Origin of the sequence: Niallia sp. M35 (assembly GCF_050971705.1) — a bacterium.
In the GTDB taxonomy this organism is placed as follows: Bacteria; Bacillota; Bacilli; order Bacillales; family Cytobacillaceae; genus Niallia; species Niallia circulans_A.
Genome location: NZ_JBPCEP010000001.1, coordinates 57,672 through 173,014, shown reverse-complemented (window position 1 = coordinate 173,014; position 115,343 = coordinate 57,672). Strand labels below are relative to the sequence as shown.

At 37.0% G+C, this 115,343-nt stretch carries 103 protein-coding genes and 1 other annotated feature (2 of these 104 cut by a window edge); of the genes, 3 read left to right on the top strand and 100 right to left on the bottom strand.

All coding sequences use genetic code 11. The features are described 5' to 3' along the window. The 33 genes from rnhB to NiCM35_RS00675 form a co-directional block, all read right to left on the bottom strand. On the bottom strand, positions 1-175 hold the 5' end (the start) of the coding sequence (gene rnhB / locus NiCM35_RS00835; protein WP_341122782.1) for a ribonuclease HII. 602 nt of this gene lie to the left of the window's left edge; the window shows 175 of its 777 coding nt (coding positions 1-175); the start codon lies at positions 173-175; its stop codon lies beyond the left edge, outside the window. 238 nt (positions 176-413) lie between these two features. Beyond that, positions 414-1,265, bottom strand: a complete 852-nt coding sequence (ylqF, locus tag NiCM35_RS00830; RefSeq protein WP_095329164.1) for a ribosome biogenesis GTPase YlqF — start codon at positions 1,263-1,265, stop codon at positions 414-416. A gap of 28 nt (positions 1,266-1,293) precedes the next feature. Beyond that, the gene (lepB, locus tag NiCM35_RS00825; protein ID WP_095329163.1) at positions 1,294-1,830 is read right to left on the bottom strand and encodes a signal peptidase I; all 537 of its coding nucleotides are present in this window, start codon (positions 1,828-1,830) and stop codon (positions 1,294-1,296) included. A gap of 349 nt (positions 1,831-2,179) precedes the next feature. Then, complete coding sequence (gene rplS / locus NiCM35_RS00820; protein WP_047939984.1) at positions 2,180-2,524, bottom strand: 50S ribosomal protein L19; 345 nt, start codon at positions 2,522-2,524, stop codon at positions 2,180-2,182. 219 nt (positions 2,525-2,743) lie between these two features. After that, positions 2,744-3,487, bottom strand: coding sequence for a tRNA (guanosine(37)-N1)-methyltransferase TrmD (gene trmD, locus NiCM35_RS00815; RefSeq protein WP_095329162.1), 744 nt, complete (start codon positions 3,485-3,487; stop codon positions 2,744-2,746). Further along, positions 3,487-4,005, bottom strand: coding sequence for a ribosome maturation factor RimM (rimM, locus tag NiCM35_RS00810; protein ID WP_095329161.1), 519 nt, complete (start codon positions 4,003-4,005; stop codon positions 3,487-3,489). The genes trmD and rimM overlap by 1 nt, the downstream gene beginning before the upstream one ends. Before the next feature lie 11 nt (positions 4,006-4,016). Continuing rightward, complete coding sequence (locus tag NiCM35_RS00805; RefSeq protein ID WP_095329160.1) at positions 4,017-4,394, bottom strand: YlqD family protein; 378 nt, start codon at positions 4,392-4,394, stop codon at positions 4,017-4,019. Positions 4,395-4,711: 317 nt separating this feature from the next. Beyond that, entirely contained in the window at positions 4,712-4,942 is a 231-nt protein-coding gene (locus NiCM35_RS00800; RefSeq protein ID WP_031534442.1) for a KH domain-containing protein, read from the bottom strand. 11 nt (positions 4,943-4,953) lie between these two features. Beyond that, positions 4,954-5,226 carry a 30S ribosomal protein S16 gene (gene rpsP / locus NiCM35_RS00795; protein WP_016201097.1) on the bottom strand — a complete coding sequence of 91 codons (273 nt, stop codon included), beginning with the start codon at positions 5,224-5,226 and terminating at the stop codon, positions 4,954-4,956. Positions 5,227-5,401: 175 nt separating this feature from the next. Continuing rightward, entirely contained in the window at positions 5,402-6,754 is a 1,353-nt protein-coding gene (ffh, locus tag NiCM35_RS00790; RefSeq protein WP_047939980.1) for a signal recognition particle protein, read from the bottom strand. Positions 6,755-6,766: 12 nt separating this feature from the next. Continuing rightward, on the bottom strand, positions 6,767-7,099 hold the full coding sequence (locus NiCM35_RS00785; protein WP_095329158.1) for a putative DNA-binding protein: 333 nt from the start codon (positions 7,097-7,099) through the stop codon (positions 6,767-6,769). Positions 7,100-8,018: 919 nt separating this feature from the next. Next, on the bottom strand, positions 8,019-10,775 hold the full coding sequence (locus NiCM35_RS00780; protein ID WP_371471128.1) for a VWA domain-containing protein: 2,757 nt from the start codon (positions 10,773-10,775) through the stop codon (positions 8,019-8,021). Continuing rightward, positions 10,759-12,531: a vWA domain-containing protein gene (locus tag NiCM35_RS00775; protein WP_171509518.1), complete on the bottom strand. Its 1,773-nt coding sequence runs from the start codon at positions 12,529-12,531 to the stop codon at positions 10,759-10,761. The genes NiCM35_RS00780 and NiCM35_RS00775 overlap by 17 nt, the downstream gene beginning before the upstream one ends. Before the next feature lie 34 nt (positions 12,532-12,565). Beyond that, positions 12,566-13,426 (bottom strand): DUF58 domain-containing protein, encoded by an 861-nt coding sequence (locus NiCM35_RS00770; RefSeq protein ID WP_123257446.1) that lies wholly within the window; start codon positions 13,424-13,426, stop codon positions 12,566-12,568. After that, entirely contained in the window at positions 13,423-14,433 is a 1,011-nt protein-coding gene (locus tag NiCM35_RS00765; protein ID WP_123259607.1) for an AAA family ATPase, read from the bottom strand. The genes NiCM35_RS00770 and NiCM35_RS00765 overlap by 4 nt, the downstream gene beginning before the upstream one ends. An 8-nt stretch (positions 14,434-14,441) precedes the next feature. After that, entirely contained in the window at positions 14,442-16,025 is a 1,584-nt protein-coding gene (locus NiCM35_RS00760) for a DUF8809 domain-containing protein (protein WP_172859530.1), read from the bottom strand. A gap of 7 nt (positions 16,026-16,032) precedes the next feature. Next, positions 16,033-16,878, bottom strand: a complete 846-nt coding sequence (locus tag NiCM35_RS00755; protein WP_095329153.1) for an ABC transporter permease — start codon at positions 16,876-16,878, stop codon at positions 16,033-16,035. Then, a complete protein-coding gene (locus NiCM35_RS00750) occupies positions 16,875-17,807 on the bottom strand; it encodes an ABC transporter ATP-binding protein (RefSeq protein WP_095329152.1) in 933 nt (310 codons plus the stop codon). Before NiCM35_RS00750 ends, NiCM35_RS00755 begins: the two co-directional genes overlap by 4 nt. Then, complete coding sequence (locus NiCM35_RS00745; protein ID WP_433778275.1) at positions 17,804-20,149, bottom strand: DUF8725 domain-containing protein; 2,346 nt, start codon at positions 20,147-20,149, stop codon at positions 17,804-17,806. Before NiCM35_RS00745 ends, NiCM35_RS00750 begins: the two co-directional genes overlap by 4 nt. 362 nt (positions 20,150-20,511) lie before the next feature. Further along, complete coding sequence (locus NiCM35_RS00740; protein ID WP_095329150.1) at positions 20,512-20,778, bottom strand: hypothetical protein; 267 nt, start codon at positions 20,776-20,778, stop codon at positions 20,512-20,514. 146 nt (positions 20,779-20,924) lie between these two features. Then, positions 20,925-21,914, bottom strand: coding sequence for a signal recognition particle-docking protein FtsY (ftsY, locus tag NiCM35_RS00735; protein WP_047939970.1), 990 nt, complete (start codon positions 21,912-21,914; stop codon positions 20,925-20,927). Positions 21,915-22,084: 170 nt separating this feature from the next. Next, positions 22,085-25,654 carry a chromosome segregation protein SMC gene (smc, locus tag NiCM35_RS00730; RefSeq protein ID WP_433778272.1) on the bottom strand — a complete coding sequence of 1,190 codons (3,570 nt, stop codon included), beginning with the start codon at positions 25,652-25,654 and terminating at the stop codon, positions 22,085-22,087. A 64-nt stretch (positions 25,655-25,718) separates the two neighbouring features. Continuing rightward, complete coding sequence (gene rnc, locus NiCM35_RS00725) at positions 25,719-26,459, bottom strand: ribonuclease III (RefSeq protein WP_095329148.1); 741 nt, start codon at positions 26,457-26,459, stop codon at positions 25,719-25,721. Between the two features lie 427 nt (positions 26,460-26,886). After that, positions 26,887-27,117, bottom strand: coding sequence for an acyl carrier protein (locus tag NiCM35_RS00720; protein ID WP_016201082.1), 231 nt, complete (start codon positions 27,115-27,117; stop codon positions 26,887-26,889). 114 nt (positions 27,118-27,231) lie between these two features. Then, positions 27,232-27,975 carry a 3-oxoacyl-[acyl-carrier-protein] reductase gene (gene fabG, locus NiCM35_RS00715; protein WP_433778269.1) on the bottom strand — a complete coding sequence of 248 codons (744 nt, stop codon included), beginning with the start codon at positions 27,973-27,975 and terminating at the stop codon, positions 27,232-27,234. Beyond that, on the bottom strand, positions 27,976-28,920 hold the full coding sequence (gene fabD, locus NiCM35_RS00710) for an ACP S-malonyltransferase (RefSeq protein ID WP_433778267.1): 945 nt from the start codon (positions 28,918-28,920) through the stop codon (positions 27,976-27,978). Positions 28,921-28,974: 54 nt separating this feature from the next. Next, entirely contained in the window at positions 28,975-29,958 is a 984-nt protein-coding gene (gene plsX / locus NiCM35_RS00705; RefSeq protein ID WP_095329178.1) for a phosphate acyltransferase PlsX, read from the bottom strand. 16 nt (positions 29,959-29,974) lie between these two features. Continuing rightward, positions 29,975-30,538 carry a transcription factor FapR gene (gene fapR / locus NiCM35_RS00700; protein ID WP_095329145.1) on the bottom strand — a complete coding sequence of 188 codons (564 nt, stop codon included), beginning with the start codon at positions 30,536-30,538 and terminating at the stop codon, positions 29,975-29,977. A gap of 275 nt (positions 30,539-30,813) precedes the next feature. Further along, positions 30,814-32,862 carry an ATP-dependent DNA helicase RecG gene (gene recG, locus NiCM35_RS00695; RefSeq protein ID WP_433778264.1) on the bottom strand — a complete coding sequence of 683 codons (2,049 nt, stop codon included), beginning with the start codon at positions 32,860-32,862 and terminating at the stop codon, positions 30,814-30,816. Next, positions 32,859-33,746 carry an L-serine ammonia-lyase, iron-sulfur-dependent, subunit alpha gene (sdaAA, locus tag NiCM35_RS00690; protein ID WP_095329143.1) on the bottom strand — a complete coding sequence of 296 codons (888 nt, stop codon included), beginning with the start codon at positions 33,744-33,746 and terminating at the stop codon, positions 32,859-32,861. Before sdaAA ends, recG begins: the two co-directional genes overlap by 4 nt. Positions 33,747-33,760: 14 nt before the next feature. Then, positions 33,761-34,423 carry an L-serine ammonia-lyase, iron-sulfur-dependent subunit beta gene (gene sdaAB / locus NiCM35_RS00685; protein WP_095329142.1) on the bottom strand — a complete coding sequence of 221 codons (663 nt, stop codon included), beginning with the start codon at positions 34,421-34,423 and terminating at the stop codon, positions 33,761-33,763. Between the two features lie 414 nt (positions 34,424-34,837). Continuing rightward, positions 34,838-36,517, bottom strand: coding sequence for a DAK2 domain-containing protein (locus tag NiCM35_RS00680; protein ID WP_433778262.1), 1,680 nt, complete (start codon positions 36,515-36,517; stop codon positions 34,838-34,840). Between the two features lie 16 nt (positions 36,518-36,533). Then, a complete protein-coding gene (locus tag NiCM35_RS00675) occupies positions 36,534-36,896 on the bottom strand; it encodes an Asp23/Gls24 family envelope stress response protein (RefSeq protein ID WP_095329140.1) in 363 nt (120 codons plus the stop codon). A gap of 383 nt (positions 36,897-37,279) precedes the next feature. On the opposite strand from NiCM35_RS00675, the gene rpmB reads away from it, so the two are divergent. Next, positions 37,280-37,468: a 50S ribosomal protein L28 gene (gene rpmB, locus NiCM35_RS00670; protein ID WP_016201071.1), complete on the top strand. Its 189-nt coding sequence runs from the start codon at positions 37,280-37,282 to the stop codon at positions 37,466-37,468. 153 nt (positions 37,469-37,621) lie between these two features. Here rpmB and spoVM read toward each other — a convergent pair whose 3' ends face one another. The 15 genes from spoVM to NiCM35_RS00595 all read right to left on the bottom strand — a co-directional run bounded on the left by spoVM (position 37,622) and on the right by NiCM35_RS00595 (position 54,149). Then, positions 37,622-37,702 carry a stage V sporulation protein SpoVM gene (gene spoVM, locus NiCM35_RS00665; RefSeq protein WP_016201070.1) on the bottom strand — a complete coding sequence of 27 codons (81 nt, stop codon included), beginning with the start codon at positions 37,700-37,702 and terminating at the stop codon, positions 37,622-37,624. A gap of 89 nt (positions 37,703-37,791) precedes the next feature. Further along, positions 37,792-38,436, bottom strand: coding sequence for a thiamine diphosphokinase (locus NiCM35_RS00660; protein ID WP_095329139.1), 645 nt, complete (start codon positions 38,434-38,436; stop codon positions 37,792-37,794). Between the two features lie 279 nt (positions 38,437-38,715). After that, entirely contained in the window at positions 38,716-39,597 is an 882-nt protein-coding gene (gene rsgA, locus NiCM35_RS00655) for a ribosome small subunit-dependent GTPase A (protein ID WP_095329138.1), read from the bottom strand. Between the two features lie 138 nt (positions 39,598-39,735). After that, on the bottom strand, positions 39,736-41,745 hold the full coding sequence (gene pknB / locus NiCM35_RS00650) for a Stk1 family PASTA domain-containing Ser/Thr kinase (RefSeq protein WP_433778258.1): 2,010 nt from the start codon (positions 41,743-41,745) through the stop codon (positions 39,736-39,738). Further along, positions 41,742-42,500: a Stp1/IreP family PP2C-type Ser/Thr phosphatase gene (locus NiCM35_RS00645; protein ID WP_433778257.1), complete on the bottom strand. Its 759-nt coding sequence runs from the start codon at positions 42,498-42,500 to the stop codon at positions 41,742-41,744. The genes pknB and NiCM35_RS00645 overlap by 4 nt, the downstream gene beginning before the upstream one ends. A gap of 6 nt (positions 42,501-42,506) precedes the next feature. Further along, positions 42,507-43,601 (bottom strand): dual-specificity RNA methyltransferase RlmN, encoded by a 1,095-nt coding sequence (gene rlmN, locus NiCM35_RS00640; RefSeq protein WP_341182555.1) that lies wholly within the window; start codon positions 43,599-43,601, stop codon positions 42,507-42,509. Further along, positions 43,601-44,953 (bottom strand): 16S rRNA (cytosine(967)-C(5))-methyltransferase RsmB, encoded by a 1,353-nt coding sequence (gene rsmB / locus NiCM35_RS00635; protein ID WP_433778256.1) that lies wholly within the window; start codon positions 44,951-44,953, stop codon positions 43,601-43,603. Before rsmB ends, rlmN begins: the two co-directional genes overlap by 1 nt. Next, the gene (fmt, locus tag NiCM35_RS00630) at positions 44,940-45,899 is read right to left on the bottom strand and encodes a methionyl-tRNA formyltransferase (protein ID WP_095329134.1); all 960 of its coding nucleotides are present in this window, start codon (positions 45,897-45,899) and stop codon (positions 44,940-44,942) included. The genes rsmB and fmt overlap by 14 nt, the downstream gene beginning before the upstream one ends. Further along, positions 45,892-46,380 (bottom strand): peptide deformylase, encoded by a 489-nt coding sequence (def, locus tag NiCM35_RS00625; protein ID WP_095329133.1) that lies wholly within the window; start codon positions 46,378-46,380, stop codon positions 45,892-45,894. The genes fmt and def overlap by 8 nt, the downstream gene beginning before the upstream one ends. A 421-nt stretch (positions 46,381-46,801) precedes the next feature. Then, positions 46,802-48,637, bottom strand: a complete 1,836-nt coding sequence (locus tag NiCM35_RS00620) for a glycoside hydrolase family 2 protein (protein ID WP_095329132.1) — start codon at positions 48,635-48,637, stop codon at positions 46,802-46,804. Between the two features lie 17 nt (positions 48,638-48,654). Further along, a complete protein-coding gene (locus tag NiCM35_RS00615) occupies positions 48,655-50,397 on the bottom strand; it encodes a glycoside hydrolase family 2 protein (RefSeq protein WP_433778252.1) in 1,743 nt (580 codons plus the stop codon). Further along, a complete protein-coding gene (locus tag NiCM35_RS00610; RefSeq protein WP_095329130.1) occupies positions 50,397-50,834 on the bottom strand; it encodes a hypothetical protein in 438 nt (145 codons plus the stop codon). Before NiCM35_RS00610 ends, NiCM35_RS00615 begins: the two co-directional genes overlap by 1 nt. Beyond that, on the bottom strand, positions 50,834-51,679 hold the full coding sequence (locus tag NiCM35_RS00605) for a carbohydrate ABC transporter permease (RefSeq protein ID WP_095329129.1): 846 nt from the start codon (positions 51,677-51,679) through the stop codon (positions 50,834-50,836). Before NiCM35_RS00605 ends, NiCM35_RS00610 begins: the two co-directional genes overlap by 1 nt. A gap of 16 nt (positions 51,680-51,695) precedes the next feature. Continuing rightward, positions 51,696-52,619 carry a carbohydrate ABC transporter permease gene (locus NiCM35_RS00600; RefSeq protein WP_328587979.1) on the bottom strand — a complete coding sequence of 308 codons (924 nt, stop codon included), beginning with the start codon at positions 52,617-52,619 and terminating at the stop codon, positions 51,696-51,698. Positions 52,620-52,883: 264 nt separating this feature from the next. Next, on the bottom strand, positions 52,884-54,149 hold the full coding sequence (locus NiCM35_RS00595) for an extracellular solute-binding protein (protein WP_095329128.1): 1,266 nt from the start codon (positions 54,147-54,149) through the stop codon (positions 52,884-52,886). Between the two features lie 224 nt (positions 54,150-54,373). Between NiCM35_RS00595 and NiCM35_RS00590 the strand changes: the two genes are divergently transcribed. After that, the gene (locus NiCM35_RS00590) at positions 54,374-55,294 is read left to right on the top strand and encodes an ArsR/SmtB family transcription factor (protein ID WP_095329127.1); all 921 of its coding nucleotides are present in this window, start codon (positions 54,374-54,376) and stop codon (positions 55,292-55,294) included. Between the two features lie 114 nt (positions 55,295-55,408). On the opposite strand, the gene priA is transcribed toward NiCM35_RS00590, so the two are convergent. From priA to NiCM35_RS00555, 7 genes are all read right to left on the bottom strand, one after another. Then, complete coding sequence (gene priA / locus NiCM35_RS00585; protein WP_433778249.1) at positions 55,409-57,820, bottom strand: primosomal protein N'; 2,412 nt, start codon at positions 57,818-57,820, stop codon at positions 55,409-55,411. Further along, positions 57,817-59,031 carry a bifunctional phosphopantothenoylcysteine decarboxylase/phosphopantothenate--cysteine ligase CoaBC gene (coaBC, locus tag NiCM35_RS00580; RefSeq protein WP_095329175.1) on the bottom strand — a complete coding sequence of 405 codons (1,215 nt, stop codon included), beginning with the start codon at positions 59,029-59,031 and terminating at the stop codon, positions 57,817-57,819. The genes priA and coaBC overlap by 4 nt, the downstream gene beginning before the upstream one ends. A gap of 406 nt (positions 59,032-59,437) precedes the next feature. Further along, the gene (gene rpoZ / locus NiCM35_RS00575) at positions 59,438-59,656 is read right to left on the bottom strand and encodes a DNA-directed RNA polymerase subunit omega (protein WP_047939945.1); all 219 of its coding nucleotides are present in this window, start codon (positions 59,654-59,656) and stop codon (positions 59,438-59,440) included. A 3-nt stretch (positions 59,657-59,659) separates the two neighbouring features. Further along, the gene (gmk, locus tag NiCM35_RS00570; protein ID WP_095329125.1) at positions 59,660-60,274 is read right to left on the bottom strand and encodes a guanylate kinase; all 615 of its coding nucleotides are present in this window, start codon (positions 60,272-60,274) and stop codon (positions 59,660-59,662) included. A 9-nt stretch (positions 60,275-60,283) separates the two neighbouring features. After that, complete coding sequence (gene remA, locus NiCM35_RS00565) at positions 60,284-60,547, bottom strand: extracellular matrix/biofilm regulator RemA (protein WP_016201046.1); 264 nt, start codon at positions 60,545-60,547, stop codon at positions 60,284-60,286. Between the two features lie 60 nt (positions 60,548-60,607). Continuing rightward, complete coding sequence (locus NiCM35_RS00560) at positions 60,608-61,480, bottom strand: YicC/YloC family endoribonuclease (protein WP_217279701.1); 873 nt, start codon at positions 61,478-61,480, stop codon at positions 60,608-60,610. A 207-nt stretch (positions 61,481-61,687) separates the two neighbouring features. Next, positions 61,688-64,366, bottom strand: coding sequence for a calcium-translocating P-type ATPase, SERCA-type (locus NiCM35_RS00555; RefSeq protein WP_095329123.1), 2,679 nt, complete (start codon positions 64,364-64,366; stop codon positions 61,688-61,690). A gap of 378 nt (positions 64,367-64,744) precedes the next feature. On the opposite strand from NiCM35_RS00555, the gene NiCM35_RS00550 reads away from it, so the two are divergent. Continuing rightward, positions 64,745-66,457: an Rqc2 family fibronectin-binding protein gene (locus tag NiCM35_RS00550; protein ID WP_123259614.1), complete on the top strand. Its 1,713-nt coding sequence runs from the start codon at positions 64,745-64,747 to the stop codon at positions 66,455-66,457. A 59-nt stretch (positions 66,458-66,516) separates the two neighbouring features. Here NiCM35_RS00550 and NiCM35_RS00545 read toward each other — a convergent pair whose 3' ends face one another. The 45 genes from NiCM35_RS00545 to NiCM35_RS00325 form a co-directional block, all read right to left on the bottom strand. Continuing rightward, complete coding sequence (locus NiCM35_RS00545; protein WP_268926804.1) at positions 66,517-66,645, bottom strand: hypothetical protein; 129 nt, start codon at positions 66,643-66,645, stop codon at positions 66,517-66,519. 143 nt (positions 66,646-66,788) lie between these two features. Further along, positions 66,789-66,926 (bottom strand): hypothetical protein, encoded by a 138-nt coding sequence (locus NiCM35_RS00540; protein WP_176474176.1) that lies wholly within the window; start codon positions 66,924-66,926, stop codon positions 66,789-66,791. 118 nt (positions 66,927-67,044) lie between these two features. Beyond that, entirely contained in the window at positions 67,045-67,665 is a 621-nt protein-coding gene (gene pyrE / locus NiCM35_RS00535; protein ID WP_095329121.1) for an orotate phosphoribosyltransferase, read from the bottom strand. Further along, positions 67,662-68,378: an orotidine-5'-phosphate decarboxylase gene (gene pyrF, locus NiCM35_RS00530; RefSeq protein WP_095329120.1), complete on the bottom strand. Its 717-nt coding sequence runs from the start codon at positions 68,376-68,378 to the stop codon at positions 67,662-67,664. Before pyrF ends, pyrE begins: the two co-directional genes overlap by 4 nt. Beyond that, positions 68,350-69,291, bottom strand: a complete 942-nt coding sequence (locus NiCM35_RS00525) for a dihydroorotate dehydrogenase (RefSeq protein ID WP_123257435.1) — start codon at positions 69,289-69,291, stop codon at positions 68,350-68,352. Before NiCM35_RS00525 ends, pyrF begins: the two co-directional genes overlap by 29 nt. Continuing rightward, positions 69,288-70,067 (bottom strand): dihydroorotate dehydrogenase electron transfer subunit, encoded by a 780-nt coding sequence (locus tag NiCM35_RS00520; RefSeq protein ID WP_095329118.1) that lies wholly within the window; start codon positions 70,065-70,067, stop codon positions 69,288-69,290. Before NiCM35_RS00520 ends, NiCM35_RS00525 begins: the two co-directional genes overlap by 4 nt. Then, entirely contained in the window at positions 70,064-73,276 is a 3,213-nt protein-coding gene (gene carB / locus NiCM35_RS00515; protein ID WP_123257434.1) for a carbamoyl-phosphate synthase large subunit, read from the bottom strand. Before carB ends, NiCM35_RS00520 begins: the two co-directional genes overlap by 4 nt. Continuing rightward, a complete protein-coding gene (locus NiCM35_RS00510) occupies positions 73,263-74,360 on the bottom strand; it encodes a carbamoyl phosphate synthase small subunit (protein WP_095329116.1) in 1,098 nt (365 codons plus the stop codon). The genes carB and NiCM35_RS00510 overlap by 14 nt, the downstream gene beginning before the upstream one ends. Next, a complete protein-coding gene (pyrC, locus tag NiCM35_RS00505) occupies positions 74,357-75,643 on the bottom strand; it encodes a dihydroorotase (protein ID WP_433778458.1) in 1,287 nt (428 codons plus the stop codon). The genes NiCM35_RS00510 and pyrC overlap by 4 nt, the downstream gene beginning before the upstream one ends. Beyond that, the gene (locus NiCM35_RS00500; RefSeq protein WP_123257432.1) at positions 75,609-76,547 is read right to left on the bottom strand and encodes an aspartate carbamoyltransferase catalytic subunit; all 939 of its coding nucleotides are present in this window, start codon (positions 76,545-76,547) and stop codon (positions 75,609-75,611) included. Before NiCM35_RS00500 ends, pyrC begins: the two co-directional genes overlap by 35 nt. 188 nt (positions 76,548-76,735) lie before the next feature. Continuing rightward, positions 76,736-78,061 carry a solute carrier family 23 protein gene (locus tag NiCM35_RS00495; protein ID WP_095329113.1) on the bottom strand — a complete coding sequence of 442 codons (1,326 nt, stop codon included), beginning with the start codon at positions 78,059-78,061 and terminating at the stop codon, positions 76,736-76,738. A 169-nt stretch (positions 78,062-78,230) separates the two neighbouring features. Next, positions 78,231-78,773, bottom strand: a complete 543-nt coding sequence (gene pyrR, locus NiCM35_RS00490; RefSeq protein WP_095329112.1) for a bifunctional pyr operon transcriptional regulator/uracil phosphoribosyltransferase PyrR — start codon at positions 78,771-78,773, stop codon at positions 78,231-78,233. Positions 78,774-78,965: 192 nt separating this feature from the next. Next, a complete protein-coding gene (locus NiCM35_RS00485; protein WP_095329111.1) occupies positions 78,966-79,877 on the bottom strand; it encodes an RluA family pseudouridine synthase in 912 nt (303 codons plus the stop codon). Beyond that, complete coding sequence (gene lspA, locus NiCM35_RS00480; RefSeq protein WP_095329174.1) at positions 79,846-80,343, bottom strand: signal peptidase II; 498 nt, start codon at positions 80,341-80,343, stop codon at positions 79,846-79,848. Before lspA ends, NiCM35_RS00485 begins: the two co-directional genes overlap by 32 nt. A gap of 100 nt (positions 80,344-80,443) precedes the next feature. Next, positions 80,444-80,725, bottom strand: a complete 282-nt coding sequence (locus NiCM35_RS00475) for a hypothetical protein (protein WP_433778240.1) — start codon at positions 80,723-80,725, stop codon at positions 80,444-80,446. 343 nt (positions 80,726-81,068) lie between these two features. Next, on the bottom strand, positions 81,069-83,828 hold the full coding sequence (gene ileS / locus NiCM35_RS00470; RefSeq protein WP_095329109.1) for an isoleucine--tRNA ligase: 2,760 nt from the start codon (positions 83,826-83,828) through the stop codon (positions 81,069-81,071). A gap of 98 nt (positions 83,829-83,926) precedes the next feature. Continuing rightward, positions 83,927-84,159 (bottom strand) — a binding site (T-box leader). 58 nt (positions 84,160-84,217) lie between these two features. Continuing rightward, positions 84,218-84,715 carry a DivIVA domain-containing protein gene (locus NiCM35_RS00465; protein WP_016201026.1) on the bottom strand — a complete coding sequence of 166 codons (498 nt, stop codon included), beginning with the start codon at positions 84,713-84,715 and terminating at the stop codon, positions 84,218-84,220. 202 nt (positions 84,716-84,917) lie between these two features. Then, positions 84,918-85,691 carry a YlmH family RNA-binding protein gene (locus tag NiCM35_RS00460; protein ID WP_433778237.1) on the bottom strand — a complete coding sequence of 258 codons (774 nt, stop codon included), beginning with the start codon at positions 85,689-85,691 and terminating at the stop codon, positions 84,918-84,920. 566 nt (positions 85,692-86,257) lie between these two features. Then, positions 86,258-86,518: a YggT family protein gene (locus NiCM35_RS00455; protein ID WP_123257430.1), complete on the bottom strand. Its 261-nt coding sequence runs from the start codon at positions 86,516-86,518 to the stop codon at positions 86,258-86,260. Positions 86,519-86,524: 6 nt separating this feature from the next. Continuing rightward, on the bottom strand, positions 86,525-87,022 hold the full coding sequence (locus NiCM35_RS00450) for a cell division protein SepF (RefSeq protein ID WP_095329106.1): 498 nt from the start codon (positions 87,020-87,022) through the stop codon (positions 86,525-86,527). Positions 87,023-87,034: 12 nt separating this feature from the next. Next, complete coding sequence (locus NiCM35_RS00445; protein WP_095329105.1) at positions 87,035-87,712, bottom strand: YggS family pyridoxal phosphate-dependent enzyme; 678 nt, start codon at positions 87,710-87,712, stop codon at positions 87,035-87,037. After that, the gene (gene pgeF, locus NiCM35_RS00440) at positions 87,713-88,537 is read right to left on the bottom strand and encodes a peptidoglycan editing factor PgeF (RefSeq protein WP_123257429.1); all 825 of its coding nucleotides are present in this window, start codon (positions 88,535-88,537) and stop codon (positions 87,713-87,715) included. Positions 88,538-88,748: 211 nt separating this feature from the next. Then, a complete protein-coding gene (gene sigG / locus NiCM35_RS00435; protein ID WP_047939922.1) occupies positions 88,749-89,528 on the bottom strand; it encodes an RNA polymerase sporulation sigma factor SigG in 780 nt (259 codons plus the stop codon). Positions 89,529-89,680: 152 nt separating this feature from the next. Continuing rightward, positions 89,681-90,400, bottom strand: coding sequence for an RNA polymerase sporulation sigma factor SigE (gene sigE / locus NiCM35_RS00430; protein ID WP_095329103.1), 720 nt, complete (start codon positions 90,398-90,400; stop codon positions 89,681-89,683). A 45-nt stretch (positions 90,401-90,445) separates the two neighbouring features. Beyond that, a complete protein-coding gene (gene spoIIGA, locus NiCM35_RS00425) occupies positions 90,446-91,378 on the bottom strand; it encodes a sigma-E processing peptidase SpoIIGA (protein WP_123257428.1) in 933 nt (310 codons plus the stop codon). A gap of 359 nt (positions 91,379-91,737) precedes the next feature. After that, the gene (gene ftsZ, locus NiCM35_RS00420) at positions 91,738-92,907 is read right to left on the bottom strand and encodes a cell division protein FtsZ (RefSeq protein WP_123257427.1); all 1,170 of its coding nucleotides are present in this window, start codon (positions 92,905-92,907) and stop codon (positions 91,738-91,740) included. A 170-nt stretch (positions 92,908-93,077) separates the two neighbouring features. Continuing rightward, positions 93,078-94,361 (bottom strand): cell division protein FtsA, encoded by a 1,284-nt coding sequence (gene ftsA, locus NiCM35_RS00415; RefSeq protein ID WP_095329100.1) that lies wholly within the window; start codon positions 94,359-94,361, stop codon positions 93,078-93,080. Between the two features lie 327 nt (positions 94,362-94,688). Next, complete coding sequence (locus NiCM35_RS00410) at positions 94,689-95,054, bottom strand: small basic family protein (RefSeq protein ID WP_095329099.1); 366 nt, start codon at positions 95,052-95,054, stop codon at positions 94,689-94,691. After that, entirely contained in the window at positions 95,054-95,782 is a 729-nt protein-coding gene (locus NiCM35_RS00405) for a DUF881 domain-containing protein (protein ID WP_371471169.1), read from the bottom strand. The genes NiCM35_RS00410 and NiCM35_RS00405 overlap by 1 nt, the downstream gene beginning before the upstream one ends. A 32-nt stretch (positions 95,783-95,814) precedes the next feature. Beyond that, entirely contained in the window at positions 95,815-96,513 is a 699-nt protein-coding gene (locus NiCM35_RS00400) for a DUF881 domain-containing protein (protein ID WP_095329097.1), read from the bottom strand. After that, positions 96,503-97,282, bottom strand: coding sequence for a cell division protein FtsQ/DivIB (locus NiCM35_RS00395; RefSeq protein ID WP_123257425.1), 780 nt, complete (start codon positions 97,280-97,282; stop codon positions 96,503-96,505). The genes NiCM35_RS00400 and NiCM35_RS00395 overlap by 11 nt, the downstream gene beginning before the upstream one ends. 95 nt (positions 97,283-97,377) lie before the next feature. After that, a complete protein-coding gene (murG, locus tag NiCM35_RS00390) occupies positions 97,378-98,481 on the bottom strand; it encodes an undecaprenyldiphospho-muramoylpentapeptide beta-N-acetylglucosaminyltransferase (protein WP_163188546.1) in 1,104 nt (367 codons plus the stop codon). Between the two features lie 449 nt (positions 98,482-98,930). Beyond that, positions 98,931-100,031 carry a stage V sporulation protein E gene (gene spoVE / locus NiCM35_RS00385; RefSeq protein ID WP_047939912.1) on the bottom strand — a complete coding sequence of 367 codons (1,101 nt, stop codon included), beginning with the start codon at positions 100,029-100,031 and terminating at the stop codon, positions 98,931-98,933. A 313-nt stretch (positions 100,032-100,344) separates the two neighbouring features. Next, on the bottom strand, positions 100,345-101,697 hold the full coding sequence (gene murD / locus NiCM35_RS00380) for a UDP-N-acetylmuramoyl-L-alanine--D-glutamate ligase (RefSeq protein ID WP_095329092.1): 1,353 nt from the start codon (positions 101,695-101,697) through the stop codon (positions 100,345-100,347). After that, entirely contained in the window at positions 101,697-102,671 is a 975-nt protein-coding gene (mraY, locus tag NiCM35_RS00375) for a phospho-N-acetylmuramoyl-pentapeptide-transferase (RefSeq protein WP_095329091.1), read from the bottom strand. The genes murD and mraY overlap by 1 nt, the downstream gene beginning before the upstream one ends. 1 nt (position 102,672) lies before the next feature. Next, a complete protein-coding gene (locus NiCM35_RS00370; RefSeq protein ID WP_123257421.1) occupies positions 102,673-103,113 on the bottom strand; it encodes a hypothetical protein in 441 nt (146 codons plus the stop codon). Then, on the bottom strand, positions 103,097-104,578 hold the full coding sequence (locus tag NiCM35_RS00365) for a UDP-N-acetylmuramoyl-L-alanyl-D-glutamate--2,6-diaminopimelate ligase (protein ID WP_433778228.1): 1,482 nt from the start codon (positions 104,576-104,578) through the stop codon (positions 103,097-103,099). Before NiCM35_RS00365 ends, NiCM35_RS00370 begins: the two co-directional genes overlap by 17 nt. A 311-nt stretch (positions 104,579-104,889) precedes the next feature. Next, positions 104,890-106,800 carry a stage V sporulation protein D gene (locus tag NiCM35_RS00360; protein WP_095329088.1) on the bottom strand — a complete coding sequence of 637 codons (1,911 nt, stop codon included), beginning with the start codon at positions 106,798-106,800 and terminating at the stop codon, positions 104,890-104,892. Between the two features lie 1,075 nt (positions 106,801-107,875). Then, positions 107,876-108,781, bottom strand: coding sequence for a nuclease-related domain-containing protein (locus tag NiCM35_RS00355; protein ID WP_123257419.1), 906 nt, complete (start codon positions 108,779-108,781; stop codon positions 107,876-107,878). 119 nt (positions 108,782-108,900) lie between these two features. Then, positions 108,901-111,024 carry a penicillin-binding protein gene (locus tag NiCM35_RS00350; RefSeq protein WP_163188543.1) on the bottom strand — a complete coding sequence of 708 codons (2,124 nt, stop codon included), beginning with the start codon at positions 111,022-111,024 and terminating at the stop codon, positions 108,901-108,903. A gap of 3 nt (positions 111,025-111,027) precedes the next feature. Then, positions 111,028-111,387, bottom strand: a complete 360-nt coding sequence (gene ftsL, locus NiCM35_RS00345; RefSeq protein WP_095329085.1) for a cell division protein FtsL — start codon at positions 111,385-111,387, stop codon at positions 111,028-111,030. Between the two features lie 24 nt (positions 111,388-111,411). After that, positions 111,412-112,344: a 16S rRNA (cytosine(1402)-N(4))-methyltransferase RsmH gene (gene rsmH, locus NiCM35_RS00340; protein ID WP_095329084.1), complete on the bottom strand. Its 933-nt coding sequence runs from the start codon at positions 112,342-112,344 to the stop codon at positions 111,412-111,414. A 64-nt stretch (positions 112,345-112,408) separates the two neighbouring features. Beyond that, positions 112,409-112,840, bottom strand: coding sequence for a division/cell wall cluster transcriptional repressor MraZ (mraZ, locus tag NiCM35_RS00335; protein WP_047939902.1), 432 nt, complete (start codon positions 112,838-112,840; stop codon positions 112,409-112,411). 536 nt (positions 112,841-113,376) lie between these two features. Further along, positions 113,377-115,011, bottom strand: a complete 1,635-nt coding sequence (bshC, locus tag NiCM35_RS00330; protein ID WP_433778225.1) for a bacillithiol biosynthesis cysteine-adding enzyme BshC — start codon at positions 115,009-115,011, stop codon at positions 113,377-113,379. Positions 115,012-115,311: 300 nt separating this feature from the next. After that, a protein-coding gene (locus NiCM35_RS00325) for a DUF3397 domain-containing protein (RefSeq protein WP_433778223.1) crosses the window boundary here: on the bottom strand, positions 115,312-115,343 show its end. The gene runs 364 nt beyond the window's last position; 32 of the gene's 396 nt are visible here — the last part of the coding sequence; the start codon falls outside the window, past its right edge; the stop codon is at positions 115,312-115,314.

Below are 115,343 nucleotides of genomic sequence, written 5' to 3'. Positions count from 1 at the left end.
TCGATAGAAAATGCTGATGAAGCTTTTCTTCTTTCTCTATCCTCTTCTTCCAAGCCTCTAAGAGCTTCTGAGCCCCTTTCCTCTCGTCCTTTTCTAATTCGAGGATAAATGGGTCATTTACTTCCCTTATTGCTTCTAGCCCCTCTTTAATATCTTTCATTGTTGCTAATTTCATTGTTTACACCTCAGTAGTTATATCGGTTTAATCGCTTCCTTTTTTACAGCCCTGGTCACATTGCCTTCCAATATACATATCAGGCCTATAAATCGTCCTATCGTTCTTGTTGGATGCTTTATTTCTTTTCTCCCATAAAATTCAAAGCGTCTACACAAATGCAATAAACCTAATCATTTATATTACACAAAAAAGAGAAGTGTCTGTTTTTAGCCACTTCTCATTGCAGTTTTCATCCTTACATTTCGTCTGCTTTTTCGAACGTTAGCGGACCAAACTTTTCACCTCTAATGTCACGAATAATTAGTTCCGTTACTTTATCATAGTTAACGATACCTCCCCCTGACAGAGCTCCTCTAATCTCACCAATACGATCAAACAACTCTACTGTATCTTCTGGAATCGTTTCTAATTGATATCTTTCTTTTAAGCGTTGCGGATATTCCTTTTCCAAAAAACGAAGCCCGAATATGGCAATGTCCTGCAAATTCAAAATTGTATCCTTTATTGCTCCTGTTAACGCAAGCTTTAAGCCTACTTCTTGATCTTCAAATTTCGGCCATAGTATTCCTGGTGTATCTAATAACTCCAGCTCTTTCCCTACTTTAATCCATTGCTGTGCTTTGGTTACACCAGGTGTATTCCCTGTTTTGGCAATGTTTTTCTTTGCCAACCGATTGATTAAAGTGGATTTACCTGCATTTGGAATGCCGACAATCATCGCTCGAATCGCTCGCGGTCTAATCCCTTTCGCTTTCATCCGATCAAATTTTTCTGCTAGTACTTCTTTTGCTAAAGCAGTAATTTCTTTCATTCCAACACCTGCTTGAGAGTTAATCGCAAGTGCTCTTATGCCTTTACTTTGAAAATAGTGAATCCATTCTTTTGTTCGTTCTTTATCTGCCATATCTGCTTTATTTAATAAAACAATTCTTGGCTTATGCTGAATAATTTCATCAATCATTGGATTTCGTGAAGATTGTGGAATTCTCGCATCCACTAATTCAAAAATAATATCAACTAGCTTTAATTTTTCCGTTACTTGCCTTCTGGCTTTGGCCATATGGCCTGGAAACCATTGTATAGTCATGCATGCACCTCTATTTCTTCCACTAACATTATTCTACTATTTTCCAATCAGCTATTGGCCAATATATAACACTTGTGGTGCCAATAATTTTATCAAAACCAATCGTACCAATATGGCGACTATCTTTACTATTGCGACGGTTATCTCCCATCACAAACAATTCTCCTTTTGGCACAGTTGCTGTAAAATCTTCTGTTAGAGGGCCCATTACGCCTTCTTTATTATGTTCTAAATAAGGTTCTTCATAAGCTTGTCCGTTCACATATAATACATCATCGCGATATTCAATTGTGTCTCCTGGTAGACCAATTACTCTTTTTATATAGTCCTTACCTTCTGGAGCGTGGAACACAACAATATCAAAGCGCTTTGGTTCACTTACTTTGTAATTTATCTTATTGACAATCATTCGATCTTGATCGAGCAATGTAGACTGCATGGATTCACCATCAACTACAATTGGAGCAAATAAAAAATAGCGAATAACAACAGCAAGTAAAACAGCAATTATTAATGCTTTACTCCATTCCCATACTTCATTTTTCTTCTTCTTTTCAGTTGCCATACCTTTCACCAATCCTTAACTGAACAATATAGGTATTTTTTATGTAAGATAAAAAAACTTATCCATCATGATAATATTTTAGCGGAATTTCCGAGTGAAGTAAAATTGGAAAGATTGCAGTTGGACTTTTGCTTCCTATTACTTAAAATCGTTAATATAAAGATTAGAGATCGATTTGCAAAGTAGTGATTCCATTAAAAGATCACTTCAGTTTCCTTTCCTCTCTGCATCTCTCTCATTTTTGGATGAATTACAGAACTATTCTTTCTAATATACGAGTTTTCTATAAGCAGCATTTAAAGATATAAAAAAGAGCTTGTTACAAGAACAGGCTCTTTTTTGGTAACAATTATCGAATTTCTTTAATACGAGCTTTTTTACCACGTAGGTTACGTAGGTAGTAAAGTTTCGCACGGCGTACTTTACCGCGGCGGATAACTTCTAGCTTCGCAATTTTAGGTGTGTGAACAGGGAATGTACGCTCAACGCCAACTCCGTAAGAAACTTTACGTACTGTAAAAGTTTCGCTGATTCCACCACCACGACGCTTAATTACAACACCTTCAAATAACTGAATACGTTCACGAGTACCCTCAACAACTTTCACGTGTACACGTACAGTGTCACCAGGACGGAACGCAGGAAGATCAGAACGAAGTTGTTCTTTTGTAATCTCTTCTATTAATTTTTGCATCGTTTTCAACTCCTTCCAACAGACGCTCTTGCACTCATAGTTTGAGACCTCTTGCAGCGGAACATCGTTATAAGACCCTTCACAGAAATTCATCTGTTTAAGTCACAAGTGTTATCTTAACATAAAAGGAGAATAACAGCAATATTTTTTCTAAAAATAATAGTATTACCTTGCTCCTTAATAGATTCATTCATCTAATCATCACCATACCGTATCCAATTAGCTTGGATGATGCTGATTTGTCAACTCTTTTACCAACTTTTTCTGCTTCTCAGTCAGCGGATAATTTTCTAGTAAATCCGGGCGCCTTTCAATCGTTCTTCGGAAGGATTCCCTTTCTCTCCATTCATCAATATGTGCATGATTTCCAGAAAGCAGCGTGTCTGGTACCTTCATTCCTCGGAAATCGGCCGGACGAGTATAATGAGGATGCTCCAACAAACCAGTGCTAAAAGAGTCATTAACATGGGATGCTTCTTTTCCAAGCACGCCTGGTAATAAACGTACTACACTATCAATAACGACCATAGCCCCTAATTCGCCGCCTGTAAGGACATAATCACCAATGGAGATTTCATCTGTCACTAAATGTTCTCTAATTCTCTCATCATAGCCTTCATAATGTCCGCAAATGAAAATCAAATGCTCTTCTTGTGCTAATTCCTCCGCTTTTGCTTGACTATATCTTTCGCCTTGCGGGCACATTAAGATGACACGAGGCTTTCTGTTATCTTTTGGTTTTAGAGCATCCACAGCGTCAAATATAGGCTGTGGCTTCAACACCATCCCAGCACCTCCTCCATATGGATAATCATCAACGGTTTGATGTTTATTATCGGAGTAATCGCGAAAATTGACGATATTATAAGCTACTTTTTCTGCTTCTTGTGCTTTTTTTAAAATGGAGCTATGAAGGACTCCTTCAAACATCTCAGGAAATAACGTCAATACATCTATTTTCATTAAGACAACAGCCCTTCCATCGGCTCTATGACAACTACTTTTTCTTCTACATCTACTTTCATGACTACCTCTTCAATGTAAGGAATCAAAATTTCACTTTTATCTTTCCCCTTTACCACCCAAACATCATTTGCACCTGGTGTTAATATTTCTGTGATTTCTCCAAGTTCTTCTCCTTCAACTGTCACTACTTTACAGCCAATAATTTCATGGAAGTAGTATTCATTCTCCGCGAGCTCTCCTAAAAAACTTTCTGGAACCTTCAGGAGACCTCCCTTCATAAATTCTACATCATTCACATTATCATAGCCTTCAAATGTAAGTAGATTAAAGTTCTTATGCTCACGATGGCTTTTAATTATCAGTTCTAGGGGATTTGCTTTATCATTTTGAAAAAAATAAATGGTGTTTCCAATCTTATATCGTTCTTCTGGAAAATCAGTACGAGAAATAACGCGAATTTCTCCTCTTATCCCATGGGTGTTCACAACTTTTCCAACATTAAACCATTTTTCCATTACCTTCACCTCTATCGAATATCAACCACTATTCCATCTTTGAGAACAATCGTCTTATTAGCACTTTCCCAAACCTGTCCTACTTGAACATCAACAAGTCCCATTACTTCCTGTTCTTTAATCTCTGTCCCTAGTGGTAGTATATGTAATTGCTTTAATTGAAACTCTATCGTTTTTTGTTTCTCTAATTTATTTGTAACTTCCTTACGAAAAAAAGTTTTTATTTCCGAAATAGAAGGATTATTTTTCAATTGTTTTCTTTCTTCAAATTGAAGCTGCTGTATTTCTTTTTCTAGCTGCTGTATTTCTTGCTTATATCGATCGGAAATCGACTTTTTGGTAGTTTCGGTTAATACTTGTTTTACTGTTACAGACTGAAGAATCTTCATTTACTTCCTCCTAACAGATGACAACTTTAGTCCTTACTACTAACAAAGTAACACAGATTACTCTTTTCGTCTAAAAGCAAAGGGGAAAATTCATGTACCGAATGAAATTACAGCTATTTTTCAGAAAAGCTAGCGTTTGTTTCATTCTTTTAGGGTAATGAAGTATATATTAGCTTAAATTTTGATAATAATAGCTAAATAGCGCGATTATCAGCCTAGATTGCTCCTTTTTCAGCTAAATTTCCATTTTATCAGCCAAAGGCTACTATTTTCCCTAAAAAACAAAGGAAGGAGGGTTCCCCCTCCTTCCTTTTCATTTAATCTCTAATATCAACAATAATTTTCTTTTGTTGTAATGATCCTGCTGCATAAACAATCGTTCGAATTGCTCTAGCAACTCGCCCTTGCTTCCCTATTACCTTTCCAATGTCATTCTCGTTGACAGAAAGCAAGTAAGTGATACGATTATCCTCTTCTGTTACAGTGACAGCAACTTCCTCTGGAAAATCAACAAGGGGCTTAACAATCGTTTCTATAAGCTCTTTCATTGCATCAAATATTATTTACCGTTTTTGATATTGTGGAATTTCTCCATAATACCTTGGTTAGAGAATAGGTTACGTACTGTATCAGATGGTTTTGCACCATTTTGTAACCATTGTAGAGCTTTATCTTCGTTGATTTCCACGATAGCAGGGTTTGCTACTGGATTGTAAGTTCCTACTGTTTCAATGAAACGTCCATCACGTGGTGAACGAGAATCTGCTACTACGATACGATAAAAAGGAGATTTTTTTGCTCCCATTCTTTTTAAACGAATTTTTACTGCCATTTAATATTGCACCTCCGAATAGTTTCACACAAGATAGTATATTATCAGATACTCCAACACTTTGTAAAGTGTTTTTTCTTGTCAGTGTTAAAAATCTTTATTTACGCCCTCTCACAGACAGTCTCCGCGCCATTTCAATAGACAAACAGATCCTTTTTTTTACAAAAAACCGCTGTTAAAAAGGGTTAAATGGTAATTTAAATTTACCTTTTTTCTTGCCTTTTTGACCCATATTGGTCATTTGCTTCATCATTTTTTTCATATCATCAAACTGCTTTAAAAGTCGATTTACTTCTGGAACCGTTCTTCCGCTTCCTTTCGCAATACGCTTTCTTCTGCCAGAATTGATAATTTCAGGATGTTCTTTTTCTTGCTTTGTCATGGACTTAATGATTGCCTCAACATGGGCAATTTGCTTTTCATCCACTTTCATATTGTTTAAGCCTTTGATTTTGTTCGCACCTGGCATCATTTTTAATAATTCGTCAAGTGGTCCCATACTTCTAACTTGGCTTAGGGAATCAAGAAAATCATCAAAGGTAAATGAATCAGACTTCATTTTCTTTTCTAACTCTCTTGCTTTTTCTTCATCTACATTAATTTGTGCTTTTTCGATTAAGCTAAGGACATCGCCCATTCCCAAGATTCTGGAAGCCATTCTCTCAGGATGAAATGCTTCAAGCGCATCCATTTTTTCTCCCAAACCAACAAATTTAATTGGTGTATTTGTTACAGAACGTATCGAAAGTGCTGCTCCCCCGCGTGTATCCCCATCAAGCTTTGTTAAAACAACTCCCGTTAATCCTAACTGCTCGTTAAAACTGCCAGCTACGTTAACAGCATCCTGCCCTGTCATTGCATCGACAACGAGTAATATTTCTTCTGGGTTTGCAAGTTCTTTGATCTGCTTTAATTCATCCATTAGTGCTTCGTCTACATGAAGGCGACCAGCTGTATCAATTAAAACATAATCATGATGATCTTCTTTTGCTTTTTCAATTGCTTGTTTTGCAATTTCAACTGGACTAACTTGATCTCCTAGTGAAAATACCGGAAAATCAAGCTGCTTGCCTAAAGTTTGTAATTGCTTAATTGCAGCAGGACGATAAATATCAGCAGCAACCAATAACGGATTACGATTATGTTTTTTACGCAATAAATTCGCAAGCTTACCAGTAGTTGTTGTTTTACCTGCCCCTTGTAATCCGACCATCATAACAACAGTTGGCGGGCGCTTACTAACACCAATTTTACTTTCTTCTCCACCCATTAATTCAGTAAGTTCTTCTTTTACTACTTTAATAACTTGTTGTCCAGGAGTTAAGCTTTTTAGCACTTCCTGTCCAACTGCACGTTCACTTACTTTTTTAACAAAGTCTTTTACCACTTTAAAGTTAACGTCCGCTTCAAGGAGTGCAAGACGAACTTCACGCATCATTTCTTTAACATCCGCTTCATTTACTTTCCCTTTTCCACGGATTTTTTGCATCGTGTTCTGCAGTCGGTCAGCTAAACCTTCAAATGCCATACGTCAGCCTCCTTAATCTAATTTCTCTAGTTCCTCTACTGCTTCTCGCAACGCAGATATAGATAAGGTATCATGTTCTAGCATTTTTTTCATCTTTTCAAAAAGAACTTGACGTTCCTGAAATTTCTGAAGTAACCCTAACTTATTCTCATATTCTTCTAGCATTGCTTCCGTACGTTTAATGTTGTCATACACCGCTTGACGGCTTACATTGTACTCAGCAGCAATCTCCCCAAGAGAGTAATCATCCAAATAGTAAAGAGACATATAGCTTCGTTGCTTCGGTGTTAACAACGACTGATAGAAATCAAATAAATAATTCATTCTCGTTGTTTTCTCAAGCATCGAATAATACCCCCGTGTTAAGTCAAAAGCCTTTACATCAACTATTTTACACACCAGAAAAAAAGATGTCAAGAAAATATCTTTACAAATCGAAATGCGGAAGCGCCTTGATTATCGTTGTACAAACTGGAAGGTTTCTGACTGAGATAAAGGAAACACGGTGAACGGTAGGGAAGCGATGTTGACTTATCGTAGGGAAGACACCTGGAAGTTTGCTAAACGATAGGCGTTGCAGCTGGACAAATCAAAAAGCGGCGGGGGTCCGTTTAGTGGCGTGTGGGGTGGAGTGGCGTTTCCTGAGATATAGGAAACACAGTGAACGACAGTGAACTGATGTTGAATTATCGTAGGGAAGCGGCGGGAAGCCCATCAGCCCCTAGACCCCCGGAGCTGGACAAACCGAAATGCGGAAGCGCCTCGGTTATCGTTGTACAAACTGGACGGAAATTCTATAAATGAATTAGTTTTTTTGACTCTGTCTTAGATTTTTTCATATAACATAAAATAGATTTTGGTTTTCATTAGATTTCTCTATTACCTTTTCCTCCGCGTCATCCCGTTTTCGGTCACAGAAAGCTCTTCTCTATTACCCTTTTCTCCGCTTCATACCGTTTTCGGTCACAGAGAGCTCTTCTCTATTACCCTTTTCTCCGCTTCACACCGTTTTCGGTCACAGAGAGCTCTTCTCTATTACCCTTTTCTCTGCTTCACACCGTTTTCGGTCACAGAGAGCTCTTCTCTATTACCTTTTTCTCCGCTTCACACCGTTTTTGGTCACAGAGGGTACTTCTCTATTACCTTTTTCTCTTATTTCCCCTTCTTTCGGTCACAGAGAACTCTTCTTTATTACCCTTTCCACCTCAAAAAACTAACTGCAGACAACCAATAAAGTTTGTCTGCAGTCTTATAACAATCTGATTCATCGCTTTTTCTTCCGCTTCATTTCTAATAATTGTTCCAAATGATTTTCGCTGTCTACCTTTTCCGTCTTTATCTTCTCTCGCGGTTTTTCTTGCTTTTGTTTCGGTTCTCTGCTTGAAACATCTTTTTTGAAAGTAACTGGTCTTTCTTTAGGTGCTACACCTTTCTTCTCGATAGAAGGTATTCGACTCTTTTGGTGCTTACCTCTTTTTCTCTTTTCAAAGACAGGGAAAAATTTCACTGGTAATCCAAGTCTTCGAATAGCAATTTCGAAAAATAGAAGCAGGAAGCTAATTAACAGCAAGATTTCGGTAATCTCCTGCTTTTGTTTAACTGGTTCCTTCAACGGACGAAACGCTTGTGATTCTTTCTCCAGCTGAGATCCGTTAGTTATCGCCAGAAGCTCAGCAAGCTTTTCTTTATTTGCTCCGGTAATTAAATATTCGTCTGAATAGGGAACGGTAAATCCTGATTGGTAAACAGTAACGTTTCCGTCCTCATCTGTTTGTTTGACATGAATAAAATAAAGACCAGGATCATTGCCAACATCCACTTCATATTTTCCAGGAGCGAGCATTTTAGTATTTCCTTCCACCGTTTCTCCTCTTTCGGAGATAATGGTTGTTTCAATCGGAAGCATTGATAAGTGATCCGCTGTTATCGATAGATAGGTTCTGTCCTTCGCTTTTTCAACAGATAAAGAATATGCCTCCGAATCGTACTGTGGCAAGGTTTTTGCGACCATTTTTGTCATAAAACTACTCCATTGGTTCCAACGCGCCCAATCTCCTGCCCACATGCCATTTACGTCAGAAGTGAAAGCTATTGCCTTTCCTAGACCGTATTGCCATTCCGCAAGAATAGGATCTTTTTTTGTACTCTCAATTGGAACGATGCTTTCTGATTTTGGCGTTGTGGCGATATAGGCATTCATTTCTGGTACCCCTTTACTAAACAAGGAATCCCACCCATAACCAGACTTTATTTGGGGATAAAACGGATTATCCTCAATATAAGTTTTTGTCGCCATAACGGTTTCTCTTGATAGAATCGAAGGAATTACCGAAGAATCCTGTACATCATAAAAACGTCCAGCTCCCATTTCCGCTAATTTTTCTAATAAATTCCGATCTGCATCCGCCCCCAAAGCCACCGTCGAAATTGTAACATTTTTCTTACTGCCATTATTAATTAACTCCTCATAATTATTATTCGTTGCGGATTGTCCATCTGTTAGCAAAATAATATGTTTTCTTTTTACATCTAAATCACTGATTTGCTCATAGGCTTCCAGTAATGATCCATAAATTTCGGTTCCGCCGCCAACTGGGACAGAACGAATCTTATCTACAACTTCCTCTTTATTTTTCAAAGGTTTAGGTTCTACGATCACCCATGGCTTATCATCAAAAGCTATAAATCCTAATGTATCTGTCTCTTGAAGCAATTCAACAGTCCGTGCTGCTGCTTCTTTTGCTAACGAAAATTTCGATCCGTCCATACTTCCAGAGCGGTCTAACACAATCATTAATGCTAGTGAGGGCATTTCCTTTTTCCCTTTTATATCCATATCAACAGGCAATAGTTTTTCGATAGGGGTTTGGAAATATCCTCCTAATCCAAAGCTATTTTCTCCACCTGTCATGAGAAAACCGACGCCAAAATCTTTCACGCTTTTTTCAATAAGACTCATTTGCTTTTCCGTAATATCTGTTGCTGCAATATTATTAAAAATAATCGACTGATAATTCAAATAGCCAGAAAGCACAGTAGGAAGCTGAATAGAGGAACGAACCTCTACTTTATATCCAGCAGCTTCTAATGCTTGAACAAATGATTCATTGGGGCTATTTTGCACTACTAAAATTTTCGGAATGGTTTTAACCATATTGACAACCTGAAGCTTATTATTTTCAGCATAGGCATCATTCATTAGATCAACTTCTGCTTTATATGTTACCAATCCAGTCTGTTTTACAGGAAACTGAATAGGGATTACATTTGTACCTTCTTTCACTTTGATAGACTTTGAAACAATTTTATGATTATTTTCATAAAAATGAAGTAAGCCCGTTTTCGCCTTATTACTTTCAATGGTTACAGAAACATTTGCTTGTTCCCCTTCAAATAAAGTAGACGGCACTTCTACATCTGTAACAGCAGTATCTTCATATAAAGAGGGTTCAAGCAGCACAGTGTCTAATTCAATGGAGCGGTTTTTTAATAATTTTGCCGCTTCGGTAAGATTCCCCATCGTCTCGTTCCCGTCGGTAAACAGTATAATCCTACCGCCGCTATTATTGGAAAAAACACTGCTAGCAAGGTTAAGCGCCCCTTCAATATTTGTGTGGTCTTTACCTAACTCCTCATTCCATTTAGAAAAACGAAGTTCCTCTTTGCCCATCATTTGCTCTATAGTTGTTTTTTCTCCGAAGGAAAGTACACTATAGAGATCTTTTTCCTTTTTATATCGCAAGCTTTTTTCCAGCCATTCAAGCTGCTGCTCTCCTGCATCTTGTACACTTGCACTGCGATCCATTAGAAAAACAACTTGGTTTTCTTTTTGCGGCAGAACTATTTGTGGAATGGCAAGCGCAAGGATTAATAAAGCAAAAATCAAGCTTCTTAAAAAGAGAATAACTTGTCTTTCTTTTCTATTTGACATCGTCCTTGACTGTTTCCAATATCGATAAAGAAGAAAGATAATAGGTAGAAAGATTAATAGAATGAATGGGTATTTAAACTCTATCTGCACGTCGGTACACCTCCCATTCCATACATAAAATGATCAGCGCAAGCAAGCATAAAATATACCATAACCAATCATTCTGCGTTTTTGTCATTTCATTGCCTATTAGTTTATCTTCATTTAGAACAAACGACTTTTGCGTAGCAGTCGTCTTCTCTCGATCATCGAGATTTACGGAAAAATATAGAATTTCAGAGCCATTTGTCAATTGATAAACACCAGGCAGCTTAGGTGCTTGAAAACCATCATCCAACGAGAAGGTTCTCACTAATTGGTCGTTTTCATTATAAATATCCCACTCTGTTTCTTTGCTTGTTAAATGAATGGTCCGCGATTCTAATGGCTGAAAATCACCAACATAATTGGATTGAGAAGAAAGCCATTGATACATATTATATAAAAAGATCGGAAAACTTGGATGTAATGGCCAATCACTATCTTTTAAGTCAAATTGAATAGCTATAGCGGGCTGATTATTCCATTCGCCTTTTTGAATTAACGGCAGTTCTCCACTTTTAACAATAGGTTTCATCGTTTTCATTGTCTGCTTCATTGCACTTGCGATAAAAACATCCTTCATATCGACATGTAAAAGTAGTTCATCCTCACTTGGTTCTATCACTGTTTGCACTTCTTCTTTTTTTCCTCCTGTAAAGAAGAAAACAAATGGACCTTCGATGTGTTCGGGTAACGCAGACCCAGATAATAGGAAAATACTATCCTTTTTGGTGAGAAAATCTTCTTTATTCTCCATTTGGATAACTTGAAGCCCAATCGCCTCAAATCCTTTTACCAAAAAAGGATTCATTTCATTATCAGTATAAATAGTTGTTGCCTGTTTATTTAATACAGCGGTTTGCATATTATCAACTGCAAAATCATCTGAAGCATTAAGTTTAGCATCGTAATAAGATTTCTCAGGAAGCTCGTTTATCGCAATTACTTTTCTTTCCTTTGGCTTTAATTCAATATCTTGTTGATAAAGTACTGTTTTTTCACTTTCAACTTGAAAAGGTATGGTTTTATGGGAATCAGTTTGATTTTCCACCAGTGCAACACCCGCTACTTTATCGGCATTTTTTGATACACCAAAAGATAAAATCGAAATATTTTCTGCTTTTTCCTGCTCTTGATTATGTACTTTTACATAAAAAGAATCGATATTTTTTATCCTTTCCTTCTCCAGCCCATCCGAAAAAATATGAATGGCCGTTTTACCCTCTTTCGCTAGACTTGCCGTCAGCTCTGTTGCACTTTGCCAGTCTTCATGTGTATAGGAAAGTTCTAACCCTTTAATTGCAGCACTTATTTTATCGCGCTCTGACTCATTATGCAGAAGAATTTGAGGACGATCATTTACCTCTAAAATCGTAACAGCTTGATTTTTCTGAAGACTTTTCATCATTTCGAGTGCTTCTTTTTTGCTATCTTCTAAACGGTTAGAGCTACTACCATTCGCGGCCATCGAAGCCGAGGTATCAAATAAGAATATGATTTGCTCCCCTTTCATCGTTTCTTTAGCAAAATATGGTCCTACTAATGCAAACATCAAGAGTAGCAAGCATAGAAGCTGCAGCCAGAATAGAACATTATTTTGCCATTTATGAAACCAGGAGGATGCCCTCATTTCCTTAAGAACTTCCTCCCAAAGTAAATTGGAGGGGATAGTTTGTTTTGTATATTTTTTGCGAAAAAAATATATTAGGATGAATAATCCAATAAAAATTAGCAGCAAAAAATAATAGGGTTGTGCTAAATGCATTTTGTCTCTCCTTTTGGCTCGTAATGAAAAAGAATTATTGAACCAATCCAGCAAACGCCAGTTCTCGTAAAATAATCGTTTGGATATCTAGTTTATCGCTGATTTGGCAATAACGGATACCATTTGTGGCACAAAGAACTTCTAGTTCTTGATTATGCTGATCGAGTCTTTTTCTATAAAGTGTTTTAATCGAGCTATTTAGACTTACATCCACGGTTTTTCCATTTTCACTATCGACTAATTGTATGTCACCAGATAGATTCGGATGAATCTCGCTCTCACTTAGTAATTGAATCAGCCATATTTGCTGATTGCGATATTTTAACCGTTTAAAACTTTCCTCAAATAATGACAAAGCTTCTAAACCGTCTGTTATCAAAATAATCATTTGTGTCGGCGCTTTTATAGAATTGCTTAATGATTGTGTGAAGCTTTCATTAATCGTCTGCTCCTTCACATCAACAATCTCATAAAAGGTTCGTTTATTATGAACCGAACCTTTGCGATGAAAGGAATGCTTTGTAGAAACAACAGAAAAACTCAGTCTATCCTCATGTGATAATGTGATATAAGCTAAGCTTGCCGCTAATTCTCTTGCTAGCTCCCACTTGGAAGGTATTTGTTTCATTGAGGCTGTCCCATCAAGGAAGATACTAACTGATATCTCCTTTTCATCTTGAAATCTTTTAATATATGGCTTATTTGTTCGGCCATATACATTCCAATCGATTTGGCGAATATCATCACCAGGATGATAGATTTTATAATCAGCAAAATCCAAGGAGGTTCCGTGAATATGAGATTTTCTTCGACCATTCTGCATTCCTGCACCCTTCGTCGAAACTTGCAGTCTTTTTCGATTCATTCTTGCTAATAAGGAATGATAGTTCTTCATCGTCCCTTCCCTGCTTCAATGCGTAATGTTTTTTCCAAAATATCTTCCATAATTTGATCAGTCGTAACGCCCGCAATTTCCCCTTCAAAATTAAGCAAAATTCGATGTCTAAACACTGGTAGTGCCGCATAACGCAAATCTGCCATGGAGACATGCAGTCTTCCAGAAGCTAATGCTCTTGCTTTTGCCATGGTTACTAAGGACTGCAGTCCCCTCGGACCACTTCCTGCCTGAATATACTTATTTCCTAATTCTGTCGCATCCTCCGAACCAGGATGAGTGGCAGAAACAATATTAACAGCAACGTCTAAAATATCATCCGCAACGAGAATTTGTTTGACAAGACTTTGTAAATGAAGAATATCCTCTACAGAGGCAACACGCGTTAATACAGTTGACTCCGTTCCAGTAGTCTTTTTAATAATGGCTTTTAGTTCTTCTTTTGACGGATAAGTAACATGCAATTTACATAGAAACCGATCTAACTGAGCTTCCGGCAATGGATAAGTTCCCTCCATATCAAGGGGATTTTGTGTTGCCAAAACAAAAAATGGCGCTGCTAATTTTTTCGTTTCCCCCATAATGGTGACTGTTTTCTCCCCCATCGCTTCCAATAAAGCACTTTGCGTTTTCGGTGTTGCACGGTTAATTTCATCTGCAAGAACAATATGCTTAAATAAAGGTCCTTCATGAAAATGAAATTGTTGTTTTCCTTTATTATCAGGCTGCAGCACCATCGTACCAGTAATATCTGCCGGCATTAAATCTGGCGTAAACTGAATTCGCGCGAAGGATAAGTCCAAGACTTCCGAAATAGTTCGAATCATCATCGTCTTTCCAAGACCTGGAAGTCCTTCTAAAAGTACATGTCCACCTGCCAGCATACACCAAAGTACCTCATCAGTAATTTTTTCCTGTCCGACAATGAATTTGCCAATCTCCTCTTTCACCTTTTTAAGCAAAGCCTCTGCTTGGATAAAATCCTGTTCCACTAGTTCTTTTTCCATCTTTTCCCCTACTTTTCATTTGGTTTGATATCAGTAAAATAGTTCTTTACAATATTTTCTAAGTCATTTGGCAATTTATATCTTGAAGTACTTTCCCTGTAAGAAGCTTCATATTCTGAAAATACCTGTTCATACGGACGAATATTCCCTTTTAAAACTGGACCCTCCCCTTCTGTCATCTGACCTTGCTTGCCATTGCCTAATTTACCTGAATCCACTTCGACATTATCTTTTCCAACCACTTTTTCCGGTACTGTTAATAACTCTCTGCTACCGCTTCCGAATCCAGCTCCTGAGCCATTCCCATTCCCTGATCCACCAGCACCATTGCCTGAACCTGAACCCGAACCTGAACTGGAATCAGAGCCATTTCCAGAGCCTGATCCTGATCCATTACTATTGCCTGAACCGTTGCCTGAGCTGGAAGAATCATTATTTCCATTTGTTGAATTGCCCTTATCATTCTTCCCTTGCTGACCACTGGTAGTTGTCTCTCCTGAGGAAGTTGTATCATTATTACTGGAGCCTTTGGCAACCGTACGAGACTTAGGGATCGTTATTCCATTTGCTAGACTTTCATCCTCCAGCTTCTTCCCAACCTGAGCAAGTTCTGTTTGCACAGTTTCTAATTGTTGCAGCAATTCCTCATTACTCAGCAATTCATCCATTTGCTTTAATAGCTGTTGAAACTGCTCTTCTGATAATTGCTTATTTGCACCTGTCAATTGATTGAGAGCATCTTTTTGTTGATCTGTTAATCGTTTATATTGTTCGTTTGCTTTTTGTAATTCCTTCTGTACTGCTTCCTTATCTTTCTCTGAGATAGCCTTAGAGAGAGACTTCAAACCAGTCTCATTCAGCATCGATTCTATCTGTTGGCGTTCCTTGCTTTTCTCTTGGATTTTTCTCTTTTGCAGCTGAAGCTCTTTCGCTTGTTTTTCCAATTCTGCAAAGGTTTTTTCTACCGTGTCCTTCTTTTCTAATTGCTTTTGGATTTGTTTTAGCTCTTTTCTCACCTGTTTATCTGTTTCTTTTTTTATCGCTTTTTCTAATTCCTTTTCCGCTTTAGCGATCGTTTTTATCTCATTCTCTTTTTTCTTGGCAGCTTCCATATTAGCTGATGGAAAAAACTGTAACAGTAGACAAATGATGAAACATACCATTCCTGAAAGAATAAATTTCGGATAAATATATCTTTTCTTTCGGCTTAATACAGCTAATTGTTTCTCTGTCATTTGCGCTATCGCTTGTTTTACAACTACTTGTTCGACCGCACCTTCACTATGTAGATAGGAAAAGGCCGTCGTTGCATAATCATCGGCAACAAATTGATTATATAGTTTTACCGCTTGTTTTTCTGTTGGCCATTTTCTCCATAAGCGAATGAGAAAGATGGAAACACCAACACAAAACACCGCGAAGAGATAGTACAACAAAAAAGGCAGAATAAAAAGATACGCCATTATGGAAAGGAGGAGAAATCCTCCTCCTAAAAGTGCTAGTAATAGGCATAGCTCTTTTGCAAGCAACTCTCTAGCAATAGATTTTCTTACTGGTTTGAGCAATTCCTTATACTGCTGAAGATTTTCCATAAACTTATCAACTTCCCTTTTTCATATTAGCACGTAAATTACGAACACTAATTGTTAATGACAATGCAATCACAATACAATAAGTAATAAGATGGGCAGCCCAAATCGGAAACTTAATGCCTGTCAATTCTTTAATTTGTTCAGAAACAGTTGGTTCAAATATATCTGCTAGCACAATACCAGGATTAAACATGGCACTAAAGTATACAGAAGGTACTTTTGCAGGAGTCGAAGCAGCATGAATATTCGCTATTTGAAAAAGAATAAGAGAAATAACTGCCGTTCCAGCCACAATAAATAACGCAACACTATAGGTTGTCACCATACTAACAATTGTTTTGCGTATGAGGGTTGAAAATAAAACCCCGAAACTGCCAATGACAAGCATTGTAAATAAACTGAAGAAAAATACTTGTGTTAACTGCGTTGGCGAAATCCCCCCATATAAAAACACAAAACTGTATATCGGAAGACTTGCTAAAATTAATAGTACTAAGTACGAAATGGACGAAAGCAATTTGCCGAGAATAATCGTAAAGCTGCTTTGAGTGGTTGTTAAAAGAATACTTAAGGTTTGTCTTTCCCTTTCACTACTAATCACCCCACCTGTCAGTCCTGGTGTAATAAATAAAACTAATCCTAATTGAACAAACGCCAAAAACATAAACATCAAGCGGCTCTCCTGCGGCTTAAAAAATCCATTTGGGCTCGAGGTTCTGAGTACATACATTAAAGCAACCATCAGCAAGGTAAGCGCAAGTAGATAAAACAGAATTCCGACAAATGTTTTTCCTGAACGAAAACGTAGCTTTAACTCTTTATTTAATACTGGATTCATGAAATAAGCTTTCAAGAGAATTCAACCTCCTTTGTAATCTCCATAAAGACATCCTCTAAATTGCTCTCCATTTCTGAAAAACTAATAATCGGAATTTCTTTTTGAATCGCTGTTTTTAATAATTCTTGCTGCGCTTTATCTCCACCTTTAAAGAGGAACTGAATTACTTTGCCATCTTCCAGCACTTCTATCTTTGAAATTCGTGGACTTTCCTCCAAAAATTCAATCGTTTTTTGTATATCAAATGTTTTTACACTAATGATTTTTTCACTCTGTAATTGCTGTTGAATAGCTGAAACCGTTCCTTGTGCCACTAATTTTCCTTGATCCAGAATTCCAATGACATCACACATTTCTGCTAGTTCTGGCAAGATATGTGAAGAGATAAGAATAGTCTTTCCCATATTCTTTAATTCTTTTAAAATCTCCCGCATTTCAATGCGTGCCCGTGGATCCAATCCAGATGCTGGCTCGTCTAGAATAAGAACTGCTGGATCATGGATTAAGCTTCTCGCAAGACAAAGTCTTTGTTTCATTCCTCGCGATAAAAGATCAACATATTCTTTTCGCTTATGAGAAAGATTTACTAGCTCTAACAGCTGCGGAATTAACTTTTCTCTTTGCGCAGCTGAAATTCCATAGCTAGCACCATAAAAATCTAAGTATTCTTCTGCTTTTAACTGATCATAAACACCAAAGAAATCAGGCATATATCCTAACTGTTTTCTAACCTCTTTCGGCTGTTTAATAATATCAGCCCCATTTATCGTTGCTGTTCCAGAAGTAGGTGCTAATAAAGTAGCAAGAATAGAGAAGGTCGTAGATTTACCAGCTCCGTTCTGGCCGACAAACCCAAACACACATCCTGCTTCAATCTGTAAATCTAATGGTTCAAGTGCTGTAAACTTTCCATACTTCTTGGAAAGACCTTTAATTTCTATCATTCTTTTATCTCTCCTTTCACCTTAACAGATGGCAATTGCATGTATGGGTCACCATTTGTTGCTTTATTCACCTTCAGCGTAATTTTCCTATTTCCATCCAAATAGTCGGCAATCTTTTGTTTCTCCAATTTGAAAAGATTTTTTACTTCTTCATAATTTCCTGTGCGTTTATTATAAATACTGTATTTCACACCTGGAGTTCCGCTTGCTTGTATCGTAATAGATTCAAAAGCAATCGAGCTATCTTCATAAGATTTCGGAATTCCAAGTGTATAGAGATACTCCCCATCTTCTAACGTAAAATCATTTTCTTGGAAATTCTGATTATAGACAGTTCCTTTAATTACTGCTAGTTTCTGGTACATATCTCCTTCATTCAAGGTAAAAGGCCCAGGAAAATTATTGGCTATTGTAAGAGGCTCCATTATTAAATTAGTGCTGTTCTTTGTTACCTTTCCACTTGTTAAACCAACCTTAATGATATCCTCATTTGTAATTCCAATTAATAATGGATCTCCAGTTGTCACAGTCTTAAAATACTCCGTATTCAACACCAATCCTGAAGCAACTAATTCTCTATATTCATTTAAATCATTTCCATTGTAATCATAAACATAGGAACCTTGATTCGAATCAGATGGTTTAGAAAAATACTTATGCTTACGAGAAACCTTAATTTTTTTTGTTTCTCCAGCAGCAAGCGAACCTAATTCGATTTTTTCCGTTCCCGACCATATAAATAGGTTGGAGAAATCATATGGAAAATGATTGGTTATGGAACCAGTAATCTCTTTTTCTGTTGTTTCAAACTTATGACTGAATCCACCTTCTACCGGGATACTGGACTTGCCGTACATAGTACGACTGGACCAATACTCTACATCCGGAAAAATCATTTCATTCTTTTTTATTTTTTCCTTGGTAACGGCCTTCATCTGTAATTCTCCATATCCTGCAAAAGGAATAGGAGTATACAAATTTTTATCATACATTAACGTAAAATCACCAGATTTATTCGATAAAAGAGTTGTAGCTTGATATCCAGATAAATAGTTATTGCTATATTGATAGACACCCATTTCATTAAATTGCGGATTTCTTATTTTATCCTTTGCACCCGTTAGGAACACTGCAATCGATAAAAGAATCGATACGCTCGGAATAATCCACCAAGCATGCTCTCGTTTGTCGATTCTTTTTAACACAACGTATAAAATCGGCACAATAACGAGCAAATAACCTGCCAAAATAATTAATAAGATACTTGTGGATATAGTAGAGCTCTCGAAATATTCATTTGCCTGCACAAAACTATTATAAAGATCACCAATCGGGTTACTGTTATATTGAGAATTATTGGCATGCTGCGAACTTTCAGCTAATAGTATTTTTTCTACCCAACTATTAAATCCGGACCAGCCAAGAAAACTGGGATCACTAAGTGAAAAGGAAGCTTGTATAATTTTTCCTTCACCGAGCTCCTTTTTCGCCATAATCGGCTGGTCATTATGTAAAACAATTGCTTCTGCGCCTTCTATTAAGGTAGATTGATAACCATCTATTTTCGCTTGCTGTTTATTTTTTGTGTCTAGAACCGCCAAGGAAAAAGCTTCTTTTTTGCCAAGTGCTAGCGGCATCGATGTTTCTAGATGGCCGTATGCTTGCTTTCCATTTGGTTGTGCACCAGTAATCAAAATACCTCCATTTTCAATCCATTTTTTTATTGCTTGCTGCTGCTCATCCGTTAACTCACTCAGTGAAAATTGATCAACCAGCAGATAGCTTATTGTTTCAAGCGCTAATGCCTGATCAGGTATTTCTTCTTTGATCATTTCCGTTGTATAAATGGAATTACTAGGCAGCTTTCTTAAATCTTTAAATTTATCATATTGATCAGTAAGTATACCTAAAGCCTGTTCAGGGATAAGATTTACCCTCACTTCTTTTACTCCAGTAAAAGTTACTTCATCGCCATTCTGCCAACTTCCGCGATATAATTTCATCTTTTTGTTAGCATAGTCTGTATCAGAAGAAATCCCAGGGATTGTGGCCATATAGGTCTTCTTACTATTTGCCGGTATATCGACAGATACTAATGTTTGTCCTCCCGCTTCATAGCTTGGAGAATAGGGAATTAATAAATCTCCTTTAAAGTCTTCTCCACTATTTTCCAGTATAATTTTTAATTGAAATCCTTTTCCATCCATTACCTTACCAGCAAATCCAGCCTCTGTTGTGATTTTTATGGTGTCAGTAGAAGCGGCATTTGCTTCTTTGACAATAAAAGTAGTGGCCAATAACAAGATAAAACATATAATTATCACTTTTTTTACTTTTCGCAAACTTTGTTTCCCCCATTTTCTATTTTTTGGTTCTAATTAATTAACGATTGGCAGTGGTTTCCTCCCTACAGTAAATACCAAAAATATCATAATGTAATTTTACACTATTTAGAGCATTTTATACATATGTTTTTTGGATATTACTTAATACTTGCCTCTCCTTCATTAGACGAAGAGACTGTTAGAAATGTTTTATGTATTGGAAGCTATTTTTTTGGAAGCATAAAAAAACTTCTGTTAACCTTTTAACAGAAGTTTGAGTTTAATATTGTTTTATAATTATCAGTGTTAGTATTTTTGTAAAATATTCATTTCGCTTTCATTCAATCTTTAAAGGCAATTCAACTAACTTTGAACACATGCTAGTTTAAATGAAAAAGGATAAGGATACTGGATGGAATCGCTATTAAAATTGCACCAATTATTTTCATGCGCAGGCCTGATAAGCTGCTTAAAAATAGGTTTTCTTCTTCTATCGTGAGCAAATTTTCTCCTTCTGCTTCTTTGAATTTTTTTGCTGGCAAGGAATCACCTAGTCGAGCATAAGCATGATGCTGAACAAGATGGCCTTTTACTGTTAAGACAACGCCTCCAATAAGAATAAGCAAAACAACGCTTTGAATAATCAAACGTTTTCCCTCCGAAAAAAAAGATATTACTTTTATTATTCTTCTTATCCTTATTTTTATTACGTCTTTGCAATAATTTAACATTCATTTACAAAAAAAAGATGTCGTAAAGCTTCCTTAACGACATCTTTCCAAGCTACTCACTGTTACTCTTCACTTTGCTCTACTAAGTTTGAAAATAACCCATAGACATATTTTTCTGGATCGAAGCTTTGGAGATCGTCCATTTTCTCACCTAAACCAACAAATTTAACTGGAATATGTAGTTCGTTTCGGATTGCTAATACAATTCCACCCTTTGCAGTTCCGTCTAATTTTGTTAGCACAATGCCACTTACATTTGTTGTTTCTTTAAATGTTTTAGCTTGCACTAATGCATTTTGTCCAGTAGTTGCATCTAGCACGAGTAAAACTTCGTGCGGAGCACCTGGGACCTCTCGTTCAATTACTCGCTTTACTTTTTCTAATTCCTTCATTAAATTGACTTTATTCTGCAATCTTCCAGCTGTATCACAAAGAAGAATATCTGCTTGACGAGACTTAGCAGCCTGTACAGCATCAAACATAACTGCTGCTGGATCAGAGCCTTCTGTATGTTTAATGACATCCACACCGACGCGCTCTCCCCATACCTCCAGCTGTTCGATTGCTCCAGCACGGAAGGTATCGCCTGCAGCAAGCAAAACTTTTTTTCCTTCTTCTTTATACTTATGAGCAAGCTTACCGATGGTCGTTGTTTTCCCTACTCCATTTACGCCAACAAACAAGATCACAGTTAATCCTTCTGCTTGCATATTAATCGTAGAGGATTGATCTTCCCCGTTCTGATAAATAGCAACTAGCTTTTCGGAAATTACATCTTGTACTTCTTTTGGATCTTGGATGTTTTTTCTTTTTACTTCTTTTTTTAGCTCATCAATTAGTTCCATAACTGTTTCGAAACCAACATCTGCTCCAATTAAAATTTCTTCCAGCTCTTCAAAAAAATCTTCATCTACTTTTCGATAACGTGACACAAGTTCATTCACTTTTTCGGAAAAGTTATTTCTCGTTTTCGATAAACCTTCTTTAAACTTCTCCGTTACAGTTGTAGTCTGCTGAGACATTTTTTCTTTTAACTTTTTAAAAAAGCTCATTATTATCCCCTCTTTCGTTACAAAATATGGTTATGTACATGTAAAAACTATTTATAAGTAAACATTAAAAGTTTCCAAGGCCTTAACTTTACAGAGTAATAGGCCTCGGAGTTGAAATAAGAAATAGTGTTTTTTAAAACGTATTAGGCTTCTAACTAACTATAAAAGAATTATCCATTTGCAACTAATTCCTTTGTTTCGCTCAATCGAACGGAAACTAGCTTTGAAACACCTGACTCTTGCATAGTTACCCCATAAAGAACATCTGCTTCTTCCATTGTCCCTTTGCGATGAGTAATGACAATAAATTGTGTTTCATGGCTGTAGCGTTTTAAATAGGAACTAAATCGGAATACATTTGCTTCATCCAATGCCGCTTCCACCTCATCCAAAATACAGAAAGGAACTGGTCTTACTTTTAGAATAGAGAATAATAAAGCAATGGCTGTTAGTGCTCTTTCTCCACCAGATAAAAGACTTAGATTTTGAAGTTTTTTCCCTGGCGGCTGGGCTACGATCTCTACTCCTGTATTTAAAAGATCTTCTGGATTTGTTAAGACTAAATCGGCACTGCCTCCGCCAAATAAGCTTTGGAATACCGTTTCAAAATGAGCTTTAATCCCTTCGAAAGTCTGCTCAAATCGATTTTTCATTTCTTCATCCATTTCATCGATTACTTGATAAAGAGTATCCTTTGCTTCTTCTAAATCTGTTTTTTGTTCGAGAAGGAATTCGTATCTTTCCGAGATTCGCTCGTATTCCTCTATGGCCCCAAGATTTACAGTTCCTAGTTCTTCCATAGCTAATTTAATGAGCTTTACCTTTTTTCGAGCTTCTTCGACTTCTAATGTTAAAGGATAATCAAGCTTAGCCCCTTCATACGTTAATAAGTATTCCTCGCGTAGATTCGTTAATCGTGTATCTAATTCCACGTCTACACGGTTTAATTTAACTTCTTCATCCTTTAGTGCCTGAACAATCCCTCTATGAAGCCTGCGCTGCTCCTTTGTTTCCAGCTCCAGCTCTTCTAAGCCCATTTGTTTTTGCAATCTTTCCTCTCTGCGTAAAGAAATAAGCTGGATCGTTTCTTGCTTTTCTTGCAGTTTTTGTTCTGCTGCTTCTTCTAATGTCGCTTCCCCTGAATGAGAATTACTCATTTCAGAAGAAAGCAAGCGTAAGTCCTCTTTGACAAGCTCCCACTTTTCTTCAGTTGATTCATGTTCTTGAATGATAGCTGCTAACTTATCCTTTTCATGGCGGAGCTGTTCCTTTTTAGCTGCCGATTGAATTCGTAAATCACTAATTGTATTTACGACTGACTCTTTTGAAACTGTTTGTTTATTTTTTTGCTCGGTAACTAAAGCAATCTCTTTATCCAATTCAGATAACTTTTTACTTTGCTGTTCCAGTTTTTCTTGCAAAACAGTTCTTCTTTGCTGCAGAAGCTCTTGCTCTTGATGTGAATCGGCCTTATTGCGGTCATATAGAGACAATTTATCATTCATTGCTCTTTCTTCGAATTCCACCTCTTTTAAGTCATCTTTCCATGTTTGAATTTGGAAACGAAGATCTTCCACCTTTAAGCGCGCTTCTTCTATCGATGATTCTTCTGCTTGCAATGCTGCTTTTCCTTTTTTCAGCTGTTCCTCAAGCTTTAAAGATGTTTTATCCATTTCAAAAATCTTTTTCTTAAGCTCTTCTAATTCGCCTTTTCTAGTGATGATCGAAGCTTGTTTCTGCTTCATCGCTCCACCAGTCATCGACCCACCAGGATTAACTATCTCCCCTTCTAACGTTACAAAGCGGGAACGATATTGAAGAATTTTTGCCATCTCATTGGCGCCCTTTAAGTCCTTCGTAATCACAACATTTCCTAATAAACTGCGGATAATTTCCCGATATTGACTGTCATAATTAATCAAATCTGCCGCAACCCCAATAAAGGATGGATGCCCTTGAATTAATCGGAGTTGGGAATCAGCAAGCGTTTTTCCCTTAATCACATTCATTGGTAAAAACGTAGCTCGTCCAAACCCATTCTTTTTTAAAAAAGCGATTGCTTCACGACCATTTTGTTCTGTTTCCACCACAATATGCTGCATCGATCCACCTAATGCAATCTCTAAGCTCACACTATATTCCTTTGGCACTTGCATTAATTCCGCAACTGCACCTCTGATCCCTTGTAAGGATTTCCCTCTAGCTTTAAGTACTTCCTTTACTCCGTGGAAAAATCCAGAATAGTCATCTTCTAATTCCTCAAGCATTTCTTTACGTGATTTCGCCTGCTGTGCATATTGGTATGATTGATATAGTGCCTTCTCGACTTGTTGAACCTTTGCTTCTATTCCTTGAAAATGACTTTGCTTTTCCTGCCATTGTTTAGACCATTTCTCCAGTTCATCAGAAAGTTCCTTTAATTTCTCCATAAACTTAGTCTTTTTTTCTTGAATATGCATACGTTCATTTGTAAAATTAGCATTTTCTTCATCAAGCTGCGACGTTCTTTTTTCATGATTTTCTAGTTGCTGAATAACCGAATTCAATTCATTTTTTGCCGCTGCTTGATTACTCACTATCTCAATATAGTCGCTTTTTAGCATCTCAATTTTTTCTTCTAGGTTTTCATTAAAAAGAGCAAGATTTTTTTCATTAGCTTTTAAAGTTTCTTCAATCGCTTTCGACTCTGCTTGCAATTCATGAACAAGCTTTTGTTGCTCTTCTTTTTGCAACACAAGGGTTTCTACTCTTTCTTGTAGCTCCACTTTGCTCTTTTCAAGCTGATCTCGATTTTGTGTTGCATTCTTTTTTCGCTCTTTTAATACTTCTTTTCGACCTTCTAATTTTTCTAATTCTTCACTCACTAAAAGAAGTACTTGTTGAAGATCATCAATCGATTCATCTAAAGCGGCTACTTCATTTTTCACTTCCTCCATCTTCGCTTCCTTATTTTGCAGCATGGAGGATAGTTTTAGTTCTTCTTGTTTATATGTTTCTAATTGCTTTGAAATAGCTTCAAATCGCTCATGCGCTTCTTCGATATCATGAACCATTAAGGCTACTTCAATCGATTCAAGATTTTCACGATGATGTAGATATTCTTTAGCCATTGAGCTTTGAATCTTTAGTGGCTCAACCTGACTTTCTAATTCATGTAATATGTCATTTACACGATTCAGATTATCTTGTGTTTCTACAAGCTTGCCTTCTGCTTTTTTCTTACGAGTTTTATATTTCAATACACCTGCTGCTTCTTCAAAGATAGACCGGCGATCTTCTGCCTTACTATTTAAAATTTCTTCGACTTTTCCCTGACTGATAATCGAAAATGCCTCGCGCCCAAGCCCCGAGTCCATAAATAAATCAATAATATCTTTTAGACGACAAGATTGTTTATTAATTAAAAATTCACTATCTCCTGATCGATATACACGCCTCGTCACACTTACTTCATGGAAATCCAATGGCAGGAAATGATCTTCATTTTCTAAAGTTAACGTTACTTCTGCAAAGTTAACCGCTTTTCTTGAGTCACTACCTGAAAAGATAACATCCTCCATCTTACTTCCACGCAAGGACTTTGCAGATTGTTCTCCAAGTACCCAACGAATTGCATCCGTAATATTACTCTTCCCACTTCCGTTTGGTCCTACTACTGCTGTCACACCTGGCACAAAATCGACAGAAATCCGATCTGCAAATGACTTAAAACCGATAACATCTAACCGTTTTAAGAACATGACCTCACCCCGATTCTTCCTTGTTTTCCTCTAGTTGTTTTTCTTCGTTTGTTTTCTTGAGCATTTAGTTTTCACTTTCCGCCTTTAGCATTAATAATGATTTTTGGGCAGCTTGCTGCTCTGCTTCTTTCTTGGAACGCCCCATACCTGTTCCAAGTTCTCGATTATTTAAAAAGACTTGTGAAATAAACTCTCTATTGTGTGCGGGTCCTTTTTCAAGTAATATTTTATACTCGATTGTTCCAACAGCATCTCTTTGTACATATTCTTGTAGTTGACTTTTAAAATCCATCACATGAGAAAAAGCACCGTTATTAATTTTCGGGAATATAACTTCCTCTAAAAATGCTACCACTGAGTCTAATCCTTGGTCTAAATATAAAGCACCAATAAACGCTTCAAATACATCAGCAAGCAGCGCTGGTCTAGTTCTTCCCCCAGTCATTTCCTCTCCTTTACCTAAGAGCACATACTTACCAAAGGAAAGTTCATTAGCAAAGGAAACAAGCGATGGTTCACAAACGATTGCAGCTCGCAATTTAGTCAGCTCACCTTCGCTCATCATCGGGAATTTATTGAAAAGAAATTTAGAAACCGTTAATTCCAGAACAGCATCCCCAAGAAATTCTAATCTTTCGTTATCTTCATGTGGTTTTCTTCGATGCTCATTCACATATGATGAATGGGTAAAAGCTTGCTTTAATAGTTTTTCATTCGTAAAATGAATCCCCAATTTATCTTGGAGTTCTTTCATTTTTTTCTCATTTGGTCGAACAGTTCTTTTGTCTTTTCGATTGCCTCGCATTTTGCATCCACCTTAGCACTAAGTTTACAATTCATTTCAAGTTTAAGTAAAAAAGATAAAAAACGCAAAGAAACTTGGAAAGTTTTTTCTCTCCAAGCCTTTTCTATTACAGAAATCGGGCTACCACTAGGGGGCTAACCCCACTTCACATAAGAAAAACTATTTCTATCCTTTTATGCGTCAATAAACGCTGTATTTGTTATTCATTTGCACGAATCGCTATCTATCCGTCCAACAACTAATATTTTGCCTATAATAATAGGTATTTAGTTATTAGTATACATCAAACAAACAGATATTGTCATCTATTCTTAGAGCCATTTTCATAATGGATTTCCCTGATATTTCTACAATCATAGAATATACATAAATCACCGCTAACATACAAAATTAAAAGCCCCGTTATAACGGAGCTTTTAAACATTGATTAGCGATTACTTATGTAGTTCACAGCATCACCAACTGTAGAAATCTTTTCAGCATCATCGTCAGAAATTTCCATATCAAACTCATCTTCTAATTCCATAACAAGTTCAACTACATCAAGAGAGTCAGCCCCTAAATCATCTTTGAAAGAAGCCTCTAAAGTTACTTCTGATTCTTCTACGCCAAGACGATCTACAACGATTTTTGTTACACGCTCTAATACATCTGCCATTTATTTCACCTCCCCTCAAATGCATTATAGAGTATTTTAACGAAATAATAAATGAGAACTTTATCTGATGTTTATTCTCTTACTATTCGCATTTTTCCCTTTGTTTAGGAAAGATTACATATACATTCCACCATCAATATGCAATGTTTGCCCTGTGATATAGCTGCTCTCATCAGAAGCTAAAAAGACAACAGCATTAGCAATATCTTCTGGTTTACCAAATTGACCTAACGGAATTTGCGTAAGCATGCCATTTTTCACTTCTTCTGTCAATTTATCCGTCATATCTGTTGTAATAAATCCAGGAGCAATCGCATTTACCGTAATATTACGCTGAGCAAGTTCTTTCGCAGTTGTTTTTGTAAAACCAATCACACCTGCTTTTGCTGCAACATAATTGGCTTGCCCAGGGTTTCCTGTCACACCAACAATGGAGGTGATGTTAATTATTCTGCCTTTTCTTTGCTTCATCATTGGTCTTGTGACTGCTTTCGTGCAGAGGAACACACCTTTAAGATTGGTATTAATAACAGCGTCCCACTCTGAATCTTTCATACGCATTAGCAAATTATCTCTTGTAATTCCAGCATTATTCACCAAAATATCCAGACTGCCAAACGCTTCTAACACTTCTTTCATCATCGCATTTACAGCATCACTATCTGATACATCACATTGAATGCTTATTGCTTTTCTTCCTAAAGCTTCGATCTCCTTCACTACTTCATTGGCACGCTCTACACTTCCTGCATAGTTAACAACAACGTCTGCACCTTGCTTTGCTAACTCAAGTGCAATCGATTTGCCAATTCCTCGAGATGCTCCAGTGACAACAGCAACTTTACCAGCTAATTTCACTTACATATCCCCCTTTAATTCTTCTGCAACTTTACTACTTGTTTCTATATCATTTACAGCATATACTTTTGCTTTTCGATCAATTTTCTTGATTAAACCGGAAAGAACTTTACCAGGTCCAATTTCAATAAATGTATCTACCCCTAAATCAAGCATGTTGCGAACGGAATCTTCCCAAAGGACAGATGAATACAATTGCTCCACCAGCTTTGTTTTTATTTCTGCGTGATCTTGAATTGGAGCTGCCGTTACATTAGCAATGACAGGAATTTTTGCATCTGTTAATTGCAATCCATCTAATACAGATGCAAATTTTTCCGCTGCTGGTTTCATTAACTCAGAATGGAAGGGACCACTTACTTCCAGAGGAATTGCACGCTTTGCACCTGATTCCTTCGCTCTTTCTCCCGCTAATTCAACACCCTTTGTTGTTCCTGAGATTACAATTTGTCCAGGACAATTAAGATTAGCCAACTGTACAGAATTACCTGCATCTGAAATCTCGTGTGTGACCGCAGTTAATTTCTCTCTTTCTAATCCAAGCACAGCGGCCATTGCTCCTTCGCCTGCTGGAACAGCTTCTTGCATATATTCTCCACGTTTGCGAACCGCATATACAGCCTCTTCAAAAGATAGCACACCTGCTGCTACTAACGCTGAATACTCACCTAAGCTATGACCAGCAACAAAATCTGGCTGTATATTAAACTGCTTAAAATGTTCTAAAATGGCGATGCTTGTTGTAAGTAAAGCTGGCTGTGTATTATGGGTAAGCGTAAGCTCTTCCTTTGGTCCATCAAAAATTAAGTCCGTCAAAGAAAAGTTTAATTTTTGATCCGCTTTTTTAAATACATTTGCTGCCGGTTCAAATTGTTCAAATAAATCTTTTCCCATTCCAACTACTTGTGAGCCTTGACCTGGAAAAACAAAAGCGATTTTACTCATTTATTTTTACTCTCCTTTTCTTCCCATTAGAAGTGGAATTCACTATATCTGTCTCTATTTATTCTCCATTGCATCCTTAATTTGAGCGACTACCCCTGATTGCACAAATTCTCTTGTTTGTCTGATTGCACTAAAAACCGCTTGACTATCAGACGAACCATGGGCCTTGATTACAGGGGCATTTAAACCGAATAAGGCAGCTCCGCCATACTCTGAATAATCTAACTTATTTTTAATCTGCTTTAGATTAGGCTTCAAGACAGCAGCAGCCATTTTAGAAGTAAAGCTGCTCATTAACTCGGCCTTAATCATTTTAAACATCGACATTGCTGTTCCCTCAACCGTTTTTAAAATCATATTTCCTGTAAAACCGTCTGTCACAGCAACATCACATACTCCTTCAAGCAAATCACGTGCTTCCACATTTCCGATAAAATGAATATTGGTATTTTGGAGAAGTTCAAAGGTTTTCTTTGTTAACTCATTTCCCTTTTTCTCTTCTGTTCCAATGTTCAATAAGCCGACTCTTGGTTTAGCAACTCCTCTTACTTTTTCAGAATAGATGCTCCCCATCATGGCATATTGAACTAAGTTTTCTGGCTTAGCGTCTACATTTGCACCAACATCAAGTAAAAGGAATCCTTCTCCACCAATCGTCGGCAAGGTTGGTGCTAATGCTGGGCGGTCAATCCCCTCCATTCTACCTACAACGAATAATCCAGTTGCCATTAAGGCACCTGTATTTCCTGCTGATATGAACGCATCTGCTCTTCCCTCTTTTACTTCTGTAGCACCAAGGACCATACTAGCTGTTTTTTTCCTGCGTACTGCTCTTACTGGTTCATCTGTTGCTAAAATTTGCTCTTCTGTATGTAAAATGTTGATTCGTTCTTTATTGGTTAGAGAAGCTTGAATCTGTTTTTCGTCCCCAACAAGAAGTATCTCTAGGTCTGAAAAAGTTTCAATTGCTTTTTGGGCACCAATAACTATTTCCTTTGGGGCATTGTCTCCCCCCATTGCATCCATTGCAATTTTCATCATATTGATTACTCCTTTATCTTTTGGCACGGTACATGTCAAATTCACCTTTAAAAACTAATTCTGTGTTCACATAACTATTCACTTCTACTGTTGTTCTGCCAGTTATACTATCTATATGCTTTACTTTTGCTTTAGCAATAATTCGTTCACCTAATTTAACCGATCTCGTAAAATGAATACTGGCTTTTGCCGTTAGTGCTAGTTCATCGTTAATTAGGGCTACCGCAAGAGAATTCGCTTGTGCAAAGAGATGATGACCCCTTGCAATACCATTTCTTTTAAAAACATGCTCTTCTTTCACTTCAAAGATAGATATAGCTGAACTATCTAATTCCATATCGATTATTTCACCAATGACTTCTTCGATAGGCAATGCTTTCACTTCGTCTTCAAGTGATTGTTTGGCGACATTTTTAATGCGCTCTCTAAGCTCTGGAATGGATAGTTCTAACCGATCTAGTCTTATCGTCTGTACACTAACAGAGAATTTTTCCGCCAATTCCTCGTCTGTAATAAATGGAGTTTCCTTGATTGTCTCCACTAAAAGCTCTTGACGTTCTCTTTTGTTCCTCTTCATTTATTCACACCACCGCACTATTAAGACTAGGTACTAATAGTAGTATATAATTTATACAATGGGATTGCAAGCCGAAGTTTTGTTCTCCGCTAGTGAATAAAAACATAAACCTCAGCCTGAATTCCCTACCCTATCTTTTCCAGCTGTACGATAAGGGGCTATACTATTCTTATGTTATCTGCGGTTATTCAAGCTACTTTATGATTCCTAAACTCTCTCTATAAAAAAGATGTCAACATACTTAAACTTGTTATTTACTAGAAAATATATTGTGATTAATCTAGCTTTTCTCCGTTAAGGACTCCTGTTTCTTCGAGAGAATCTCTTAGCGCTTTGTAGTCGTCATTTTGCCAGAATGCAGTTGACTCGATTAGGATAGCAGCGTCATTTCTTGCTGTTTCCAAGATGCGATAATCGTGTATCATATCACCCATTTTGAATTCAGGTAGACCACTTTGTTTTTTCCCAAAGAAATCTCCTGGTCCTCTTAATTCTAGATCCTTCTCACTTAACACGAACCCATCGCTTGTTTCCGTCATAATTTTCATTCGTTCTTTGCCAACATCTGTTTTCGGATCTGCGATTAATACACAGTAAGACTGGGCATCCCCTCGCCCTACTCTCCCTCTTAGCTGATGAAGCTGTGATAACCCAAATCGTTCTGCATCATATACGAGCATAAATGTCGCATTTGGTACATTAACTCCAACTTCAACAACCGTTGTACTTACAAGCACTTGGATCTCATTCTGACTGAACTGTTTCATCATATTATCTTTCTCTTCTGGATGCAGTTTTCCATGCATAAGCCCTACATTGTATCTGCCTTGGAAAAAGGTAGATAACATCGCATGCACGTCGATCGCATTTTGAACATCCAGTTTTTCGGACTCCTCGATTAACGGACAAATTACATAAGCTTGTCTTCCTTGCTGGAGTTCTTTTTCCATAAACTGCAGGATTCTTGTTAACATATCATGCTTTACCCAATATGTATCGATGTTTTTTCGCCCTGCTGGCATTTCATCGATAATACTGACATCCATCTCACCAAATACCGTGATGGCAAGCGTTCGTGGAATTGGGGTCGCAGTCATAAACAGAACATCTGGATTTTCCCCCTTCTCCCGCAGTACTCTTCTTTGTTCCACACCAAAGCGGTGCTGTTCATCTGTAATGACTAATCCTAATGATTTGAATACTACATCATCTTGGATTAATGCATGTGTCCCTATTAAAATATCGATTTTCCCTTCTTTTAGTTGGGCTAGTAATTCTTTTCTTTTTTTACCTTTAACAGAGCTTGTTAACAAACCACATGTTACGCCAAATTCTGAAAAAATATGATGCAGCGAATCTGCGTGCTGCTCTGCCAGGATTTCTGTCGGTGCCATTAGCGCACCTTGGTTGCCTGAAAGGATCGAAGCATATAACACAATCGCAGCAACAATTGTTTTCCCTGATCCTACATCCCCTTGCAGTAAACGATTCATTCGCACATCTGCTTTCATATCTGTGAGAATTTCGTTTACTACCCTTTTTTGAGCATTTGTCAACGGAAAAGGAAGCTCCTTAATGAAAGTGGTTAGTTTTTCAAGGGAATATTGCTGGCTTTTGCCACCAGAATGTTCTCTTTCGTATTTTCTTAAGGCACTCATTTTTAATTGAAACAAAAGAAATTCTTCATACACAAAACGTCTTCTAGCTTGCGTTAGATCCTCTCTCTTTTCAGGAAAATGGATAATCTTGAGTGCTTCCTTTCGAGGCAGCAAACGATACTTCGTTAACATCGAAGGGGGAAAATTCTCTTCGATTAATTCTCCATATTGATTTAAAGCAGAGGATATATATTTACGTAAACTTTTTACGGTCATATTCCCTTTTACAGCATAGACTGGTTCGAATACATGCCCCTTTTGATTACTGCCAATTTGCAAATGGTTTGCTGTTATGGTCTGCCGGTGCTGATCCCATTTCCCTGTTACCGTAATCAATTCTTGCACAGCTAATTTACTTTTTAAATAGGGCTGATTAAAAAACACAACCGTAATTAAGTACTGTTCGACTAATAGCTTTATAGTTAATCTAGATTTCTTTCTTCCATAAAAAATAAGGGATGGTTCACTATGAACCTTCCCTTCTACCGTCACTTTTTCTTCATGCTTTATTTCTTCGAGGTTTTTCAGACGATAATCCTCATAGCGATAAGGAAAATATTCTAGCAAATCATTAATCTTATGAATATTCATTTCTTCTAACTGTTTTTTTGTTTCGGGTCCAACCCCTTTTATATGTTCAACGGATAGTTGTAAAGACTCACTCACTTGTTTGCGGCAGCTGCACTACCAAAGATTTCAGCTTCTAACCTGCGACCTGTCGGTGTTGCTGCCAACCCTCCCCGTGCTGTTTCTTTAAGCGCTGTAGGCATTGCCTGACCAATGCGATACATACTATCAATTACTTCATCACAGGGGATACGACTTTTAATACCAGCCAAAGCCATATCAGCAGCAATCATCGCATTCGCTGCACCCATTGCATTTCGTTTTACACAAGGAACTTCCACTAATCCAGCAACTGGATCACAAACAAGACCGAGCATATTCTTTAACGTGATGGCCATAGCATGTGCTGATTGTTCTGGTGTTCCTCCTGCCATTTCTACAATTGCTGCTGCAGCCATGCCGGCAGCCGAGCCAACTTCTGCTTGACATCCCCCTGCCGCACCTGAGATGGAAGCATTATTTGCCACAACAAATCCAAATGCACCAGATGTGAAAAGAAATGCAATCATTTGCTTTCTTGTAGGATTCAGTTTATTTTGTACAGCAAATAACGTACCAGGCACCACTCCTGCTGACCCTGCTGTCGGTGTTGCACATATCATTCCCATAGCGGCATTTACTTCATTTGTTGCAACAGCTTTACTTACCGCATCTAGAATAATCTCTCCGGAAAGAAATTGACCTTTCTTAATATAGTTTTGGAGAAGCACCGCATCTCCACCAGTTAATCCAGAATGGGATACAACTCCCTTTAACCCTCTTTCAACCGCTTGCTCCATTACTTGAAGATTCGTTTCCATTTGACCGATAATTTCTTGTCTTGTTTTTCCTGTTACTTGCATTTCTTGTTCTATCATTATTTCGGAAATCGGTAAACTTCTAGTTGTTGCTATTTCTACCAATTCTGCTACATTACGAAACATATTTACCCCTCCCTTTATTCCACGATTGTTGTAACTTTTTCAATTGAATCTAACTGTTCAAGCTCTTTTAAAATCGCTTCTTCTATATTTTGATCGACCTCAATTGTCATTAAAGCCAGTTTTCCTTTTTCTTTACGACTAACTTCCATATGACCAATATTAATTTCGTGTTTAGCCAATACATTAGCCACTTTCGCAATGGCACCAAATCGGTCATTATGAACAACTAATATTGCAGGATGATGACCAGAAAGCTTTAATTGAAAGCCATTTAACTCGATAATTTCTATTTTCCCGCCGCCAATAGAAATACCAACAAGCTCCATTTCTCCGTCGTCGTCCCCTAAATGAATTTTTGCTGTATTAGGATGTTCCGGGATCGCTTCTTCTATATGAAATTTAACTTGGATTCCATGCTGTTCTGCAATTTCTAAGGATTCTTTAATTCGCTCATCAAAGGTATCAAAATCAAGAATCCCTCCAATTATCGCTACATCTGTTCCATGGCCTTTATATGTTTCGGCAAATGAACCATAAAAATGAATGTTTATCCATTTTGGTTCTCTTTCAAAAAGATTACGCGCCACTCTGCCAATCCTTGCAGCACCAGCTGTATGAGAACTGGATGGACCAATCATGACTGGACCAATAATATCAAAAACGCTTTTAAATTTCATGGATTTGTCTCTCCTTAATGGCCAAAAATGGAATTGATATTTCTTTAACATAATACTGTGTTTAAAATGATTACACTATATAATATCATACTATATTAATATATGGTTCTAATTCTTATTGTTCGATAGAAAATAGCTAATTTAGATTAGGGAAGTATGAAAATTTGAAGGGAATTATGTCGAAAGTTTCCTTCCTGCATAACTTTTGTTACGGTATATTCGTTCCTTTTTTCTTTGACATATATATAGTCATTGACGCTATACGAGGACAGAGGACGTCTCTCTGTTCTCTTTTTCTCTACTTCTCCCGAAAAAGGGAACAAATAACAGACGGACCGCTCCATTCCTTCGACTCTCTATAAAATAAAAAAGGCATGCCTCCATATATACAGGCACACCCTTTTAAAAGTACTATTATTCAATAGAAAAAATAAAAGAATACAGTGGTTGTTTACCGTCATGGACTTCTACTTCCACATCTTCAAAATTGTCTTCAATAAAAGATACAAGCGTTTCAACCTCTTCTTCTGTCGCTTCTTCTCCCTTAATTATCGTCACAATTTCTGTATCCTCATCGATCATTGACTTTAAAAGTTCCATTGCAGATTCTGTTTTATCTTTACTTTTTACAATAATTTGTCCTTCTGCAAGTCCCATAAAGTCGCCTGTTTCAATCGCTAGGCCATCAATACTCGTATCTCTGACTGCATACGTAATCTGGCCGGTTTTCACATGTTCAAGCGCTGCTTTCATATTCTTCTCATTTGTTTCTAAATCACTAGAAGGATTAAAAGCGAGTAATGCTGACATTCCTTGTGGAACAGTTTTAGAAGAGATAACCACAACGTCTTGTTCTAATACGTCAGCTGCTTGTTCTGCTGCCATAATAATATTTTTATTATTTGGTAAAATAAAGACCTTTTTCGCATTGATACGTCTCACAGCATTAACAATGTCTTCCGTGCTTGGATTCATTGTTTGACCGCCCTCAATAACATAATGAGCACCGATACTTCTGAAAAGATCTGCAATTCCGCTTCCCATCGAAACTGTTACAACCCCATACTCTTTTTGTTCTTCCACAGAATGAGTATTGTTTACTTCCTCTTTTTCAGCTGCATCCACTAAGCTACTATGCTGTTCACGCATATTTTCAATCTTCATTTTTACCAAATTACCGTATTTTTGTCCAAATGTTAATACTTCACCAGGCTGATTGGAGTGAATATGAATTTTCACAATTTCATCATCCGCAATAACAAGTAATGAATCTCCATATTTACTTAACGCTTGTCTGAAGTCATCTTCTGAAAACGGCTTATTTCCTAACTTTTCTTGTTCTAAACGAACCATAAATTCTGTACAATAGCCGAATTCAATATCTTCTGTATTGATATAACTGTGAACACTTTTATGATGTTCAGCATTTACCAATTCATTCATGGAAACAACATTTTGCACGGCGTCTGGAAGTTTTTCACCCTTTAGCTCCGCAAGAAACCCTTCATATACAAATACTAGTCCTTGCCCACCACTATCAACAACGCCTACTTCTTTTAACACAGGCAGTAGTTCAGGTGTTCTGTTTAACGAAGCTTTTGCTTCTTTTACTGTATCCTCCATGATAACAATGATATTATCATTTTTTTCGGCAGATTGAACCGCTTTCTTTGCAGCATCTTTTGCAACTGTAAGAATCGTCCCTTCTACAGGTTTCATTACTGCTTTATATGCTGTTTCCACACCGAATTGTAAAGCATTAGCAAATTCTTTTCCAGTTATTGTCTCTTTTTGCTCAATATGTTTGGAAAATCCTCGAAACAATTGGGAAAGAATAACCCCTGAATTCCCTCTGGCTCCCATTAATAAACCTCGCGATAATGAGGTTCCAACTTTACCGATATGTGATTGAATATTCTTTTGAACTTCCTTTGCACCTGAAGTCATCGATAAATTCATATTCGTTCCTGTATCTCCATCTGGCACTGGAAAAACATTTAACGCATCTACATATTTAGCATTAGAGGACAAATGGTTTGCTCCTTGGATTACCATTTCGGCAAATCGCTTTCCTTCTAAAACTGTAATTGACACTGTGTTTCCTCCTCTACTACGGGTTCGTCACACGAACTCCCTGAACGTAAATATTAACCGAGTCAACGGCAAGTCCAACTGTCTTATTGAGTGTGTATTTTACTTTCGATTGAACATTGTGCGCAACCTCGGAGATTTTCGTTCCGTAACTTACAATGATATACATATCAATATGTACTTCTTCTTCAACTTTTCGAACGATTACACCACGTGTAAAGTTTTCTTTTCGCAAAATATCTGTTAAACCGTCTTTAATTTGATTTTTCGACGCCATTCCAACGATACCGTAGCAGTCTACTGCTGCCCCACCTGCGATTGTAGCGATAACTTCTGTAGATATATCAATTTGTCCGAAATTCGTTCTTAGTTCAATGGACATGAGTTTTCCCCCTTTGGAATTGCTCCTTGACTACTGACATTTTACTATAATCAAAACGTTTTTGAAAGCTATAGTTAAAAAGCTTATTATTATTATATAACAAAATAACCCTTCTATTAAAGCATTGGGATAAATTCAGAAAACACCTACTTGTTTTACTATTCCCATAAAGTCTTGAGATAAACGGATTTGTTTAATAAGGAAAGACATGTCAAGGAAATTTTCTTGAAAGCTTTTCATCCAACTATTGCATTCATTTAAGTTGTATGATAAATTATTAAGGTATCTGTAACGAGGATTATTTAGCAGACTATAAGTAAATTGCTATCTATGACTTTTCAAACTCATTTTAATGGGTTTCTGTAATAAGGAGGGAAATATACATGCCACGTAAATGTGTTATCACTGGAAGAAAAACAACTACAGGTAATGCTCGTTCCCATGCAATGAACGCTAACAAACGTACTTGGGGAGCTAACCTTCAAAAGGTTCGTATTTTAGTAGACGGTAAACCTAAACGTGTTTGGGTTTCTGCTAGAGCATTAAGATCTGGTAAAGTAGAACGTGTTTAATCAGATCGCAATAAAAAAGGACATGTTACATGTCCTTTTTTATTTTGTCTCCAAACTACAATAGGCAAGTCGTATAAGTACCGTAAGTCCTTGAAATTTCCCGCCAATATCGCGAATGGTTGTCTTTACTAAAAAAATTCGCAGAATCCGTTGTTAATCCTTTTTAAAGGTCCCCAACATCGCCCGGACAAGTCCTCCTAAAAATTTCGGCAATTTAATGGTATAAAATCTCATGAATACTGTCCCTCCTTAATCAATAAACATCGCTAGCACTCACATTTCCTATTAAGATAAAAATTATTAGTACCATCATTTATCAGATTTTAATCACAACTTCTTATTACCATTAATATGCCTTCTTCAAAGGAAAAAGTACCAGTTTCTCGAATTAGTTCATTACTAATACACAATGTGCTGCTAGCAGGAAGATTTCTCCTTACTAAAGGGTATTTAAAACCTTCTAAAGATAGACCTACAATCTTTGTACTATATGGGAAAAATGAAATATATTTATATTCCTCCAGTTTTTTTACCGTATAAGCTCCTGCTTGTACAACAGATACGCTGTTTTGTTTATCGATTATTTCTAGTTGAATATGCTTATTGTCTAACGCTTCTCGTAGTAATAGCTGCAGATTTGCGATTGTGTGATCGAGTCTTCCCCCTGTCGCACCAAATAACCGAATAGTCGTTGCACCTTCTTTAATAGCCCATAAAAGAGCAAGTTCCATGTCTGTTTCATCTTTTTCTGGTTTAAAACGTTTAATAATCCCTGTTTTTTCCTCCATCGCATGCAGTTCTGTTTCCGAAATAGAATCAAAATCACCAAAAGCAGCATAAATCGGCAAGGATCTTTCGATTAAATACATAACACCTCTATCCACACCTATCCAGCAAATATCTTTTGAATAGTTATCTAAATTAGGAATATACTGCTTTGGTCCTCCAGCCATAATATGAACAATCATATTTCTCCTCCTCTTATTACTTTTCTATACAAAAATACAGATCCTTTTTTATATGCCTTTGTCTTCTTTATCTACTTTGATTACTAATCAATCCAGATAAATAGTCCAAACGGCTATATAGAAAGAATCTGCTTTAAGGCTGTAAATACAAAATAAGTAAAAGTCTATTGAGATGTGATTTCCAAGAATTCAATCGTTTTTAGGTGTATATGCTCGGTCTTCTCATCTCTGCCCAAGCTCCCAAAATGGAATATAGAATTCTCTCCTAATCAGAAAAAACTAATACTTCGGTTTTCGATCTCTAATTTCTTGTAAGAAATCTTTATAGTGCTCATAACGATAAGTTGGAATTTCATTATTTTCTACCGCTTCTTTCACTGCACATTTTGGTTCTGAAAGATGTAGACAGCCCCTAAACTTACAGTTTTCGCTTGTTTTTTCTATTTCAGGAAAACAATAATTCAAATCTTCTCCTTCAATTTCTAGAAACTCCAGTGAACTAAAGCCAGGTGTATCTGCAACAAGTCCATCTCCAATTGAGATAAGCTCTACATGTCTTGTTGTATGCTTTCCTCTTCCTAAACTGGAGGAGATTTCATTTGTCTTTAAGTCTAAATCAGGTCTAATTACATTTAACAAAGAAGACTTTCCTACTCCCGATTGTCCGGCAAATACCGATATTTTATCCTTTAAATAAGGCAGCAGCTGTCCTATACCCGTTTCGGTTTCAGAAGAGGTTAAAATGACAGGATACCCCACAGCTTCATATTGTGCTGCGTACTCCTTCATCTTTTCAACCACCTCACTACTTGCTAAATCCATTTTTGTCATACAGATTACCGGATCAATTCTATTGTATTCAATTAATACTAGAAAACGATCTAATAATGCAGTACTAAAATCAGGTTCCACACTAGAAAAGACAAGAATTGCTTGATCCACATTGGCAATCGGTGGTCTAACTAATTCATTTTTTCTTTCTTTTACTTCTAGAATGTAGCCATCTGTTGTGTTCTCTGCCTGAAAAACGACTTCATCACCTACTAAAGGAGTTATCTTATTTTTTCGAAAAACGCCTCGACCGCGACACTGTATTAATTGCCCCTCACTTAATACATAATAAAATCCACTTAACGCTTTAATAATTTTGCCTTTAGGCATAAATATAACGCTCCTTACTTACTTCAACTCGCTTATAAAAGTTCTTGCGTGTCTCTAAAAACTATTAAAAAAACGACAGCTTATTAGAAACTACCTACTTAAAAAGCATTCCCTTTCTTGCTTAATTCAAACCAATTACTAGTTAGGATAAGGAACCTCTTCATCAAGAATGACCACACTGTCAATCTGCACTCGATAATATCCTTTTTGCCCTTCAGGAATTTGCAGATAGATTGTCTTTTTAGTATTTTCGGTAATCTTAAATGTTTCAGCTGGTTCTGTCATACTATTATTAAAATCACCAATATATATTCTTACTGTTTGTTCGACCGGCTTCCCATCAGCAGTCATTTCCGTCGGTTCATATGGAATAGATATTTCTTTCATTACTTCTTTCGGTTGGACTTCTTTTTTTCCTTTAGAAAGAACAACAGTAATTTCTGCTCCTTTTTTCAAATTAGTACGAGCTTCAGGCGTTTGAGAAATGACTAGACCTTTTTCCACTGTGTCACTATATTCTTCCTTAAAAGTTACCGTTAAACCAACATCGTCCACATAGTCATTTACTTCTTTTTTCGTATAATCCGATAAATCCTTGACACTAATCAATTGTGCACCTTTACTAATTGTAAATTCTAATGATGTTTCACTTGGTACTACTTCCTCTTTTGGCTTAATATTTTGTTCTAATATTGTTCCTGGTTCACTATCATCAAATACTTCGATAGGCTCAATATCTTTAAAATCGAATCCTTCTGATTCTAATAGTTTCACCACATCATCATATTTTCTTCCTACATAATCACTGAGAACGACCGTCTCTTTTCCAAGACTTTCATAAATAGTAATTTCTGTCCCTTCTCTTCGCGCGCTGCCTGCACTAGGACTTGTTTTAATAACATGACCTTTTTTCACATCATCACTATTTAAGGTAATAGTATCAGACACTACGAAGCCTTTTTCTTCGAGCGTTGTCTTTGCTTTATCTAATTCTAAACCAGCGACATCAGGAACAACTATATCTTCTGGTGCAAGTAAATCTGGCAGAAGAAATAATACTAGTCCCATTATTAATAGCAAGGCGAGAAAGGTTGAAATAATAATCGCAGCAATTTTCTTTCCCTTTTTCTTAGCTTTCTTCTTTTTCTCTTTCTTTTCTTTCTTTTTTGGAGATTCCTTTACCAAGGTTTTTCCTTGATCTTCTTTTTCATTTGTATGAATAATCGTCTCATCAAAATTTTTATATAAACCATCATTTGTAATAACCGGAATTGCTTTTGTTGCTTCGTCATCAACTGGTGTTGCAAACTTGGGTTCATCTAGTCTCTCTAAATTTAAAGCTGTTTGCAAATCCTCTGACATTTCTTCCATACTATTATACCGATAAAAAGGATCTTTCGCAGTAGCTTTTAAGACGATATTCTCCACACTTTGCGGGATCGCTTCATTCCATCTTCTAACACTAGGAGTTTCAGACTGCAAATGCTTTAAAGCAATCGAAACAGCTGATTCACCAGAAAAAGGCAATCTCCCTGTTAATAATTCAAACATTACAATCCCAAGAGAGTAAATATCAGATTTTTTATTCGCCATTCCACCACGAGCTTGTTCTGGTGATAAATAATGAACAGAGCCTAGCACAGAATTTGTTTGCGTGATGCTTGTCGCACTTAACGCCATCGCAATTCCAAAATCGGTTACTTTTACTTTTCCTTCTTTATCTATTAAAATATTATGCGGTTTTATATCGCGATGGATTATATTATTTTGATGTGCATGTGCGATTGCTGATGTTATTTGTTGCATAATTGCGATAACTGTCTCTACAGAAAGTGGTGAGTTTTTATGTATGTATTGTTTCAGTGTATCGCCTTCCACATATTCCATAACAATATAATAGATGTCTCCTTCTTCTCCTACATCATATATATTGACGACATTCGGATGAGCTAAGCTTGTAGCAGATTGCGCTTCGCGATGAAATCGTTTAATAAACTCCTCATCATTGACATAATCGAGTCTTAGCATCTTCACTGCTACATCTCGATCTAAAATCATGTCATGCGCAAGGTAGACGTTTGCCATTCCACCTCCGCCAATCATCTCTAAGACTTTATAACGGCCACTTATTCTTTTTCCAATCATCATTGCCCTTCACCTGCTTGATGACCATCCCCATACTCCAAAATAACGACCGTAATATTATCTTCTCCGCCATTTATATTGGCAATTTCGATTAAAGTAGAAGCCTTTTCTTCTAATGTAATCTCTTTTTCAAGAATCTCTTTTATTTGTTGATCCGTTACTTTGTTCGATAGTCCATCAGAACAAATAAATATGATGTCGCCTTCTTCAAATATAATGGTCATCACATCAATATTTAACTGAGCATCTGTTCCAAGCGCTCTCAAAACAACATTTTTTCTGGGATGATGCTCTGCATCTTCTTTCGAAATTTGGCCCATGCGAACTAATTCATTTACTAAGGAATGATCTTCTGTAATTTGTTTAAAGCCATCTTCGTTATAAAGATAGCACCGACTGTCTCCCACATGAGCAATCGTCGCAAAATTTTCCGTACTGATTACCCCTATAATAGTAGTACCCATGCCTTCACATTCTGGATGGGTGGAAGCATAATCGAAAACATATTGATTGACCTCTAAAATATTGGATTCCAACCAGTTTTCTGCCTCATCTGCTGTTTTAATTTCCTCTACCATTGTCCAAAGTTCTGTCAGTTTCTCAACAGTGAGTGAGCTTGCAACGTCACCTGCACGGTGTCCACCCATGCCATCAGCTACGATGGCAAGGCGTTGACCGCTTTTATTTCTAATAATTGCTCCACTATCCTCATTATGTTGTCTAACTTTCCCCTTATCAGTCATAAAAATTTGACTCAAAGGTGATCACCTCGTCTCTTCTTTTCTCTCCTTCGCACGAAGCTGTCCACATGCAGCATCGATATCTGAACCTTGCTCACGACGGATTGTTACATTTACTCCATGTTTCTTTAACGTTTTTTCAAATAAAAAGATTTGATCCTTCGGTGTTCTTACATAATCTCTTTCTGGTACATAGTTAACAGGAATTAAGTTTACGTGACACTTGATTCCTTTCACAAGCTCAGCTAACTCTTCCGCATGCTCAACTTGATCATTTACGTTCCCAAACAAACCATACTCAAAACTTACACGTCTACCTGTTTTATCCACATAGTAGCGGATAGCTTCAATTAAATCAGGTAATTTATACGCTCTGTTAATTGGCATTAGTCTGCTTCTTAACTCTGTGTTTGGCGCGTGCAGAGAAACCGCGAAATTAATTTGCATATTTTGATCCGCAAATTCATAAATTTTCGGGATAATCCCACTGGTTGACACAGTGATATGTCTTGCTCCAATATTTAATGCTTGTTCATGGTTAATAATTTTGAGGAAACTTAACATACTAGTAAAGTTATCAAATGGTTCCCCAATTCCCATAATAACAACTGAACTTACACGTTCGCCTAATTCATCTAATGCCTGTTGTACTTTTACGACTTGTGCAACGATTTCTCCTGCTTCTAAGTTTCTTTTTAATCCACCTAATGTAGAAGCACAGAAAGTACAGCCGATTCGACAGCCAACTTGGGTTGTTACACAAACAGAATTACCATAATCATGGCGCATTAAAACTGTTTCAATGGAATATCCATCATGTAATTCAAATAAAAATTTAATAGTCCCATCATTTGATGTTTGCTGAATAAGCGTATTTAATGTTGTAATCGTAAAATTTTCCTGAAGCATTAAACGTAAATTTTTCGATAAGTTAGACATGTCTTCAAAAGAGGTTACTCTCTTTTTATATAGCCATTCAAAAATTTGATCCGCACGAAACGCCTTTTCATTATGCGCTGTCAGCCAATCCTTTAGTGCTTGCAATTCCATTGAGTATATCGAGGGAATAGTTGGTTCTGCTTTTTGTCTTCTTCTTGATGATATTTTTACTTGTTCCATCATTGCACCTTCTTTCTTAATGCTGCAATATAAAAGCCATCTGAGCCAAAATATTGCGGTAATATCTGTAATTCATTTCCTTCTGCGTAATTCTTTACATCTTGAGGCAGACGATCTGCCAATGTACTATCTCTCTCAAACTGCGTATTGGCAGCTAAGAATTTCTCCACCACTTCTTCATTCTCTGCTTTATCAATGGTACAGGTACTATATACTAATATTCCACCTTTTTTTAAAAGCGGGGAAACAGATGCTAGTAAATCCAACTGAATTTTCTGCAGCCGATCGACATCTGCTTCTGTTTTTGTATATTTCATATCTGGCTTTCTTCTCATTACGCCAAACCCTGAACATGGTGCATCTAACAGAATTCGATCAAAGCTTTCTTGCTCCAAGCTTTTGTCCAGCTTTCTTGAATCCATTGCCTTCGTTTCAATCGTTGGTAAATTTAAGCGGTCTGCATTTTGCTTAATCAGCTTTACTTTATGGTCATGAAGGTCAATAGAAAGGATGTTGCCGTCCTTATTCATCTTCTCTGCAATATGAGTAGATTTACCACCTGGAGCTGCACAAGCATCCAATACGGAATAAGGTTTGTCTAAATCTAGTGCATAAGCAACAATCATCGAGCTTTCATCTTGAATCGTCAGCAGCCCTTTTTCATAAGCAGATGAATGAGCGATATTTCCCTTTAAAACTTTAATCCCTTCTGGAATTACCTCACTTGCTTCTACTTGAAATCCTTCTTCTGTTAAAAGTTCTATACATTCCGTTACAGAAACCTTTGTTGTATTAACCCTTGCAGTTTGCATCGGTGCTGTTAGATTAATTTCGCACATTTTTTTCGCTTCTTCTACACCAAGCTGCTCGACCCATCTTTTTACAAGCCAAGTAGGATGACTTGTTTCAATGGAAAGTCGTTCTATTTCATCTTGAATCTCATGAAAGGATGGCAATCCTTGTCTTTGCATATTTCTTAGTACAGCATTTACAAAGCCGCTTATTCCTTTATGACCCCTTTTTTTAGCAATTTCTACTGCTTCATTTATGGCAGCATGATCGGGAATACGATCTAAATAAACAATTTGATAGACAGTCATCTGCAGAAGAATATAAACCCACTCTTCTATTTTCTTTCCTTTATTGAGGAAAGGACGTAGATAAAATTCAAGGGTCATTTTTCGTTGCAGCGTTCCATAAACAATTTCTGTTAACAAACCGATATCTTTAGATGGAATCTCATTTTTCTTAATCGTCGTATTTAGCAATAAGTTACTATACGCTTGATTTTTTTGAATAGCTTCCAAAATATCTAATGCTGCTTCTCGCACATTTTTTTTAGTTTTCTTCATTCGTAACTCCTAATATCTCATTTACTTGCATTTTACTGCCAGCCCCACGTAAGAATTCGCTGATGTCCATTTTCTTCTTGCCCGCTGGTTGTACTTCTGTTAATTGAATGTATGTGTCATTACCTGTTGCCACAATTGGACCTTGATCTGTTATGTCGACAATCGTTCCAGGAGCGGCATCTTTCTTTTTCGCCACTTTCTTCCCCGCCCATACTTTCATCACCTTTCCTTGATAAAGAGTGAAAGCTACTGGCCAAGGATTTAGTCCACGTATTTTATTGTAAATTTCTTCTCCAGAAACAGTCCAGTCAATTTGTTCGTCCGAACGCTTCAGATTTGGCGCAAACGTCGCCTCCTCATCATTTTGCGGAATTGGTGTAATTTCTCCTGCTAACAGTTTAGGCAAAGTTTCCGCTAATAAATCACTTCCGACACGACTTAATTTATCATGCAGTGTCCCTACTGTATCTTCTTCTTCAATTTCCACTTCCGCAACTGAAATAATATCACCAGCATCCAACTTCTCGGCCATATACATAATCGTAATACCGGTTTTTTCTTTTCCTTGTAAAATACTGTAATGAATTGGAGCTCCTCCTCTTAATTCAGGAAGCAAGGACGCATGAACATTCACACAGCCGAATTTTGGTGCATCTAATAGCTCTTTTGGCAAAATTTGACCGAACGCAGCAGTCACAATAATATCCGGGTTCAAAGAGATAATAGCTTTCAGCTCGTCTGATTGACGAATCTTCTCTGGTTGATAGACAGGGATATCATGTTTTAGAGCTTCTACCTTTACTGGCGGCGGGGTTAACACCTTTTTTCTGCCCACAGGACGATCAGGCTGTGTCACAACCGCAATTACTTCATACTTTTCTTCTAATAATCTTTGTAATACAGGAACAGAGAAATCCGGGGTTCCCATAAACACTACTTTAGTCATTTGCTTCCACTCCTTCTAGCTCATCTTCCTCTAGATAGCGAATTACCTTTGATGTAAATAGCACTCCATCTAAATGATCCATTTCATGTAAAATTGCTCGTGCTAAATATTCTTCTGCTTCTATTATATATTTTTTTCCTTTTCTATTTTGCGCCTCTACTGTAATAGACAATGGTCTTTCGACATCTCCGAATAATCCCGGGAAACTTAAACATCCTTCGGGACCAACTTGAGAGCCATTTACTTCTAATAATTTGGGATTAATTAATTCCAGTGTACCCATATCATCATCAATATCTACTACAGCAATGCGTTTCGATATACCGATTTGTGGAGCAGCTAGTCCTACTCCGTCAAATTCAATCATTGTATCATACATATCGTTTAATAACTTTGCTAATTTTTTATCAAAGACTGTAACTTCCGCGCATGGTATTTCTAACACCGGATCCGGGTACATTACAATTTGTTTTACTGCCACATTATTTCCTCCAAACGTTAAGAGAGATAGTCGATTAAAGGTTTGCTAGTATTAATCGAAGACAGTCTTGCCATTATTGTTCAGACAAACAGCCTATGCTAAAACTCATTCCTTTTTGTATTTTATCAAACCCTGCTACTAAATAGCTATGTATTCCTTTTGGAAATTAATTCGTTCGTTACTATTTTTTTGAGCGGACAAAATAAAAACCCATGTCAGGAAACTCAGGATAACTTGAAACCATCCATCATTTTCGCTGTCATGAGCCTTGAACATTTTAACATATTACTGTTGATAAGTATAGTTTGGAACAAATTAGTTTTTAAACATGACTACATTTAAACCAGCAACAACCAGCATTAGAAAATAACCATTAGCTAATAGCTAAATGAGAGATTGTTGGTCTTTACAGATTATCTAGTTAGTTTATGCCTCCATTAGCTACCTTCCCTTTAATCGCCAATCGCTCGGGAAAGAAGAGATTATTCAGTTCATTAATCTTGGATAAATCGCATTTTGGAATCCGATTATACGTTAAAATCCCATTAATTTCTTGTTCAACATCTGTCAGCTGCGTATAGCAATAGCCCCATAATCCCTTTGATTGAAAGATTGCTTCCATGATTTTGCGGTATTCTGTTATATAATCTTCTGCGTTCTCCACAGAAGTGTAGCCCCAACCGCTTTGTTCGCCGATTTTAAAGGCGATGCCTCCGAATTCTGTTAACAGGATTGGTTCTCCTTGGTGGGAGTGGTTTTCTGCATACACTTCCCATTTACTATGTGAATGTGTAAGTAAATTATCAACTGTAGATATGGACTCTTTAAAGTATTGATACTTCGCTTTTTCATCGGCATTTCCATGACCGTAGTTATGAATCGCACAGATATCTGTAACGGTTGCTTCCCAGCCATCATTTGAGATAACCAGACGTGTACCATCAATAGCATGGAGCATGTGATACATGGTTGTAGAGAAATGCTGTTGTTTTTTATCATGATGAATATCCGGAATACCCCAGCTTTCATTTAAGGGAACCCAAGTAACGATAGAAGGGTGATTATAGTCACGATCGACTATTTCCATCCATTCCTTCATTAATCTTGTCGCCGCTTCTTTTGTATAAACAGGAGCAGATGCACATTCTCCCCATACTAGAAAACCTAATGTATCTGCATAATACATGAAGAGAGGATCTTCTGTTTTTTGATGCTTTCTACAGCCATTGAATCCCATTTCTTTCGCTAATTCTATATCCTTTTTATAATCTTCTGCTTTCGGCGCCGTTAAAAGCCCCTCTGGCCAATAACCTTGATCAAGAACCAGCTTTTGATAATATGGTTTATTGTTTAAATAAACCATACCATTTTCTGTATGAACTTTTCGATAGCCGAAATAAGATTGTACTTTATCTAAAACGATTCCTTTTTCATCACAAAGTTCGATAGATACGTTAAATAAATTTGGGTGTTCCGGTGACCAAGTATAGCCGCTATCGTGAAAATTTGTGCGAAAGATTTTATTTTGGATAATATCAACCGCACGTTTTTCCGCAAGATTATTCATTTTAATTCGATCTTCCGCAATTAAAATATTCTTAAAACTTATTTTGTATTTCACATAATAATTCGCTTTTGATATTTCTGCTTCTTTATTTAAATCAAAATCCATCCAGACGACACCGCGGTCTAGATCAGGAGTAAATCGAACTTTTTCCAGATAATCATTATTTACTTGTTCCACCCAGACCGTCTGCCAAATCCCTGTAGAATTCGTATACCAAATCGCCCTTGGTTCTTCTTCCCAGAACTGCTTCCCTCGTGGAATGGTTTCATCTTTGATAGGATCATAGACTTTAACAGTAATACTTTGGTTTTCGTCTAATAAATAATTCGAAATATCAAATGAGAATGAAGTATGTCCGCCTTCATGGTCTCCCACAAATTTTCCGTTCACGTATACCTTGCAATAGTAATCTACTGCACCAAAATGCAAGATCGTTCGTTTATCTGCGTATTTAGGAATCACTACTTCTTTCTTATACCATACATATTCATGAATGGTTCTTTCCCCAATTCCACTTAACTTAGATTGGTAAACAAACGGTACTTGTATTTCTTTATCCAGTGTTTCTTTATTAAAATATTGCTCTTGTTCACCAACATTCTTATCATCAAACTGAAATTGCCAAGTTCCATTTAAGTTAATCCACTGGTCACGTACGAACTGCGGACGGGGATATTCTTGTCTCGTCATCGTATACACTCCTATGATTATAATCTTCGGGTATTTACTTGTCTTACTCTCTCTACAGAAACTTTTGGCTTCCGATCGATTGTAAGTAAGCCATTTACTTCTTGTTGGACATCGGTTAGTTGTGTATAACAATAACCACATACGTATTCTAAATCCTGAACTGCATGGTGGATGTCTTCAAAACGTTTAAAGAACGCTTCTTCATCCTTCACTTGATTCCCATAGCCCCAACCTTCCTCTGTTTGGAAAGCGATTCCGCCAAACTCTGAAATAACTATTGGCTGTCCTTTATACGGATAACCATCTGCAAAAGCATAAAAACCTTTATTGAACTGGATGCCATTTGACATTAACTTGTCGCTGTCTTTATATCTACTTGCAAGCAACGCTCCATATTCCTCATAGTCATGAAGGGTGATAATATCGGAAATAGTATGTTCCCAGCCATCATTTGTGATAACAGGGCGATTACGATCATACGCTTTAGTTAAATGATAGATACTTTCCGTAAAAGCTTGTTGCTGCTTATCATGATGGATATCGCCAATGCCCCACGATTCATTAAATGGCACCCATGTAATCACACTCGGATGGTTGTAATTTTGCTTCACAATTTCCAGCCATTCATGGGTAAAATTGCGGACTGCTTTGTCACTAAAGCCATACGTTGAACCAACTTCCAGCCAGACAAGAAGCCCTTTCTTATCTGCTAAATATAAAAATCTGCTGTCTTCTACTTTTTGGTGCTTACGAACTCCGTTATATCCCAACTCTAATATTTTATCGATATCTTCTTCCAACGCCGCAACACTTGGTGGTGTTAAATCTGATTCTTCCCAGTAGCCTTGATCCAAAATTAAGCGTTGATATAACTCTCTATTATTAAGAAGAATTCTATTTCCTTCAATAGATATCTTGCGCATACCAAAATAAGAGTGAATTTCATCCAGTAATTCATCATGGTGGTACAATTTAAGCGTCAAATCATATAATTTAGGGCTTTCTGGACTCCATACTTTCATTGTCCATGGATCCAGTCTTTCTAATACACTTCCAGTAAGGGACGCTGCATTATCAATTATATTAGCTGTTAATTCATTGATTACTTTATCGTCAAATTGGATGGATGCCACTATTTTATAGCCATCTGCCGTTAGCGGAATTCCTTTTGTTTCTACTTCAATCGCTACTTGTTGGGCATCAAATAATGGTGTAATTTTCGCATGATTTAAGTGAAACTCATTTACATATTCCAACCAAACGGATTTCCATATTCCTGTTGTCTGAACATACCAGCAGCCAAAATTCTCATCATGCCAGCGCTGTTTTCCTCTTGGTTGTGCACAATCCTTTGAATCTTTGACTTTAATAGTTAGTTTATTCTCTCCAGTTGTTACAAAGTCAGTTACATCCACAGAAAAACCATAGTAACCTCCTTGATGGATCGTGGCAAGATTCCCATTTACATAGATAAAAGCCTCATAATCTACTCCTTCAAAATGGACAATTGGATGCTTCTTTGTATCATCGATTACGATTGTTCTTTCATACCATACTGTTTCATGATGTTCTTGCTGATTGACGCCGCTCGCTTTCGTCTCATAAGTAAACGGCACATTGATTGTTTGGCTTTCTGGAAAAGAGTCATACCATCTCTCTTTGTCTCCCACTTTTTTATCATCAAACGCAAATTTCCATTTTCCATCTAAAGAAACCCATTCCACTCTGTGAAACTGAGGATTTGGATGCAATACATTCATTAATTTATACCTCCGACTCGTTTATTTATTGTCCTATTTATTTTTCGAATAGATTTATTTTTTGCTAAAACTAAAATACCCGCTGACATACATAAAACTAGACTGATAATATCCATGATGATATAGGATAGTGCTCCACATACAAACAGCCATACGGCAACCTTTACATGAACTTGATCATCTATCATATATTTCTTGGCACAGACTAAATTTATTAATCCTAGACCAATTAATAAAGCCCCAAACATACCAATGAATATATAGATACTTCCAACATAAGATTCCATCGCTTTTATATAGACAAAAGCCGAGTCCTCCACAAGCTTAGCACCTTCTACCTTTTTTACTGTTCCATATAGCAGGATCGTAATAAGTCCATCAACGATTTGCCAAACGCCTACTATTCTCACTAAATTTCTTTCTAGTTTTCTATTCATTATCCTTTCACTCCAGCTGATAAGGACATTGATTCTAAGAAATATTTCTGTGCGAATAGGTACAGGATAAAGGTGGGAATTATCGCAACCAATGCGCCTGCCATTAATAAGGTTGGCTGTGCTTGATACATCCCTTGCAATAGCTGCAGCCCCGGTGTGATCGGCATTTTTTCTATATCATTAAAAACAATTGATGGCCATAAAAAGTCATTCCATGATCCTGTAAAGGAAAATAAGGCAACAACAAGGAGAACCGGTTTGATCAAAGGCAAAATTACCTTACCTAAAATTTGAAAATCACTTGCCCCATCCATACGAGCTGCTTCATCAAATTCGAGAGGAATATTATTCATAAATTGTCTAACTAGAAAAATATTGAATACACCTGCTGCGCCTGGAACAATCATCGCAATCGGAGAATTTACCCAACCAAGAATATCGATGATTTTATAGAGAGGAATAAGATTTACTACACCAGGAAACATCATCGTTGCCATTAAAAAGGCAAACAAACCATTTTTCCCTCTAAAATTCAATCTACTAAAAGCGAAGGCTGATAATGTCACCACAATTAATACTAATAATGTGTGTGACACAGAAATAACAACTGAATTTGTAAACCAACGAACCAATGGTGTACTTGTATTATCAACTAATAAAGTCGTGTAATTTGTCAGTACCCATTCAATGGGAAGAAATTTAAAGCCTACTGTTTGTAGTTCTATCTCTGATTTAAAGGAGGTTACAACTCCCCATAATAAAGGAATAATCCAAATCACAGCCATGATAAGCAAAAAGGCAAACCCGATTATTTTAGGTAGTGGATTGATTCTTTTACTGCTCATACTCTTCCTCCTTTAATTAATTCTTCTTCTCTCTCAAGAAAAAGAATTGTAATGATGCAACAACCATTATACAAAGTCCAAGAATAACAGCCATCGCCGACGAGATCCCCGCAATTGATTGACCTGAACCAAAGGCATTTTGCTGAATATCCATTAATAACACCCTTGTTGAATCTGTTGGACCGCCACCTGTTAACATCAACGGCTGTCCATAAACATTAAATTGAGCAATGGTTGTAATAACAACCGTATATAGAATTTGACCTCTAATGCTCGGAAGGGTAATTTTCATAAACTTCTGAAAAGGAGATGCGCCATCAATATCTGCCGCTTCATAATAATCTTTCGGAATACCATTCAATGCCGCTTGGTAAATGATCATATTTCCTCCAATCGTCCACCAAACTGTTACTGCTACCAATGCAATCCATGCATATGGCTGAGTACCAGTCCAAACGGTTTCCAGATTGAAAATATTATTAATTGGACCATATGTTACATTAAACATAAGCCCCCAAATAATGATGACAGCAGAAATTGCAAACAATGATGGTAAATAGAATAAAGACTGAAATACTTTCCATAGAACTGGTTTTGTGTTCAAAGCTGCTGCAAGAAGCAGAGGTACAATAATACAAAATGGGACAGTAAATAGAACAAATAAAAAGGTATTTTTCAACCCATTATGAAGTTGTTCATAAAAGACGGAGTCTGGTTGAAGTAATAATTCTTTGTAATTATCCAATCCAACAAAAATTGGCGAACTAATTAAATCCCATTCTGTAAAAGAAATATAAATTCCAAAAAAGATTGGAATAAGAAAAAACACTCCAAAAATGATCAAATGAGGGGCTAAAAATAGCCATGGTGCAAAGGATGTACTTCTGGAGTTTTTTAATTTCATTTGTTTTACATTTTTCGTAGCGGGAACAGTTTCCATACGCCCTACTTCCTTTCCTCTCGCTTCTATTAGAATAAGATTTTAATCTTATTCTAGTTTGAGCATACAGCCTAAATACTTCGATTTCCTGCTGCACTTTTGTTTCTATATTTAGGCTGCTTGCTTTTTATTCCATTAGCTGTTTAGGATAAAGTTCAATAAGAATTCGCATAATAATATTCCACAACAGTAAACACTACCTTGTTAAAGTCAGCGGCTTCTCCAATCACTCTATAAGTAAGCGTTTTTACTTTTTGGCAAACATTAATTCGAATTATCTTTTTCTACCTTAGCAGATATTTCTTTTTCCATATCTTCTAATGCTTTGTCTGTTTCTGTTTTGGAGAATACAACATCCCCAGCTTTAGAATCTAATAGTTCTGAAACATAACCATTGTATTTATAGTCAAAGATTTTTAATGTTGCTTGTTGTTCAGGCGTTGCCAAGAAGAAGGATTGTGGCATTGCTTTATATTCTTCATTTTCTAAAAGCGCAAGCGTAGCTGGATTTTGTCCCGATTTTGCCCATTCCATTGAATTATCACGAACCCAGTCTAAAAACTTCACAACAGCTTTTTCTTTTTCCTCCGTACGTGAGTCATCTTTCAACATGACAAATTGGTGAGAAGAAGACCAGTTGACCGCTTTTGATAGATCATCTGATAATTGAGGCGCATTAGTTAAACCCCAATTTACCTTTGATTCTTTAATTTGGTTTTGCATCCAAATTCCTTCAGGAAGAAAGACAACTTTTCCAGTTAAGAACATTTGGGTCGGATCTTCTCCATCCTTTGTTGTATAACCAGCCTTTACATAATCTCTCCATAGATTAAAAGTATCTTTTGCTGCTTGGTTAACTAAAGTTGGTTGAATACCATCTTCTGTTAACTCACCACCATTTTGTGCATACAAGGACAAGAAATTAGGTTTTAGCCACGTTACCCCTAGTGCTCTGATTTTATCTTTTTGGGCTTTCTCGCCAACTTGTTTAATTTCATCAAATGTAACGATATTGTCATCCAATGCTGTCGGCAAATACTGATCAACTAAATCTTTGTTGTAGTAAAGACCGAAAGTATGAATATCTAACGGGATACTATAACGCTCTGAATCTAGTTCTCCAATCTTCCAAGCTTCTGCTACATAGTTATCTGCTTTAATTTCCGGAAAATCTGCAAGCAAGTCATTATAAGAAGTCAGCATATCATTATCTTTAAACTGTTTAATTCGTTCTGCATGGACAATTGTTAAATCTGGAATATTCTTTTTAGAGTTTACAATCGTTGGAATTTTCGTATACATATCTCCTTCTTTTAAAGAGACGTTTTTGATTTTGTACTCGGGATTTGTTTTATTATATTCATTTACCATCGCCTGCATATTTTTTCCATCTGGACCTGTAAACGGATTCCAAAACGTTATTTCATTCTTGGCACTGCTACTTGCTTCTGAATCGCCACAGCCTGCTAAAATACTGATTGAGAGTCCAATCACACCAACATACTTCCAAAGCTTGCTCTTTGCCCCCACATTAATTCCTCCTTTTATTTAACTTACTACTTAATAAAAATCTTTAACTAAAAAGTTAAAGTAATTGCACAACTTCTTATTACACTATTAATTTAACAACATAAGAAAGCGTTGTCAATCTTATTTAAACAATATTTTTAGTGTTTTCTATTGTAGTTAAACACTGTGAATGATAAAATAAACAGACAAGCTACTTTTTAACCATAAAGTTAAAGGAGATTGCTATGCAAATACAAATTTCAAAAGACTATTTTCATATTTATCAAGCTCTTGCTAGTGAAACGAGAATAGAGATCATAGAAATTCTCGCAAAAAACAACATGAATATTTCTGATTTAGCAAAACAATTAGGCATAAGCGCCGCCATTGTTACCCGTCATATTCAAAAGCTAGAAGAAGCAGGGATTGTTAAATCGGAAAGAATCCCTGGAAAATCAGGACTCCAAAAAATTGTTTATTTAGCGATAGACAATATTGAAATTCATTTTCCACGAAAAATATTTAAAGAATATCAACTACACGAAACTGATTTAAAAATTGGCCATTATACAGATTTTTCTGTAAAGCCTACTTGTGGGATTGCAACAGAAAAAGAAATAATCGGGAAAGCAGATGATCCAAAATATTTTATGGACAGCCAAAGAGTGGACGCCCAGCTATTATGGTTGTCTCAAGGATTTGTAGAGTATAAAATCCCTAACTTACTAGGACCAAATGAAATTCCAGAAATGGTAGAAATCAGTCTGGAGCTTGCTTCTGAATTCCCACTTTCCAATAATGTTTGGCCGAGTGACATAACATTTTATTTAAATAATGTAAAGCTCGGTACATACACTGTTCCCGGTAATTTTTCTGATGTGAGAGGTCGCTATACACCAAAATGGTGGAATGATAAATTTAGTCAGTACGGTTTGTTAAAAACGATCAGAGTGAATAAAATCGATACAGGGATTGATGGCGAACCCTTTTCGAGCGTAACGATTAATGAATTACAGCTTGAGAGCTCTCCTTTCCTCACTCTGAGAATTGCGGTCGAAGAGGAATCTGAAAGAGTTGGTGGATTAACTATATTCGGGGAACATTTCGGGAACCATAAACAAAATATTCAGGTTGGCATTTATTATTTGGAGAAGGAAAATAATTAACGAAAGAAAAAACATGGGTAAGGTCATTGACTGAGACCCTACCCATGTTTTTTTAATACTATGGTCTTACTATAGTTACAATCTGATCAAACAGTTCGATTACTCTACAGAACATTACATCAAAATAAACGGATTAACATCAATCGAAATCTGTAGGCCGTTTGTGCTTATTTCTGTTTGGTAATGATCTAATATTGATTTTAAAACTTCTTCTAAGTTTGGTTCTTGTTTATACTTTATTAGGCATTGATAGCGATATTTATTTTTTATTCTAGCAATTGGTGAAGCGACTGGTCCTAAAATAACCGTTTGCGGTGATAATCTATTTCGGACGATCTGCGTGATTTTTTCCGCAACCCCGACTACTTTCATTAGCTCTTCATGACTAATCGTAATCATCGTAAGAAAATAGTAGGGAGGATAAGCATGTTGTCTGCGAATCATCATCTCTGTTTCATAAAAACGGTCATAATCCTGTTCGCTCGCAAGCTCAATACTATAATGCTCTGGCGTATAGGTTTGGAAAATTACTTCGCCTTGCAATTCATGTCTGCCTGCTCTTCCGCTTACTTGTGTCAGTAATTGAAAGGTCTTCTCCGATGAGCGGAAATCTGGCAAATGAAGCATTGTATCAGCTGACAGTACACCAACTAGCGTAATTCTTGGGAAATCTAGTCCTTTGGCAATCATTTGGGTGCCTAATAGAATATCTGCTTCTCCCTCTTGGAATTTTTGCAGCAGCTTTTCATGGGCTCCCTTTCGACTTGTTGTATCGACATCCATGCGAATAACCCTTGCTTCAGGCAAAATTTTCGTCAGCTCTTCTTCTACCTTTTGCGTCCCTGTGCCAAAATATCGAATATGCTCGCTGCTGCATTCTGGACAAGTGGTAGGCGTATACGTTTCATATCCACAATAGTGGCACTTCATCTGATTTTGAAAACGGTGATAGGTCAAGCTAATATCACAATTTGGACATTTCACCACATAACCGCAATCACGGCACATGACAAAGGAGGAATGTCCCCGTTTATTTAAAAACAATACTGTTTGCTCTTTCTTTTCTAGACGATCTTTTAGTTTTTCCAGCAACACTTCGGAAAACATGGAACGATTACCACTTCTCAATTCTTCTCGCATATCAATAATTTCCACTTTTGGGAGTTCTTGGTTATTCATACGATTTGGAAGGGACAGTAAAGAATATACACCTTTTTGAGCTCTTGCAAAGCTTTCTAAAGATGGCGTGGCACTACCTAAAATAATCGGACAGCCATGCTTTTTCCCTCTCTCGATCGCGACATCTTTAGCATGATAGCGAGGATTCTCCTCTTGCTTATATGTCATTTCATGCTCTTCATCAATAATGATAAGCCCGAGATTTGTAAATGGTGCAAAGATAGCAGATCTAGCTCCAACTACCACCTTTACTTCATTTCTTTGGATTTTCCGCCACTCATCATATTTTTCTCCCACCGATAACCCACTATGGAGAACGGCAACCTGATCGCCAAAGCGGCCTTTAAAGCGATTGACCATCTGTGGTGTCAGCGCTATTTCCGGAACAAGCACAATTGCTTCTTCTCCCTTTGCCAGCACTTTATCAATGGATTGTAAATATACCTCTGTTTTCCCACTACCGGTTACACCATACAACAGAAAAACTTCATGCTGATTTTGTTCTACCGCTTGATGAATCGGCGCCACCACTTTCGCCTGATCATCGGTTAAAGGCAAGGCAAATGTTCTTTCAAACTCCCGCTCTTGATAAGGATCGCGGTATACTTCTTTTTCCATTTCTGCAAGAAGCCCTTTTTCGACTAAGCTTTTTATTACAGCTGTTGAAATACTCAATTTCGTAAGTAGTTGCTTTTGTTCGATTGGGTCTGGATGCTCACTAAAATAAACCAATAATTCTTTTTGTTTTTTAGCGTTTTTATTCAGCGATTCTTCATAATGAAGTAATTCTTCCCTATTTAGAAGAGGATAAATATGTTTTACCTTCTTCTTCTTGCCTCTTGATTGTACCTCATAGGAAACCTCGATTGTTCCTTTCTTCACTTCCTTTTGTAAGGAAGAAAGAGATACATTCTTTAACGCTTCCTCCCAAACCACTTCTCCCGTTTTCGTAAAAAGAGCGGCTACCCCTTCAGCCATCTTCTCTTCTTCCCCAGATACCTTCTTTACTTTACGCTCATATTTAGCTTTTAAAGCCGGTGGTAACATCGCTTGAAAAGCAGAAATCTTATAACAGAGCGTAGAATGGGACAACCAGTCAGCAAGAGATAAAAGTTCTTTATTTAAAACGGGCACTAAGTCCATCGGTTCTATGATTTTTTTTAATGATTTAAAGCTTGAGGATTCTTCTATGCTTTCCACAAAGCCTTGTACCTTTCTAGGACCAAATGGAACAATAACGCGCATCCCTGGTTGAATAACGTCTTCCAATTCTTCCGGAATTAGATAATCAAAGGGTCTGTCCGTTTGTTTTGCCGGTACATCGACAATTACTTTGGCTACCGTCATTTTTGAACAGCTTCCTTCATCAACATAGCTTGTTCCAAGATTTTTTCCGCTACTTCATCCTTAGAAAGAAGCGGTAATTCGATAGAAGTTCCATCTCTCTTGTACATCGTCACAAGATTTGTATCGGTTCCAAAGCCAGAATCTTGTCTATTTACATTATTAGCCACAATCATATCTGCATTTTTCCGTTTTAATTTATCCATTGCATATTCAGCCATATTTTGTGTTTCTGCTGCAAAGCCAATGAGAATCTGCTGTTCTTTTCTTTTTCCAAGTTCGGATAAAATATCTTGGGTCCGCGTGAATTCAATTGTTTCGGGACCACTTTGCTTTTTCACTTTGTGGTCATAAACAATCGTGGGTTTATAGTCACTTACCGCAGCTGTTTTAATAATAATGTCAGCTTTTTCTCTGGATGTCATTACAGCGTTATACATCTCTTCCGCACTTTCCACTGAAATAACTTGAGCACCTTTTGGTGGAGCTAGATTCGTAGGTCCAGATACTAAAATAACATCTGCCCCATACGCAATTGCTTTTTTAGCAATACTATATCCCATTTTTCCAGAGGAGTGATTAGAAATAAAACGAACTGGATCAATTTTTTCACGCGTTGGTCCAGCAGTCACAAGGACGGTTGTTCCAGTTAGGATTTTGTTCTTGTTATTATCGGAAAAATAGTCCTCCATATGCTGAACAATCATTTCCGGTTCTTCCAATCTTCCTTTTCCGACATAGCCACATGCTAAATAGCCTTCACCTGGGTTGATAAAACGGTAACCATAGTCATGAAGCGTGTTAATATTTTTAATAACAGCAGGATGATCATACATATGTACATTCATCGCTGGCGCAATCCAAACGTCACTTGTTGCTGCAAGCAAAGTTGTTGTGATCATATTATCCGCAATACCGTTTGCAATCTTTCCAATCACATTGGCCGTTGCTGGGGCCACTAAAATTAGATCAGCCCAATCAGCCAAATCAATATGTGCTATCACTTTTGGATCTTTTTCATCGAAGGTGTCTGTATATACTTCGTTTTTAGAGAGGGCTTTAAAGGTTAATGGATTCACAAATTCCATTGCCGATTCCGACATGATAACCTTCACATCTGCACCCTTTTGCGTTAATTTACTAGTTAAAGCACATACCTTATATACCGCAATTCCCCCTGTTACACACAGAAGAATCTTCTTGCCATTCAACATCATGTGCCTACTTCCTTTCTTTTTATTCTAAAGTTTATGATCATATCATCAGTCAGAGAAGTTGTCCCTCACCCTCTCTTACCGGTTAGTTGAACCATTTGTATCTGTCAGACTTATATGAATCTTTTTTTCGTTAAGAATAAGATATATTGTTTGTTTATGAATAAGGCTATTGAATTAAAGAAGCAAGTTGCTCATAAAAAATGTGAGCAATCCTGAACAGAAATTCCCCCAACTTTGTTAGAATCAATATGCTTAAACTTCAGCCATATGTAAGATTTGCATTTCTTTTATTATTGTTAGCATATAATTAAATAATCATTATGTCCATGAAAAAAGACTTAGTAAATGGAATCATTCCTTTTACTTAAGCCTTTTATTCCGTACTATATTGATTAAATATTAATTATTCCTCGCTTGCGCCATTGGGTGTATTCACACGATAAGTTAATTGATCTTTGTTGATTTCTTCTAATGCTTTCCCGACATTTTTATGAGAAACATATTTTGCTAATTGCGGTTTCGCATTTGTTTGTAGCTTTCTTGCTCTTTTTGCAGCAACAGATACTAATGAATATTTGGAATCGATTTTTGTCATTAATTTATCAATAGATGGATATAACATAGATTAATTAGCCTCCAGCATTTTTTTGTATTTTGGTTCTACTCTTTCTCTGCGACAATGCTCTGCAACAATGATTGCTTTTATTTTTTCACAAGCATTCTCTACTGTATCATTTTCTACGACATAATCATATAAGTGCATCATTTCTATTTCTTCTCTTGCCACATTCATGCGGTTGTTAATAATCTCTTCTGACTCTGTTCCTCTTGTCACAATACGATTTTTTAACTCTGATAAACTCGGCGGGCTCAAGAAGATAAATAATCCATCTGGAAACTTCTCACGAACCTGTTTCGCACCCTCTACTTCAATTTCCAAAAAGACATCTTTGCCCTTTAATGTTGTTTCTCTTACATAGTCAACAGGTGTACCATAGTAGTTTCCAACAAACTCTGCATATTCTAGTAATTTTCCTTGTTCAATTAAATTCTCAAATTCTTCTCTTGATTTAAAGAAGTAATCTACTCCATCTACCTCACCAGCGCGCGGTGATCTGGTTGTCATGGAAATAGAATATTCAAAGGATGTATTTTTTTGTGAGAAGATTTCCTTTCTCACTGTTCCTTTCCCTACACCAGAAGGTCCAGATAAAACGATTAAAAGTCCCTTTTCTACCAAATTTTTCTCCTACCCTTCCTCTATGATCTCATCACGATCGTTTAAACGGTGTGCAACTGTTTCTGGCTGAACTGCTGAAAGAACAACGTGGTCACTGTCCATCACAATAACAGCTCTTGTTCTTCGTCCATACGTTGCATCTATTAAGGATCCTCTATCCCTAGCATCTTGGATAATACGTTTAATAGGAGCAGATTCTGGACTGACAATAGAGATAATTCTATTTGCAGAAACTATATTTCCAAAACCAATATTGATTAATTTTATGGACATTCGTCTTCTCCAATCTTATTATTTTTAGTTTTAACTAGGAAGATTTATTCTAAACCCTTATTATTCAATATTTTGAATTTGCTCTTTCATTTTTTCTAAACAGCTTTTCATCTCCACCACATTTGCTCCAATATCAGCTGAATTAGCTTTGGAGCCAATGGTATTAACCTCTCTGTTCATTTCTTGAAGTAAGAAATCAAGCTTTCTTCCAATCGGGTTATTTTCTTCCATAATTTGATAAAACTGTCTAATATGACTATGTAATCTAACCAATTCCTCATTAATATCTGCTTTATCTGCAAAAATCGCCACTTCTGTAATAAGGCGTGCTTCATCAATCGGTTCCGTTAAATAACTTTCTATTCTTGCCTTGAGCTTTTCACGGTATTGTGCTATCACTTCTGGAGCCAATGACTGTAAATTCGCAACTAGCTTTTCTATCTGCTTAAGGTTGCTTTCTAAGTCTTTGGATAATTCCTCTCCTTCAATAGTGCGCATCCTATTTAACTGGACAACCGCTTCTTCCATTGTAGCAAGCAACACTTCTGATAGTTCTTCCATATCAAGCTCTCGTTCTACTATTTGAAAACACTCTTCTTGATTTAATAAATCACGAAGGGAGATGGGCTCTTTGATAGAATATTTGTCTTTTAATTGGTGAAGCAATTGATAGTATTGATCAAGTAATGGCCAATCCACTATAATTTCTTGACCTTTTTTGTCTTCATCCTCTAATGTTACAAATACTTCGATTCTACCTCTATGTATATAGTTTGAAATAATTTTCTTTATTTGATCTTCCAAATATAGAAATTGCTTTGGCATCCGAATAATCTGATCGCTAAACCTGTGATTGACCGACTTTATTTCGATATGAAGTGTTGAATGGTGATATTGTTTTGTTGCTCTTCCAAATCCAGTCATGCTTTTCATTATACTGACACATCCGTTTTCTAAAAAATGTGCGAATTAATGTTGCTTGTGCTTTTTCCACAAAGTTTAATCGCTGCTTTATTACTCGATCATTTCTCATTATACATTATATAGTTACTAACCTTTTAGAAATCAGCATTAAAAACAGCATCAAATAAATAAAAGGTAATAGAGTGATCTCTACTACCTTTTGGATTATAACATATTTTATTTTGATTTACTTAATAAAAATGATCCTGCGAGTAAAAAAGTTGGTACGGAGGCGAATCCGATGATCATTGGCCAATCTTTCATTGCTATTGGCAGTGTATGGAAGATTTCTTGCAGCCCTGGCACGTAAATAACAATAAGTGCCAATACTAAGGAAGAAACCACAGCCCAAACTAAGTACATATTGCCAAATGGATTTCTTGAAAGAATGGATTTTTCACTGCGGCAGTCAAATACATGAATTAACTGGGCAAGTACCAATGTTATAAAAGCAACAGTTTGGGCATATTCAAGATTTTCTGGATTATTGTTATAGGCAAACATAAAGGCTAGAATAGTCGAAACACCGATCAAGAACCCGCGAGAGATAACCTTCCAGCCCAATCCTCTAGAAAATACACCTTCATTCGGACTACGCGGTCCTCTTTTCATAACATTATCTTCCGGTCTATCTAAGCCTAAGGCCATCGCTGGCAAACCGTCTGTTACTAAATTCACCCATAAAATTTGAATAGGAACAAGCGGCAAAGGAAGTGCTAATAGCATCGCAAATAACATCACCAGTATTTCTCCAACATTTGAAGCAAGTAAATAGCGGATAAATTTACGAATGTTTTCATAAATATTTCTTCCTTCTACAATAGCAGATTTAATACTCGCAAAATTATCATCCATCAATACTAAAGAAGATGCTTCCTTTGCGACATCCGTGCCTGTGATTCCCATTGCAATTCCGATATCAGCTTTCTTTATCGCTGGAGCGTCATTTACTCCGTCCCCAGTCATCGCAACTACATGCCCTCTATTTTGAAACGCCTGAACAATCTTCAATTTATGCTCTGGCGAAACTCGTGCAAATACAGCAACATCTTCAACGATATCCTCTAATTCTTTTAAACTTAGATCTGAAAGCTCTTTCCCTTCCATTACTTTAGAGTGATTATTGGCAATGCCTAGCTGTTTCGCAATAGCATTTGCAGTAATAACATGGTCTCCTGTAATCATTACTGTTTTTATACCAGCTTCTTTACATTCTTTTACAGCTTGTTTTACTTCTGGCCTTGGCGGATCAATAATTCCTTGGAGACCGATGAAAATTAAATCCTTTTCTGCTTCTCTTTCATGCATAATAAGGGTATTTGGTGAAATTTCCTTATAGCCAATCGCAATGGTACGAAGCGCCTGGGAAGCTAAGCCATTGATCGCATCTTGAACCACTTGCTTTTCCTTATTTCCTAAAGCTTGCGAACGATTTTCGAAAAGTATTGATTTACTCTGACCAATTAAGACATCAGGTGCACCTTTAGTAACAACAAATTGACGTCCAGTTGGATCTTTCACCACAACACTCATCATTTTTCTTGTAGAATCAAAAGGGAATTCATTGACAATCGCAAATTGATTTAATAATTGAGCACGAGTGAATCCCGCTTTCATCCCGGCAACTAAAATCGCGCCTTCCGTCGGATCCCCATTTAAAACATAATCATCATCTTTTTGCAAAATCTCGGCGTGGTTGCAAAGCATTCCAAAGGTTAAAAGCTGTTGTAGTGCCTTATCCTTTGCTGGATTTACTAATTGTTCACCTACATAGTATTGCCCTTGCGGCTCATATCCGGTTCCATCTACCGTATATGTTTTTCCGCCAATCCAAGTTTTGGTTACTGTCATTTTATTTTGCGTTAATGTTCCGGTTTTATCAGAACAAATGACTGAAGCACAGCCAAGAGTTTCGACAGCAGGAAGCTTTCTGACAATAGCATTTTTGCGAATCATTTTCTGAACACCAAGAGATAGAGCAATCGTTACAATCGCGGGCAACCCTTCTGGAATCGCGGCTACCGCTAATGATACACCGGCTAGTACCATTGTGTATAAATCATTCCCTTGAAGAACCCCAATCACCACAACTAATACGGTTAATAGTAATGCTGTGACAATGAGAATTTTCCCTAGCTGCTCCAAACGTCTTTGCAGCGGGGTGGTAACAGAATCTGCATTTTGCAGCAAATCAGCAATTTGCCCCATTGCTGTTTTCATTCCTGTCCCAATAACAACCCCGACACCACTTCCACGGGATACCATTGTTCCCATAAAACCCATATTTTCCATATCACCAAGTGCTAGATTATTATTTTTGATTGCAGATACTGTTTTAGGAACTGGCACAGATTCTCCGGTTAACGCAGATTCCTCCACTTCCAGGCTTCTTGATTCAATAATTCTGACATCTGCTCCTATTCGATCCCCGCTCGCGAATTTTATGACATCACCAGGAACTAGCTCCTTCGATAATAGACTAACCCATTCTCCATTCCGAAGTGCCTGAACATGAGGCTGTGATAATTCTTTTAATGCAGATAATGATTTTTCTGCTCTTATCTCTTGAAAAAATCCAAGAAAACTATTGAGAATGATGATTGCAATTATCGCAATTGCATCAATATATTCGCCTAATAAACCTGAAATAAGCGTGGCAGCTAAAAGAACGAGTACCATAAAATCCTTAAATTGACTGAAGAAAATAAGCAGGAGTGATTGCTTTTCTCCTTCCTCTAATTCATTGTATCCAAAGTTCTTTCGTCGCTTTTCCGCTTCTTCATCTGATAACCCAGCCGAAAAATCAGTATTCAATGTTTGTTCTACTTCTTTTTCGTTCATTTCATGATAGTTCATCCGGCCATCTCACTTCCCCCTTTTTCATTCACCGTTCGCTATAGTAGCAGCGAAGAAATTCGTAGCTGTTTTGAACAAAAGTTAGCAACTTACTAACATACATAGTTGTCCCAACACCACTCTAAGAGAATCATATTCAAGCTTGGCCGAAAAAATGCTAAGGATAGAGATTTAATTCCTATTTATTATGAGAAAAAATACCATATGCCTAGATCTCATCTATTTTTTACAAATTAAAACTTATCGAAGGCTGCCTCCACTTCTCGTTATTCTTGCATCTATAGCAAAATCACAAGCATTTTCAACCCAAATCCTTGTATTTCTTCCCCAATAAAGATAGAGTAAAGAGGGAAATTATTATAAATGAGGTCGTTAGTTATGTCATTTGATGGTTTATTTACACGCGCAATGTCTCTTGAATTAAAAGAGCTTTTACTAGGAGGCCGAATTAATAAAGTTCAACAGCCTTTTACCAATGAAATTATTTTATCCATTCGAGCTAATGGAAAAAATCAAAAATTGCTATTATCTGCTCATCCTAGCTATGCCCGCATTCAAATTACGGAAGAAAATTATGAAAATCCTAAAGAACCACCAATGTTCTGCATGCTTCTCCGCAAGCATTTAGAAGGTTATTTTATAGAAGACATTTATCAAATAGACAATGAACGAATCATTGTTTTAGAAATTAGGGGAAGAAATGAAATTGGCGATACTTCCTATAAAAAACTAATGATCGAGATAATGGGGAGACACAGCAATATCATTTTGGTTGACCGCGATAAAAATACTATTCTAGATAGCATTAAACATATTTCGTATGCTGTTAATAGTCATAGAGCTATTCTTCCCGGTTATGAGTATTTAGCACCGCCAAAACAAGAAAAACAAGATCCTTATACTGCAACAGAAGAAGATATTCTAAGAGCTATTGATTTTAATAGCGGAAAATTGGACAAACAGCTGGTCCAGCAATTTGCCGGATTATCTCCACTAGTTGCTAAAGAAATGGTCTATCAGGCAGGTCTTGCCAACCGTGAAACTTTGCCAAAAGCTTTTCTTATGGTAATGGAGCCAATAAAAAATGGCAATTATGCTCCTTCTATTATGGATACTCCAGAGAAAGAATATTTTTACTGCCTATCAATGGAGCATGTCAAAGGAAACGTGAAGTCCTTTCCTACATTAAGTAAAATGCTCGATCGCTATTATTTCGGAAAAGCAGAACGAGACCGTGTGAAACAGCAAAGCAATGATTTAGAACGGTTTATTGTAAATGAACGTGATAAAAATAAAAAGAAAATAAAAAAACTAGAACGTTCTTTGTCGGAAGCTGAAAATGCAGAACAATATCAATTACTTGGTGAACTTTTGACAGCAAACCTTTATGCGGTTAAAAAAGGCCTGTCAGAAGTAGAAGTAATCAATTATTATGATGAAGAGAGTAAAACCGTTAAGATTCCGCTTAGTCCAAGACTGTCGCCTTCTGAAAATGCGCAAAAATATTTTACAAAATATCAAAAAGCAAAAAATTCGATTGATATTATTAAGGAACAAATTAAACTAGCAGACCAAGAATATGGATACTTTGAAACACTATATCAGCAAATTCTTGCTGCCTCTCCGAAGGATATTCAAGAAATTCGCGAAGAGTTAGTGGAAGAAGGTTACCTTAGAGAAAGACAGAAAAAGCAAAATAAAAAGCCGCAAAATATAAAGCCTGTCTTAGACTACTATGTTTCGTCCGATGGCACAGAAATTATCGTCGGAAAGAATAATAAACAAAATGATTACTTAACAAATAAAGTTGCAGCTAGAGATGAAATTTGGCTGCATACAAAGGATATTCCTGGATCCCATGTTGTCATTCGCAGCAAAGAGCCTTCCGAGGAAACAATCATGCAAGCAGCAATATTAGCAGCTTATTTCAGTAAAGCACGCCAATCTAGCTCTGTTCCCGTTGACTTCACATTAGTACGTCATGTGAAAAAGCCAAGTGGCGCAAAGCCAGGCTTTGTCATATATGATAATCAGCAAACTGTTTATGTTACTCCAGATGAAGAAACGGTTATTCGCTTGAAAAAAAGCTAAATAGTTTGAAACGAGAGGTCTTTAGCTGCCTCTCGTTTTTGTTTAATTGTGCATGTAACTTATGGTAAATCCGTCTGAAAACCAATTTTTTTACTTCCCTCACTAATTTTGGTTTTCATACCTTTTATGAACACCATTGTTCTTCCTCTTGCACTAATTTTGGCGTTCATCCCTTCTATGAACACCACTTCTCCTCCATCTCACTCCAATTATGGTTTTCATCCTTTTTATGAACACCACTTCTCCTCCATCTCGCTCCAATTTTGGTTTTCATCCTTTTTATGAACACCACTTCTCCTCCATCTCGCTCCAATTTTGGTTTTCATCCTTTTTATGAACACCACTTCTCCTCCATCTCACTCCAATTTTGGCGTTCATCCCTTCTATGAACACCATTTTTCTTACTTCCTGCATCCATTTTGGCGTTCACCATCCCTATAAACGCTACTTTTCGCCAACCCCCCTTCACCCTTCCATTTTCATGCCTCTATTGAACAATTCTTCTCACCAAATCCCAAACAATAACAAACTTTTTTACTCAAACTAAAAAACAGCACTTTACATAAAAGTGCTGTTCACTCCTTAATCTATCCCCAATTCTCTGGACTTTCCTTCCAAGCATTTAAGCTTGCCAAATCTCCTTCTTGAATATAGCCTTGTTTCTGTGCTACATCTAATAAGCTCGAATAGTCTGTTAATGAGTAGGCTGTAATCTCAGCGTCCCCAAGGAGTTCTTTGCCCTTTGGTAATTCATATGTAAAAATCGCAACGACACCAAGAACCTCACAACCTGCTTCTCGTAAACTATTAACAGCTGTGATGACACTCCCCCCAGTAGAAATTAAATCCTCGACGACGACTACTTTTTGGCCCTTTTCCACTTTTCCTTCAATCTGATTTCCTTTTCCATGCGCTTTTGCTTTTGAGCGGACGTATGCCATTGGTAAATCTAAAATATCACTTACCCAAGCAGCATGAGGAATACCTGCTGTCGCTGTTCCAGCCACTACTTCTGTTTCGGGGAAATTTTCTTTAATTAAATCAGCTAACCCTGTTGCAATATTTTTACGCACCTTAGGATAAGACAAAGTTAAGCGATTATCGCAATAGATTGGAGATTTTAATCCTGAAGACCAAGTAAATGGATCATTTGGCTGTAAAAAAACAGCTTTAATCTCTAGTAATTGTTCAGCAATTTCATGTTTCATAGCATAATGCCCTCCCACTCTGATTTAAATAATGTATAACTTTCATATGGATTTTCTGCTCTTGTAATCGAACGACCAACAACTATTGCTGATACACCATTCTCACGGGCAACTTGAGGTGTTGCAACGCGTACTTGATCCTGTACTTGATCTGTTTGTAATCGAATGCCAGGTGTTACAGTGAGAAACGATTCTCCTAATTGTTCACGAATGGCCCCAGCTTCTAATGTGGAGCAAACAACGCCATCTAATCCAGCCTCTTTCGTAATCGTTGCATAATGTAAAACAGACTCTACTAAAGGTACTGAAATTAACTGCTCTTTTTGCATGCTTGCTTCAGACGTACTTGTTAGCTGAGTTACTCCAATACATTTTGCTCGCTTCATTCCAGATGGTGTCCCTGCTTCAAGTCCTTCCACTGCCCGAGCCATCATGTCCACTCCGCCGGCTGCATGGACATTTACTAAATCAACGCCTAAGCTAGCAATATTTTTCATCGCACTTCCAACGGTATTAGGGATATCATGTAATTTTAAGTCGAGGAAAATTTGATGATTTTGCTCTTTTAATTCCTTGATAATGCTTGGTCCTTCTTTATAAAAAAGTTCCATTCCTACCTTTAAAAATAAAGATTCTCCATTAAATTTGCTCAAAAAGGAATGCACCTCTTCCTTTGTTGCAAAATCAAGCGCGATGATAAGCGAATTGTTCATGCTTTCCCCAGCTCCTTCCAGTTACTTCTGAAATATGTTCAAATCCGTATTTATCTAAAAGCTCAGGTAATTCTTCGATTATTTTTGGGCAAATGAATGGGTCCACAAAGTTTGCTGTCCCGACTGCTACTGCACTTGCACCAGCATAGAAAAACTCTAGGACATCCTCAGCCGACGATACACCGCCCATTCCGATAATCGGCAGATTTACCGCTTGACTTACTTCATAAATCATTCGAATTGCTACAGGTTTAACAGCTGGTCCAGATAAGCCTCCCGTTTTGTTCGCTAGAATGGGTTGTGCTGTCTTTAAGTCCAGACGCATGCCAACAAGCGTATTAATCATGGTAATCCCATCTGCCCCTCCTGCTTCCACTGCTTTTGCCATTTCCACAATATTTGTCACATTGGGAGATAGCTTTACATATACCGGAACCTCTGATACTTCCTTTACCTTTTTCGTCAATTCCTTTGCAACCTCAGGGATTGTTCCAAAAGCAATTCCTCCTGTTTTTACATTCGGACAAGAAATGTTTAATTCTAATGCGGCGACATTCGAAGCTTTGGAAATCTCTTTCGCCACTTCAACGTAATCCTCTTCAACGGATCCAGCAACATTTGCAATAATTGGTACATCAAACTGACTTAGCCATGGCAATTCTTCCCCAACTACTTTTTTAAGACCGGGATTTTGAAGACCGATAGCATTGAGCATCCCAGAAGTAGTTTCTGCGACCCTTGGTGTAGGATTGCCAAAGCGAGGCTCCACAGTTGTCGCTTTAATCATGATAGCACCAAGCTTGCTTAAATCATATAAATTACTGTATTCCCGTCCAAATCCAAAACAGCCAGAAGCAGGCATAATCGGGTTTTTAAGCTCTAATCCAGGAAGCTTTACCTGAAGTCGGTTCATAGGACAACCTCCCCTGTTCTAAATACTGGTCCATCTGTACATACTTTCTTATAACTAAACCCTGTTGGATCATCTGCTGTATGACATACACAAGCAAAGCACGCACCAATCCCACAACCCATTCTTTCCTCTAAAGAAATGAACACCTTTTTATCTGGAAATGTTTTTTCTAGATTTTTAAGCATTGGTGTTGGTCCACAGGAATATAATACGTCAAATTCTAGTTTTTCTTGAAAAATAACATCTGTCACAAATCCTTGTGTACCATAACTACCATCTACTGTAGCGATATACGTATCCCCGAGTTTGGCAAACTTTTCTTCATAAAAAGCAACGGATTCTGTTTGAAAGCCTAATACAGCCACTACCTTTACTCCTTTGGCAACTAGACGATTGGCTAATTCATATAATGGCGGCACTCCAATTCCTCCACCAACTAATAATGCTGTCTGCCCTGACTTACTTTCTTCAATTGGGAAACCATTTCCTAATGGACCAAGGATATCAATAGCTTCTCCTGCTTGTTTTTTGGCAAGAAGCTTGGTGCCAGCTCCTTCTGCACGGTAGATCATCGTAAATGTTTTTCTTTCCTGATCAATGTGGCAAATACTAATTGGACGTCTTAATAACGGTGCAGAATGATCACTTACTTTGATATGAACAAATTGACCTGGCTCGTTCATTTCAGAGACAAGCCCACCTGTTAAGGTGAGCTCCATAATATTCTCCGCGATTTCCTTCTGATCAACTACTGTACAGATTTCATTTTTGATCATATTAACACTGCCTCCGATTGCTTTTTGCTTGGCTCCATTGCCTCTGTAGAGAACGTCATGGATTCAACTACTCGCAGGATCGCCTCTGCTGTGTCTAAAGAAGTTAAACACGGAATCCCATTTTCGACAGATTCACGTCTGATACGGAACCCATCTCTTGCTGGCTGACTGCCTTTGGAGAAGGTATTAATGACAAATTGTGCTTCTCCATTGCGGATGACATCAATTAATGTATGGCCTTCTCCACCGATTTTGCCAACCACTTTTACTGGAATGTCATTGCTTTCAAGGAAAGCTGCTGTTCCACTTGTTGCCATTAAGCTATAGCCGATATTCGTAAATCTTTTTGCAAGCTGTAAAGCCTCTTCCTTATCTTTATCGCCAATTGTCATCAGAACAGTTCCGAATGTTTTAATCTTCATTCCTGAAGCAATTAACCCTTTATAAAGAGCCTTTTCAAGAGTGATGTCTTTCCCCATTACTTCTCCTGTTGACTTCATCTCAGGACCTAAGGTAATATCTACTCTTCGTAATTTTGCAAAAGAGAATACTGGAACTTTCACATAAACACCAGACTTCTCTACTACTAAGCCGGATTGATAGCCTTGTTCTTTTAAGGAAGTACCCAAAATAACTTTAGTAGCTATTTTCGCCATTGGCACATTCGTAATTTTACTTAAGAAAGGTACTGTTCTACTAGAGCGAGGATTTACTTCTAGTACAAAAACTTCGCCTTTGGATACAACATACTGGATATTCAGCAAACCAACGATTTTTAACCCTTTTGCCAGCCTTGTTGTATAATCTACTAATGTTTGCTTGATTTCTGCAGATAAGCTTTGTGGCGGATAGACTGCGATCGAATCGCCTGAGTGTACTCCCGCTCGCTCAATATGCTCCATAATTCCTGGAATTACTACATCAGTGCCATCACAGATTGCATCCACTTCAATTTCTTTCCCTGTTAAATATCGATCAATTAAGATTGGCTGTCCCGGACTTGCTTTAACTGCATTCTCCATATAAGGAACCAGCTCTTCTTCTTTATAAACAATCTGCATTGCTCTTCCACCTAATACATAAGATGGTCTTACTAGTACAGGGTAGCCAATTGATTGTGCAACGACAATTGCTTCTTCAACTGTTAACGCTGTTTTTCCGTCTGGCTGTGGTATACCCAAGGCTTGAAGACTTTGTTCAAACTTATCACGGTCCTCCGCACGATCTAAATCTTCAAGAGATGTTCCTAAAATTTTGATGCCACGCTCTGCTAATGGACCAGCTAAGTTGATGGCTGTCTGTCCGCCAAACTGAACCACTACTCCCTCTGGCTTTTCTAAATCAATGATATGCATGACATCTTCAATTGTAAGTGGCTCAAAGTAAAGTTTATCTGAAATACTAAAGTCTGTTGAAACAGTCTCTGGATTGTTGTTGATGATTATTGCTTCATAGCCTGCTTCCTTGATTGCCCAAACAGAATGAACCGTTGCATAGTCAAACTCAATTCCTTGACCGATACGAATTGGACCCGAACCAAGGACAACAATGCTCTTCTTATCTGTGACAATGGATTCATTTTCCTCTTCATATGTTCCATAGTAGTATGGTGTTTCTGATTCAAATTCAGCAGCACATGTATCAACCATTTTATAGACAGGTACAATGCCTTTCTTTTTTCTCCAGTTATATATTTCAAGTTCTGTTGTGTTCCAAAGCTTTGCAAGCTGAATATCAGCGAATCCTTTTTCTTTTGCTTCTTTTACATACTCCTCATCAAATGGATGGTTAACTAACTCTTTCTCAAACTTAATAATGCCTTCCAGTTTGAAAAGGAAGAAGAGATCAATTTTACTCCACTCATGAATGGTTTCTATGCTTATGCCCCGATTAAGTGCCTCTGCTATATAAAACAATCTTTCGTCACCGGCAACTCTTATTCGTTTCTCGAGTAATTCATCACTTGTTTCATCTGCTGCATTTAGAGAGAAATGATATACTTTTGCTTCTAGAGAGCGGATCGCTTTTAGTAAAGATTCTTCAAAAGTACGGCCAATTGCCATTACTTCCCCAGTTGCTTTCATTTGGGTCCCTAAATTACGCTTTGCTGATTCAAACTTATCGAAAGGAAAGCGTGGGATTTTACTTACAACATAATCAAGGGCTGGCTCAAAGCTTGCATAAGTTTTTCCAGTGACAGGATTCATCATCTCATCCAATGTTAAGCCTACTGCAATTTTTGCCGCCAGCTTTGCAATTGGATAGCCAGTTGCTTTACTAGCAAGGGCAGATGAACGACTTACTCTTGGGTTTACTTCGATAATATAGTATTGAAAGCTATCTGGATCTAAGGCAAGCTGTACGTTACAGCCACCTTCGATTTTTAAGGCACGGATAATTTTTAAAGATGTATTTCTTAGTAATTGATATTCACGGTCGCTTAATGTTTGGCTTGGTGCCACGACAATACTGTCACCTGTATGAATCCCAACTGGATCGATATTTTCCATGTTACATACTACAATCGCGTTATCATTGCTATCACGCATTACTTCGTATTCAATTTCTTTAAAGCCCGCGATGCTTTTTTCTAATAAACATTGTGTAACTGGGCTATTTTTCAAGCCGCTTGTTACGATCTCTTCTAATTCTTCATCATTATGGCAAATCCCTCCACCAGTTCCTCCTAGTGTAAAAGCAGGTCGGACGATAACCGGATAACCAATTTTCTCCACAAAAGCTTTTGCTTCCTCCATATTGTGGATAATATCACTAGCTGGTACAGGTTCACCTAATTCATTCATCAAATTACGGAAAAGGTCTCTATCTTCTGCTTGCTGAATGGCAGATAGCTTTGTTCCAAGTACTTCAACTCCACATTCCTTCAACACACCAGCATCGGAAAGCTCAACAGCAAGGTTCAAGCCAGTTTGCCCTCCTAATGTTGGGAGAATAGCATCTGGTCGCTCTTTGCGGATAATTCTGCTGACAAATTCAAGTGTTAATGGTTCTATATACACTTTATCTGCCATTTCTGTATCTGTCATAATGGTCGCAGGGTTGGAGTTTACTAGAATAACACGATAGCCTTCTTCCTTTAAAGCGATACATGCTTGCGCTCCTGCATAGTCAAATTCTGCTGCCTGCCCAATGATGATTGGTCCTGATCCGATTACTAATATACTTTTAATACTTTTAAGCTTTGACATATGCGGCACCTTCCTGTTTGTGAGATTGTATCATTTCCATAAAACGATCGAATAAATAGTTGGCATCCTCTGGTCCAGGTGAAGCTTCTGGATGATATTGTACGGTAAATGCTGGATATTCTTTATGCTGTAGGCCTTCAATTGTTCCATCATTTAAAGCAATATGTGTTATTTCTAAGTTTGTATATTTAATAGATTCTTCCTCTACTGTATAGCCATGGTTTTGCGATGTCAGCGAAACCTTCCCTGTTAATAAATCCTTCACTGGGTGGTTTGATCCTCTATGACCAAACTTCATTTTCTCCGTGTTTGCCCCACTTGCAAGTGCGAACAATTGATGACCTAGACAGATTCCAAACAACGGTACTTTCCCAATAATTCCTTTAATTGCTTCAATGGACTCCGGTACATCCTTTGGATCCCCAGGTCCGTTAGATAACATCACACCATCTGGACTTAAATTTAGAATGTCTTCTGCTGTAGTGTTATAAGGAACAACGATTACATCACAATCTCTTTTATTTAATTCTCGTAAAATACCATGCTTCATGCCATAGTCTACTAAAACAACGCGGCTTCCACGGCCAGGGCTTGGATATGGTTTCTTTGTTGAAACTTGCTTTACTTGTTCTGCACTTAATGTAATACCTTTTAATTTTGCAATTACTTCTTCCGCATTTTCTTCGATGCTGCAAATGGCGCCTTTTAACGTTCCATATTGACGGATAATACGGGTTAATTTTCTCGTATCTATTCCTGCAATTCCGGGAATTTTCTTTTGTTTAAAATATTCGTCTAATGATAGTTCATTTCGCCAGTTTGAAGGGAAATCACACACTTCTTTGACAATAAATCCATGGATAGCAGGCGTTATCGATTCAAAATCATCTCTATTGATGCCATAATTCCCCACTAAAGGATACGTAAGTGTGACAATTTGTCCACAGTAGGATGGATCGGATAGAATTTCCTGATAGCCTGTCATACCTGTGTTAAATACTATTTCACCAAATTTTTCTGTATCGGCACCGAAGCCTTTCCCGATAAATACTGTGCCATCTTCAAGAATTAGTTGTTTTTTCATGCGTGTACACTTTCCTTTCTCCAAGCAATCTTTCCACTAACAATTGTTGTAACTGGCCAACCTTGACATTCCCAACCAGCAAATGGGGTATTTCTTCCTTTTGATAAAAATGTTTCAGGATCAATTTTATTTTTCTCTTCTAAATCAAGTATTACGATATCCGCTTTCTTTCCTGCTTCTAATGTTCCCGTATCCAATTTAAAGCTTTGAGCTGGTTTTACCGTTAGATAATCCATTAACTGTTGCAGCGTCATGACCCCTGTTTTTACAAAGTTCGTATAAAGGAGCGGAAATGCTGTTTCTAAACCAACAATTCCAAATGGTGCAAGCTGCATCGACTGTGCCTTTTCTTCTGCTGTATGTGGTGCATGATCTGTTGCAATAAAATCAATTGTTCCATCTAGCAGCCCTTCGATTAGAGCAGCACGATCCTCTGTTCCTCTTAAAGGAGGATTCATTTTATAATTCGTGTCAAGGGAAGGAATATCTGTATCTGCTAATAGTAAGTGGTGTGGTGATACCTCTGCAGTCACTCTTATTCCAGCTTTTTTCGCATCTCTTACAACACGTACAGATTCTTTTGTACTGATATGGCAAACATGATAATGACAGCCTGTTGCTTCTGCTAAAAGAACATCTCTTGCAATTTGGACTGATTCACAAACACTTGGTATTCCATTTACACCGTTCGCCTTCGAAAATTCCCCTTCATGGACACAACCTTTATTAATGAGGCTGTTGTCTTCACAGTGAGCGACAATTGCCATATCCAACACAGCAGCTTGCTTCATTGCTTCAAGCATTTGGCCAGCTTCTTGAATTCCTACGCCATCATCTGTAAAGGCAAATGCTCCTAATTCTTTAAGTGCCTTAAAATCAGTAAGCTCTGTCCCTAATTGTCTAATTGTAATGGAGGCATACGGTAAAACATTTACATTTGCTGTTTTTTTAATTCTTTCATTTAAATTATGTAGATTTTCGACCGTGTCAGGCACAGGTCTAGTGTTTGGCATATTCGCAATCGTTGTGAATCCACCTCTAGCTGCTGCCATTGTCCCTGTTGCAATCGTTTCTTTCTTTTCGCCGCCTGGCTCTCTTAAATGAACATGCAAATCAATAAAGCCTGGCGCAACCACTTTTCCAGCTGCATCAATCACTTCCTCTGCAGTTACATTGATTTCCTTTGCAATCATCTTAATTGCTCCATTTTCAATCAAAATGTCGTTCTGTTCTAATTCCCCTGTAGTATTAAGCAACTGGCCATTTTTGATAAGTATTGACATGTTCATTTCTCCCTCCGATATTTTCTAATGATCTTTTTAGTACACTCATGCGGATAAACACACCATTCTCCATTTGCTTAAAAATTCTGGAGCGTTCGCATTCCACAAGTTCATCGGCAATTTCAACATCTCTGTTTACTGGTGCAGGATGCATAATAATGCTTCCTTGCTTCATTTTTCTTTCTCTTTCTATTGTTAATCCATAAAGCTTATGGTAGCTTTCTTTGTCAAAAACAGCTCTTTCATCGCCATGCCTTTCATGTTGGACACGCAGCAGCATCACAACATCGGATGTTTCAATCGCTGTATCAATATCTTCATAATTTGCATCTTGTAAGACTGTTTCATCAAACCATTCTCTTGGTCCGGAAAAAACAACCTCTGCCCCTAGCCTTGTCAGAGCATCTGCATTAGATCTAGCGACACGGCTATGGCTAATATCACCGATAATACTTACTTTTAAGCCGTTGAAGCGTTGGAATTCCTGCTGTATGGTTAGAAGGTCAAGCAATGATTGAGTAGGATGATGACCACAGCCATCTCCTGCATTAAGGACTGGTATATTTACTTTTCCGACTAACTCATCAAAGTAGCGGTCAGTTTCGTGCCTTATGACTACAGCATTTACTCCTATTGATTCCAGCGTTCGAACAGTATCATATAGTGTTTCTCCTTTCACAACACTTGAGGTTGTCGTTTCAAAAGGAATCACTTCAAGTCCTAACTTTCTTTCCGCTACTTCAAAGCTGCTTTTTGTTCTCGTGCTAGCTTCGAAAAAAAGATTTGCTATAAAACATTGATTTGCCGGCCGCCATATTTCTCCATCTGCAAATCTTTGTGCATCTCTTAAGATTTCCTGAATCTCTGTAACGGTTAACTCAGTCGTCGTTAATAAGTTTTCCATGATACTACCTCCCATGATTTGCTGCCGTTTACTAACTTCACTTCGCAAAAAAAACGCCCTAACATACTCGTTAGGGCGTCAAAAATTTCACTTTTGCATAGATTTAGGCAAAGTAAACCTGCGGCTATAATCTATGCATCGTTTTTGGCACCCTTATAAGTCTCTCTGTACTTGTTTAAAAGGTGTTCTTATTTAGTTTCATCTACTGCGATTGATTCTTCGAATAAATCTTCTTTTGCTTTTTCTCTACCAGGCAATACTAGGTTTAAAATAATTCCGAGGATTGCAGCAAAAGCCATTCCCTCTAGTTTAAAGTGTTCTCCCATATGAATCGAGAATCCGCCTATTCCAGTTACAAGGATGACAGATGCAATAACTAAATTGCGGTTTTTATTAAAATCAAGCTTTGCTTCTACAATAATTCTTAATCCAGATGATGCAATAATTCCGAAAAGAAGGATAGATACGCCTCCCATTACTGGTGTTGGGATAGACTGTATAAGGGCCGCAATTTTGCCGATAAAGCCAAAACCTATTGCTAATACTGCTGCTCCTCCTAAAACATATACACTATACACTCTCGTTATTGCTAAAACCCCTATGTTTTCTCCATAAGTTGTTTTTGCAGGTCCACCCATTAAAGCAGATATAATCGTTGCAGTTCCATCTCCTAAAATACTTCTGTGAAGGCCAGGATCTTTTATATAATCTTTTCCAACTACTTTACTTAATACAAGCTGATGACCGATATGCTCCGTTAGTGTCACGATTGCCACTGGAACAAAAATTGTTAGTAGGGCAAGGTTTATTGTTACAGGATAATCTACGAATGGGAAGATAAAGTCTGGCATTGCAAACCATTTGGCATCCAAGACTCCTTGAAAGTTAACCACTCCTACAAGCAGGGCATAGACATAGCCGATTACGATACCTGCTAATATTGGGATAAAGCTAAATACTCCTTTGCCAAACATCGTGAAAAGGATGGTTGCAAGTAATGTCACTAATGCTACAGAGATATAAAGTAAGCTGTATTCTTGATTCTCAGCTCCATTATTCATATACATTGATTGTCCAACCGCAGTTGTAGCAAGCGCTAATCCGATTACCATGATTACAGGTCCGACAACGATCGGTGGCAAGATATTCATAATCCAACGATATCCTGCTTTTTTAATCGTTAAGGCAACAATTCCATACACAATTCCGGCAATAAAGGTTCCGATCATTGCTGCGCCTGGCCCGCCGCCCGGCATTGTCTTCGCCGCGATAACGGGTGCGATAAAAGCAAAAGAGGAGCCTAAATATGCAGGTACTTTAAATTGTGTAATGATTAAGAATGCGAGTGTACCTATTCCACTTGAGACTAAAGCGACCGCTGGACTCAATTCAATTAAGAATGGTACTAATACAGTTGCGCCAAACATGGCGAATAAATGCTGTAAGCTTAAGGTAATCCATTGAAGAGCACTTGGTTTATCATTAATTCCTAATAAGGGTTTTGTTTCGTTCATTTCTGTCTCCTCTTTCTGTTTTAAAAAATTGAGTAAGTTATTAATATCCCCTATTGAAAAAATAAAACCCCTTTTCTGCGCAGCAAAAAGGGGTTTTAAGCAGGTTTAAAGAAACCTTAGAAAAACTCCCCTTTTCAGCCTCACAGGACTGCTTTTAAAAGGGATCTATTTAATTTTCAAATATATTTACTTCATCATGTCCATCGACTTCATCAAGCTCGACTACAATTTTTTCTGAACTGGAAGTTGGAATGTTCTTCCCTACATAATCAGCTCTTATCGGAAGTTCTCGATGACCTCTGTCCACTAAAACCGCAAGCTGTATAGATGCTGGTCTTCCCAAATCCATCAGTGCATCCATTCCGGCACGAACAGTTCTACCTGTATATAACACATCATCTACCAGAATGACTTTTAAGCCTTGGATATCTGTTGGAATATCTGATCCTTTAACTAATGGTTCCTCATTCTTTGTTTTCTTCGTTAAATCATCTCGATATAACGTAATATCTAACTCTCCAACTTCGATTGGCTTTCCTTCTATTTGGGCAATTTTTTCGGCAAGACGGTTTGCAATATAGATACCTCTTGTCCGAATGCCAACTAGAATACAATTTTCTATCCCTTTATTCTTTTCAATAATTTCATGAGCGATTCTAGTTAATGCTCGTCTTATTGCTTGATCGTCTAGTACAAGTGCCTTTTTTGACATCTCGATCACCATCCATGCTGTGAATTCAATCTTCAAAAAAAATATCCTCTCACCCTTTTGGATGAGAGGATATACGTATACTAAGATAGCTATTACTTAAAATAGCTATAATCCGTTACCTTCTCAACCTCACGGGATTGATTTAAAGGACTTATTCAACTAAAGTTATCTTAATATAAGATAGAACTCTTGTCAACGATTATTTCGTAATGTATCTAAAAGCTGTTCATATTCTTTAGGTAAAGGTGCTTCGAACTCTAGATATTCTCCTGTTCGTGGATGTTCAAATCCTAGTAAGCCAGCATGAAGTGCCTGACCGCCAATATCTAATGTTTTTCTTGGTCCATATTTAGGATCTCCCACAAGCGGATAGCCGATATACTTCATATGCACACGAATTTGGTGGGTGCGTCCCGTCTCTAATTGACATTCAATATAGGTGTATTCCGCTATTCTTTCTAGCACGTGAAAATGAGTAACCGCGTGTTTCCCCTTATCTACAACAGCCATACTTTGTCTGTCTTTCGTGTCACGACCAATCGGTGCCTCAATTGTCCCATAATCATGGGGAATAGAACCATGTACTAATGCTTTATATTTTCTCGTTACCGTTTTTGCTACTAATTGATTCACTAGGCTTTCATGCGCAGCATCATTTTTAGCAACCATCAGCAGACCAGACGTATCTTTATCAATTCGGTGGACAATCCCTGGTCTCATCACCCCATTAATCCCAGAAAGATCTTTACAATGCGCCATCAGACCATTTACTAATGTTCCTGTTACATGGCCAGGTGCTGGATGTACAACCATTCCCTTTGGTTTATTTACTACGATAACATCTTGATCCTCATAATAAATATCCAAATCCATTTCCTCTGCTTCTACATCTAACTCCACTGCTTCTGGTACTTCAATAGCTACTATATCATTTAAAACACCTTTATACTTTGTTTTGACAGTTTGTCCGTTAACAGTTACATGACCGTCTTTTATCCATTGTTGAACCTGCGTTCTGGACCAATCTGCATTAATTGTGGAAACAATCTTGTCGATTCGTTCATTTACTTGTTCACTTTGAATGATATGTTCCTTTTTCTCCATGTTTCTTCTCCTTCTTTGCGTCTCTATCCTCCCTCAGCATCACTAGGATTAATAAAATAACACCAATTACTAAAGATGAGTCTGCAATATTAAATATAGGGAAATCATAATTGAAGATATACGTATTGATAAAGTCGACTACATATTGATGTCTGGCCCGGTCGATAAAATTACCAAGCGCACCACCCAAAATTAGACCAAGTGAAACGCCATACAGCATTTTTCCTTTTGTACCAGTTTGAATCAAATAAATTAACCCAATCACCACAATGACGGTGATAATATAGAAAAATACCATTTGATTTTCCAGCATGCCCCATGCAGCTCCACTATTACGATGAGATGTTAGGTAGAAAAAATCTTTTATTACCTCGATGCTTTCTCCCAGCTCCATATTTTTTACAACTAACCATTTTGTCCATTGATCAATAATAATAATAATAGCTGCAATTATGTAATAAAACACTAAAGTTTCCTCCATTCTCGAGTCTCCTTTAGCATTTTAGCATAAACTAGATGAAAACGATAGCTTGGCCGCATATTTCTATTTGAAGCTAGTGTATTAATCAGTGGATTGACTTTCGATAATAGGATTGAATGCTGTTAATATCGTCCTTTGTCCTAATTGTCGGAATCATCTCCAACAAATCAAATGGTAGCAATTCACCTGACATTTCACACATTCCAAAATTACCAGTTTCTAACTTTTGCATCGTTTCTTCTACATCTTTTAGTTCATCTTCAATATATTTATTTATTTTTGAATCTCTATTTACTCTTAACGTTGTTACTAATTCAATTTGTGTCATACGGAGTTCTGTATAAAGCTTTTCAATAGTAGAATTCAATTCCATTACCTCCGTTTCTTTAATTATTTTTAGCATTTCCATTGAGGGAGACAAAAACCGATTAAAGATTTAACAGGCATAACAACTATTAACGGAGGTGGAAGTATTTCACTTCTTTTCACATGTATAAAAAATCCCCTCCGCTTTATGATAATAGCCAGGAATGTCTTTCACACTATGTAATCACTTTTTCTGTTTTCTTTTCCAAATAAAAGGCTTTTCCAAAACTTTTTTCCTTTTATCAAAAAAACCCCAAACAAATGATACGAAATATTTTTTCGTATCCTTATTTGGGGTTAACTTCGGCTTGAAAGTTTATGTTTCAGCCTCATATAAAAAATTATTAATAATTTTCTTCTACTACATGTGCGCATCGTTCACATAGTGTTGGATGTGCTTCCACTTTACCGACATCTGTTGTTACAGTCCAGCATCTTTCACATGTTTCACCATCTGCTTTTGTAACAACAATAGCTGCATTTTCAAGTTTTAAAGCATCTTCAGGTGCGCTATTATATGCACCAGCAATTTCAAAACCTGATACGATAAATAATTGCTGTAAGTTTTCTTGAATGGAATTTAGAAGGCTATTTACTTCTTCATTTACATACAATGTTACTTTCGCTGCAAGTGATTTACCGATTACTTTTTGATTACGTGCTTCTTCTAAAGCTTTCAGCACATCATCACGTACAACCAAGAATTTATTCCATTTTTCTTCTAACACATCACTATTTTCAAATGTTGTGTATGCTGGGAAATCAGTTAGCTGTACACTTTCTTCTTGTGCAGAAGAGATATGATCCCATACCTCATCCGCAGTATGCGGTAAGATTGGTGCAACTAATTTTGTTAAGCTGATTAAGCTTTCGTAAAGAACGGTTTGAATCGCTCTTCTTTCTTTATTATTTGCTGCTTCAATGTAAAGTACATCTTTTGAAAAATCAAGATAGAATGCACTTAAGTCCAGTGTACAGAAATTATTAATATTATGATAAATCGTAGAGAAGTCATATTTATCATAGGATTCTGTTACGTTTTTAATCAATTTATTTAATTTAATCAGCATAAACTGATCAACTTCACGTAATTCATCGTAGGAAAGTGCATCTGTTTCTGGATTGAAATCAGCAAGATTTCCTAATAAGAAACGGAATGTATTTCTAATTTTACGATATCCTTCTGTTACTTGTTTTAATATAGCATCAGATACGCGTACATCTGCTTGGAAGTCTACAGAAGCTACCCATAGGCGTAAAATATCTGCACCTAATTGATTCATAACTTTTGCAGGAACCATTACATTTCCTAGTGACTTACTCATTTTACGGCCTTCTCCATCTAAAACAAAGCCATGACTTAAAACAGCTTTATAAGGTGCTTTACCAGTTACCGCTACACTTGTAGATAAAGAGGAGTTAAACCAGCCGCGATATTGGTCAGAACCTTCTAGATATAAGTCAGCAGGACGCTGCAGATCATCTCTTTCTAGCAATACAGCTTGGTGAGAAGAACCAGAGTCGAACCATACATCCATAATATCTGTTTCTTTCGTAAATTCTCCATTAGGGCTTCCAGGGTGTGTAAATCCTTCTGGTAATAATTCCTTCGCAGACTTTTCAAACCAAATATTTGAACCATTTTCTCTAAATAAATTAGAAATATGCTCAATCGTTTCATCCGTAATAATGCTGTCACCGTTTTCTGCATAAAATACAGGAATTGGCACTCCCCATGCACGTTGTCTTGAAATACACCAGTCTCCACGATCACGAATCATATTAAATAATCTTGTTTCGCCCCATGCCGGAACCCAAGCTGTTTCTTTAACTGCATCTAATAGTTCATTTCTAAAGTCTTTAATAGAAGCAAACCATTGTGCGGTAGCACGGAAAATAACTGGTTTTTTCGTTCTCCAGTCATGTGGATAGGAGTGAGTGATAAATTGCAGCTTTAATAATGCTCCAGCCTCTTCCAGTTTTTCGGTAATCGGCTTATTCGCTTTATCATAGAATAACCCTTCAAATCCAGGTGCTTCTTCTGTCATAACCCCTTTATCATCAACAGGACAAAGAACTTCCAATCCGTATTTTTGCCCAACTAAGAAGTCATCTTCCCCATGTCCAGGAGCAGTATGAACACATCCAGTACCTGCATCTGTTGTTACGTGTTCTCCTAACATTACTAAAGAATCACGGCCATAGATTGGATGTGCAGCTAGAATATACTCTAAGTCTTTCCCTTTCAATTCTTGAACTACTTTCGCTTCTTCCCAGCCAATTTCTGTTTTAACACTTTCCAGTAAGTCTTGTGCTACTAAGTATTTGCTGCCTTTTTCTTCCACTACAACATACGTTAAAGTAGGGTGAACAGAAATACCTAAGTTAGCAGGAATTGTCCATGGAGTAGTTGTCCAGATAACGATTTGTACATCCTCTTCTAGAACCCCTTTGCCATCCTTTACTTTAAAGCCAACATAAATGGAAGCAGACTTTTTATCTTTATATTCAATTTCAGCTTCAGCAAGAGCTGATTCACTTGTTGGAGACCAGTAAACTGGCTTTTTACCTTTGTAAATATAGCCTTTTTTCGCCATCTCTCCAAACACTTTAATTTGCTGTGCTTCATATGCAGGCTTTAAAGTAATATAAGGATTTTCCCAATCTCCGCGAACTCCTAAGCGTTTAAATTGTTCTCGTTGACTGTCGATTTGCCCTAATGCATATTCTTCACATAGTTTACGGAACTCAGCAATCGTCATTTCTTTACGTTTAACCCCTTTATTGGTTAAAGCTTGTTCGATTGGCAGACCGTGTGTATCCCATCCTGGCACATATGGTGCTTGAAAGCCAGTCATTGATTTATAACGAACAATGAAATCTTTTAAAATTTTATTAAGCGCATGTCCAATATGGATGTCTCCGTTTGCATATGGAGGTCCATCATGCAAAACAAACATTGGGCGACCTTGAGTACGTTCCTGTACTTTTTCGTAGATGTTCATTTCTTTCCATTTCGCTTGAATTTCAGGCTCACGATTAGGCAAGTTTCCTCTCATCGGAAATGCTGTTTTTGGCATGAGCAACGTATCTTTATATTCCATTTTCTTCCTCCAACTTAATTCTCTTTTTTCATGTATACTTCCATCTAACCAATATTCTCTAATTCAGTATAGACAGCAAAAAACCTTCTCATCCCCACGAAAGGGACGAGAAGGTTTTCTATTAGGTTCCCGCGGTACCACCCTTATAGATAAAAATAACTTTTATCCACTTAGACATTTTTTAACGGCAATGAACCGCTTTTTCTTACTTAACTTTTCAGAAAAAGACTCCAGGGTGATTTTCAATTGCCAACTTATATCAGGCTTACACCATCCCTGATTCGCTTTTCATAAGTTTTTGACAATCTACTATCCCTATCAACGCTACATGAATATATATTTGTGAAAAATTATATTGCAATTCTACCTTATCGTCAAGACTATGGTCTTTATTTTGTAGAATTTAACTCTGATGCATCTAATTCATATTCTAATAAATGATCCCAATCATCGTTGTTTAACATATCTAATTGTGCTTCAATCAACATTTTGAAACGTGTACGGAACACTTTTGACTGCTTTTTCAATTCTTCAATTTCAAGCGCGATCTTTCTCGCCTTTGATAGTGATTCGTTCACAATTCGATCTGCATTCTTTTCCGCTTCTTTAATAATTAGTTTTGCTTCTTTTTGTGCATTACGTTTAACTTCCTCAGCAGCCTCTTGTGCTACAACAATTGATTTATTTAATGTTTCTTCAATATTATTATAGTGGCCGATACGGTCAGTTAACTCGTTTAATCTTTCTTCCAGTTCTTTTTTCTCGCGGATAATATTTTCATAATCTTTAATTACCTGATCAAGAAATTCATTTACTTCATCTTCATCATAACCACGGAAGCCTTTGGCAAATTCCTTGTTATGAATATCTAACGGCGTTAATGGCATAAAGCCACCTCCCAAACTTCAATTTCTTTATGTATCATCCTTATTTCGACAGTATTATCGGATTTCCTGCATTATTTTTAAAAAATAAGAAGAAACATGAAAAATAATGCTGCTAAAAAATATTGTATCATATATATACAATAAAAAAACTATGTTTTTTGTCTGAAATAGAAATTCTGGGAATTCCTTCATTTTCGATTCTCTACTTCAATTTACCTACTACAATCCTCCATTTATCTTTTTTTGTTTTGCCTTCAATCGATTTAATCGTCGCTCTGCCTTCTCCGCGCACTGAGAATACATCCCCTTCTTCACACATAAAAGCGACGTTTTCATTTAAAGTAAAGTTAACTTTTACTAAGCCTTGGGTGATATAGTTTTTTGCTTTTTCTCTTGAAAAATTATAAATAGCAGCAAGAATCGCATCAAGTCGAAGCGACGTAATAGTCTTAGTCATCTCTGTCCAGTGTTCCTCTGTTAAAATTATTTTTTCTAAAGGTACAGCAGCAAGTGTTACCTTTGCTTTTCCGATAGAATCAAGTTGAAGTCTTACATAATCCTCAACTTCACCAGCAACGACAACTTGAATATCCCCGTCAAGAACGAATATATCTCCGAATTTACTTCTATTTAATCCAAGCGACATTAAACTTCCTAAAACATGAGGATGCTCTATCGTAACAAATTTCTTGGGATAATTCACTTCTAATAAGGCTAAATTAAAATCTGCTTCCATCGGTTGATAATATTCAGGGTAAAGGATAGCTCGTTTTCTTTCCGCCTGTTCATGTCCGCCAAAAAATGCATATTTTACTTCCTGATTTTCTCCGATAATCATCCTAAGGACTTTTTGTTCACGCGGATCCAAAAAATCAGTCAATTTCGGCGCATAAGTATCCGCGACATAATTTCGCCAATTTTGCACTTGATCGATAAATTCTCTTTCTTCCGGACGAAAATGTTGATAAATTGACATCTTTGTAACTCCTTTTTGGCATAGAAAAAGGGCTGGGACAAAAGTATTCCAACCAAATATAAATCCGAACAATTATATGGAGATGCTAATCAAATTCTCGTATAATTGTTTGTTATTTTCATTCTGAATGGGTTTTATGGTTAGTCACCGCAGACTGAATACACTTCGCTTTCCATAGGGCGAGCTCCGAGCCGCTTCGGCTTCGCCTGCAGGGTCTCGGACTTTCTCGCAGATCCCATAGGAGTCTACGTGTATTCAATCTGCTCCGTTTTTCCTAATAATTATATTTTCTTTTAAAAAAATAATGGAACGAAACAACCTTTAAAAACGGAGTGGAATGGAGCGGAGGACCCTCGACTCCTGCGGGAAGTAGAGCAAAACCTAAGACCCCACAGGCTTTAGCCGAGGAGACTTAGGTTGCTCCCCGGCGCATCGTGGGTCTGTAGCGCAATGGAACGAATTGGTTTTACTACTTAATTAGAGATTGTTCGTCTTTATGCATTATATATTTTGTATTGTCCCTGCCTCTTTCTACCTTTGTTCAGTATAGACCTTTATAAAATTACTTAGAACCAATAAAATAATTGTCCAATCCCTCTTCCTGCTAGATTCAATACGAAGATTGCAACAATTGGCGAAATATCGATCATGCCAAGAGGCGGAATAAATCTTCTAAACATCTCTAAATATGGTTCACAGATTTTTGCCAGAAAAACACCTATAGATGTTTCGCGAGCATTCGGAATCCATGACATTAATATATATACAATAAGCGCGTAAGAATATATGGTTAAAGCATTAGCTAAAATACTTATAATGAACGTCATTCGGTTTTACCACCTCGTATTTTCGTATTCTGCATCTTGCAGGATTTGCGAGATATTCCCTGAAACTTCTACGTTATCTGGTGTACATAAGAATATATCCGTACCGATTTTCTGGATATCGCCACCGATAGCATAAACAGTGCCACTTAGGAAGTCAATTATACGCTTTCCTTGGTCTTTTTCGATGCGCTGTAAATTCACAACAACTGCACGACGATTTTTTAATTGATCAGCAATATCTTGTGCTTCTGCGTACACACGAGGTTCCACTAAAAATACCTTCGATGACTTCTGTACACTTTGTAAACTCACAACATTTTGACTGTTTTTCGGTTGTTGCTGCTGAATATGATGGTTATGGTTATGCTGACTGTGAGTGTGCTGTACAGGCTGCTTATAATTCCTTGCCGGCTCGCTTGGTTCTTCTTGATAGTTTACTTGCTCTTCTTCATAATCTTCATCTTCTAAAAAGAAAAACGTTTTAATTTTTGATTTTATGCTCATTTCACTTGCCTCCTAATTCTCGCTTCCTACTAAAGCAGTTCCAATTCTTATCATCGTTGCTCCCTCTTCGATCGCAATAGAATAATCATTTGACATTCCCATAGAAAGCTCTGTACATGGAGCATATGGTAATTGTAGTCCTTTAACATCTTCTTGAATGCTTTTTAAATTCTGAAAGCACTCACGCAAGAATTCTTTATCATCTGTAAATGGTGCCATCGTCATTAATCCAACTACCTGAATATGAGGATATTCGGACAACTGTTTAACAAAATCGATAACTTCCTCTGGCTTCATTCCATGCTTTGACTCTTCATTGGAAACATTAACCTGTACAAAACACTTTATGGTTCGATTCGCTCTTTTATGTATTTCTTTTGCTAGAGAAAGTCGATCCAATGAGTGAATATAGTCTACATAATCTATAATACCTTTTACTTTTCTCGTCTGCAATGATCCGATAAAATGCCATATAGGCTTGTCTTGAAGAACATCATATTTTGCTAATAATCCTTCTTCACGATTTTCTCCTAAATGAACAATGCCAGCATCGAGTGCTTCTTTTGCTCGCTCTATTGTAACATATTTTGTGACAGCAATTATCGTAACCTCTTCTGGCTGACGATTCACTTTTTTACATGCTGCTACTATTTCTTGTTTTATTCCATTAAGATTATCTTTCACTAACATTTAATTTTCGTCTTCCTCTCTCCATCCAATATAACTCATCATTCTCCCAGTGTTCCCTTTATCTCTTCTGTGAGAGAAAAAATATGCATCATCTTCGTAAGTACAATAGTCGGTTAGATGAATATTACTTTCGAGCATACCACTTTCTAACAATATCTGCTTATTTGCTTCTTGTAAATTCAGTCTGTATTGTCCTGGAGAAATAGTCGTAAATGGCTTGTGTTCTGATTGTATTGCCTTTTCTATTTCATTAATAACACGATCATCCACGACATAATGGCGCTCTGAGATAGAAGGACCAACAATGGCGAGCACTTCTTCTCTTGGTATCTTATGAGAAGCAAAAACTTTCATCATTTCCCCGGCAATGCCTTTTACGGTTCCTTGCCATCCAGCATGAGCGATACCTACTGCTTTTGTAGCTGGATGAATGAAATATAAAGGAACACAATCTGCAAAACATAAAGTTAATAATATATTTTTTTCAAAAGTAAACAAACCATCCGTATCTTTTAACGCACTATCATAATCGCTTGCACCCATACCTAAATGTGCTTGTGTTACTTCCACAATATTAACTTGATGTGTTTGCACAGCACCAACCCATTGCTCTAATGGGAAAGATAATTTTTGTGCTAGTTCCTTACGGTTTGCAACCACTGTATCCTTTTGATCATTTACATGAAACGCCATATTTAAACTTGCATAATCGCCTTTACTTTTCCCACCATTTTTTGTTGTGAAACCAGCTATTAGATTCGGAAACTGCTGCTCCCATAAATCAAGATTGAAAAACTGCTTATTTCTTAAAATAAAAGGTTCCATTATCTAACCCCATCTTTTTGTTTTAGTTTACCATATAGAGCTGTCATTGGTCACAGAAAAACATATTTTTCTGTAGAAATAAGGTTGCATTTTATGAAATTCGAAACTCGCTCTTTTCTAACCTGCCATTCCTCTCCCTTTTTACCAATAGAAAAGGCTAGACAATCATTAAAGTACCTACTTTAAGAAGTCTAACCTGTTTTATTCCTATTTAGCTTTGAATGTTTTTATTCATTTGTTTAATAGCAGCTTTTTCCAATCTTGAGACTTGCGCTTGTGAGATGCCGATCTCATCTGCCACTTCCATTTGTGTTTTCCCTTGAAAAAACCGCTTTCGCAATATCAACTTTTCTCGATCATTTAATCGGCGCATTCCTTCTTTTAATGCTAATTCTTCCACCCACTGTATATCCTTATTCTTTTCATCACTTAATTGATCCATTACATAAATCGGATCTCCACCATCATTATAGATTGGTTCAAAAAGCGATACTGGATCTTGAATAGCATCTAATGCAAAGACAATATCTTCATGTGGAATGTCTAACTCTTTGGCAATTTCCTCAGCTGTTGGTTCTTTTGATGTTTTATTCATCAACCTTTCTCTGACCTGTAATGCCTTATAAGCAATGTCTCTCAGAGATCTGGAAACCCTAATTGGATTATTGTCGCGTAAATAACGACGAATCTCTCCAATAATCATCGGAACAGCATAGGTGGAAAACTTAACATTTTGACTTAAATCAAAATTATCGATAGATTTCATTAGACCAATACAACCCACTTGAAATAAGTCATCCACGAATTCTCCTCGATTATTAAATCGTTGTATCACACTTAGTACGAGGCGGAGATTCCCATTTACGAGACTTTCTCTTGCGGATGTATCTCCCTCATGCATTTGCTTGAAGAGCAATCTCATTTCTTCATTTTTTAATACTGGAAGCTTTGATGTATCCACACCGCAAATTTCTACTTTATTTCGAGTCAATCTATTTCCCTCCTCACAGGAGCTGCTGTACAAAAAACAGTATCTCCCCGAGAAGGAAAAATATGCATGGGATGAATTTTTGTTAAATTTCCAATTTACGCTAATTTCAACTCAATTTATGTGGGACAAGGCTTTCCGAACGAAAAAATTTTTTAGACCATTTTATTAAATTCTTTTTGTAGTCTTTTAATAATCCTTTTCTCTAAGCGAGAAATATACGATTGGGATATCCCAAGCATATCTGCTACATCTTTTTGCGTTTTTTCTTCTCCCGTTCCTAAACCAAACCGTAATTCCATGATTTGTTTCTCTCTGTTAGACAATTGGTGAAGTGCTTTTACTAATAGCTTTTTATCTACACTTGCATCTAAATCTTTCGTAATAATATCATCCTCTGTGCCCATAACATCGGAGAGAAGAAGTTCATTTCCATCCCAATCTATATTTAACGGCTCATCAAATGAAACCTCTGAACGGATTTTATTATTTCTGCGCAAATACATCAAAATTTCATTTTCAATACATCTTGAAGCATATGTGGCCAGTTTTATTTTTTTTTCCGGATTAAACGTATTAACCGCCTTAATTAATCCGATTGTGCCAATGCTGATTAAATCTTCGATGTTAATCCCAGTATTTTCAAACTTTCTTGCGATATAAACAACAAGGCGTAAATTTCTCTCTATCAGCATCGAACGAGCTGCTTGGTCTCCTTTTGGAAGTTTTTCTAAAAGGATTTCCTCTTCTTCTTTCGTTAACGGAGGAGGCAGTGCTTCACTTCCACCAATATAAAATACTTCGTCTGTTTTCAGTCCAAGTTTTATCAGTAATTTGTACCAATAATAAGATAAGCGAAGCTTCCATTTACTCATGTGCATTTCCTCCTTCTAAACGATGATTTTCGTGAGTATAGTATATTAACTAACTTTTTCTTCGATTGATTTTTTTCCTAAGAGCATTTTTGGATGAACAATACAATCAAATATGCCCTCAGCAGATAGAACTTGATTGGTAAACGAGATTAATCCCTTTTCCACTGCAATTACTTCCTGCTCTTTTTTTAAAAACAAAGAATCTGGTTTCACAGCAATAAGTAACTGGTGGTCCTTGCCGACTACCTTATATGGAATAATTCGCATCTTGCTTTCCCATTCTGGTGCGATTGGTTGACTGCCATAGATAATAGCTTCTGGCTGGTCCGTGAGACGAATTATTTCTGCTGGCATATCCTTTTCTATATTTTTCAAAGATACAAACATTACGGGAAGGCGGGAAATGGGATCATATACTTGATTACCACTATCCACCAAACCCTTGATAGAAAATTCTTTTCCCCCTACTTGAAAAATAACGTCGATTATCTGTTCATATTGAATCTTTGTCACTTCCATCCCTTCCACATTTCTTCTCGAAAAGTACCAAGCAATCGGAAATCCTAACAAAACAAAAAGCCAACTTATCGGGTCACCAAAGCCTTTAATGCTTGCAAGAAGGACAGAAGAAGAAAGATTGAAATCAAACTGAATAAAATAATGAGCACCTATCAAAGTTCCCCCAATTAAAAAAGTAGCTAAGTAAAATATCATTAATGCTTGGATATAGGTACGAAATCGCTTATATCCAAAAGCCATTGCTACCATCACGATAGAAAATAGAAGTTTCGATATGGGATGATTAGTATAGGGACTAAGCGGCGTTATCGAAAAAAGGATAATAAGGGAACCAATTAACCCTCCAAGCAATATTCGCCAATGGATAATTTTTTTCTTTAATAGAATGCCTGTTAAATATAGTAATAAACTGTCAAACAAAAAATTTAATAGCCATATCACATCTAAATAAATGGCCAAGCATGTAATTCCTCCTCTCCTTCATAAAAGCAACAAAAGAAGTAAATCTTCTCTCTACTAATCTGTTACGAAAAAGTATAACGTACTTGTTCTTGAAATTCTGTCACTTTCTGTAATCAAAATATCAGAAATTTGCTCTATTTCTAACGGTTTTTGTCACTATATCTCCTCGGTTAAAAACTTTAAGTTCTAGCGAAATATTATCAGTTTTTTTACTAATTCAAAGGAATAAAAAGGGAAGAATAAAAGAAGTGATGAGTTTTACTCTAAATAAAAGGGGAGATTACTTTATTCCTGGAAGATAAAACAAAAAACCTTTCCATTATGAAAAAATGGAAAGGTTTTTGCTAAAGAAATAATTACCTTCTGCGGTTTCTATTTCTTAAGAATGTCGGAATATCTAAAGCATCTTCTGGTTGTTGCGCATTGCTTCTTGGTTGTTGTTGTTCTTTTTGCACATGCGGCTCTTCACGTTTTACTTCTCTATTGTTAACCGGATTGTTGACAGGGTTTGCGTTATTGTTATTTGGCTTTAAGCCGCCAAATCCAGGTCTATCTGGCTGGAGCTGCGATAAATCTTGGTTAAAGCCAGTAGCAATCACCGTAACAACAATTTCATCTTTCAAATCATCATTAATAATAGAACCGAAAATCATGTTTACATCTTGATCGGAAGCAGATGCCACAATATCGGCTGCCTCTTGTACTTCATACAAGCTTAAATTCGTTCCACCGGTAATATTCATCAATATTCCTTGTGCTCCATCAATGGAAGTCTCCAGAAGTGGTGAAGAAATTGCTTTTTTCGCTGCTTCAGCTGCACGGTTTTCCCCTGCTGCAACACCTATCCCCATAAGTGCAGAACCTTTATTCACCATAATTGTTTTCACATCAGCGAAGTCTAAGTTAATCAGCCCTGGTGTTGCGATTAAGTCAGAGATACCTTGTACACCCTGGCGTAATACATTATCCGCTTCTCTAAACGCTTCAAGCATCGGAGTTGATTTATCTACGATTTCAAGTAAGCGGTCGTTTGGAATAACGATTAATGTATCGACAGCATCCTTCAATGCTGTAATCCCGCTTGCAGCATGTGTGGATCTTTTTCTTCCTTCGAAAGTAAAAGGTCTTGTTACTACCCCTACTGTTAAGGCGCCTAGGTCGTGGGCGATTTGAGCAATAACTGGTGCAGCACCTGTTCCAGTTCCGCCACCCATTCCTGCCGTAACGAAGACCATATCTGCTCCTTTTAATGCCTCTTCAATTTGTTCTTTGCTTTCCTCAGCAGCCTTTTTCCCTACTTCAGGATTTGCACCTGCCCCTAATCCTCTTGTAAGTTTTCCACCAATTTGCATTTTGATTTCTGCTTTAGATAAATTTAATGCCTGTGCATCTGTATTTACAGCAATGAACTCTACCCCTTGTAGGCCATGCTCAATCATTCGGTTAACAGCGTTATTTCCACCGCCACCTACACCTATAACCTTTATTACAGCTAGTGAATCTATATTTGTATCAAATTCCAACATGACAAATCCTCCTAATTCGTCGATATTCAGCAGTATCGAACTGTCCGCATCTCAAGTCTTGGTGATATGGAGTAACATACCATTTTAATACCTAGACTGACCCTAAACGACTCTCAGCCTTCTCGAAGTTCTTTTTTATCAAAATTATGTTTTTCTATTAAGACATTTCATTAATCAAAGAAATATCCCATAAATTTCTTAAACTTTGAAGGTTCTTTTTCCACTTGTTTTTTCTCATAAGCTTGTTTTTGGGATGCTGTTTTCTGAGCTTTTTCCCTTGTTTCAGCAGGAACAGCAACAGGGTTATGGATATTTCCACCTTGAAGTTTACTATTTTTATAGGAGAATTTAATTAAACCAACTGCAGTAGTATATTGTGGCTCTCTAACTCCAATATAATCAGGAATAGCAATTCTAACTCGGCTTTGGAAAATATCTTGCGCTAATTCTAAAATTCCTTTCGTACTAGCTACTCCTCCAGTTAATACAAATCCTCCTGGAAGATCATATACTCCTAGTCTAGCTAGTTCATGACCAACAAGTTCAAAGATTTCTTCTAATCTAGCTTCTATAATATCAGAAATCTCCAATTGATTAAATTGCTGATGCTGATCGCTTCCTATAATAGGAACGCTGAATACTTCCTCTTCAGAAGCATGATCATAAAAAGCATAACCATACTTTATTTTAATTTTTTCGGCATCTTCTGTTGTAGTTCGAAGACCAATGGATAGATCTTTAGTAATATGATCTCCACCTACAGGAATAACGCTAGTGGCTTTAAGGAATCCATTTTCAAATACAGCAATAGTTGTAGATCCTCCGCCTATATCTATTAACGCCACTCCTAAGTTTTTCTCATCTTTTGAAAGCGCAAAAGATCCTGCAGCAAGTGGTTGCAAGGAGATATCTTGAATTTCAAGTCCTGCTCTTTCCACACATCTTAAGGTGTTATGTAAAATGGTTTTACTTCCAGTTATAATAGTACCTTCCATTTCCAATCGTACACCAATCATTCCTCGGGGATCAGTAATTTCATCTAATCCATCGACAATAAATTGTTTAGGAATAATATCAATAATCTCTTTTTCAGGGGGAATGGAAACTACTTGTGCAGCATCCTTTACCCTAATTACATCTTCAATTGTAATTTCGCGATTTTCACTTGAAACTGCAACTACCCCACGTGAGGTTTGCAGATTAACATGATTTCCCGAAACGCCAACAACTACTTGCTTTATCTCCATCCCAACCATTCTTTCAGCTTGCTCTATTGCTTGTCGAATAGAATGAACGGTTTCATCTATATCCACAATTGAACCTTTTTTTAAACCTTCTGATGGGACGATGCCTACACCAATAATATTTAAAGATTCGTTAATCATTTCTCCAATGATTACTTTTATGCTGGATGTACCGATGTCTAGACTTACATAAAGTTCATTGCTGTTCATTCTCGGGCACCTCCTTTTGCATTTTAAATAATGTGAACAACAAGTTATGTCATACAGTCAAAAAATTCAACTTTTTTTATCAGAAGTAACGTCTGCTATTTACATAGTTTTTTGATATACATAATATAATCTTCACAACTATTCTATTGTATACCAGGCAACACCATATTTTCACTAAGTTTTCGCAAAGTGTCAATACAATTTTGGTCTTTTTTACTACAAATAGGACTAATTACTTATTTCACAAGGAAATATCGTAATTCACTTCCACATATCTATTAATATTTAAATTATTCGCCAAAACTAATATATTCCCTTTTTTCTCTGTCAACTTTTTTCATTTTTTTCAAGAGAATGCGTATTTGATTTCTTTAAGATAATACTGCGAATGACAGCTATATTTTGAAATAGTCGAACACCAAATGCAAAAATAGCCGCTAAGTATAAGTCTACACCAAGATGTACACCTAGAAAAGCTAAACTTGCTGCAAGAGCAATATTAAAGAAGAACCCAGTTACAAATACTTTCTCGTCGAATATATTTTGCAGATGAGCACGAATCCCTCCAAATAAAGTATCCAGTGCAGCGAGAACAGCAATTGATAAATAGTTAGCATATTCGTCTGGCACTTTTATATCGGTTAATAATCCTAATACAATCCCAACAATCAGCCCAAATATAGGAAGCCACATTAAGAATCTCCTCCTTTACTTGTACTTACGGGCTTCATATAATGGATATTTATGGGGTTGCTATATGCTGGTATTTTGATTGGTTCCTTTGGCATCTCGACATTCAATAACAGATTAGATAAGAAAAATTCATCTGCTGACTTTGAAACCTTCATGTAATTAAACAGTTTTTCAACAGTGTTAGCATCCTTCGCTATCACTTTTATTTCAATTGGCAGCTGGTTTAGGGGATTCCCATCCATTTTTAACACATTGTTAATTTCACGGATAACAGTTGTATTTACATAACGATTATCATTTATCGCTATCTCCTCAGCACCATATAAATTTAATTCATTTACTAACCGTTGTAATAATTCAGAGGTAACTACTCCAGGATTTTCACCTAAAAGCATTTCTGTACTGACAGACTCAATCTTTAAGACAATTCCATTTCCCGTTACTTCTGTTAAGCCCGCTTCCTGCTTTAATTCTGCCAAAGTCTCTTTCAATACCGCTTCTTTGCTTCTTGGGGTTTCATTCTCATATTCTTCTATCTTTCCATTTGTCGAACGTATCTCATCTATTAACTTTAATTCTAATTTTTTCTCATGGATAAGATCTTCTCTTAACTCCCAAGTATCTCTCGTGTCTCGTACAACAGGTTCTTTTATTGTCTGAAATTGAACTGCTATCATAAACCCTGCAATAAGTGTAATTCCCGTCATCGTTATAAATTTCTTATTCAAAGCGCATCATACTTTCTAAATCATACTTATCGTTAATTAACATTTAAAGGATCCATTTGGATCATTCTTTTTTTCTCAAGCGTAAATCTTACATTATCATTTACTAACAAATCCTTTACGCCACCATTTATATTTATTGCGCCTTCTAACACATCGCTATCGCCAATTGCCGTAATAACAAAAGGGGCTGGGTGCTGATAACCGTCAATTTCAATTACTGGACCATTGCAAAGGATATAAGAATTATGTGCTAGCCTTTGTCCATTGATACTAATCGCTTCTGCACCAGCAATATAAAGCTCGTTGATCACTTTAAATACATGATGCTCATGAACCAAATAATTATTCACATTATCTTCCTTTGGATTATACTCACCATCTTCCAAAGCAATTTGTACCCCTTCCCCTTTTACTGCAACCTTTCCTAAATATATCCGGTATTTTTCCGCATCTTCTGCCAAGTTATAATAAGTCTCTGCTTCGTTAGAAAGTTTCTTCTCTAATTGAAGCAAGTCCCTTTGGTTTTCCTTTAACTCCTTATACAACTTATTGTTCTTTTCTTCCTGCTCAATTAGCTCATTGCGCAAATCCAAATCTCTTTCAAATTGGCTCTCACTCACTGCTTTCCCTTCATCTTTTTTTGTATTTTGATAGGAAAAAGAGATCATAAATCCAAGTACAAGAAAAACTAAGGAGAAGATAACATTTCTTCTTCTTTTATTATTCTTCACCCTTCTTTTCCCCTTCCGAATCAAAAGCTTTAAAATAAGAACCTACCTCTAAATCAATAACGCCTTTTTTATCTGTATTCAGCTGGGAAATGATGGATGGATAATGCTGCAGCTTATCCGAAAAAGAGGATAAAGAAGCTAATACCTGATTTCCATCATTCATATATACAGTAACACGCCACTTATCTGTATTTTTAGGAGTATACCTTACTTCAGAAATTGCGTTATACACTTCTGCTGACAGTTTATTTAGTTCTCCCCCTATTTTTTTGATTACTTTATTATCTTCGCTCTTTATATCCTTAATAATTGGAGCATCATAGGGACTATTGGTCATAGCTCTGTCATGCAACATCTCCCCATTTTCAAGAAGTGGAATAAATTCATTCTTTACTTCAAAGTAAGCAATCTTCCTATACTCTTTTACGTCTATATGAACAGTATTTGGAAAAACAATAGAAATCTTAGCAGATTTAATCCCGCCTGAGTCTTTTAATTTCTCTGTGAGCTTGTCTTTTTTGATTGTCCAAATATTTGTTTTGCTGTCAATTCCACTCATTTTCTCCAAGTCTTCAAAAGAATATAAATGATTACCCGTAATTTCGATGTTTTTCACATGACTTAAAGGCGATTGGAAGTATATAACGCAAACGATGATTAGGAAGAATAGAAGGAGAAGGAAAATAAGGCGACGATTTGCTTTTCTTCGTCTCTGCTCTTTTAATTTTGGAATTCTATCTTCTAAAGAAACTACCTTCCCTTTTTCCAAAAAATCACCCCGGTATTATTAAATAAGGAAATAGTACATAACATTTCAATAGGTTGTCCACCTTTTCCTAACAAACAAATTTTCTATTTGCTATCTTATTTTTTCTTGTTATCGATTACTTCCTTCATGACATTATACAACCTCATTGCCGCATCAGGAATACCTAATTTTTTGGAAGCCTCTTTCATTTCCTTTAGCAAAACAGGATTAAGCATGATTGCATCCATTTCTTCTATCAATTTTTGGCCATTCATATCCTGTTCAAGAAGCATTCTGGCTGCTCCATTACTCGTTAATGCATGCGCATTTTTTTCTTGATGATTATTCGTTACATAAGGACTTGGCACAAGAATGCTCGGAATACCAAGCGAGGTTAGCTCACTTAGTGTTGTTGCGCCAGCTCTTGCAACAGTTAAATCAATACTCGTTAATACTTCAGGCATATTATGGACAAATGGCTTAATAATAACATTTTCTGGATTGCCGACACGCTCTACTTCTTTCTTTACCGCTTCGTAGTGCACCTCTCCTGTTACATAAAGAACTTGATAAGCTTTCTCCCCTAATTGTGGTAATGCTGCAATTACAGCATCATTTATCGGTCTTGCTCCTCTACTACCGCCAACAATAAGAACAGCGGGTTCTTTTAATTTTAATCCGACTGATAAGCGACCTTTTATTCCATCCTGATTTAACACTTCGGATGCCCTTGGATTCCCGGTCATCACTACTTTTTTATCTGGAAAAAAAGAAGCCGCTTCTTCAAAGCAAATCGCTACTTTATCGACATATTTACTTAAAAACTTATTGGTTAACCCTGGAACACTATTTTGTTCATGAATAATAGTCGGTATTCCAAGCTTAGCTGCCGCATATACAACCGGACCACAAACATATCCGCCTGTTCCGATGACAACGTCTGCTTTAAATTCTTTTAAAATCGCTTTACTTTTTTGTACACCTGCAATAAATCGCCAAACTGTTTTCACATTTTCTGGGGAAAGTTTTCGTTTAAACCCTGTGATATGTATTGTTTTAAATGGAATATCTTCTCGTCTAACTAATTTACTTTCTAGCCCTTGCTCTGTTCCGATATAAAGAAATTCAGCATCCTTCACTTCTCTTTTTATTTCGCGAATCAATGCTAATGCAGGGTATATATGTCCCCCTGTTCCTCCGCCGCTTACTACTATTTTCATTCTTTCCACCTCAAAATACTTCTCATCTCTACTTTTCCTGAAAAAAACGTGGTTTTCTTCTCTTTTACATTATAGCTTCAAATAACATAAAACAAAAATAATCTTCTGCTATTTTTTTAGATATTTTTTAGCTTTGCCGTCATCTCCCAAATAATAGATACCTTATTGTACTATATTTTAAACTTGCTTTATGAATATCTTGAAAATGATAATGAAATGTAATACATTTCGTCTTCCTACATGTCATATTGTCATGTTTGAAAAGGATTTATCATATGTGTGAAAAAAATAAATTTTTTGTATTCTACAACATTTCTTCCCTCTGAAACAGAGACTACCATGATAAACACTCTTTAGCTCTCCACAAAAAAACCTAGTAAAGAGAACGTATTCTCTCCACTAGGTTTCTATAAATTTCATCAAAAAATTTCCTAGCAATGAGGCTGCATTTAATACCGCGAAAATCGGCTCACATTTAGAAGGATGCCTATTGCTATTAACATAAGTGTCAGCGATGAGCCGCCATAGCTTAAAAACGGAAGTGTAATCCCTGTAACTGGCATTAGCCCTGTTACCACCCCAATGTTAATCATAACTTGAATTGCAACCATGGAAATGATCCCGACTGCCACAAAGCTCCCAAATAAATCTTGAGCTCCTAATGCAATTCTTATGCCTCTCCAAAGTAAAAGCGCGAATAATAATAAAATCAGCGAACCGCCGATAAAGCCTAATTCTTCTGACAGAATCGCAAAAATGAAATCGGTCTGCGGCTCAGGTAAGTAGAAAAATTTTTGTCTGCTTTCCCCAAGTCCTAAACCGAATAAACCGCCTGGACCAATTGCATATAAAGATTGGATTATTTGAAATCCGCTTCCTAATGGATCTGACCATGGGTCCAGAAAGGATGTTATCCTTTTAATCCGATAAGGAGCTGATGCAACCAGACCGATAAAACCAGCTACCCCAATAAGACCTAATATAACAAAGTGACGAATGCGAGCACCAGCAATAAAAATCATGACAATACTAGTTCCAACCATAACTGTCCCAGTACCTAAATCCGGCTGAAGCATAATCATTCCGAAGGCAAGGAATACCAGACCTAATGAGGGAAGTAACCCTTTTTTAAAGGAGGTTATATGCTTTTGATTTTCTGATAGAAATTTTCCCAAGAAAAGAATCATTGCTATTTTCATAAATTCAGAGGGCTGAATAGAAAAAGCACCTACTCCGATCCAGCTTTGCGAACCATTTCGAACTAACCCCACCCCAGGAATTAAAACAACGACAAGTAAAATAAAACAAACAATAATAATCGGTTTAGCCCAAGATCTCCATATCCAGTAATCAAGATTCATAATAAATAACATTGCTGCAATTCCGACTCCTGCAAAAAGCATTTGCCTTTTAGCAAAGAAAAAAGAATCACCTAAATTTCGTTCAGCCATTACAGCACTAGCACTATACACCATGATTAACCCTATCGCTAGCAACGTAAATGTAATAATCATTAGAATTATATCTGGAGTCGTTTTTTTTGATGGCACCATTAACACCTCGAACCTGCAAGATTAAGGGCTTGCAACAAAGAAAAGCGATTTATACCCAGATTTCTTTGTATACTACTGAGGAATCGGATAAAAAAAGAAAGCTCTGTAAATTATCGGTTAAACTAGGAATAAGGGAAAAGAGCGTTCCTTCCACCCTAATTTAGATGAAATGAAACCTTTAGCCTTTTTCTACTAACCTTGTTATCATTTACAGAGCTTACTTTTAAGTAAGTATTTTATATGGATACTTTTTTATTTCTATCCATATAGATCTTAAATTTTCTTTCAACGCCTACTTACAGACAAGCCCTTATTTAAGCATATGCACCGCATTGATAAAAATGTCTCCTCTGACTTCAAAAGTTTTATATTGATCCCAGCTTGCACATGCTGGGGAAAGAAGAATAACATCTCCGCTTTCTGATAAGTCATAGGCAACAGGTACTGCTTTGTCCACATTATCGACGCGTTTAATGGTTTTTATTCCTGCAAGCTTGCCTGCCTTCTCCACTTTTTCAGCAGTTTGTCCAAAAGTAATCATAGCTTTTACATTTTTAAGAGATGGAATGAGTTCATCAAATTCATTTCCGCGGTCCAGTCCACCAGCTAACAGAATAACCGGTTCATTAAAGGCTGCAAGGGCATTTTGTGTTGCCAGGATATTTGTTGCTTTCGAATCATTATAGAATTTCCGTCCGTTTATTTCTTTAATAAATTGCAGACGATGCTTAACCCCTTTAAAGGTACTTAATACGGCAAAAATACTTTCATTTGTTACACCTGATAATTTTGCTGCTGCAACAGATGAAAGGATGTTTTCTAAATTTAATGCACTTAAATACGTTATATCTGATAGTGCCATAATTTTTTGATCATTAAAATAAATAATATTATCTTTTATATAGGCCCCAAACTCAAGTTCACGTTTTGCAGAAAAAGGAATAATCGTTGCATTGCTTCTGTTCGCGATATCCATGACAATCTCTTGTTCGACGTTCACAATTAAATAGTCACTTTCATCTTGGTTTCTCGTAATGTTTCCTTTTGCCTTCGCATATTCTTCCCGTGTCCCATGATAATCTAAATGCGCCTCATAAATATTTGTAATGATCGCAATTTTCGGCTTGAATTTTTCAATTCCCATTAATTGAAAGGAGGATAATTCAATCACTATTTTATTATCTTCCTCTGCAACTTGGGCTACATTAGAAGCAACTGTTCCAATATTCCCCGCTATCAAAGGCTTTTTCTTATCAATTTCTAACATATCAAACAATAAGGTTGTGGTCGTTGTTTTCCCATTTGACCCAGTGATTGCAAGAAAAGGAGCTTCGGACACTCTGTATGCTAGTTCTACCTCTGTGATTACAGGAATGCCACGCTCCACTGCCCCTTTAATCATTGGATTAAAGTAAGGAATTCCAGGGTTTTTTACGATCAGCTGGAAACCCTCCTCCAGCAATTCAATAGGATGACTTCCGCAAATAACCGTGATTCCTTGTTCTAATAAGCCTTGTGCTTCTGGATTTTCATCTAATGGCTTACTATCATTTACTGTTACAAAGGCACCTAAATTATGTAGTAATTGAGCTGCGCTTATTCCACTTTTAGCAAGACCTAATACCAGAATTTTTTTATGATGATAATCATTAATCTGCTTCATTATAACCACACCTCAATATAAATTCCTAAAGCGGCAAATAATAATCCAACCGTCCAAAATGTGACAACTACTCGCCATTCAGACCAGCCAACTAGTTCATAATGGTGATGTAATGGGCTCATACGGAAAATTCTTCTCCCTGTTGATTTAAAAGATATTACTTGAAGAATGACAGAAAGTGTCTCAATAACAAATACTCCACCTATTAATATTAATAAAATTTCTGTCTTTGTTAAAATAGCAATCGCTGCAATAGCACCTCCAAGGGCAAGTGAACCAGTATCTCCCATAAATACTTTTGCTGGATGGGCGTTGAATACTAAAAATCCTAAAACTGCGCCCACAATGGCTACCGAGAAAATGCTAATTTCAAACTGTGATTGACTCCATGCAAGGACAGCAAACGCTCCAAATGCCACAGCAGAAGTTCCAGAAACTAATCCGTCCAAGCCATCGGTTAAATTCACCGCATTAGAAAATCCAACTAACCAAAAAATAATAAATAGCGCATAAAACCACCCTAATTCTAGTGGTTTATCTACAAAAGGAATCGAAATTGCAGTGGAAAATTCGTTTTCGCGTAAAACAAAGTAAAAAATAAGCGAAATAATTATCTGCCCTAATAGCTTTTGTCTAGAAGTTAATCCTAAATTACGCTTCATCACTACTTTTATAAAGTCATCTAAAAAGCCTAACAATCCAAATCCGACTAATACTAAAAGTAATAAATACGTCTTAATTGTTGGCTCTGAAAATTTATTAATCATTACCAATGTCGTTACAACAATGGAGAAAATAATCATTAAGCCCCCCATAGTTGGCGTTCCCGTTTTTTTCTGATGAGACTTCGGTCCTTCTTCTCTAATGCTTTGTCCGAATTTTAATCTTCGCAAGAAGGGAATAAAAAAAGGAGAAATTAATACTGTTATTAAAAAGCCTAATAGAATCGTAAAAAAGATAACTTTCTCCTGCATTTTAATTCCCTCCTTTCATTTGATTATTTGTATTTAATACATGCTCTCTAATTACCGCTATATCATATGTTTCCATCTGGGAATTCAGACTGTTTTCTTGCAAAAAAATAAATTTAGTTGTTTTTTCTTGTGCTTGTAATTGTTGCTCGTAAATTTTACTCATTTTTAATATGCCTTCCTTTAAATCTTTTGTATAAAAAATCGGAAAATGATTTGGTGTATAGGATGGGAGTTTCATCCCCTCTTCCCAAATCGCTCCAATTGCTCCATTTGTTATAGCAGCACTCAAATCACCAGAACTATCTTTATAAAATGGAATAAACAGTCCTTTTGGCTGTTCGCACTCTGCTAAGAATGACACGGTTTGAAAAAGCAAATCTTCTTTCACAAACCCTTTTGCTTCGGGAATAGCTTGAAGGACTAAGTTATAGGACAATGTCATTTTTTCTCTCCTCTATCGCTTCTTTTGCAACTAAACGGTCATCAAAGTCCAACACTTTAGAACCAATAATTTGATACGTTTCATGCCCTTTCCCTGCAATTAGAATAACATCATCAGGCTGCGCTTGATCAACAGCAAAGGCAATAGCCTCTTTGCGATCAGAGATTATCGTATAATTCTGTTCAGCCCTAACTCCTTCCTCCATATCTTTTAATATGGCAAGCGGATCTTCACTTCTAGGATTATCGGAAGTTAGGATTGCATAACTCGCTTCCTCGCAAGCAATTTTCGCCATTAAAGGACGTTTCGTCTTGTCTCTATCGCCCCCACAGCCAACGATCACATATATTTTATTCTTAGCAAATTCTTTTACCGTTTGCAAAGCATTTTGCAAACTATCAGGTGTATGTGAATAATCAACGATCACAGAAAAGTCTTGGCCGGCATTAACCGTTTCAAATCTCCCTGCGACTCCTGCTACCTTTTCTAGCGCATTGATGGTCACTTCCATTGGAATATTACTTGCGATTGCAGCACCAATGCTTGCTAGTGTATTATACACGTTAAATTTCCCAACCATTTTTAATTGGACAGAATGTATGCCAAGCGGAGTATGTAAATCGAATGATGTGCCTGCTGCCGTAATTTTTATATTTTTTGCCATTATATCAGCTTCTTTATCAATTCCATATGTAAGAATATGAGCGGCTGTAATGGTTTCATACTCATTCGCTGCTGCATCATCTTTATTGAGAATAGCAAATTTTGGCTTTTCAGACGAAAAGGCATTTCCTAGTCTTGTAAAAAGCAACCCTTTCGCTTTTTTATATTCTTCCATCGTACCATGATAATCTAAATGATCTTGACTTAGATTGGTAAAAACAGCAATATCATAGTCACAACCAAATACTCTGCCTTCTACAAGGGCATGGGAAGATACTTCCATAACAGCTGTATCAACTTTTTGCTCCACCATTTGATGAAACACCTTCTGCAGGGTCACAGCTTCTGGAGTTGTATTTTTTGTTTCTTGTATTTCCTCACCGATTTTGGTATACATCGTACCGATGATTCCTGTTTTTTTATTTGCCTCTTTTAAAATAGCATCTATTAAATGGCTAGTTGTTGTCTTTCCATTTGTACCTGTTATTCCAATAAGCTGAAGCTTTTGAGTCGGCTTTTGATAAAATACATCTGCAAGCACACTACTAGCTCTTTTTGTATCTTTTACAACGATCACTGGAATAGGCAAGGACAGACTTCTTTCCGCTATGACAGCGACTGCCCCAGATTCGTATGCTTTTTGGGCAAAATCATGGCCATCGACTGTATAACCTTTTATACAAATAAAAAGACTGCCATCTGATACTTTGCGATTATCATTCTCTATTGATTTTATTTCCACATCTTCTCCGGTATAAGGAGTGTATGGCTGTAAACTCTCAATAAGTTTTTTTAATTGCATCGCTTTTTGATTCCTCTTTTCTCTAGCTCTATATGTAATCTTTGATTGCTCATAAATATTAATTATATACTAAATAATGAATCAGCCATATAGATTATACAATTTTCTTAGCGTATTTTATTTTACATGATTAAAAAAAATTTATCTATGTTGTACCTTATTGTTGGAGAATTTATATTAGAAGAATAATTTAAGATAGAGGAAAATTTTAATTATTTACATACGAGCTCTATTCTTGGATTAAAAGGCTCAAGAGGCTTTTTTATAGAGGAAGAGAAGCGGCACGTATTAAGCTGCCGCATCTCTTCCAATTAATTAAATTGAACCAAAATAGTTGATCCTTCCTTCACTTTTGTTCCAGGCTCTGGAGATTGCTTAATCACCGTATCCCCGCTTCCACTTGAATCAATTTTAAGATTAATAAACATTTCACTGATATCTTTTTTCGTATGCCCGACAAGGTCTGGCACTTCTATTAATGGATTTTCCGGATATTTATATACTTTGTCAATTTGATCTTTACGAGGTTCCACACCAAGTGCTCTCAAACTATCTCCCATAATCGCGCCAACAATTGGAGCAGCAACCGCACTACCGAATTGCACCGTTCCTTTTGGGTTATCTACTGCCACGTACACGACTAATTCAGGATCATCAGCAGGTGCAAAGCCGATAAAGGATAGTATATAATTATTTTCTAAATATCTTCCACCTGAAGCTTTTTGCGCTGTCCCTGTTTTTCCACCAACTCGATAGCCTTCCACAAAGGCCTTGCCTCCAGATCCCTTTGCCACAACATTTTCTAATGCCCGTCTTACTTCTTTAGATGTTTCTTCAGAAACTACCTTTCTTTTTGCAACAGGCTTTTTCTCCATAACCACTTCACCAGTAGATGGATCAATTAATTCTTTTGCTACATAAGGAGTATATAAAGTGCCCCCGTTAATGGCGGCAGATAATGCTGTAACTTGTTGAATTGGCGTTACGGCGACGCCTTGACCAAATGCTGTTGTCGCTTGCTCCACTGGTCCTACTCTGTCCATGTTAAACAAAATCCCTTTAGATTCCCCTTGTAAATCAATTCCTGTTTTTTGCCCAAATCCAAAATCACGAATATATTGAAACAGCTTATCTTTGCCAAGACGTTCCCCTAATTCTACAAAACCAGGGTTACAAGAATTTTGAACGACCTCTAAAAACGTTTGCGAGCCATGTCCTCCTCGCTTCCAGCATTTAAGTTTTGCTCCACCTACTTCGGCATACCCTTTATCATAAAAAGTATCCTTATCTAAATCTACTTTTCCTTCTTCTAAGGCTGCTGCCAATGTAATAATTTTAAAGGTAGATCCTGGTTCATATGAACTCCATATCGGTAAATTACGATTATATACAGTGGAATCCACATTTTGAAAATCTGATGGATCAAAGCCTGGACGACTTGACATCGCCAAAACCTCGCCAGTCTTCGGGTTCATTGCAAGTGCGATAATCGATTCAGGATCATAGGTTTGTTGGGCTATATCCAATTCTCTTTCTACAATCGTTTGAATTTTTGTATCGATGGTAAGGACTAAATCATTCCCATTAACCGGCGCTTCATAGGCATCAGCCATATCATTCATTCTCTGTCCTTTTGCATCCGAATAATATTGAACAGATCCCTTCTTTCCCTTCAACTCATCATCATATTCCAACTCTAAACCTATTAGCCCTTGATTATCAATACCAGCAAACCCTAATACATGGGATAAATAGTTTCCAAAAGGATAAGATCGCTTCGAATCTTCACCAATATATACACCGTCTATATCAAGTGCACGAACTTTTTTGGCCTTTTCATGCGTGATTTTCCTACCTTCTTTTAAACGAACACTCATCTCCCTTTGGATAATCTGCTTATAAACAGATTCCTTATCTGCTTCTAATACTTCTGCAAGCTTTTCAGCGGTGTCTGCTGGATCTTTAATTTGGCGTGGTACTATATAAACCGTTGGCGCACTGACATTAGTCGCAAGCGCTATTCCATTACGATCCAAGATCTCTCCTCGTTGTGGCTCAAAAGCAATTTGTCTACTCCATAAATTTTTTGCTTTTGTTGTAAGCTCGTCCCCCAGAAAAAATTGAACATACGCCAATCTTGTATCAATTATGAGAAAAATAACTATCCCAGCAACAAGCGCTATCAACAATCGCTTCCGAACGGTTACATTTGAAACCCGCATACAGATGGAACCTCCTTTATACTAGCTCAATTGAAATATATGCTTGTACGAATCGGAATAGAACGGAGAGTATTTGTTCGTTGTTTGGAAAAGAGGTAGGGATTTTTGTGTGAGGGATTTTTTGTTGATAAAAGCCACTTTTGTTTTTTTCTAGTTATTGTGGTTTTCACCCTCCCGATGAAAGCCATTTTCCTTGCTACTTCTAATTATTTCGGCGTTCATCTCTTTGATGAACACCACTTTCCCTGCTTCTTCTGCTTATTTTGGCGTTCACCCTCCCGATGAAAACCACTTTCCCTGCTTTTTCTAATTATTTTGGTGTTCATCCCCTTGTTGAAAACCACTTTCCCTGCTTCTTCTGCTTATTTTGGCGTTCACCCTCCCGATGAAAACCACTTTCCCTGCTTTTTCTAATTATTTTGGCGTTCATCCCCTTGTTGAAAACCACTTTCCCTGCTTCTTCTGCTTATTTTGGCGTTCATCCTCCCGATGAAAACTACTTTCCTTGCTTCTTCTAATTATTTCGGCGTTCATCCTCCCGATGAAAGCCACTTTCCTTGCTTCTTCTGCTTATTTTGGCGTTCACCCTCCCGATGAAAGCCACTTTCCCTGCTTCTTCTGCTTATTTTAGCGTTCATCCCCTTGTTGAAAACTACTTTCCTTGCTTCTTCTAATTATTTCGGCGTTCATCCTCCCGATGAAAGCCACTTTCCCTGCTTCTTCTGCTTATTTTAGCGTTCATCCCCTTGTTGAAAACTACTTTCCTTGCTTCTTCTAATTATTTCGGCGTTCATCCTCCCGATGAAAACCACTTTCCCTGCTTTTTCTAATTATTTCGGCGTTCATCCCCTTGTTGAAAACCACTTTCCCTGCTTCTTCTAATTATTTTGGCGTTCATCCTCCCGATGAAAACCACTTTCCCTGCTTCTTCTGCTTATTTCGGCGTTCATCCTCCCGATGAAAACCACTTTCCTTGCTTCTTCTGCTTATTTTGGCGTTCATCCTCCCGATGAAAACCACTTTCCTTGCTTCTTCTATTAATTTTAGCGTTCATCTCTTCTGTGAAAACTATCTTTCACTCATAATACGCCCACTGATGTATACCAATAAGCCTATAATGCTTATCTAATATTCTCTTAATCCTCCGCATTCCTCCCGATATCAAACACCAGTCATATATTTCTTTTGTCGTTATCTTTCTTTCTGGAAAAAGCAGCTTAAATTCTTTAACACTTCGTAAAACTGCTAACTCCAAGCTTTCTGTATATCCACATACATTACATTTGATCATTGCGCGTTCTGTTGAAATAAACAGTGAGTTGCATTTTTCGCAAAGGATTCCTTTCTTAAGTTCTTCATAGGTATAACTTGGCATTCTTCGATAAGATGAATCTTCCATATGAAGAGCGATCAACTTTTCAGCTAAGAGCGCATACTGTTTTTTTACTTGTGATCTATTTTTTTCTAATAATTTAACATAACGATTTAATTGGTTGGGATAAATATAAGGCAAATGAAGTGGAGCTTGATATAAGATAAATTCGGGGTTTATAAAAACAACATGTGGAATAATTGTAATAGAGTAACCAAGCTGGTGAATTAATTGTCTTAACAGGAACTCTGTTCGTTTTAATTGAGTAATAGGATTATTGATTTCTACTTTATTGTTTTTCTTATAGAATCGATCATTTTCATAATAAAAGTCACCTTCGTAGTTCTTAATTTCATAGAGATGAAGTGCCTCTCCTTCTATCAATAAGGAGTCGATTTGAAATGTCGTCTGGTGTGATTGTAATAATAAATCATTTAATACAATACTATTTGGGGCTAAATCTCTTAAATGCTCATCAAACTTCCTCTCTCCTTCCCAGCCTTTCCCTTGATTTAAATACTTTGTCTTCAATTCATCAGATAATTCCATTCGGCTATTTAATGATTTTAATAAAGCTAATTCCAGTGGTTCCCTTCTTTTCTTATACACTTTTTCACCCTCCTATTATACTAAAACGTTACAAACAACCGCTTATTTCTAGTATACAATACCGCGTCCATCTCCAACAAAAAAGCTTCACTACATCTCAAAAATGTAGTGAAGCTCTCTTACTCTGGTTCTTTTAACTTAACCGATAACTTATCGTTTTCCTTAATCTTAGACCCTGCTTTTATACTTTGGGAGGACACATAACCACTGCCGGAACTTTCAAGTTTCAGCTTATTGAGGTCCGCTACTTTTAAAACATCGCGTAATGACCAGCCCTTCATATTAGGGACTGTTTCTTTCCCATCCGTCTTTAAGATTACTTTCTCGCCTTTTAGATAAGTATCTCCTTTGACTGGCAGCTGTTCTTCCACTGTCTTGCCGTCTCCGATAATAACAGCATTCAGCCCTTTATCCTCCAGAATTTTCTTCGCTTCTTCTGCAGTCATTCCACTTAAATTAGGAATTTCGATTGGCTTCGAAATTACTTCTTTTGTTGGAACTATATCCATATACTGTAGACTGCTCTTCATTACTGAAGTGAAAATTTCAGCGACTGGTTCAGATCCAGTTTCCGTTTCCTTTAACTTTGGTTGCTGAACAGCAACATACATTATTAATTCAGGATCATCCTTCGGAGCCATTCCTAAGAAAGAAAAGATGTAATCATTTTTACTTTTTAAATACCCACCGCCGCTTTTAGGAATTTGTGCGGTTCCTGTTTTACCGGCAACATCATATCCATCAATATTGAATTTTTTGTAACCAGTCCCTTTTTTACTCGTAATAACTGTTTCAAGAATATCGCGGACTTCTTTGGCTGTTTTTGCAGAAATTGGTGTTCCTGCAACTTTTGTCTCGCCTTTTTTAATGATTTTTCCTGTATTTGGATCTTTAATCTGTTCAATAACATACGGCTTTACCATTTTTCCATCATTGGCGATAGCTGTTGCCGCTTGAATTTGCTGAATTGGCGTTAAAGCAGTACCTTGACCAAAAGCAGTTGTAATTTTTTCGATTGGCCAATTAAATACAATCGAGCTATTTGCTTCTTTTGGCAGATCGATGCCAGTTGGCTGATCAAGGCCGAATTTTGTTAAATATTCTCTGAATGTCTCAAAGCCGATTTTTTCCTTAGCAAGTTTCGCGAACGCTACATTGGAAGATCGCTGAACACCTTCCAAATAGGAAATAGGTCCCCAACCAGCTCCATTATTATGATCTCCTATTCCTTCATATCTGCCTGACTGATACTCCTCGTTTGGATTGAATACTCCTTCTTCTACTGCTGCAGCTAAGGTAAAGATTTTCATGGTGGATCCTGGTTCATAATTGGTTTCGATTGCTTCATTATGCCAGGAAGCTGTAATACCTTCTCTTGTTTCAGGATCAAAGGACGGTCTTTGACTCATCGCTAATATTTCCCCTGTTTTCGGATTAGCTACAATCGCAATCATTTTTACAGGATCATATTCCGCATTCACCTTATTCATCGTATCTTCTAAAAAGGATTGAATTTTCTTATCGAGTGTTAAATAAACATCCTTGCCATTTTGAGCAGGCACGATTTTATCCTTACTGTTCGGCAAAATATAACCCCATATATCTTTACTATACTGCATACTGCCATTTGTGCCTGTCAGCATTTTATTTAAGCTTTCTTCAATACCTAATCTACCTGTTTCTTTACCATCATCCTCTTCCAAATAGCCGATAACATGGGAAGCAAAGATTCCATTCGGATAGAAACGCTTCTTCCCTTCGACAATTTGAATACCAGGAAGCTTTAAATCTTCAATTTTCTTTTTCGTCTCATAGGAAAGATCCTTTCCGGCCTCCCCAAATTCCACTTGTTTTGCGCCCTTTTTGGTTAAAATTCTATAAATCTCCGATTCTTTTAAATCGATATATTTCGCTAATTCTCTAGCTGTCAATTCAGGATCTGCAACATGAACTTTTTTATCCAGATTCTTACTCAATGATTTATCCGTTACAGCAACTAGCTTATAAGAAACTGCATCCTCCGCAATTACGTCCCCATTGCGATCTAATATACTTCCTCTAGAAGCCTCTAGCACACGAGAAGTGTTATGTTTTTTTTCTGCTTGTGCAGCTAGTTCTACTCCTGACACTTCTCCTGTCGCTTGAATATAGACAAACCGAATAACTAAAACAAAAAAGAGCAGACAAAAGAGAATAAAAAGGATGGCTGCTCCAAAATTAATATTAGGTTGTTTTCGAATCATTGCTTAATGCACAACCTTTACATTATCTTTACTAAAATCTAAACCTAATTTCCCTGCTACTTCGCGTAAGCGTTCAAAGCTGCTTAAATCCTTGACCTGTGTATCTAATTCCTTGTTTGACTTTTCAAGCGAATTAATGGAGCTTTCCGCTACTTGAATATCTTTATTTACTTGATAAATCTCCGATTGGTTGCTTACAATTTTTACGCCGCCAATACAAATAATCGCTACAAAGGCAATTCCTAAAATCTTCTCTCCAGGAGATAATAATGATTTAGTCTGTTTAATAACCTTTTTAACCGACTGTTTTTCTTCTTGTTGTTGATATTGATCCTGCTGAATTTTTCTTGCTAAGTTGCTCATTTAATTACCTCCCGCACCCTTTTGTTATTGTTTTTCTGCAATACGTAGTTTCGCTGATCTTGCTCTGTTATTAAATTCTAATTCTTCTTCTGATGGAACAATCGGCTTTCTTGTAATTAATTTCAATTCTGGTTTAAACTCATCTGGAATAACCGGTAGTCCTGGCGGCAACGGCGGCAGGTCACTCATCTTTTTAAATGTCGACTTGCAGATTCTGTCTTCAAGAGAATGGAAAGTGATAACGCTGATTCTTCCGCCTGGATTTAACAACGTAATAGCTTGCTCTAACGAAGCTTCAAATACGCCAAGTTCATCATTGACTGCAATTCGTATTGCTTGGAAAACTCTTTTAGCAGGATGACCACCTTTTCGTCTAGCTGGCGCTGGAATAGCTTCTTTGATTAATTCAACCAACTCTCCAGTCGTTTCAATTGGCCGATTTTCTCTTGCTGCCTCAATCTTCCTTGCTATTTGTTTAGAGAATTTCTCCTCACCATAACGAAAGAAAATTTTAACTAATGATTCATATGACCAAGAATTGACTACATCATATGCAGTAACATCCGCTTCGTTATCCATGCGCATATCAAGCGGTGCATCATGATGATAACTAAATCCGCGTTCAGGAGTATCTAATTGCGGAGAAGAAACACCTAAGTCATAAAGAATTCCATCTACATGTGTAATCCCTAAGTTGTGAATTTCTTCTTTTAGATAACGAAAATTGCTTTTGACAATCGTCAATCTGTCCTTATATGGGGCTAATTTTTCTTGTGCATTTTTTATGGCTATTTCATCTTGATCGAATGCAATTAATCTTCCGCTGCCTGATAATTTGGAAAGAATTAATTCGCTGTGCCCTGCTCCGCCTAAAGTACAATCCACATAAATTCCATCTGGCTTAATATCGAGAGCATCGACCGCTTCATTCAGTAATACTGTTGTATGATTAAACATGAATCCACACCTGTCTATAAATTTTTCTTGTAGGTAGTATTTATTATGTACATAGTGAAAAAAATTAAATATCAAACCCAATCATATTCTCTGCAATTTCTGCAAAAGAATCCTCTGATTCGGAAAAATAATTTTCCCACTCTTGTTTATCCCATATTTCAATACGATTAGAAACACCGAGAATAACACACTCCTTCTCTAGCTGTGCATATTGAAATAAGGGGGAGGCAATATTTATGCGACCTTGTTTATCAATCTCACATTCTGTTGCTCCGGAGAAGAAAAATCGGGTAAATGCTCTAGCATCTTTTTTGGTTAAGGGCAATTGCTTGAGCTTGTCTTCAATTATCTCCCATTCATTCAGTGGGTAACCGAAAAGACATCGATCGAGGCCGCGGGTTAGAATAAAGGTCTCACCTAAGTTCTCTCTAAACTTCGCAGGAACAATGATACGTCCTTTTGCGTCAACATTATGATGATATTCACCCATAAACATACCCTTGTCCCCCACTTTCTAACCTCAATGTACCACATTCCCCCACTTTCCTCCACTATTAATTTTAATTCTATCTATTTTGTATATTTCCTGCAACAAAAATAATAATTTTGAAAAGAATAAATAGGTTTCTTTGTCACTACTTTTTGAGAATTGACTGTTTATTTTCTAAAAGACAAACCTAGAGGAAGGAATGAAAATACGTTATATCAATAAAAAAACCGTCCTATAATTAGGACGGTACAGCTTATTGACAAAAGGAATTTAGGAAATGTAAATGGAATTATTATGCATTGATTAGGGTGGAAGGGGTGAGACTCCTGTGGGATCTGCGAGACAGTCTGAGACCCTGCAGGCCTTTAAGCCGCAGCGGCTCAGCGCGAGCCCCACGGAAAGCGAACCCCTGCAATGGAAATCAATTCTTATTTAAAAGAATATATATGTATAAACTAAGACAAACTCCTAATTACTGAATTAGGAGTTTGTCGACAGTCTGAACCTTCCTATAATTAGGACGGCAATCATTCTTTTCTTCCTTATAATTTAATAACCTTATGTGTTCCATCAAAATCCATTGGCAAATCCATTACACTTTGAATAAAATCCATACCATATTTATTTAAGAAATAAGTGATATTCCAAACTCTTTCTTGTGGAGATCCTTCTGGTTTTAAATTTTGTTCAATGCGATTGAATTTATTTACCAGTACTTCATGCTTTAATTTTACGGAAGCATCGACTTTGTTCTGCAAAAATTCAACCTGGCTAACTAAGAAATCTTCATTTTTTTCTAATAACGGCAGTAAGCCTTTATACTCCGCCTTCATTTCCTCTTCCACTTGATCGTATTTCGTTTTGATTATATTTGTTAACTCACTAAGTATCTGTTCAATCCGTTCATTCGAGACAGACTTTAAAAATTCCGCACATTTTTCAGAGGTTCCATTTACAAGAACATCCTTTATCGATAATTTTAGTTCCTCTATGTCTGCTTCCACGCTTCTCTCTAAGAGAGTAATATTTAAGCGAGGAATAACAGGCGGCATTTTAATCCCTAGGTGTTCAAAAGCCTTTTTAAGTTCCGCCCAGTATGCAATCTCTCCAGGTCCACCAATAAATGCTAAAGTAGGAAATAATAGATCTTGCGTTATTGGTCTTGTTACCACATTATTGCTAAGCCTTTGAGGGAATTCACTTGCAATCTCTATTAACTGTTCCATTGTAAAAGATACCGTTCTATCTTTCCCGATAAAACAGTTTTCTATTTCATCGTATTGCAGCAATACCCTTTCTTGCTCTGCTTCATCATAATAAAACAAGTTAACAGGATTTTCTGCCATTTCGATAACTAGAGAATATCCCTTCTCCTGTACTAACTTTTGTTGTTCTGAAACGGAATCTGCCAATTTTTGAAATTCATTAATTTGTTTAAGGAAAATTTCTTTCTCCAACTTGCGAATCTCTTTATCACCAGAATCGACCAATAGTAAACCATAATCTTGGAATAAACTCATAGTAATATAGCTAAAGAAGTCAACTATCGTGGTGGATTCATGGACAGCGCTATGCAAAAGTTCCAACAAAGGCTTAGAATGATCTGTTTCACCATAGGATTCAACGACTGTTTCCAGCCATTCTATACAGACTTCTTTTTCCAGCAATATATCGGAAGTCATTCTTTTATCCAACACTCTTTGCGGAAAAACTACCTTCTTCATTTTTTCCTTACCTGGTGTATAAATATGATTAATTTCTAAATAATCATGGTCTTCTCCCGCTATCCAGAATACTGGCACAACCGGGATACCTAATTCTTCTTCTTTTTGTTTAGCTAACAAGATAATACTAATTACTTTATGAATGGAGTATAACGGTCCTGTTAAAACACCCGCTTGTTGTCCACCAATAACAACTACACTGTTTTCCTTTCTTAATTTAGAAAGGGATTGCCTCACCTTTTCACCTTGAGGGAACTTTTTCATGTAATCTGCAATATAATCTGCAAGATCATTCCTCATAAAAGTTCTCGTTTCTAATTCTTTAACTCTCTTCTCATAGCTACCATTATCAAGATAAGAATAATGAAAAAAGTCTTCCGCACTATTCTTTTGTTCTAAATAATCTGTTACGAATTTATTTGCCACAGGCAAAGAGAGATTCATCATCTCCATCTATGTACTTCCTTTCTCCTATTCGAGTTTTCCTTATATATGTATTTTCTCCTTATTAAAGACTCTTTCTATAGTGGGAGTCCAACCACGAGCTTATCATCCAGCTATAAAAAACATTCATTTTATTTCGCCACATAGAAAAGTATAGCATCCCTTTACTATAAAAGAAAAAAAGTTGCTTATAAGCCTTATCTTTTCGATTTATTTTCTTTTTAGCATCTGCCAGTTCGAGCCCACCTATTCATTTAAAGGAGCACTGGCTTGCTAAAACCATTTAAGTTACTTTATTATAATCAATTATTATATCATTCCAAGTGTTCTCCATATAGATA

Excerpts from the sequence above, each read along its gene's own strand:
- NiCM35_RS00365 (WP_433778228.1), bottom strand. The coding sequence starts at position 104,578 with ATGCAATTAAAAAAACTTATTGAGAGTTTACAGCCATACACTCCTTAT.
- NiCM35_RS00770 (WP_123257446.1), bottom strand. The coding sequence starts at position 13,426 with ATGAAGAACTATCATTCCTTATTAGCAAGAATGAATCGAAAAAGACTG.
- NiCM35_RS00510 (WP_095329116.1), bottom strand. The coding sequence starts at position 74,360 with ATGAAAAAACAACTAATTCTTGAAGATGGCACAGTATTTATCGGGAAA.
- pyrE (WP_095329121.1), bottom strand. The coding sequence starts at position 67,665 with ATGAAACATGAAATTGCTGAACAATTACTAGAGATTAAAGCTGTTTTT.
- fabD (WP_433778267.1), bottom strand. The coding sequence starts at position 28,920 with ATGAGTAAAATCGCTTTTGTTTTTCCAGGTCAAGGCTCACAAGTAGTT.
- NiCM35_RS00805 (WP_095329160.1), bottom strand. The coding sequence starts at position 4,394 with ATGAAGATTCTTCAGTCTGTAACAGTAAAACAAGTATTAACCGAAACT.
- NiCM35_RS00760 (WP_172859530.1), bottom strand. The coding sequence starts at position 16,025 with ATGGAAAATCTTCAGCAGTATAAGGAATTGCTCAAACCAGTAAGAAAA.
- NiCM35_RS00455 (WP_123257430.1), bottom strand. The coding sequence starts at position 86,518 with ATGACGTTCATTATAAGTATTTTAGCTAATGCTTTAACCATATATTCT.
- smc (WP_433778272.1), bottom strand. The coding sequence starts at position 25,654 with ATGTTCTTAAAACGGTTAGATGTTATCGGTTTTAAGTCATTTGCAGAT.
- NiCM35_RS00750 (WP_095329152.1), bottom strand. The coding sequence starts at position 17,807 with ATGATAGAAATTAAAGGTCTTTCCAAGAAGTATGGAAAGTTTACAGCA.
- murD (WP_095329092.1), bottom strand. The coding sequence starts at position 101,697 with ATGAAGCAGATTAATGATTATCATCATAAAAAAATTCTGGTATTAGGT.
- rpoZ (WP_047939945.1), bottom strand. The coding sequence starts at position 59,656 with ATGTTATATCCATCTATTGATAAATTAATGACAAAAATCGATTCCAAA.
- rpmB (WP_016201071.1), top strand. The coding sequence starts at position 37,280 with ATGCCACGTAAATGTGTTATCACTGGAAGAAAAACAACTACAGGTAAT.
- NiCM35_RS00720 (WP_016201082.1), bottom strand. The coding sequence starts at position 27,117 with ATGGCAGATGTATTAGAGCGTGTAACAAAAATCGTTGTAGATCGTCTT.
- ffh (WP_047939980.1), bottom strand. The coding sequence starts at position 6,754 with ATGGCATTTGAAGGTTTAGCTGACCGACTGCAGAACACGATGCAAAAA.
- pyrC (WP_433778458.1), bottom strand. The coding sequence starts at position 75,643 with ATGTCAATACTTATCAAAAATGGCCAGTTGCTTAATACTACAGGGGAA.
- trmD (WP_095329162.1), bottom strand. The coding sequence starts at position 3,487 with ATGAAAATAGATGTATTGACGTTATTTCCTGAGATGTTTGAAGGAGTC.
- NiCM35_RS00495 (WP_095329113.1), bottom strand. The coding sequence starts at position 78,061 with ATGAACGAAACAAAACCCTTATTAGGAATTAATGATAAACCAAGTGCT.
- NiCM35_RS00500 (WP_123257432.1), bottom strand. The coding sequence starts at position 76,547 with ATGGAAAACTTATTAACGACGACTGAGTTAACCGTTACAGAGATTCAG.
- fmt (WP_095329134.1), bottom strand. The coding sequence starts at position 45,899 with ATGACTAAAGTAGTGTTTATGGGAACCCCGGATTTCTCTGTTCCTGTA.
- pyrF (WP_095329120.1), bottom strand. The coding sequence starts at position 68,378 with ATGAACAATTCGCTTATCATCGCGCTTGATTTTGCAACAAAGGAAGAG.
- NiCM35_RS00765 (WP_123259607.1), bottom strand. The coding sequence starts at position 14,433 with ATGGAAAAAGAACTAGTGGAACAGGATTTTATCCAAGCAGAGGCTTTG.
- NiCM35_RS00485 (WP_095329111.1), bottom strand. The coding sequence starts at position 79,877 with ATGGAGAAAAAGGAACATATCATTCAAAGTGAACAAGTAAATGAACGA.
- ftsL (WP_095329085.1), bottom strand. The coding sequence starts at position 111,387 with ATGAGCAACTTAGCAAGAAAAATTCAGCAGGATCAATATCAACAACAA.
- mraZ (WP_047939902.1), bottom strand. The coding sequence starts at position 112,840 with ATGTTTATGGGTGAATATCATCATAATGTTGACGCAAAAGGACGTATC.
- sdaAB (WP_095329142.1), bottom strand. The coding sequence starts at position 34,423 with ATGAAATTTAAAAGCGTTTTTGATATTATTGGTCCAGTCATGATTGGT.
- rsmB (WP_433778256.1), bottom strand. The coding sequence starts at position 44,953 with ATGAAGAAAACTAAAAAAAATGTGCGAGAAGCAGCATTAGATATTTTG.
- NiCM35_RS00620 (WP_095329132.1), bottom strand. The coding sequence starts at position 48,637 with ATGACGAGACAAGAATATCCCCGTCCGCAGTTCGTACGTGACCAGTGG.
- NiCM35_RS00360 (WP_095329088.1), bottom strand. The coding sequence starts at position 106,800 with ATGCGGGTTTCAAATGTAACCGTTCGGAAGCGATTGTTGATAGCGCTT.
- rimM (WP_095329161.1), bottom strand. The coding sequence starts at position 4,005 with ATGGAAAAATGGTTTAATGTTGGAAAAGTTGTGAACACCCATGGGATA.
- NiCM35_RS00775 (WP_171509518.1), bottom strand. The coding sequence starts at position 12,531 with ATGCATTTAGCACAACCCTATTATTTTTTGCTGCTAATTTTTATTGGA.
- pgeF (WP_123257429.1), bottom strand. The coding sequence starts at position 88,537 with ATGGAACCTTTTATTTTAAGAAATAAGCAGTTTTTCAATCTTGATTTA.
- ftsZ (WP_123257427.1), bottom strand. The coding sequence starts at position 92,907 with ATGTTGGAATTTGATACAAATATAGATTCACTAGCTGTAATAAAGGTT.
- NiCM35_RS00800 (WP_031534442.1), bottom strand. The coding sequence starts at position 4,942 with ATGAAAGAGCTTATAGAAACGATTGTTAAGCCCCTTGTTGATTTTCCA.
- lepB (WP_095329163.1), bottom strand. The coding sequence starts at position 1,830 with ATGGCAACTGAAAAGAAGAAGAAAAATGAAGTATGGGAATGGAGTAAA.
- mraY (WP_095329091.1), bottom strand. The coding sequence starts at position 102,671 with ATGCAGGAGAAAGTTATCTTTTTTACGATTCTATTAGGCTTTTTAATA.
- NiCM35_RS00675 (WP_095329140.1), bottom strand. The coding sequence starts at position 36,896 with ATGTCCATTGAACTAAGAACGAATTTCGGACAAATTGATATATCTACA.
- rsgA (WP_095329138.1), bottom strand. The coding sequence starts at position 39,597 with ATGCCTAAAGGCAAAATTATTAAAGCGTTAAGTGGATTTTATTATGTA.
- fapR (WP_095329145.1), bottom strand. The coding sequence starts at position 30,538 with ATGAAGAGGAACAAAAGAGAACGTCAAGAGCTTTTAGTGGAGACAATC.
- rsmH (WP_095329084.1), bottom strand. The coding sequence starts at position 112,344 with ATGTTTAATCATACAACAGTATTACTGAATGAAGCGGTCGATGCTCTC.
- ftsY (WP_047939970.1), bottom strand. The coding sequence starts at position 21,914 with ATGAGCTTTTTTAAAAAGTTAAAAGAAAAAATGTCTCAGCAGACTACA.
- murG (WP_163188546.1), bottom strand. The coding sequence starts at position 98,481 with ATGAAAATAGTAGTAAGCGGCGGAGGAACAGGGGGACATATATACCCT.
- NiCM35_RS00610 (WP_095329130.1), bottom strand. The coding sequence starts at position 50,834 with ATGAATAGAAAACTAGAAAGAAATTTAGTGAGAATAGTAGGCGTTTGG.
- rnc (WP_095329148.1), bottom strand. The coding sequence starts at position 26,459 with ATGCGAGGCAATCGAAAAGACAAAAGAACTGTTCGACCAAATGAGAAA.
- priA (WP_433778249.1), bottom strand. The coding sequence starts at position 57,820 with ATGACGGTAGCCAAAGTAATTGTCGATGTACCGGCAAAACAAACGGAC.
- NiCM35_RS00615 (WP_433778252.1), bottom strand. The coding sequence starts at position 50,397 with ATGAATGTATTGCATCCAAATCCTCAGTTTCACAGAGTGGAATGGGTT.
- plsX (WP_095329178.1), bottom strand. The coding sequence starts at position 29,958 with ATGAAAATTGCAATGGATGCAATGGGGGGAGACAATGCCCCAAAGGAA.
- sdaAA (WP_095329143.1), bottom strand. The coding sequence starts at position 33,746 with ATGTTTCGTAATGTAGCAGAATTGGTAGAAATAGCAACAACTAGAAGT.
- sigE (WP_095329103.1), bottom strand. The coding sequence starts at position 90,400 with ATGAGTAAATGGAAGCTTCGCTTATCTTATTATTGGTACAAATTACTG.
- bshC (WP_433778225.1), bottom strand. The coding sequence starts at position 115,011 with ATGGAGATGATGAATCTCTCTTTGCCTGTGGCAAATAAATTCGTAACA.
- NiCM35_RS00445 (WP_095329105.1), bottom strand. The coding sequence starts at position 87,712 with ATGTTAGTGAAAGATAATCTTAATGGAATAAAACAAGAAATAGTAGCA.
- NiCM35_RS00660 (WP_095329139.1), bottom strand. The coding sequence starts at position 38,436 with ATGATTGTTCATATTATGGCTGGAGGACCAAAGCAGTATATTCCTAAT.
- remA (WP_016201046.1), bottom strand. The coding sequence starts at position 60,547 with ATGTCCATAAAATTAATCAATATTGGTTTTGGAAATATAGTTTCTGCA.
- NiCM35_RS00560 (WP_217279701.1), bottom strand. The coding sequence starts at position 61,480 with ATGAAAAGCATGACTGGATTTGGAAGAGCAACAAAACAATATCACCAT.
- NiCM35_RS00605 (WP_095329129.1), bottom strand. The coding sequence starts at position 51,679 with ATGAGCAGTAAAAGAATCAATCCACTACCTAAAATAATCGGGTTTGCC.
- rlmN (WP_341182555.1), bottom strand. The coding sequence starts at position 43,601 with ATGGAACAAGTAAAAATATCATCAAGAAGAAGACAAAAAGCAGAACCA.
- NiCM35_RS00785 (WP_095329158.1), bottom strand. The coding sequence starts at position 7,099 with ATGCTTGAGAAAACAACGAGAATGAATTATTTATTTGATTTCTATCAG.
- pknB (WP_433778258.1), bottom strand. The coding sequence starts at position 41,745 with ATGATGATTGGAAAAAGAATAAGTGGCCGTTATAAAGTCTTAGAGATG.
- NiCM35_RS00410 (WP_095329099.1), bottom strand. The coding sequence starts at position 95,054 with ATGTGGCTTCCTATATTTGGGCTGATTGTTGGGATTGTATTAGGATTA.
- NiCM35_RS00350 (WP_163188543.1), bottom strand. The coding sequence starts at position 111,024 with ATGATTCGAAAACAACCTAATATTAATTTTGGAGCAGCCATCCTTTTT.
- ileS (WP_095329109.1), bottom strand. The coding sequence starts at position 83,828 with ATGGAATATAAAGATACGTTGCTCATGCCAAAAACAGCATTTCCGATG.
- rplS (WP_047939984.1), bottom strand. The coding sequence starts at position 2,524 with ATGCAAAAATTAATAGAAGAGATTACAAAAGAACAACTTCGTTCTGAT.
- NiCM35_RS00550 (WP_123259614.1), top strand. The coding sequence starts at position 64,745 with ATGTCATTTGATGGTTTATTTACACGCGCAATGTCTCTTGAATTAAAA.
- rpsP (WP_016201097.1), bottom strand. The coding sequence starts at position 5,226 with ATGGCAGTAAAAATTCGTTTAAAAAGAATGGGAGCAAAAAAATCTCCT.
- coaBC (WP_095329175.1), bottom strand. The coding sequence starts at position 59,031 with ATGTTGAATGGCAAGAAGATTCTTCTGTGTGTAACAGGGGGAATTGCG.
- NiCM35_RS00370 (WP_123257421.1), bottom strand. The coding sequence starts at position 103,113 with ATGACATTGTCCTATAACTTAGTCCTTCAAGCTATTCCCGAAGCAAAA.
- NiCM35_RS00460 (WP_433778237.1), bottom strand. The coding sequence starts at position 85,691 with ATGTCAATTTATCAACATTTTCGTCCGGAAGAAAGAGAATTTATCGAT.
- ylqF (WP_095329164.1), bottom strand. The coding sequence starts at position 1,265 with ATGACTATACAATGGTTTCCAGGCCATATGGCCAAAGCCAGAAGGCAA.
- carB (WP_123257434.1), bottom strand. The coding sequence starts at position 73,276 with ATGTCAAAGCTTAAAAGTATTAAAAGTATATTAGTAATCGGATCAGGA.
- NiCM35_RS00450 (WP_095329106.1), bottom strand. The coding sequence starts at position 87,022 with ATGAGCATAAAATCAAAAATTAAAACGTTTTTCTTTTTAGAAGATGAA.
- NiCM35_RS00590 (WP_095329127.1), top strand. The coding sequence starts at position 54,374 with ATGCAAATACAAATTTCAAAAGACTATTTTCATATTTATCAAGCTCTT.
- NiCM35_RS00600 (WP_328587979.1), bottom strand. The coding sequence starts at position 52,619 with ATGGAAACTGTTCCCGCTACGAAAAATGTAAAACAAATGAAATTAAAA.
- spoVM (WP_016201070.1), bottom strand. The coding sequence starts at position 37,702 with ATGAGATTTTATACCATTAAATTGCCGAAATTTTTAGGAGGACTTGTC.
- NiCM35_RS00520 (WP_095329118.1), bottom strand. The coding sequence starts at position 70,067 with ATGATCAAAAATGAAATCTGTACAGTAGTTGATCAGAAGGAAATCGCG.
- NiCM35_RS00555 (WP_095329123.1), bottom strand. The coding sequence starts at position 64,366 with ATGAACTATCATGAAATGAACGAAAAAGAAGTAGAACAAACATTGAAT.
- pyrR (WP_095329112.1), bottom strand. The coding sequence starts at position 78,773 with ATGTCAAAAAAGGCACTTGTACTAGACGATCAAGCAATAAGACGAGCA.
- NiCM35_RS00525 (WP_123257435.1), bottom strand. The coding sequence starts at position 69,291 with ATGAACCGACTTCAGGTAAAGCTTCCTGGATTAGAGCTTAAAAACCCG.
- NiCM35_RS00465 (WP_016201026.1), bottom strand. The coding sequence starts at position 84,715 with ATGCCATTAACGCCGTTAGATATTCATAACAAGGAATTTGCCAAAGGC.
- ftsA (WP_095329100.1), bottom strand. The coding sequence starts at position 94,361 with ATGAACAGCAATGAACTTTATGTAAGTCTAGACATCGGTACATCCAGC.